The 115343-nt window shown below is 42.2% G+C and carries 97 protein-coding genes, 15 tRNA genes and 1 rRNA gene (2 of these 113 running past the window's edge); 17 read left to right on the top strand and 96 right to left on the bottom strand.

Features of this window, described 5'->3' with window-relative positions; translation table 11 throughout:
• Positions 1–364, bottom strand: partial view of a bifunctional diguanylate cyclase/phosphodiesterase gene (locus H8S51_RS04805; protein WP_186900282.1) — the beginning only. 1862 nt of this gene lie to the left of the window's left edge; only the first 364 of its 2226 coding nucleotides appear in the window; the start codon lies at positions 362–364; its stop codon lies off the left edge, out of view.
• Between the two features lie 259 nt (positions 365–623).
• Here H8S51_RS04805 and H8S51_RS04800 point away from each other — a divergent pair.
• Positions 624–696: transfer RNA gene (locus H8S51_RS04800), tRNA-Gly, on the top strand.
• 38 nt (positions 697–734) lie between these two features.
• Positions 735–807 (top strand) — tRNA-Gly (locus tag H8S51_RS04795).
• 154 nt (positions 808–961) lie between these two features.
• Here H8S51_RS04795 and H8S51_RS04790 read toward each other — a convergent pair.
• The 5 genes from H8S51_RS04790 to H8S51_RS04770 all read right to left on the bottom strand — a co-directional run bounded on the left by H8S51_RS04790 (position 962) and on the right by H8S51_RS04770 (position 4545).
• A complete protein-coding gene (locus tag H8S51_RS04790) occupies positions 962–1120 on the bottom strand; it encodes a hypothetical protein (protein ID WP_207724066.1) in 159 nt (52 codons plus the stop codon).
• Positions 1121–1279: 159 nt separating this feature from the next.
• Positions 1280–2071, bottom strand: coding sequence for a protein-ADP-ribose hydrolase (locus H8S51_RS04785; RefSeq protein WP_330646759.1), 792 nt, complete (start codon positions 2069–2071; stop codon positions 1280–1282).
• A 202-nt stretch (positions 2072–2273) separates the two neighbouring features.
• On the bottom strand, positions 2274–2669 hold the full coding sequence (locus tag H8S51_RS04780; RefSeq protein ID WP_117921584.1) for a pyridoxamine 5'-phosphate oxidase family protein: 396 nt from the start codon (positions 2667–2669) through the stop codon (positions 2274–2276).
• A gap of 197 nt (positions 2670–2866) precedes the next feature.
• A complete protein-coding gene (locus tag H8S51_RS04775; protein ID WP_186900283.1) occupies positions 2867–3622 on the bottom strand; it encodes a DUF6796 family protein in 756 nt (251 codons plus the stop codon).
• Positions 3623–4071: 449 nt separating this feature from the next.
• Entirely contained in the window at positions 4072–4545 is a 474-nt protein-coding gene (locus H8S51_RS04770) for a hypothetical protein (protein ID WP_241070898.1), read from the bottom strand.
• 261 nt (positions 4546–4806) lie between these two features.
• Between H8S51_RS04770 and proC the strand changes: the two genes are divergently transcribed.
• Together proC and H8S51_RS04760 are read left to right on the top strand one after the other, a co-directional pair.
• A complete protein-coding gene (gene proC, locus H8S51_RS04765; RefSeq protein ID WP_186900284.1) occupies positions 4807–5619 on the top strand; it encodes a pyrroline-5-carboxylate reductase in 813 nt (270 codons plus the stop codon).
• Positions 5620–5695: 76 nt separating this feature from the next.
• A complete protein-coding gene (locus H8S51_RS04760) occupies positions 5696–7006 on the top strand; it encodes an alpha-amylase family glycosyl hydrolase (protein ID WP_186900285.1) in 1311 nt (436 codons plus the stop codon).
• A gap of 575 nt (positions 7007–7581) precedes the next feature.
• Here the strand turns inward: H8S51_RS04760 and H8S51_RS04755 are convergent.
• Entirely contained in the window at positions 7582–8037 is a 456-nt protein-coding gene (locus tag H8S51_RS04755; protein ID WP_117921593.1) for a DUF1934 domain-containing protein, read from the bottom strand.
• A gap of 414 nt (positions 8038–8451) precedes the next feature.
• On the opposite strand from H8S51_RS04755, the gene H8S51_RS04750 reads away from it, so the two are divergent.
• A complete protein-coding gene (locus tag H8S51_RS04750; protein WP_186900286.1) occupies positions 8452–8823 on the top strand; it encodes a hypothetical protein in 372 nt (123 codons plus the stop codon).
• Positions 8824–8950: 127 nt separating this feature from the next.
• Here H8S51_RS04750 and spoIIR read toward each other — a convergent pair whose 3' ends face one another.
• From spoIIR to ispE, 5 genes are all read right to left on the bottom strand, one after another.
• Complete coding sequence (gene spoIIR / locus H8S51_RS04745; RefSeq protein ID WP_186900287.1) at positions 8951–9625, bottom strand: stage II sporulation protein R; 675 nt, start codon at positions 9623–9625, stop codon at positions 8951–8953.
• A 387-nt stretch (positions 9626–10012) separates the two neighbouring features.
• Positions 10013–12118, bottom strand: a complete 2106-nt coding sequence (locus tag H8S51_RS04740) for a GerAB/ArcD/ProY family transporter (RefSeq protein WP_186900288.1) — start codon at positions 12116–12118, stop codon at positions 10013–10015.
• Positions 12119–12219: 101 nt separating this feature from the next.
• The gene (locus H8S51_RS04735) at positions 12220–13698 is read right to left on the bottom strand and encodes a spore germination protein (protein ID WP_186900289.1); all 1479 of its coding nucleotides are present in this window, start codon (positions 13696–13698) and stop codon (positions 12220–12222) included.
• Positions 13699–14854: 1156 nt separating this feature from the next.
• Positions 14855–15529: a GntR family transcriptional regulator gene (locus tag H8S51_RS04730; protein ID WP_186900142.1), complete on the bottom strand. Its 675-nt coding sequence runs from the start codon at positions 15527–15529 to the stop codon at positions 14855–14857.
• A 26-nt stretch (positions 15530–15555) separates the two neighbouring features.
• Positions 15556–16434, bottom strand: coding sequence for a 4-(cytidine 5'-diphospho)-2-C-methyl-D-erythritol kinase (gene ispE / locus H8S51_RS04725; protein WP_186900141.1), 879 nt, complete (start codon positions 16432–16434; stop codon positions 15556–15558).
• Between the two features lie 154 nt (positions 16435–16588).
• Between ispE and H8S51_RS04720 the strand changes: the two genes are divergently transcribed.
• Complete coding sequence (locus tag H8S51_RS04720) at positions 16589–17227, top strand: hypothetical protein (RefSeq protein ID WP_117921040.1); 639 nt, start codon at positions 16589–16591, stop codon at positions 17225–17227.
• Between the two features lie 140 nt (positions 17228–17367).
• Here H8S51_RS04720 and H8S51_RS04715 read toward each other — a convergent pair whose 3' ends face one another.
• From H8S51_RS04715 to H8S51_RS04650, 14 genes are all read right to left on the bottom strand, one after another.
• Entirely contained in the window at positions 17368–18654 is a 1287-nt protein-coding gene (locus tag H8S51_RS04715; protein ID WP_118210135.1) for an aminotransferase class I/II-fold pyridoxal phosphate-dependent enzyme, read from the bottom strand.
• 31 nt (positions 18655–18685) lie between these two features.
• Complete coding sequence (locus tag H8S51_RS04710; protein ID WP_117920967.1) at positions 18686–20023, bottom strand: replication-associated recombination protein A; 1338 nt, start codon at positions 20021–20023, stop codon at positions 18686–18688.
• A 229-nt stretch (positions 20024–20252) separates the two neighbouring features.
• Complete coding sequence (locus H8S51_RS04705; protein ID WP_241070897.1) at positions 20253–21446, bottom strand: Mur ligase family protein; 1194 nt, start codon at positions 21444–21446, stop codon at positions 20253–20255.
• 92 nt (positions 21447–21538) lie between these two features.
• A complete protein-coding gene (locus H8S51_RS04700) occupies positions 21539–22864 on the bottom strand; it encodes a hypothetical protein (RefSeq protein ID WP_241070896.1) in 1326 nt (441 codons plus the stop codon).
• Positions 22865–23070: 206 nt separating this feature from the next.
• Positions 23071–24627, bottom strand: coding sequence for a S1C family serine protease (locus tag H8S51_RS04695; protein ID WP_186900139.1), 1557 nt, complete (start codon positions 24625–24627; stop codon positions 23071–23073).
• 110 nt (positions 24628–24737) lie between these two features.
• A complete protein-coding gene (locus H8S51_RS04690) occupies positions 24738–26120 on the bottom strand; it encodes a DUF6056 family protein (RefSeq protein WP_186900138.1) in 1383 nt (460 codons plus the stop codon).
• Between the two features lie 3 nt (positions 26121–26123).
• Positions 26124–27095, bottom strand: a complete 972-nt coding sequence (locus H8S51_RS04685; protein ID WP_186900137.1) for a glycosyltransferase family 2 protein — start codon at positions 27093–27095, stop codon at positions 26124–26126.
• On the bottom strand, positions 27095–28198 hold the full coding sequence (locus H8S51_RS04680; protein WP_055194053.1) for an LCP family protein: 1104 nt from the start codon (positions 28196–28198) through the stop codon (positions 27095–27097). The genes H8S51_RS04685 and H8S51_RS04680 overlap by 1 nt, the downstream gene beginning before the upstream one ends.
• Before the next feature lie 12 nt (positions 28199–28210).
• Positions 28211–29629 (bottom strand): undecaprenyl-phosphate glucose phosphotransferase, encoded by a 1419-nt coding sequence (locus H8S51_RS04675; protein WP_186900136.1) that lies wholly within the window; start codon positions 29627–29629, stop codon positions 28211–28213.
• 147 nt (positions 29630–29776) lie between these two features.
• Positions 29777–30733: a glycosyltransferase family 2 protein gene (locus H8S51_RS04670; RefSeq protein ID WP_186900135.1), complete on the bottom strand. Its 957-nt coding sequence runs from the start codon at positions 30731–30733 to the stop codon at positions 29777–29779.
• An 11-nt stretch (positions 30734–30744) separates the two neighbouring features.
• Positions 30745–32685: a glycosyltransferase family 2 protein gene (locus H8S51_RS04665; protein WP_186900134.1), complete on the bottom strand. Its 1941-nt coding sequence runs from the start codon at positions 32683–32685 to the stop codon at positions 30745–30747.
• A gap of 2 nt (positions 32686–32687) precedes the next feature.
• Positions 32688–32888: a hypothetical protein gene (locus H8S51_RS04660; RefSeq protein WP_006855882.1), complete on the bottom strand. Its 201-nt coding sequence runs from the start codon at positions 32886–32888 to the stop codon at positions 32688–32690.
• 31 nt (positions 32889–32919) lie between these two features.
• The gene (locus H8S51_RS04655) at positions 32920–35403 is read right to left on the bottom strand and encodes a glycosyltransferase family 2 protein (protein WP_186900133.1); all 2484 of its coding nucleotides are present in this window, start codon (positions 35401–35403) and stop codon (positions 32920–32922) included.
• 15 nt (positions 35404–35418) lie between these two features.
• Positions 35419–36603, bottom strand: coding sequence for a nucleotide sugar dehydrogenase (locus H8S51_RS04650; RefSeq protein ID WP_186900132.1), 1185 nt, complete (start codon positions 36601–36603; stop codon positions 35419–35421).
• Positions 36604–36773: 170 nt separating this feature from the next.
• On the opposite strand from H8S51_RS04650, the gene H8S51_RS04645 reads away from it, so the two are divergent.
• On the top strand, positions 36774–37697 hold the full coding sequence (locus H8S51_RS04645) for a ComEC/Rec2 family competence protein (RefSeq protein ID WP_117920978.1): 924 nt from the start codon (positions 36774–36776) through the stop codon (positions 37695–37697).
• Between the two features lie 140 nt (positions 37698–37837).
• Here the strand turns inward: H8S51_RS04645 and H8S51_RS04640 are convergent, their stop codons facing one another.
• The 5 genes from H8S51_RS04640 to gmd form a co-directional block, all read right to left on the bottom strand.
• Positions 37838–39250 carry a M56 family metallopeptidase gene (locus H8S51_RS04640; protein ID WP_186900131.1) on the bottom strand — a complete coding sequence of 471 codons (1413 nt, stop codon included), beginning with the start codon at positions 39248–39250 and terminating at the stop codon, positions 37838–37840.
• Positions 39237–39611, bottom strand: a complete 375-nt coding sequence (locus tag H8S51_RS04635) for a BlaI/MecI/CopY family transcriptional regulator (RefSeq protein WP_186900130.1) — start codon at positions 39609–39611, stop codon at positions 39237–39239. The genes H8S51_RS04640 and H8S51_RS04635 overlap by 14 nt, the downstream gene beginning before the upstream one ends.
• Before the next feature lie 372 nt (positions 39612–39983).
• Positions 39984–41321, bottom strand: a complete 1338-nt coding sequence (locus tag H8S51_RS04630) for a sugar phosphate nucleotidyltransferase (RefSeq protein WP_186900129.1) — start codon at positions 41319–41321, stop codon at positions 39984–39986.
• 116 nt (positions 41322–41437) lie between these two features.
• On the bottom strand, positions 41438–42379 hold the full coding sequence (gene fcl, locus H8S51_RS04625; RefSeq protein WP_118210149.1) for a GDP-L-fucose synthase: 942 nt from the start codon (positions 42377–42379) through the stop codon (positions 41438–41440).
• A 105-nt stretch (positions 42380–42484) separates the two neighbouring features.
• Entirely contained in the window at positions 42485–43519 is a 1035-nt protein-coding gene (gene gmd, locus H8S51_RS04620; protein ID WP_117920983.1) for a GDP-mannose 4,6-dehydratase, read from the bottom strand.
• 128 nt (positions 43520–43647) lie between these two features.
• Here gmd and H8S51_RS04615 point away from each other — a divergent pair, with 128 nt between their 5' ends.
• Entirely contained in the window at positions 43648–44526 is an 879-nt protein-coding gene (locus H8S51_RS04615) for a helix-turn-helix transcriptional regulator (RefSeq protein ID WP_117920984.1), read from the top strand.
• Between the two features lie 390 nt (positions 44527–44916).
• Here the strand turns inward: H8S51_RS04615 and H8S51_RS04610 are convergent, their stop codons facing one another.
• The 9 genes from H8S51_RS04610 to H8S51_RS04570 all read right to left on the bottom strand — a co-directional run bounded on the left by H8S51_RS04610 (position 44917) and on the right by H8S51_RS04570 (position 56526).
• Positions 44917–45945: an acyltransferase family protein gene (locus H8S51_RS04610; RefSeq protein WP_186900128.1), complete on the bottom strand. Its 1029-nt coding sequence runs from the start codon at positions 45943–45945 to the stop codon at positions 44917–44919.
• 3 nt (positions 45946–45948) lie between these two features.
• Entirely contained in the window at positions 45949–47823 is a 1875-nt protein-coding gene (gene asnB / locus H8S51_RS04605) for an asparagine synthase (glutamine-hydrolyzing) (RefSeq protein ID WP_117920986.1), read from the bottom strand.
• A 117-nt stretch (positions 47824–47940) separates the two neighbouring features.
• On the bottom strand, positions 47941–48669 hold the full coding sequence (locus tag H8S51_RS04600; protein WP_186900127.1) for a WecB/TagA/CpsF family glycosyltransferase: 729 nt from the start codon (positions 48667–48669) through the stop codon (positions 47941–47943).
• A gap of 64 nt (positions 48670–48733) precedes the next feature.
• Positions 48734–49567 carry an O-fucosyltransferase family protein gene (locus tag H8S51_RS04595; RefSeq protein WP_117920988.1) on the bottom strand — a complete coding sequence of 278 codons (834 nt, stop codon included), beginning with the start codon at positions 49565–49567 and terminating at the stop codon, positions 48734–48736.
• Positions 49564–51309 (bottom strand): ABC transporter ATP-binding protein, encoded by a 1746-nt coding sequence (locus H8S51_RS04590; RefSeq protein ID WP_186900126.1) that lies wholly within the window; start codon positions 51307–51309, stop codon positions 49564–49566. The genes H8S51_RS04595 and H8S51_RS04590 overlap by 4 nt, the downstream gene beginning before the upstream one ends.
• Positions 51310–51322: 13 nt before the next feature.
• Positions 51323–52225, bottom strand: coding sequence for an alpha-1,2-fucosyltransferase (locus tag H8S51_RS04585; protein ID WP_186900125.1), 903 nt, complete (start codon positions 52223–52225; stop codon positions 51323–51325).
• A 56-nt stretch (positions 52226–52281) separates the two neighbouring features.
• Entirely contained in the window at positions 52282–53982 is a 1701-nt protein-coding gene (locus H8S51_RS04580; RefSeq protein WP_186900124.1) for a hypothetical protein, read from the bottom strand.
• Between the two features lie 61 nt (positions 53983–54043).
• Positions 54044–54904: a UbiA prenyltransferase family protein gene (locus tag H8S51_RS04575; protein ID WP_118210155.1), complete on the bottom strand. Its 861-nt coding sequence runs from the start codon at positions 54902–54904 to the stop codon at positions 54044–54046.
• An 11-nt stretch (positions 54905–54915) separates the two neighbouring features.
• On the bottom strand, positions 54916–56526 hold the full coding sequence (locus tag H8S51_RS04570; RefSeq protein WP_186900123.1) for a glucosyltransferase domain-containing protein: 1611 nt from the start codon (positions 56524–56526) through the stop codon (positions 54916–54918).
• Between the two features lie 177 nt (positions 56527–56703).
• Between H8S51_RS04570 and H8S51_RS04565 the strand changes: the two genes are divergently transcribed.
• From H8S51_RS04565 to H8S51_RS04555, 3 genes are all read left to right on the top strand, one after another.
• The gene (locus H8S51_RS04565) at positions 56704–57657 is read left to right on the top strand and encodes a hypothetical protein (RefSeq protein WP_186900122.1); all 954 of its coding nucleotides are present in this window, start codon (positions 56704–56706) and stop codon (positions 57655–57657) included.
• A 17-nt stretch (positions 57658–57674) separates the two neighbouring features.
• Positions 57675–58694, top strand: a complete 1020-nt coding sequence (locus H8S51_RS04560) for a hypothetical protein (protein ID WP_117920995.1) — start codon at positions 57675–57677, stop codon at positions 58692–58694.
• 113 nt (positions 58695–58807) lie between these two features.
• Positions 58808–59854, top strand: coding sequence for an acyltransferase family protein (locus tag H8S51_RS04555; protein ID WP_186900121.1), 1047 nt, complete (start codon positions 58808–58810; stop codon positions 59852–59854).
• A gap of 84 nt (positions 59855–59938) precedes the next feature.
• Here the strand turns inward: H8S51_RS04555 and H8S51_RS04550 are convergent, their stop codons facing one another.
• The 9 genes from H8S51_RS04550 to H8S51_RS04510 all read right to left on the bottom strand — a co-directional run bounded on the left by H8S51_RS04550 (position 59939) and on the right by H8S51_RS04510 (position 69833).
• A complete protein-coding gene (locus tag H8S51_RS04550; RefSeq protein WP_186900120.1) occupies positions 59939–60973 on the bottom strand; it encodes an acyltransferase in 1035 nt (344 codons plus the stop codon).
• Between the two features lie 43 nt (positions 60974–61016).
• Positions 61017–62096 (bottom strand): hypothetical protein, encoded by a 1080-nt coding sequence (locus H8S51_RS04545; RefSeq protein ID WP_186900119.1) that lies wholly within the window; start codon positions 62094–62096, stop codon positions 61017–61019.
• Positions 62086–63219: a hypothetical protein gene (locus H8S51_RS04540; protein WP_186900118.1), complete on the bottom strand. Its 1134-nt coding sequence runs from the start codon at positions 63217–63219 to the stop codon at positions 62086–62088. The genes H8S51_RS04545 and H8S51_RS04540 overlap by 11 nt, the downstream gene beginning before the upstream one ends.
• Before the next feature lie 11 nt (positions 63220–63230).
• A complete protein-coding gene (locus H8S51_RS04535; protein WP_241070895.1) occupies positions 63231–63962 on the bottom strand; it encodes a toxin-antitoxin system, toxin component in 732 nt (243 codons plus the stop codon).
• A 121-nt stretch (positions 63963–64083) separates the two neighbouring features.
• Positions 64084–65178, bottom strand: a complete 1095-nt coding sequence (locus tag H8S51_RS04530) for a DUF3048 domain-containing protein (RefSeq protein WP_241070894.1) — start codon at positions 65176–65178, stop codon at positions 64084–64086.
• A gap of 135 nt (positions 65179–65313) precedes the next feature.
• Entirely contained in the window at positions 65314–67347 is a 2034-nt protein-coding gene (locus H8S51_RS04525; RefSeq protein ID WP_186900117.1) for an InlB B-repeat-containing protein, read from the bottom strand.
• A gap of 26 nt (positions 67348–67373) precedes the next feature.
• On the bottom strand, positions 67374–68318 hold the full coding sequence (locus H8S51_RS04520) for a glycosyltransferase family 2 protein (protein WP_118210161.1): 945 nt from the start codon (positions 68316–68318) through the stop codon (positions 67374–67376).
• An 8-nt stretch (positions 68319–68326) separates the two neighbouring features.
• Positions 68327–69304 carry a glycosyltransferase family 2 protein gene (locus H8S51_RS04515; RefSeq protein WP_118210162.1) on the bottom strand — a complete coding sequence of 326 codons (978 nt, stop codon included), beginning with the start codon at positions 69302–69304 and terminating at the stop codon, positions 68327–68329.
• Between the two features lie 67 nt (positions 69305–69371).
• Positions 69372–69833, bottom strand: coding sequence for a GtrA family protein (locus tag H8S51_RS04510; protein WP_117921003.1), 462 nt, complete (start codon positions 69831–69833; stop codon positions 69372–69374).
• 250 nt (positions 69834–70083) lie between these two features.
• On the opposite strand from H8S51_RS04510, the gene H8S51_RS04505 reads away from it, so the two are divergent.
• Positions 70084–70305, top strand: a complete 222-nt coding sequence (locus H8S51_RS04505; RefSeq protein WP_015559764.1) for an alpha/beta-type small acid-soluble spore protein — start codon at positions 70084–70086, stop codon at positions 70303–70305.
• Between the two features lie 107 nt (positions 70306–70412).
• Here the strand turns inward: H8S51_RS04505 and H8S51_RS04500 are convergent, their stop codons facing one another.
• A complete protein-coding gene (locus tag H8S51_RS04500) occupies positions 70413–70973 on the bottom strand; it encodes a DJ-1 family glyoxalase III (RefSeq protein ID WP_117921004.1) in 561 nt (186 codons plus the stop codon).
• Between the two features lie 654 nt (positions 70974–71627).
• On the opposite strand from H8S51_RS04500, the gene H8S51_RS04495 reads away from it, so the two are divergent.
• A complete protein-coding gene (locus H8S51_RS04495; protein ID WP_117921005.1) occupies positions 71628–72074 on the top strand; it encodes a CYTH domain-containing protein in 447 nt (148 codons plus the stop codon).
• Positions 72075–72133: 59 nt separating this feature from the next.
• Here the strand turns inward: H8S51_RS04495 and H8S51_RS04490 are convergent, their stop codons facing one another.
• The 3 genes from H8S51_RS04490 to H8S51_RS04480 form a co-directional block, all read right to left on the bottom strand.
• Complete coding sequence (locus tag H8S51_RS04490; protein ID WP_186900116.1) at positions 72134–73297, bottom strand: class I SAM-dependent methyltransferase; 1164 nt, start codon at positions 73295–73297, stop codon at positions 72134–72136.
• A 79-nt stretch (positions 73298–73376) separates the two neighbouring features.
• On the bottom strand, positions 73377–73913 hold the full coding sequence (locus H8S51_RS04485; RefSeq protein ID WP_186900115.1) for a DUF1653 domain-containing protein: 537 nt from the start codon (positions 73911–73913) through the stop codon (positions 73377–73379).
• Positions 73914–73937: 24 nt separating this feature from the next.
• Positions 73938–74546 (bottom strand): hypothetical protein, encoded by a 609-nt coding sequence (locus H8S51_RS04480; protein WP_186900114.1) that lies wholly within the window; start codon positions 74544–74546, stop codon positions 73938–73940.
• 120 nt (positions 74547–74666) lie between these two features.
• On the opposite strand from H8S51_RS04480, the gene H8S51_RS04475 reads away from it, so the two are divergent.
• A complete protein-coding gene (locus H8S51_RS04475) occupies positions 74667–76010 on the top strand; it encodes a TrkH family potassium uptake protein (RefSeq protein ID WP_186900113.1) in 1344 nt (447 codons plus the stop codon).
• Between the two features lie 15 nt (positions 76011–76025).
• Positions 76026–76676, top strand: coding sequence for a potassium channel family protein (locus tag H8S51_RS04470; protein ID WP_186900112.1), 651 nt, complete (start codon positions 76026–76028; stop codon positions 76674–76676).
• On the opposite strand, the gene H8S51_RS04465 is transcribed toward H8S51_RS04470, so the two are convergent.
• From H8S51_RS04465 to H8S51_RS04395, 15 genes are all read right to left on the bottom strand, one after another.
• On the bottom strand, positions 76671–77813 hold the full coding sequence (locus H8S51_RS04465; protein WP_186900111.1) for an aldo/keto reductase: 1143 nt from the start codon (positions 77811–77813) through the stop codon (positions 76671–76673). The two genes, H8S51_RS04470 and H8S51_RS04465, sit on opposite strands and share 6 nt — an antisense overlap.
• 495 nt (positions 77814–78308) lie before the next feature.
• Positions 78309–78932, bottom strand: a complete 624-nt coding sequence (locus H8S51_RS04460) for a cytidylate kinase-like family protein (protein ID WP_186900110.1) — start codon at positions 78930–78932, stop codon at positions 78309–78311.
• A gap of 12 nt (positions 78933–78944) precedes the next feature.
• Positions 78945–79655, bottom strand: a complete 711-nt coding sequence (locus H8S51_RS04455; RefSeq protein ID WP_118210172.1) for an ABC transporter ATP-binding protein — start codon at positions 79653–79655, stop codon at positions 78945–78947.
• 18 nt (positions 79656–79673) lie between these two features.
• Positions 79674–80432 carry an ABC transporter ATP-binding protein gene (locus H8S51_RS04450; protein WP_117921015.1) on the bottom strand — a complete coding sequence of 253 codons (759 nt, stop codon included), beginning with the start codon at positions 80430–80432 and terminating at the stop codon, positions 79674–79676.
• A gap of 1 nt (position 80433) precedes the next feature.
• Positions 80434–81510, bottom strand: a complete 1077-nt coding sequence (locus tag H8S51_RS04445; RefSeq protein ID WP_117921016.1) for a branched-chain amino acid ABC transporter permease — start codon at positions 81508–81510, stop codon at positions 80434–80436.
• 20 nt (positions 81511–81530) lie between these two features.
• The gene (locus H8S51_RS04440; protein WP_117921017.1) at positions 81531–82412 is read right to left on the bottom strand and encodes a branched-chain amino acid ABC transporter permease; all 882 of its coding nucleotides are present in this window, start codon (positions 82410–82412) and stop codon (positions 81531–81533) included.
• A gap of 215 nt (positions 82413–82627) precedes the next feature.
• Positions 82628–83824 (bottom strand): ABC transporter substrate-binding protein, encoded by a 1197-nt coding sequence (locus H8S51_RS04435; protein ID WP_186900109.1) that lies wholly within the window; start codon positions 83822–83824, stop codon positions 82628–82630.
• A gap of 182 nt (positions 83825–84006) precedes the next feature.
• Positions 84007–84684, bottom strand: coding sequence for a hypothetical protein (locus tag H8S51_RS04430; RefSeq protein ID WP_118210173.1), 678 nt, complete (start codon positions 84682–84684; stop codon positions 84007–84009).
• A gap of 93 nt (positions 84685–84777) precedes the next feature.
• Complete coding sequence (locus H8S51_RS04425; RefSeq protein WP_118210174.1) at positions 84778–85011, bottom strand: hypothetical protein; 234 nt, start codon at positions 85009–85011, stop codon at positions 84778–84780.
• Positions 85012–85205: 194 nt separating this feature from the next.
• Positions 85206–86714 carry an ABC transporter ATP-binding protein gene (locus tag H8S51_RS04420; RefSeq protein ID WP_186900108.1) on the bottom strand — a complete coding sequence of 503 codons (1509 nt, stop codon included), beginning with the start codon at positions 86712–86714 and terminating at the stop codon, positions 85206–85208.
• Entirely contained in the window at positions 86714–87697 is a 984-nt protein-coding gene (locus H8S51_RS04415) for an ABC transporter ATP-binding protein (RefSeq protein ID WP_006855937.1), read from the bottom strand. The genes H8S51_RS04420 and H8S51_RS04415 overlap by 1 nt, the downstream gene beginning before the upstream one ends.
• Before the next feature lie 15 nt (positions 87698–87712).
• Positions 87713–89497, bottom strand: a complete 1785-nt coding sequence (locus tag H8S51_RS04410; RefSeq protein WP_186900107.1) for an ABC transporter permease subunit — start codon at positions 89495–89497, stop codon at positions 87713–87715.
• A gap of 14 nt (positions 89498–89511) precedes the next feature.
• A complete protein-coding gene (locus tag H8S51_RS04405; protein WP_117921023.1) occupies positions 89512–90498 on the bottom strand; it encodes an ABC transporter permease in 987 nt (328 codons plus the stop codon).
• A 196-nt stretch (positions 90499–90694) separates the two neighbouring features.
• Positions 90695–91372: a periplasmic substrate-binding domain-containing protein gene (locus H8S51_RS04400; protein WP_241070893.1), complete on the bottom strand. Its 678-nt coding sequence runs from the start codon at positions 91370–91372 to the stop codon at positions 90695–90697.
• Between the two features lie 68 nt (positions 91373–91440).
• Positions 91441–92607 carry an ABC transporter substrate-binding protein gene (locus H8S51_RS04395; protein ID WP_241070892.1) on the bottom strand — a complete coding sequence of 389 codons (1167 nt, stop codon included), beginning with the start codon at positions 92605–92607 and terminating at the stop codon, positions 91441–91443.
• A gap of 488 nt (positions 92608–93095) precedes the next feature.
• Between H8S51_RS04395 and H8S51_RS04390 the strand changes: the two genes are divergently transcribed.
• Together H8S51_RS04390 and H8S51_RS04385 are read left to right on the top strand one after the other, a co-directional pair.
• Entirely contained in the window at positions 93096–93386 is a 291-nt protein-coding gene (locus tag H8S51_RS04390; RefSeq protein ID WP_117921026.1) for a GNAT family acetyltransferase, read from the top strand.
• A 134-nt stretch (positions 93387–93520) separates the two neighbouring features.
• Positions 93521–95632: a methyl-accepting chemotaxis protein gene (locus H8S51_RS04385; protein ID WP_186900106.1), complete on the top strand. Its 2112-nt coding sequence runs from the start codon at positions 93521–93523 to the stop codon at positions 95630–95632.
• 190 nt (positions 95633–95822) lie between these two features.
• Here the strand turns inward: H8S51_RS04385 and H8S51_RS04380 are convergent, their stop codons facing one another.
• From H8S51_RS04380 to H8S51_RS04245, 28 genes are all read right to left on the bottom strand, one after another.
• Entirely contained in the window at positions 95823–97601 is a 1779-nt protein-coding gene (locus H8S51_RS04380; protein ID WP_207724056.1) for a methyl-accepting chemotaxis protein, read from the bottom strand.
• Between the two features lie 260 nt (positions 97602–97861).
• Positions 97862–97942: transfer RNA gene (locus H8S51_RS04375), tRNA-Leu, on the bottom strand.
• A 124-nt stretch (positions 97943–98066) separates the two neighbouring features.
• A complete protein-coding gene (locus H8S51_RS04370) occupies positions 98067–98807 on the bottom strand; it encodes an energy-coupling factor ABC transporter ATP-binding protein (RefSeq protein ID WP_117921029.1) in 741 nt (246 codons plus the stop codon).
• A 47-nt stretch (positions 98808–98854) separates the two neighbouring features.
• Positions 98855–99652 carry a cobalt ECF transporter T component CbiQ gene (cbiQ, locus tag H8S51_RS04365; RefSeq protein ID WP_117921030.1) on the bottom strand — a complete coding sequence of 266 codons (798 nt, stop codon included), beginning with the start codon at positions 99650–99652 and terminating at the stop codon, positions 98855–98857.
• On the bottom strand, positions 99645–100649 hold the full coding sequence (locus H8S51_RS04360) for an energy-coupling factor ABC transporter permease (RefSeq protein ID WP_186900105.1): 1005 nt from the start codon (positions 100647–100649) through the stop codon (positions 99645–99647). Before H8S51_RS04360 ends, cbiQ begins: the two co-directional genes overlap by 8 nt.
• Before the next feature lie 485 nt (positions 100650–101134).
• Positions 101135–101320 (bottom strand): hypothetical protein, encoded by a 186-nt coding sequence (locus H8S51_RS04355; protein ID WP_241070891.1) that lies wholly within the window; start codon positions 101318–101320, stop codon positions 101135–101137.
• Positions 101321–101491: 171 nt separating this feature from the next.
• Positions 101492–101564: transfer RNA gene (locus H8S51_RS04350), tRNA-Lys, on the bottom strand.
• A 17-nt stretch (positions 101565–101581) separates the two neighbouring features.
• Positions 101582–101653, bottom strand: a tRNA-Gln gene (locus tag H8S51_RS04345).
• Positions 101654–101723: 70 nt separating this feature from the next.
• Positions 101724–101797 (bottom strand) — tRNA-His (locus H8S51_RS04340).
• Positions 101798–101838: 41 nt separating this feature from the next.
• A tRNA-Arg gene (locus H8S51_RS04335) sits at positions 101839–101912 on the bottom strand.
• 91 nt (positions 101913–102003) lie between these two features.
• A tRNA-Gly gene (locus H8S51_RS04330) sits at positions 102004–102074 on the bottom strand.
• A 6-nt stretch (positions 102075–102080) separates the two neighbouring features.
• Positions 102081–102155: transfer RNA gene (locus tag H8S51_RS04325), tRNA-Pro, on the bottom strand.
• Between the two features lie 141 nt (positions 102156–102296).
• The gene (locus H8S51_RS04320) at positions 102297–102776 is read right to left on the bottom strand and encodes a metallophosphoesterase family protein (RefSeq protein ID WP_022111716.1); all 480 of its coding nucleotides are present in this window, start codon (positions 102774–102776) and stop codon (positions 102297–102299) included.
• Positions 102777–102825: 49 nt separating this feature from the next.
• Positions 102826–103422 carry an XTP/dITP diphosphatase gene (locus H8S51_RS04315; protein ID WP_117921032.1) on the bottom strand — a complete coding sequence of 199 codons (597 nt, stop codon included), beginning with the start codon at positions 103420–103422 and terminating at the stop codon, positions 102826–102828.
• A 106-nt stretch (positions 103423–103528) separates the two neighbouring features.
• Complete coding sequence (locus tag H8S51_RS04310) at positions 103529–104590, bottom strand: N-acetylmuramoyl-L-alanine amidase family protein (protein WP_117921033.1); 1062 nt, start codon at positions 104588–104590, stop codon at positions 103529–103531.
• Positions 104591–104604: 14 nt separating this feature from the next.
• Complete coding sequence (locus H8S51_RS04305; protein WP_117921034.1) at positions 104605–106308, bottom strand: lectin like domain-containing protein; 1704 nt, start codon at positions 106306–106308, stop codon at positions 104605–104607.
• Between the two features lie 14 nt (positions 106309–106322).
• Complete coding sequence (locus H8S51_RS04300) at positions 106323–107477, bottom strand: THUMP domain-containing class I SAM-dependent RNA methyltransferase (RefSeq protein ID WP_117921035.1); 1155 nt, start codon at positions 107475–107477, stop codon at positions 106323–106325.
• Positions 107478–107542: 65 nt separating this feature from the next.
• Positions 107543–107848, bottom strand: coding sequence for a rhodanese-like domain-containing protein (locus H8S51_RS04295; RefSeq protein WP_117921036.1), 306 nt, complete (start codon positions 107846–107848; stop codon positions 107543–107545).
• A gap of 101 nt (positions 107849–107949) precedes the next feature.
• Positions 107950–108156 (bottom strand): hypothetical protein, encoded by a 207-nt coding sequence (locus tag H8S51_RS04290; protein WP_118210181.1) that lies wholly within the window; start codon positions 108154–108156, stop codon positions 107950–107952.
• A gap of 158 nt (positions 108157–108314) precedes the next feature.
• The gene (locus H8S51_RS04285; protein ID WP_117921038.1) at positions 108315–110606 is read right to left on the bottom strand and encodes a cyclic nucleotide-binding domain-containing protein; all 2292 of its coding nucleotides are present in this window, start codon (positions 110604–110606) and stop codon (positions 108315–108317) included.
• A 121-nt stretch (positions 110607–110727) separates the two neighbouring features.
• Positions 110728–111930, bottom strand: a complete 1203-nt coding sequence (gene coaBC / locus H8S51_RS04280; protein ID WP_117921039.1) for a bifunctional phosphopantothenoylcysteine decarboxylase/phosphopantothenate--cysteine ligase CoaBC — start codon at positions 111928–111930, stop codon at positions 110728–110730.
• 193 nt (positions 111931–112123) lie between these two features.
• Positions 112124–112197: transfer RNA gene (locus H8S51_RS04275), tRNA-Arg, on the bottom strand.
• 34 nt (positions 112198–112231) lie between these two features.
• Positions 112232–112315 (bottom strand) — tRNA-Leu (locus H8S51_RS04270).
• 22 nt (positions 112316–112337) lie between these two features.
• Positions 112338–112410: transfer RNA gene (locus H8S51_RS04265), tRNA-Val, on the bottom strand.
• Positions 112411–112565: 155 nt separating this feature from the next.
• Positions 112566–112639, bottom strand: a tRNA-Asp gene (locus H8S51_RS04260).
• An 8-nt stretch (positions 112640–112647) separates the two neighbouring features.
• Positions 112648–112719 (bottom strand) — tRNA-Glu (locus tag H8S51_RS04255).
• A 26-nt stretch (positions 112720–112745) separates the two neighbouring features.
• Positions 112746–112818 (bottom strand) — tRNA-Asn (locus H8S51_RS04250).
• Positions 112819–112930: 112 nt separating this feature from the next.
• Positions 112931–115343, bottom strand: a 23S ribosomal RNA gene (locus tag H8S51_RS04245); it runs 480 nt beyond the window's last position.

The following is a 115343-nucleotide window of genomic DNA, read 5'->3' as shown; positions in this document are numbered from 1 at the left end:
ATGTCTCTCTGTCGGACATATCCAGATGATACCCGTCTGTCGTCTGTGCTATCCCATCTGACGCGATATATCCCATACGTTTGAACTGGTATGTCTCCACAAATCCCTGTAATCTATCAACAAAAATGCTCTCGTCCCCATCTGAAAACTCTCTGGCAAGACTTGAAAGCAGACGAAAACGTGTACTTACTTCTTTCTCAATCAGTATCTCATTCTGCTCAGCCATCCCCTCTATGCTGCTCATCAACTGTTGCTGTAAACTATTTCTGATCTGCCCAAAACATCCAAATAGTGCTATTCCAAAAATCAGTAATATCGCACATAAAACCGCCACATTACGAATTCCCGCATTTTTTTTATACATTATGCCACCCCTTTGGCTTTCCCATGTCTGATTTAAAATCTTCCTATGACCATTTTCCTATACTTTCTATTATAACATTCTTCATTTATGAGTTCCAGCCTAAAAAATGACGTTTTCATTCTGTTTTTCGTTTTTTTCGCCAAAAAACAGTGCTTTCCTTTCAAAGGAAAAAATTTGCAAAAAATAATTGACAATTATCCTTTTCCATGGTAAGATACCAAATGTGTCTGGCAAACAGATACATAAACATTTCATATATGCGCGAGTGGCTCAGTTGGTGGAGCACGACCTTGCCAAGGTCGGGGCCGCGGGTTCGAGTCCCGTCTCGCGCTCTTGTATCTGATATACAGATATATAAATTTTCATATGTGCGCGAGTGGCTCAGTTGGTGGAGCACGACCTTGCCAAGGTCGGGGCCGCGGGTTCGAGTCCCGTCTCGCGCTCTCTTTCATCAAAAAAAGGACATCATTCAGATGTCTTTTTTTTGATAAATCGAGTCCTGCCGGACTCGAACTTTCGAGTTTCTTCGCTTCCGCTCCGGTCCGCGCATAGCGGACATCCACCGGATGTCCTGCGCCGTCTCGCGCTCTTATTCTGTTACTTATAATCCCCTGATACATCCATATACTCCCGTTTTCCGGATATATAATCTTCATGGGCAAGTTCCGGATCTTTCCCCTTGAATACAGTACACAGTCCACACATATCACAATCTGCGATACATTTAAAGGTATCCTTAATATATTGCTTGTCCACATGATATCTTCGACGAAGAAGAGAGGAAATTGCTTCTACTCCATTTCTAAATTTTGCATATTCAGAAAATTCTTCCGTTTGCATGTACTGTAATTGTTTTACTGATTGTCTGCGTAGGTAAAAGGAACCGGTTTTCCGATTCCCTTTACTGTCTAAAAATTATTTTTCATCTTTTGTATTGCACAGCATACTTTTACCTAATATATTACTATATATATCAAGATCTTCATCCTTGAACACATTGAAAATAACTTTCATCTGACTTCCTGTTTCCGCATAGTATTTACGCACTGTTTCCACTGCTATTTGGGCAGCGCGTTCATTTGGAAACATAAATACTCCCGTAGATATACAACAGAAAGCAATGCTTTTCACTTCGTATTTTTCTGCAAGTTCCAGACAGGAACGATAACATGAAGCCAAAAGCTCCTCGTCCTTTTTGGTAACTGCCCACTGAACGATCGGACCTACTGTGTGAAGGATATATTTTGCAGGAAGATTATAGCCGGCAGTAATCTTTGCCTTTCCGGTCTCCTCCTCATGCCCCTGCGCTGTCATGATCTCATACATTTTAAGACGAAGTTCAACTCCGGCATAAGTGTGGATAAAATTATCAATACAGGCATGCATTGGTGAAAAACAGCCTAGCATCTGCGAATTGCAAGCATTTACAATAGCATCACATTTTAACGTTGTGATATCACCCTGCCAGATATAAAGTCTTTTATCCGATGAAACCGGCTTTAAATCTTCGATATCTGTGATTCCGCGTTCCAGATTTCTTTCTTTCAGATAGTCATCCTGAATTTTTAAAAATTCTTCACTGACCGGTTTCGGCAATCTGACATTCATTAGGGAACGAAGCAGTTTCTCCTGTTCTTCCCTTTGATCCGGTATTCTCTGTCTGAAGATTTTTTTATCTTCTTTTAAAAGATTAAGGATTTTTCTCAAACATGATATCAAGATGCTTCTTACCGATATTTTTCACCGTTCCACGGAGTGACACTGCTATTTTTGCCTTTGTTGCTGATATCGCCACATATTGCTGCTGCATTAGCTGCGCATAAAATTCTTTGCCTTTTGCTGTGAGAAAATAAACACCTCAGTGTCCCTCCTTTTAGAACAGGTGTGAGTCTCTTATATATTACGGTAATTAAAATTCGTATGGCGGGTTACCGGAAAAATCTGCGATAACACCATGTGGATTTTCAAGATAAAATACCTCAAAGATTGGGTTATCTGCTGTCTGATACTGTCCTTTCACGATCGGATTGTTCATACATCCTTCCTTAACACTCATGTTGTTTTCAAATACTGCCTTGCCATGGAGACGGATCCATGCATACTCCGGTGAAGAAACGGATACCTCGATTTCCGGATTCTCTAACATATCCTTGTAAACATCCTTTGTGTTGTTTGTGCAGAACCAGAGTTTTCCATCCTGCTCAAAACAGAACATAAATGGACGGCATTTTGCCTTTCCGTCACGTCCTACTGTTGCTAAATACTGAACTGGGTTTGCCTGTAAAAATTCTACTACTTTCTGCATAAAATAGTACCTCCTAAGTTTTTTATTGTTGTTTTGTTTTTTGATGTAATGTTATTTGTTACATCTAATGGTTGTACTATATCATGTCTTTGATGTAATGTAAATAGTTACATCAAATTTATTTTTTATCCCGTATTCCCCTGATATGGGTAATCAAAGTTTTTGAGGGGCTACGATCTACTAAAAAACAGGACTAATCAGTTACAGTTACTGGTTAATCCTGTTTTCTTTTTGCCCTTCTTTGCTATGATTGTTTTGATTTTGTCAAACTGCTGTAGCAGTACATATCCTGCCACAAACATCAGCAAATGTCCCATGCTCTCGAATGCAACGGACACATCATTGCACCAGACAACCGGTATTGCCGCGAAAATTTCACATAACACAAGACCGCCCACCGGATGAAAACATGCCATCCATTTTGGCAGTGCAAACCGTCTGGTCAGGATCAGATAGACCATCACCACAGACATTCCGATATCCATAACCAGATAATAAATCATAAATGGAAGCAATATGTACATGCCGACCTGATTTGTCACATCTGCTGCCTGTTCAAATGTACTTCCCATTCCATAAGATGTTTTAAAGATAATCGGCAACAGGCAGCACATAATATGGATAAACAACACAGATATTAATCCTGCTGCAGAACTGAAATCAAACAAACGCTTCATTGCCAGGGCATGCCCCTTTGGATTCCTGCTGCAGGCATCTGTCACTATATGCCTAAGTTCCTTAAGCGCAATCCAGTATAACGGCATTGCCGCTGCTGCTAAAAGAATAGATACCTCAAAACGCCACATAGACATTGCTGGCCAGTTGGAATTGACAAATAACCCAACCTCTTTATTGCCGCTTCCTTTGACATCCAAAAGCCAGTCACCGATCATAAAAAGCGCCATTGCCGCAATTCCTGCAAGCATTGCTCTTTTTTGCTTCTCTTTTTCCATTTTGGTTTCCTTTCTGTACGTCTTTATTTTTCTGTTGACGTTTATATGTTAGTCTTTTCTAACTCCCGTGTCAACGAAAATAATATTCTTATGTGTCCGCAACTGGTGTCACTTCCTATCTCCGTATAAACTTGAGTTTCCACAAACTGTAATAAAAAGTGAGTATATCTTCCTAAAGTACCAATCTGCTAAATTTTTGAATGATTTTGAATAGCAGTGTTCTGATTAGAGATACTTTAATAACCCCAACCGGAGCTGGGCTTTGGGAGAAATATTCTTTTTCTTTTATAGTATCCGCTGTTTGTATAATTGCAACTTTTAGCGCATGGATTTCTGATTTCATGGAAATGTGAGCCAGAAATGCCATGCATAAGGTAATGTAAAAATTAAGTGCATTGATAGCTTTCAGTTTGCGAACACGAAAGTTTTCAAACTGGAACATTTGCTTCTTACAGCAAAAATATTCCTCTATTTTCCAGCGTGAGAAATAGGTTCTTGACACTTTGATTACTGCTTGTAAGTACACAAGCCTCTGTAACATGATAGCCCTTTTTGTAAACATTTTTTGTAGATGTACTTTCTGAACCATCCCGGACTATGCCAAGCGACTCAAACTGATATCCATCAGGTTTTACAACATCACTATCATCGATATGGATGACCGGATCTGATGGAATCCACTTTTTTATTAACTGAAGATAAGAAGCAGCTGCAACGGTAGGAGTACCTTTTTCAAGGTGTCTGGATAAACGGTCAACAATGTTGATCTTTTGGGAAGGTTCATGGAGCTGATCTGCAACCTCTGTTAACAGACAACTGCCAGAAGCCAGCATGCCATAAGTGATATCAGCAGTAAACTTCTTTTCTGGCTTAGAAAGATGTTCAGAAATCTTATTTGTAAAAGTTAAAATTTCCCGTTTCATTTGATGTAAAATTAACCACAGGGAATCCTCCTTTTTTTTTGTTTAGTATGATTTTTTTGTAGTGATTAAATTTTACATCAAAAAGGAATAGGATTCCTTATATTTTGGACATTTTTGAAAGTTGTTTATAGCAATGCCTATAAAAACGGGGCTTTGTGGATAAAAGTACGGAAACTCAAGAAGCGTATAAAATATTGACGTTTCCACCCAAATAGACTAGGATAGAATTTGAATGATAAAAAACAAAACAAGGAGGATTTTATGTTAGATAAAATGATTGGTTTTATCGGTGCCGGCAATATGGGAAGCGCCATGATCGGCGGTATTTTAGATGCGTCTTTGGTGACGACCAGCCAGATCATCGCAAGTGCGCATTCTCCTGAGACACTTGATAAAATCCGTACAAAATTTTCGATAGAGACAACACAATCGAATGAAGTTGTTGCAGAACGAAGCGATATTTTATTTCTCGCTGTAAAACCAAATAAATTTGCGGAAGTGCTTCCACAGATCAAAGATCATTTAAAACCGGACTGTATCTTAGTTTCCATCGCAGCCGGACAGCCGATCTCAAATATTGAAGCAATACTTGGCAAAATCAAACTGATACGCGCCATGCCAAATACCCCGGCGCTTGTCGGAGCCGCAATGAGTGCACTCTGTCCAAACGACAAGGTAACAGCTGAGGAAGTAAAACTTATCGAATCATTATTCAACAGCTTTGGTCGTGCGGAAGTCGTACCGGAGAGCATGATGGATGCCGTTGTCGGTGTTTCCGGTTCTTCTCCTGCCTACGTCTATATGTTTATTGAAGCAATGGCAGATGCCGCTGTCGCAGATGGAATGCCGCGCACCCAGGCATATAAGTTTGCCGCACAGAGCGTTTTTGGTGCTGCAAAAATGGTTTTAGAGACCGGAAAACATCCGGGAGAATTAAAAGATGCAGTCTGCTCTCCTGGCGGTACGACCATTGAAGCGGTTGCAGCTTTAGAACATGGCGGTTTCCGTGATACCGTGATCTCTGCACAACGCGCATGTTCCAAAAAATCATACGATATGAGTCATAACTCCTGATAAGGATATACATTCTTCTGTATCATAGGATATATGATCAGTTCTGATTTCAATAATATAATTTGGAGGTTTTCTTATGTGGGCTTACGAAAGTGTTTTTTATCAGATATATCCGCTTGGATTCTGCGGTGCTCCGTTCGAGAATGATGGTGTTTTAGAGCATCGTATTTTAAAGGTCAATGACTGGATTCCTCACATCAAAAAACTTGGTGCCAATGCGATTTATTTTTCTCCGGTCTTTGAGTCTGACACACACGGATATAATACCAGGGATTATACAAAGATCGATACCAGACTTGGCACAAATGAGGACTTTGCCACAGTCTGTGACAATCTTCACAAAGAAGGGATCAAAGTCGTATTAGATGGTGTATTCAACCATGTCGGTCGTGGTTTCTGGGCTTTTCGGGATGTTTTGGAGAAAAAGTGGGATTCCCCGTACAAAGACTGGTTCCATATCAGTTTTGACGGTAATTCCAACTATAACGACGGTCTGTGGTATGAAGGCTGGGAAGGCAATTATGACCTGGTTAAATTAAATCTGAGAAATGAAGATGTCATCCAGCATATTTTTGCTGCGATCAAAGGCTGGGTAGAAGAATTTGATATTGACGGTCTGCGACTTGATGTCGCTTACTGTCTCGACCATGATTTTCTGCGCCGTCTGCGCAGTTTCTGTGACAGTTTAAAACCGGACTTCTTCTTAGTCGGTGAAACATTACACGGCGATTACAACCAGTGGATGAATGACTCCATGCTTCACTCTGTGACCAACTATGAGTGTTACAAAGGACTTTATTCCAGTTTTAACAGCATGAATATGTTTGAGATCAACCATTCCCTGCTTCGCCAGTTCGGTCCTGACAACTGGACACTCTACAAAGGCAGACATCTGCTCTGCTTCGTGGACAATCATGATGTCACAAGAATTGCAAGTATCCTGACCAACGAAAAACATCTGCCGCTGATCTACGGCCTGCTCTTCGGTATGCCTGGTATCCCATGTGTCTACTATGGCAGTGAATGGGGCGCAAAGGCGAGAAAAGAAGAAGGCGATCCGGCTTTACGCGCCTGCTTCTTGGAACCGGAATGGAATGATCTTTCTGATATAATCAGCCGTCTCGCCGAGATCAAAAAGAACTCTGAGGCATTAAATTACGGCTCTTTCCGCTCTGTACTCTTAACAAACCGTCAGTGCATTTTCGAGCGTAAGAGTGAACATGAACGCATTTATGTAGCAATCAATGCGGATGAAAACAGCTTCCACGCAGATTTTGATGCCGGATGCGGCACGGCACAGGAACTGATTACCGATACACCGCATGATTTTGGCGGTGGAACGGATCTTCCGGGTTACTCTGTGGCTGTATGGAAGATGGAACATTAGAAATACATATACAGAAATGGGCAGAAACCGGTAATCCGGCTCTGCCCAATATCTGATGATCTGTACGATCTGTCCCTGTCTGACTGTGATCACTGTATTGTTACAATTAAATGCCATATCACTATTTTCAATGGCTGCCGGCAGATCATTTAGCTCTACGACCGGCAGGTCTGACTCCTGATTCTGATCTGCCTGATCTTCAAAGGTTACATCCTCAGATAAAGGAAGTGTTACTTTGCCTACTGAATAATAAACCGGATAATCATCCAAAGTCACCGTACGATACAATCCGTCATCTTCCATCAGATCAATTCCATCATTTTCAATGCCTCCATTGATCTGGACAGATCCTGTTTCGGAATCTGCATTATCTTCTGCTACAGTTTCTGTGTCTGCCTTAGTTTCTGTATTTGCACTTGTCTGTGCATCTTGTGCAGACTTTCCGCATCCGATTACAGAGGCTGCAGTCAGCATCGTTCCCACTAAAATAAAGGTCAACAATTTTTTCTTCATACTCTTGACTTCATGTCCTTTCTTTTTTAATGGTACGATTATAACACAATAATGTTTTCATTTTATTCAGACTCTGTGATCCGGAAATCACCAGCATCTTTTGACTTGATATTCATCGTGATACAGCAGTCTGCCATGTGCTCATAATTGACCTCCAGCTCATAATTGACCTTGACATCAATATCATTTTCCGTCTCCCTCACATCCACACTTTTTGCATCGATCCCAATCAGAAGGCTTCCATATGGCGTATAATAATACGTCACATTCTTCCGGTTCTTCTCGAACATCATATGTACATTCGAAACACCTCTCTTGGTGATATCCATAAAATCATCATTCAGTTTGATGATGTTTCGTGTTGTCTGGGAAAATCCCTCGTTGACTTCATCATAGATGATATAATGTTTTCCATTTTTTTTATAATAACTGCCGGATGTGATCAGTTCCACGGATTCATTATCAGTTTCCGGTGAAAACTGAAGCCCGCTGATAGTTACCAGTACTTCTTTTGTCATCCTGATCCTCATTTCTAATTTAACCCTGCCTGATTTTTGCAGGATTATTTATCTTAAATTGCCTTATTATATTATATGTTTTTTTTTTATTATTCAATACTATTTTTCTTGATATTTTGAAATCTCTTTCTATAATGGTATATAGAAAATATGTAAGTGCTTTCATTTTTGGGATAAGGTATTTACAGAGAGTATTTTACTGCCTAAATTTATACAATAGACTGTACGCTTTGCCTATGGAACAGGCAACCTACTCGGCAGTGGTGCCCTGGATGTTATCATGAATCCACTGATGGGTTTTATCTCCGACAGCTTTTATAAAACAAAGCCCGGTCAACGGTTTGGACGAAGACGTTTCTTTATCCTGATTGGAATCCCCCTTATGTGTCTGTACCCGCTGTTATGGGTGGAAATATGAATTTCTGGTATTATCTGTCCACCTATATCATGTTTGAGATCGTATATACCAGCGTCATGATCCCATACAACACACTTCCGGGATTTTTCATCAGCATTTATGGACAGGACTCTCCGACTCCGTTCTTCTGTACCGGTGTTGCATACGGAGCAACCCTTATCGTTTCCATGATTCTGCTCTACACGAACTCCTGGGAGCGTCCGAGTGACGAGGTTGAGGATGAGTGCGTGGCAAACGCTTTTGAAGGCTTCAAAAAGCTCTTTACGGATATCTTATCTACTTTAAAGATCCGTACTTTCCGCCGCCATCTTGGAATGTACCTGTTCGTTTTCGGCGCAGAATGGCTTTTTACCGCAGCATTTACCTAAAACCGCTTATCGCCGCCCTCACCGGTGTTCCTTACGAGCACTGCTTTGGCAATAACAACATCGGATATAAAGTACATCATACTTCCCATTAGACAAAAAATCTGATGACACATATCCGATACCGGGATTATTTTCCCTTTTCAATGTAAGCGTTTTTATTATCCTCACATAACTGGTTTAAAAATGTGAGGTAACGAAATCTTACTTTATAATCGCCACTCTCAAGTACTTTCTGATATTCATCATCAGAAAGTACTTTTTTTAATGAACTTTTCGCATCCTCATCGATCACCTCGTACATCGTATCCGAAAAGCACATGTTCGGATACATCACACACCACCAGTTATGTCCCTTCCCCGCTCCGATGATAATCTCCAATGCTTCATAATTTCCTGCCGGAAATGTGTACGCACCATATGTTTTTACTGGGAAATCCGTTTCTTTCAGGCAGATATCCACATCATAATCAAATCCTTTGTCTGCAATGACTTTCTTCGCCGTCTGCTTCATATTTTCCATGTTCTTCCAGATCACGATTTCTGAACTGCTGCGGTCAGACACATCCTTTAACAGTTCTGACATATGGATACCGACGGCATCCCGCACAGCAAGTTTTAAGTCCTGATCCTCTTTGGCATCACTGTTTGCGATCACATGAAAGCGTATGATCTTTTCTGCGATACCTTTTTGCATTTCAAGCCTCTGTTCATACCGCAATCCAATGATACAGGCAAAAGAAAATAAGAAAAACAGGGTTATGTACAGGAAATCTTTTTTATATTTTATGATCGGTAATTTCATTGGAATACTCCTTTTCTGTTTGATAGCAGGAGTATTCCACTTGTTTTTGTTTTTATACAAAACCTGTTAACAAAATCTATTGTTATCATTTTAAAACAATGATATTATTTTCCATATAATCAAATTTGTACGCATTAAAAGAAAGGAATCGGAGTTATAAAAAGGATCTGATTTTGGCAGGGATCTTTCTCTTTGGACTGGTGATCGGGGCTATTTTATAAGATTCGGGTGGCAAAAGGGGACTTTTAATTTCTTGATTGGCAAATTGCACAAAACAGTGCCTATTTTGTTCCGATGTCCGAAAATTAGTCCCTGCTTCGTGCAATTTACCGGCCACTAAGTTATGAAACACCTTTTGCCACCCGAATCTTTCTAACCACCACCTTTTCACTCACCCAGATTTACCCAGTCAACCTTTACCTTGTAAATTATTTCCATATCTTTTTCATACTGCTTAGGCTGCTTCTGATAAAACAGATACCAGTCCCTGCGCTGTCCGCCCAGTTTTTTATAGCTGTTCATGCAGTCGATCTCCGCTTTTTGTGCGATTATCTGAAAATATTCTGTAATCTGTTTCTCCAGTTCTTCCTTTATATCACCGGATTTTAAGCCTTGACCATATTCTGCCTGTATCTTCTTCCTCCATCCCGGTTTTTCATACAGAATCTCTCCACTACAATTAATTTCTGCGATGACTCTTTTATCTTCTGTCTGCGAAAAAACAATCTGATTGTGCGGATCAAACAGGCGTACATCCACTCCGTCTGCAAGCGTCAGCGTATATTCTTTCATTTGATTCTGGATAAAAAAAGAAAGCATCGCCGTCTGATTGTTAATAAGTCCTGCTGCCTCACCGCGTTTCCAGACATAATACCCCCTCACGGCAGGTTTTTTTTCTGCTTCCCCAACATAGGGGATGAACAGTGTTTCCATTTTATTTTCCTGCTCCTGATAAAGCATACCAATCGTCGGATACGCAGTCTTTTTGATTTCAGATACATCTTCAAAATAATCTTCCAGATAAGTTCCCACGGACTCTTCCATATTTTCCTGCAGATTTAAAATTGCCTGTGCATCCTCTGCCACCACAAGATAAGTATTTCTTGGCACGTCGCTCTTTTTTTCCAGAATCTCCAGAAAAGCATCCATATTTTCTGCATCCTCTAAAAAGGTCTGATCCAGCAGAATAACCTTCATATGGCTGTAATCCACCACGCGGTTCCCGGACTCATCGGCATTTAGCCATTCCCTGTCAAACTGTTCCATATCACATACTGCCATTTCGATCGGGAAGTTGCGCTCCTCAAGTTCTGCCGTGGCACAGCCGGAAAGACCAGTCAGTACAAACAGGACACCTATCATCAGATAAACGCGCAGAATAGGATAATTTTTATGTTTCCATTGTTTCTTATACCGGATGACTGCAAACACGACAGGAATAAGCACCAGAAACGGTGTTCCGATATACCACACAAATTTCTCATACAGTACCGTATTTTCTTTTGAACTGTAAAAGAATACTGCAATGCCAAAAACAACAGCAAACACTGCCGCACGTTCCCACTTTTTCCACAATGTCTGTCTTTTTTTTGCATGATATAAACCATTTAATAACATTTCTGCATAAAATACTGCACTATTTAACAATGCATACAATGTAAAGAACCAGATTCCAAACATAAATGCATCTGCCCTTTTTAAAAATCCACCGGTAATTTTAATCGTACTCATCAGTGTGATCGCCGGAGTCTGCATGTCTGAGAGTGCCGCACCTCCAAACACTCCAAGCAGGATCAGATAAAGTCCTGCCTCCAGGCAGCCGGTGAAAATCAATGCGAGGCGTCCTGCTTTCATCAGGCTTTCCCGTTTTCGCAGATACCCTCCCAGAAACAAAACAAGAAAAATAAGAGATGAACAGATAAACACATAATAACTGCCGGCAAAAAAATCACTTTTTTCCGTAAAAAACACCGGATTCCAATAATCCGTTTTCACCTCATCAAGTGCGGACGCTAACATGATAAAAAGCGGTATCAGGATGATCCAGAATAGCAGTTCATAGACACGCGCCCTGCCCTCGATCCCGCTTAACAGACCATACCAGACTAAACCTAAGATCAGCACAAGCACCAGATAAAATGATTCTCCCCGCAGCAGGTTGTTTAACACCGTCACAGAAAAAAGATATGCCGTATATCCCGCTAACAGCACCAGATATAAAAAATACCCCGCTTGTATGATCTTTCCAAAAAATGTACCACACATGTTTACGGTATATTCTGCAAAACTGCCCTGCATATCCCCCACCGCATAAACCATCAGCTTCAAAAACAAAATTCCTGCAACCGTTCCCGCAATGATACAAAATATTCCATCTCTTCCGCAAAAACCTGCAACCGCAGTCGGGATCAAAAGTGTTCCAAGTCCCAGAAGATCAAAAACCAGAAGCCGGAAAGCCTGACGACCTGAAATCTTTTCGTTCGATGAAAACATAATTTTTTCTCCTTTTTGTTTCAAACATCCTTCATGCTCGTTTTACTGTTTCAAACATCTTTCGTACTCATTTCAAATTTTATTCGAAACATCTTTCATACTTATTTCAATTTCAGTTTCACCCGCTCATCCCGCTTTGCGTAGATCGGGCGCTTGGTCAGTTTCCGTATCGGCAGACGCCACAGAAAGTCCCGCTCGTCTTCATAGTCGGTCAGATCTGCCCCGACAAATGGCATCAGGTACGGGATTCCAAAACTTTTTAAATGTGCCAGATGAATCAGTACAAATAGCAATCCAAGCAGCATACCAAAGTAGCCTAACCATGCACACATTCCGATAAAAAAGAATTTCAAAAGACGGAATGCTGTTGCAAATTCCTCATTCGGTATCGCAAATGAGCATAGCGCTGTAAATGAGATCACGATCACAACGATCGGGCTGACCAGATTCGCCTCGACTGCCGCCTGTCCAATGATCAGTCCTCCGACGATACCGATCGTATTTCCCATGGCACCGGGTAACCGCACACCTGCCTCCCTCAAAAGTTCAAACGAAAGTTCCATCAAGATCACCTCGACCACTGCAGGAAACGGCACCCCGCTTCTTGCATCTGCAAAAGATAAAAGCAGCATAGTTGGCAGTATCTGTGTATGAAAATTTGTCACGGCAAGATAAAATCCCGGCAGTGTCATCGCAAAAAAGGATGCAACATAACGCAATAATCTTCCAAAACTCGCAATTTCCCACCGGTTGTAATAATCATCACTCGTCTTAATAAACGAATTATAATCTGTCGGCAGGATCAGCCCAACCGGAGAATTGTCCGAAAGTACGACCACCCGTCCCTCTAAAACAGCCATTGCTGCACGGTCCGGGCGCTCCGTTGTCTGAAACTGCGGAAACGGCGAATACCACTTTTCTTCGGTAAGCTGTTCGATCACACCACTGTCCAGCACTCCGTCAATCTCAAATCCTTCCAGCCTGTGCTCGATCTCCCTCACCAGTCCCGGATACACCAGATCCTCCATGAAAACAAGATAGACATTCGTGTTCGAACGCACACCACATTTCTTCTGCTTCACCTTGACTTTCGGCGAACGGATACGCTTCCGGATCAATGCTGCATTCTGCTTGACGGAATCACAAAATCCTTCATTAGAACCCCTTATCACCTTCTCCGAATCTGCCTCTGTGATTCCCATATTCGGATAACCGTCATCCGGTATCTTTACTGCCTGGTCAAATCCTTCCACAAACAGGATCACTTCTCCGGTCAGAAGTCCGTCCACCGCATCTTCTATCGTGTCAAAATACGTTGCATCCGAAATTCCCAGCGCATTCTTCTCAAGCACCTGATAGATTTCGTCTTTTTCAAGCCCATTTAAATGCTTTAATACCTCGCCAAGCGCCGATGTTCCCATATCTACCGACACCTCAATAAACGTCAGATAACATGGCACATCCATCTGCCTGCCAAGCATCATTTCCTTCTTCTTGATATCATCACACTCATGAAAAAACTGCTCCATCTGTGCGATATTCTCGCTCAGCCTCTTTGAAACCGGTATTTTCTCTGTCATAATAATCTCCATTTCTGCACTGTTTAATGAACTATCCAACAAATGCTGGTTTGTGGTTGACATGCGTCGCCCGTCCAAATGGTGTGTCGTAGGTCTGTGAATGGCATTTTGCGCAAAGCCGGAGTTAATTTTGGTTCCGTTGTACGAAAATAAGAAAAGTCTAAGTGTGTCTGAGTTAGATTTTCTCGGAGTGACGTGACCGGCAACAACGAGTCATCCATGACTCGATGCTGCCTTGTTCTGCCATCCGTGGCAGAACATCACTGTATACCTACAGACACACTAAGATTTTCTAATTTTCTCCCAAAGTCACAAAATCAGCTCAGGCTTTGCGCAAGATGCCAGTCTTCAGGTTGTGAACACCATTTGGGTGGGCGGTTCATCTCAGAATTGGGGGCGCGGGTGTGGATTTTTGATATTCGCACGAATAAAAATATGCTTAAAATTCTAATGTGCTGTATCATTAATATTTAGCCTGATGACTTCCCAGAATTTCCATCTACTACATTGTATTACATGAATTATTTCGTAAATTGTCAGACCAAATAACACAGAATATTTTTTCAAATGTGTATGGCAATAAACATAGGCATAATGGGATATATTGAGGTTTTCCAGTATTATCAAACCAATAATAATCTATTAAATATAGTTATTTGGAAATATTTTTTAATCTGATTCAGACACAAACATTAAAAATTTACGCACTTCCAAGGTTGCAAAATGAGTTCCCCGGCTAAGGGTGGTTCACAACTTAGTGGCTGGCAAATCGCATCAAGCCGGGATTCGTTTTGTGACTTTGGGAGAAAATTAGGCAATCTTAGTCTGCCTGTTCGTAACACAGTGTTGTGCTGCCATGGACGGCAGCACAAGTCTTAATGCCCCCGGACGGGGCGTTTAAGACGCACACGTCACTCCGAGAAACATTAAATCAGGCTGACTTAGACTTGCCTTATTTTCGTACAACGGAACAAAACAGTCCCGGCTTGATGCAATTTGCCACTCACAAAACTCCACCCCCCTTCGCCGGGGAACTCATAGCCCAACAAACCATCATTTAGTGGCAGCAAAAAAGGATAAGCAAACGCTTATCCTCATTTCTGTTTCTTATTCTATGCGATTTTCCACGGATTATACAACTTTTGCGAAGCAGCAGCTACTCCTGCTCACGTATCATTTCCTTGACTGCCACGACCTGATTTTTGACATGTTTGTGCATCGCTTCTGTCACACGCACTTTATCCTTTGTCATAAGTCCTTCCACGATCTCATTATGCTCCCGCATCAATGTCGGATAATTTCTTTCATCCTTTAAATACTCGACGCGATAGCGGTACATCTGCTCTCTTAAATTATTGAGCATATTAACAAGTTTTGGATTGCCGGTTGCCTGATAAATAATATCATGAAACTTTACATCTGCTGCCGCGATCTTTTTTAAATCTTTTGATTTGGTAGATTCCTCAAACTCATGCATTGTTTCTGTCAGGGTATCTAACTGTTCTTTCGTCATCTGTTCACATGCGATCGATGCAGCAAGTTCATCTAAGGCGTCACGGATCTGAAGCACATCCTCCATATCCTTTTCCGTCATTTTGGCTACTTCCGCACCTTTTCTCGGAATTGTGACCGCAAGTCCTTCCTGCTCTAACATACGGATTGCCTCACGGATTGGTGTACGGCTGACGCCTAACTTTGCAGCAAGCTGCAATTCCATCAGACGCTCTCCGGGTTTTAACTCTCCTTTTAAGATTGCCTCGCGCAGTGTATTAAACACCACGTCCCGAAGAGGCAGATACGCATCCATATTCAGCGTCAAATCGTCTGTCATAAACCTGTCTTCCTCCATTTCTTCGCTTATCTCATGTTGTTGTAAATACTGGTCAGGTAAACCTGTTTTGCCAGTCCGGATGCCTGCATCGCCTCATATGCTGCAACCGCTTTCTCTTTATCATCAAACAATCCGAATACGGTCGGACCGCTCCCGCTCATCATTGCCCCTGCAGCCCCATGCACCATCATATGTTCTTTGATTTCTGCAATTACCGGATAATTCGGGATTGTTACTGTTTCTAAAACATTTCCCATATCTGCGGTAACAGCTGCAAGATTTTTCTGTCTGATATCCTCAACCAGCCGGTCAATATCCGGATGAACAGTGTTTTCATCCAGTCTGAGATTCTCATATACAAACTTCGTCGATACAGAAATCTGTGGTTTTGCGATCAGCACCGGACATTTTACCATCGGAGGCAGTGCTGTAAGTTTCTCACCGATTCCCTCTGCAAGCGCGGTTCCACGCATAATACAGTAAGGAACATCCGCTCCGATCTTAACTCCGCGCTGCATCAGCTCCTCCTTAGACAGTCCAAGTTCAAACATCCGGTTCATACCATAAAGCACTGCTGCTGCATCTGTACTTCCTCCTGCCATCCCGGCTGCAACCGGAATATGCTTGTGCAGTTTTACATCGATGCCGTCCTTGATCTGAAATTCATCGATCAGAAGTTTTGCTGCCGTATAAACCAGATTATTTTCATTGGTCGGCAAAAAAGACAGGTTCGTTGTCATTGTGATCCCGCCTGCGGTCTTTTTCATTTCAAGACGATCAAACAGATGTATCGTCTGCATAACCATTTTCACTTCATGATATCCATCTTCACGTCTGCGTACAACATCAAGTCCAAGGTTAATTTTTGCAAGTGCTTTTACTGATATTTCCTTCATAATCCCCATACCATCATTATGTATTTTCGTTGTTTTTTGTATACAACATAAATCTTAACATTTTAAGACCAAAAGGTCAATTCCATCTAAATTATTTTTCCCGAAAAGCCGATATACCTTACAGAAAAAAATGCATGAACAAATCAGTCATTCATTTACTGGAATGGAGGAATTATTTATGGATATGAATGCAATTAACAGCGTAACTTCAACATTTAACAGCTATCAGACAAGTCAGGCTTCCAAGAAAGTTTCTGAGACAGCAGACAAAACAACTACCACGGATAAGACGGAAACCGGTGTTGTATATGAGAAATCTTCTCAAACTGACAAAAACACCGTTACCAAGAAAACAGACTATAAAATGGTAGAAAAATTAAAAGCAGATGCTAAACAGCGTACTTCCCAGTTACGCAGCCTGGTCGAAAAGATGATGACCAAACAGGGCACAGCCATTGCAAATGCTGATTCCATGTGGAGCTTCTTAGCAGAAGGCAACTTTACCGTTGACGAAGAGACCCAGAAACAGGCACAGGCAGATATCGCAGAAGATGGATACTGGGGTGTAGAACAGACTTCTGACCGTATCCTTGATTTTGCAAAAGCACTTTCCGGCAATGATCCTGAAAAAGCGGATCTTCTGATCGACGCATTCAAAAAAGGCTTTGATGATGCAACCAAATCCTGGGGAAAAGATCTCCCGGATATCTCTAAACGCACCTATGATGCAGTTTTAGAGAAATTTGACAAATGGAAAAATGGTTCTACCACAGAAACTGCCGGAACTGAGACAGAAAACTAATTTCTACAAAACAGACATCACATCTGATGTATCTCATAAAAAACTGCAGGGATCATATTTTCATGATTCCTGCAGTTTTTTATTATAACATTCTGCATATTGCTGCTTTTATGTTTTATGTTTTCTATTTCTCTGCTTTTTTATTTCTCTTCTAAGATTTTTTCAATGCTTGCTAATTTCACGCAGACAACAAAGATCTCTGCTGCTGTTGTCAGATCCTCTAAACTTGGATAAGACGGTGCGATACGGATCACGGAATCTTTCGGATCTTTTCCATATGGGAACGGCGCACCTGCCGGAGTCATTACAACACCTGCTTTTTTCGCTTTTGCAACAACATTCTTTGCACAGCCGTCTAAAGTCTCATATGTGATGAAATAACCTCCCTTTGGTTTATACCAGGTACCTACGCCTAAACCGCCAAGTTCTTTATCAAACATGTCTGTGATCATTTCAAACTTCGGACGTAAGGATGCTGCGTGTTTACGCATATGCTCTGTGATACCATGAATGTTCTTAAAGAAACGTACATGACGGAGCTGGTTTACCTTGTCATGACCGATGGTCTGAACCTTCAACTGTTTCTTGATATCCTCTAAGTTATTTGCGGAAGTTGCGATCGCAGCAACACCGGAACCAGGGAATGTGATCTTGCTGGTGGAACAGAATTTGTATACCATATCCGGGTTTCCTGCACGCTTACATTCTGCAAGGATCTCGATCAGATGATCCTGGTCGATATCATATAAATGATGTACGCAGTAAGCATTGTCCCAGTAGATACGGAAATCTTTTGCAGCCGGTTTCAATCTTGCAAAACGGCGTACTGTCTCATCGGAATATGTGATACCCTGCGGATTAGAATATTTTGGAACACACCAGATACCTTTGATCGACTCATCTTTGCTGACTAAATCCTCTACCATATCCATATCCGGACCTGTTGGCAGCATCGGCACATTGATCATCTCAATGCCGAAATATTCTGTGATGGCAAAATGTCTGTCATATCCCGGAACCGGACATAAGAATTTTACTTTATCTAACTTGCACCATGGAGTATTTCCCATAACACCGTGTGTCATGGAACGTGCAATCGTATCATACATGATATTTAAACTGGAGTTACCATAGATAATGATATTGTCCGGATTACACTCGATCATATCGCCGATGAGCACTTTCGCCTCATGGATACCGTCAAGCACACCATAGTTACGGCAGTCTGTTCCATCTTCGCAGGTTAAGTCCACATAAGATGCTAAAACATCCATCATTCCCATAGACAGATCAAGCTGCTCCTGGGATGGCTTTCCTCTGGACATATCAAGTTTTAATCCGCGCTGCTGGAATTTCTTGTACTCTGCCTCGAGTGATTTTTTTTCGGCTAACAGTTCTTCCTTTGTCATTTCCTGGTAAGCTTGCATTGTTTGCTTCCTCCTCTTGGTTTTCTATACATTATTTATCATTCATGGAATATTCCCCTTTTATCTTATGGAAATATTCCCTGATCTGCTGTTCATAACCGTTCTCTGACGGTCTGTAGAACTTCCGGTCAGTCAGTCCGTCCGGCAGATACTGCTGTTCTACATAATGATTCGGATAATCATGCGCATATTTATATCCTATGCCGTGACCGAGTTTGGATGATGATTTGTAATGGGCATCCTGCAAGTGGGACGGAACCGGTGCTGTCATAGTATTTTTTACTGTTTCCATCGCCTCACTGATCGCATTGACTGCGGAATTGCTCTTTGGCGCGCTCGCCACATAAGTGACTGCCTGGGCTAATATGATCTGTGCTTCCGGCATCCCGATACGCTCTACTGCCTGTGCTGCCGACGTTGCAACAACAAGTGCCATCGGATCTGCATTGCTCACATCCTCCGATGCACAGATCATGATCCTTCTTGCGATAAATTTGATATCCTCCCCCGCATACAGCATTCTTGCTAAATAATAAACTGCCGCGTCCGGATCAGAGCCGCGCATGCTTTTGATAAACGCGGATACCGTATCATAATGGTTATCACCGGACTTATCGTACTTGACCACACGCTTCTGTATACATTCGGAAGCAACGGAAAGCGTGATATGTATGAACCCGTCCTCACTGCGTTCCGTTGTCAGTATTCCAAGTTCCACCGCAGTCAATGCTGCACGTGCATCACCATTTGAAATATCTGCAAGAAAATCCAATGCGTCCTCATCAATGACGGCATGGTATGCTCCCATACCCTTTTTCTCATCGTTTACTGCCCGTAAAATAAGAGTTTTAATATCCTCTTTTTCCAGACTTTTCAGTTCAAAAATGATCGAACGTGAAAGAAGAGCACCGTTTACTTCAAAATAAGGATTCTCGGTCGTTGCACCGATCAGAATGATGGTTCCGTCCTCCACAAACGGCAGAAGATAATCCTGCTGTCCCTTATTAAAACGGTGGATCTCATCAATAAACAGGATCGTCTTTTTTCCAAACATCCCCATGTTATTCTTCGCCTTGGAAATAACATCTTCCATGTCTTTTTTGCCTGCGGAAGTTGCATTCATCTGCAGAAATTCAGCACTTGTAGAGTTCGCAATGACCTTTGCAAGTGTTGTCTTGCCCGTTCCCGGAGGTCCGTAGAGGATAATGGAACTTAGCTTATCCGCCTTGATCGCGCGGTACAGTAACTTGTCCTTCCCGATAATATGCTGCTGTCCTACCATCTCATCTAAAGTTGCCGGACGCAGACGCGATGCAAGCGGCGATTCCGTTTCTTTTTTCTGTTCTCTCATATATTCGAATAAATCCATGTTTCAACCTGTCTTTCTGACACATACATTTGCTCTTTTTGCATTTTTCTTTCTGCAATCCTGCATTTTTACGTCTAAATATTTATTTTTTTGCATTACTTCCTGCAAATATGACAGATCAATTTTTCAAAAATTCATTCATCTATTACCATACAGGAAAATATACGCTTTTGCAAGACGTAAAATTATTTTCTCCGTTCTGTATGATTTTCTCTGAAAATCTGTCACTTTACTGTGCAAAAGCATATACGTACTTCTGAAATGCCTCTCCACGTTCCTCAAAGTTTTTAAAATAACCATAAGATGCTGCTGCCGGTGAGAGAATACAGGCACCTCCCGGCTCTGTCATCTGCACTGCTGCCTCAACTGCCTGCTCTAAATCTTCCACATAAACACAGTTCTCACAGTCACCAACTTCCCCGAAAATACGTTTACCGGATGCATATGCACAGATAAACTGAAATTCCCTGTGTTCCCTGATAAATGTGATCAGAAGATCATAATTGATCCCACGGTCCATGCCTCCGATCAAAATAGTCTTTGCATCTGGAATACTCATTGCTGCATTTATGGCAGCCTCCGGAATTGTTGAGATGGAATCGTCAAAGTATCTGACTCCTCTGTAGGTGCCAATATACTGCAGCCGGTGCGGCAATCCCTCAAACTCTGCCATGCTCTTTAACACCGCCTCTTTTTCACATCCAAGCAATTCCGCCACATGTTCTACAAACTGCGCATCATACTGGTTATGCTCCCCGGCAAGTCTCAGTTTATAATGCACATCTTTCGGCTGATGAAGCACTGTCTTTTCCGCTTTTGTCTCAATCTTCGGTACATTTTCCCCGACAAAGAAAAAGTCTCCACTTTTCTGATACGCTGCAATATGGCTTTTTGCCTCAAAATATTTTTCTACCGTCCCATAATAGTCAAGGTGTTCCTCATAGAGATTTAAAAAAATTGCAATGTGCGGTGACACATTCGTATGCGCAAGCTGGTGGCAGGACATCTCATAGACAATGATCGTATCTTCTGTCACTTCCTCGAAATAATCAAGACAAGGCTGTCCGATATTCCCGAGAAGCAGCACCGGTCTGCCGCTGCATGCTTTTAAAACGGTATAAAGCATGGCAGATGTCGTGCTTTTTCCTTTTGTGCCTGTGATTCCGATCACCTGGTCACGAAACTGCTGCAAAAACAATTCTGTTTCTGAAGTATATTTCGGATTTTCTTCCTTCATCACAATGCCAGGACTCTTTATGATAAAATCATACGCATCCTCATTGATCTCTTCTCTTTTTCCTTCAAATATATCCACAGATGCCGGTTTTGCACATCTTTCCAGGAAGTGCTCTGTCGCTTTTCCTTCTCTGCCGTATCCCCAGATCAAAATCCGTTTTCCATCCAACTCGCTGATGATGTCCATTTTTATCTCCATTTCTCCATGCACGCATATTCTATTTGGGTGCATCCTGCAATTTCTTTTTTACTTTAAAATTCATTTCCGGCTTTTATGCCCTATGCCCGGCTCATAAATTCTTTTAAGACTTCTAAAAAATGCTCCGGCACCTGATTTTCAGATACCCATTCAGAAAGCATCCCGTCTAACTCTCCCGGTGCAGCCTCGATCGTCTCTTTATAACGCTCTGTTAAAAGACTTTTTTCACCGCGGTTTACAAATGTTTTTAATGCAACCAGGACTTCACGTCTTGTTCCCACACATTCAAATGGTTTATTCTCCTCAATTCCTGTCAGCTCCCTGAAATCAAGATCCAGTGAGTCTTTTTCTAACAGATTCTCTCCAAAAATGTGTACCAGTTCTTCCTGTGATAAAAACGGCGTTAAAATAATATAGACAAATAAACATTTCGGGCAGTTGCAGCACCAGATTCCCTGCCTACTTCCCGCATTACAGCTCCGAAATACCTCATGATAATTCTTACACTTTGAAAACAGCCATGCGATCTGCATCTCGGTGAGCGGACGAAGAAGACTGAAATAGTGGATATCTGAATCCGTCACTTCTTTGATATATGATACAAAATCCTGCTCAAATTCAAAACTCTTTGAATACTGATGGTTGACAAAAGAATCCTTTACCGTTGTCTCATTTGCACTCGTCTCATTCGAAAGCACGATATAGCGGTTGCCACTCAAAAATGCTGAAATAAAGGATGAAAATGCCACAACCGCAGAAAACGGGATATGTCCGTTTAAATACCCTTCTGCATTGAGCTCTAATATTTTTTTATCAAGGATACGCTTTGCGGCATAATCTCCCTGTTTATGATCACAGACTGCAATGACGTTTTTCGTAGTCGCATTACCGTTGATACTGTATGTGGTGATCTTCTCTCCCTTTAATACTTCCAGCGAAACAACGGAATCCTTTCCACCTCCGACTGATACCAGACATCCGTCATAGGAATGTGTATCATGGATCGGTGCATCTTTTTTCTCTTCACACTCGATCGTTACAAGATCTTCCTCTGAAACCACTATCCCATTACGGTACATAAACTCACCAAGTCCGTTATAGTATAATTTTTTCCACCATTTTTTCTGTTCAGCGGAAAGTGTTCCACAAAGTATCTTTAACTGTTTCGGACAGGCACATTTCCAGTAACTGATCGTCTCTGCCATTCCAAGGTGAAACGCAAGTGCATTTAAGATTGTCTCATCCACGCGCTCCACAGCCGGAAACTCCCATTTTGACTGAAATTCACACAGTCCCGGTATCTCAAAGTGATACACGATACGATATGCATTTTCGATATACTCCACCGAATAATCTTTATATAAAAAAGAATTGTACTGATTTCTGAAATCCTCAAACTTTGACAACGTAAATCCTCCATTCCAGACGCGATACGTCCCAGACCTATTTTTATTATATGAAATAACCGTCCGCTATAAACATCCACACTGCAAAGCAGACTCTAAAATATCATAGCACACATCCTTGCAAAAGTCGATAGCAGAGGGACGCACAAACAGCGTCCACCAAAAAAGGAGTGGGCTTTTCGCCCACTCCCTATACGGTCATGCCATTAATTTTTCTTGCCAAGTGTAACAGAAATCGTCTGCTCCTGATATTCACCATTCGTAGAACGCTGAATCTTCACATCAACGGTTGTACCTGCTTTATAATACTCCATTGTAGATGACAGTTCTTCCATGGAACCGATCTGTTTTCCATCGAATTCTGTGATGATATCGCCTTTCTGGATGCCCGCCTGCTCTGCTGCGGAACCACTTGTTACCTGTGCAACATAAACACCGGATGGCATATTATATGTCTTTGCAACATCATCTGTCACATCGACGCCTGCAATACCAAGGTATGCACTGTCAGATTCATCTACTTTTTCTTTCGTGATCAGATCATTGATAATAGGTGCTGCCGTATTGATCGGGATCGCATATCCGATACCCTCTACCGAAGTATCAGAATATTTTACAGAGTTGATACCGATGACCTCACCGTTTGCACTGAGTAATGCACCACCACTGTTACCAGGGTTGATAGCTGCATCTGTCTGGATCAGTTCTGCGGTATAACTCGTATCACTCTCTGAATCACCGACGGATACCTGACGGTTCAATGCACTGATATAACCAACAGTTACAGACTGTCCATAACCAAGTGCATTACCGATCGCGATACAGGAATTACCAACTTTTAAGCTGTCGGAATCACCAAGTGTAGCTACTTTGATGTTATTCATGGTGTCACTCTCAATGCTGCTTAAAGCGACACGGATGACTGCAAGGTCAGTGGATGGATCTGTACCCTTTACCTCTGCGCTGACGGTTGACTCATCGTTAAAGGTAACTGTCAGGCTGTTTGCACCGTTTACCACATGGTTATTGGTTGCAATGTAAAGGTACTCATCATCCTGGCTTACGATGATACCGGATCCACAGCTTGTGCTCTCATACGTCTGTGGCATACCGCCCCAGAAACTCTGGTATTCGGTCTCGCTCACATTTGTGATTGCCACGATGGACGGCATTACGGATGATACAATATCAGATACATCCGTTGCAACGTAATTCGATGATGTGGAAGTTGCCTCCACCTTGCTGTCTGCCTTTGTCAGTGAATTCTGACTGCCACTGCTCTCTGCCACGCTCTCATCATTTCCAAATGCCTTGGAAGATACAAGATGTACGCCCTCAAATGCAGTACCGGATACCAATCCAAATACTAAAGCAATAGCTGCGCATTTTGCAAGTTTTGTTCCAAATCCACCCGGTTTTTTTTCTCTCTTCTTTTTCTGCTTTTTGCCGGTCGGCTGTGCATTCTGATAAAATGCATTGCCAGTATTCTGATATCCTCCATTTTGATATCCGGTATTCTGGTAAGTACCATTCTGCTGATAGCCGGTATTCTGATATGTGCTATTCTGATATGCACCACCCTGCTGATATCCTGTGTTCTGTGAATATGAACTGCTGTTCTGATAGGAATTCTGGTAATGGTTTACGTTTCCTTCATTCGTGTGTTCTGTCTGCTGGCTGCTCTGGCTTCCGTTATTGTATGAATAGAAGGAATCCGAAGACCCATTCTGATTGTTGTTATTGTTATAATTGTTACCATCCATAACGATTTCTCCTTTCGTATTCGGAATTTCTTTTCCTTTTCTGATTATGAGTGTACAGAGAAATTGTGTTCTATTTGTGACAAAACAATCAAAAAAATATGTTTTTATTTTCAAATGTAATTTATGATCTGATGCAAAACATTCCAGACACCAAGACCTGCCATAATGGAATAAAACAGATCCCGCCATTTTTTTTCAGGGATTTTAAATGCCAGAGCCAGCATGATAAACATACACATCCAGTCTGTCAGATAATAAACCCTTGCACCGGACGCATAGATCGTCGGCGAAAAATGCATGATTGCTTCACTTGCAATTCCACCAAGCCATGCCAGCACAAGTACTACACTGTGTTTTGAAACTTTCCATATCAATATGCAGGTAAATAAAAGTGCCACAATCCACCAGCACATTGCAAACCAGTTTGCCGCCTGCATATCTTCGATCCGCGGTACCTGATCAAGCCGCACTGTAATATCCTTAATATGAAGCCCACAGTCTGAAAATATTTCGATACCAAAAAATGGAAGTATTGCAGTGAGTAAAAACAGACCTGCCCCAGTCACACATACCAGATCTGATGTTTTTCTTTCATTTTTACATAAAATATGCAGGATTCCCGTCAACCAGATTCCTGCCAGCAACAGGCGGTTCTCATTTGCAAAAGAAGACACCAGCCATTGCACAGTAATAAAAAAATGCTGCCCAAATGAGAGTTCATTATACTGCGGCATCCAGTTCTGCACTTCCGATACAACCCGGATATCATTTCCCGGTGCCAGAAACAGAATGATAAATGCCACGACAGTCACCGCAGTCTGTGCAATAAGAAGGATATTTCTGATCCGTTCATTTTTCCCCGGATGTTTTTTACATCCATATTGCCTGACTGCAGCCACCAGTACTGCCAGCACCTCAAACGTCAGCAGTACCGCTGCCATCTGTTCGATTGACATGCTTGCAAGAATCGCACAGGGGATGGAATAGAAAAAATGTTTTGTGTTTCCCACTCCCGTATCAAACACAATATCTGCAACCGGGATCAGAGCCCAGATCCCACAGGTAAATGACCAGGTGTAAAAAATAGATCCGTTGATCCATATTGCCGCATATCCAACGGTCATAATCGCCATCAGAAGATAACCGCACACCACTGTAAGTGTCGGTCCCGCCAGAAATCTTTCTGTACGAATCCCCGCTGCTTTTTCTGCCAGTTTCAGAACACCGCATGGAAGAAGTACGATCATCATGGCATTTACAACACGCCAGAACCAGATTCCCAGTGTAAACGCAGCATATACCATCGCTTCTCCAGACATTCTTCCCACCCATGTCGTATAACGCCAGCTCAGATATTCCAAAAATCCCATTTCATGTGTATACTGATAAAAAAAGGCATCGTCGCCATCGGAATACCCCACCTGCGTCAGCAGGAGGAATACTCCCATAAACATCAATGCCCAAAATAAAACTTTTTTAGAAGTCTCTTTCATAATTTACCTATTCCCGTCTGATACTTCCTGTTTCCACATACGTCTCCAGTAATCCGGACTCATCGTGCACTTTAAAATCTGTTTTCTGCTCAGCTTTTTATATCTTTTTCCGAGCCAGTACCCCGCATATTTTCCAACACACATGATTCCAAGTTCAAAAATAAGATGTGGCTTTCCAATCGAGCACAAATACTTCATGGTACTCTTTACCAGCTTCATTCCCTCCGCTTCCGAACTGATCTGTTCAAATATCTCAGGATGCATGGTCTGTGAGACAGCCAGATCAAAATTCCGGTGGAACTGCTGTTTTACTGTATAATTGTGGGAATGAATCACTTTCGCGTCCGCTTCATATTTTACATAATATCCTGCAAAAACTGCTTTTGCCGCAAAAAACATATCTTCATTAAAAATAACCGGTGACTCGAATCCTCCAAGCTCACGAAATAGATCCACCCTGTAAGCTGCACATACATCAGAGCAGAAAAATGTTTTAATGCCAAGTTCTTTTATATCATCTTTTCCTTTTTTTCTGCTTTTATCCGGATAATTAAAAGATCTTGTATAGCGCTCTACAATGCGGCAGTTCTCATTTGGAAGCTGTCTTGCATAACAGACTGCTGTATCCGGTTCCTCTAAGCCTGCTGCCAGCCGTTCAATCAGATCTGCATCTGCAGGGACTGCATCCTGTGTCATAAAAATAACAACATCTGCATCAGAATGATCTGCGCCATACATTCTCGTTCCACCATGGTCAAATGTTTCTTTGCTGACATGATACAGTGTATATTCACATGGAAGTGCCTGCAGGCACTGTTCAATTGGATACTTTGCTACAGCCTCTCTCCATAATGCTTCTTCTGTATTTAAAATAAGAACCCTATGAACGACAAAGGTCTGCTCCTGCAGTTTTTGCAGGAGCAGACAAAATGTGTCATCCGGTCTGTAAGTCGGTATGATCAGATCTGCTTTCATTAATATCCTTCTCCCTGATGGAATCCGGTATCATTGACAATCTGAGCACTGTTATTCTTGACTGTATCGGTCGGTGCATATTCATTATCATCGTATAAAAATACATGAAGCTGTTTTACATTGGATTCAAGATCACATGGTACAACAACGCTTCCCTTATTTCCAAGTGTTGTCGTATTCTTCTCAAACGGGAAACCTATTGTCTCGCCAAGGCTGTAATTGAATACTTTTGCGGCAAGAGAAATCAGTTCTGTATTTGAAAAACTTGTCTTGATATCACCAAATAATTCGTCGATCAGGCTGTTGATCGTAGTAAGATTTGCCTTCTGCGCTTTCTGTACCATTGCAGTAAGAACGGTACGCTGACGTTCTGTACGCTTATAATCATCTCCTGCAGTATAACGGATACGCGCATACGCACATGCCTGAACACCATCCATCTCTACATTTGTTCCGCCACCGGATAAGTACTTGGAATTATTTTTGGTCAGTTTATTGATCTCATCCATATAACCATGCATCAGCACAGCCTCTTCATCAGACACCTCCGGGATCGTAACTCCGCCCAGAAGATCTACACATTCAACAACTGCATTAAAGTCCACTGTTACATAATCGGTAATGTCCATATCCAGGTTTTTATTTAACATGGTAATTGCCTGCTCCGGACCACCTTTTGCATATGCGGAATTACATTTCTTAAAAGTACCGCCTCCGATATCCAGATAACTGTCTCGATATACAGATACCAGCTTTACCGCATGTGTATCATTATTGATACTTGCGATCATGATAACATCACTGTTACCTTTGGAGAGATTACCGTTTGAACGGTTATCAAGACCAAACAGTGCGATTGTTGTATAACCTGCCATGATTTCCTGTGACTCCGAAGATAATCCCTCATTTACCTCGATATCTTCTTTATTGAAGCTTGTGTCTTTCTGGATCTTTGAAAGTTTTACCGTAACAAACAACACTGCTGCTAAAATCAGCAATACAAGAATCTCAATTACAACGATAATAAGTCTGTTTTTCTGCTTCTTTCTTCTTTTTGACGCTTTGCTGTGTGCCCCGTTTCTTCCCTGTACTGTTTTACTCATAAATGTTTTCTCCTAATATGCATTTTTATTTATAAAACCCTTGAAGACGGTAAGAAACAGGATTTTAATATCCAGCCCTATCGTCCAGTTTTCAATATAGTAAAGATCATGTTCGATCCGCTTGCGGATGGATGTATCTCCCCGATATCCATTGACCTGTGCCCATCCGGTCATACCGGGACGCACCTGATGTTTGATCATATAACGCGGTATCTCTTCCCGGAATTTTTCCACATACTGTGGCCGTTCCGGTCTTGGTCCCACAAGACTCATATCGCCTTTTAACACATTAAATAACTGTGGAAATTCATCCAGGCTTGTCTTGCGCAGGAATCTGCCGATCTTTGTGATCCGCGGATCATCTTTATGTGTCCAGCCCTTGCGTTCTTCTTCCTCTGTCTGCACATACATGGTGCGGAACTTATACATGCGGAATGGCTCATTGTGCAGTCCGACACGCTCCTGTTTAAAGATCAGCGGTCCTTTTGAAGTCACCTTGACTGCTATTGCGGTAAGCAGCATAATTGGCGAAAAAAACACGATACAGAGCAGTGAGCCAATAATGTCCATACACCGTTTTACAAGTGCATTAAACGTATTTGACAACGGCACATAACGGATATTGATAACAGGAAGTCCTAAAAGATCCTCCGTATACGGCTTTGTCGGAATGATATTTCCATAATCCGGAATAAATTTGGTATGAACTCCGGATTTTTCACATTCCGCAACGATCTTCTCCAACTTATAATATTCTTCAAGTCCAAGTGTGATCGCAATCTCATCTAATTTATTCTCCGGCAGAATATAAAGCAGATTGCCAATACTTCCAATAACCTTTATCCCCTTATAAGTTGTCCCTCTCGCTATATTGTCGTCTAAAATCCCCCTGACATTGTACCCCCACTGCGGATTCTGCTGTATCCGGTCTATATACTGCTCAGCGGCACGCGAATATCCCACAAGTAGAACATGCTTAAGGTTATAGCCGTTTTTGCGTATCGTGCGCAGAAACTGACGTATCAGCAGACGTAATACCTCTTCTAATACCGTGTTGATCGCAAAGAAATAAAAGAACATCTCACGTGAGAAATTTCGAAACTGCTCCACATAAGACTGCAGGTTGTACAATACTGTAAAAATCAACAAAAAACCTACAATATTCGCCATCACGATATTGGAAAACTCCAACCGCCGTCCCTGTACCCTCTTTGGCGCATAAAGATTAAACGCATAATATAAGATCAGATACAATGGAATGATTACGACCAGTGCCCTCATGTAAAATCCCAAAGACAATGCACCGCCCGGTGAGTCCAAAATACCGCTCGAAAACTTCAGCCACCATGCTATGATATATGATACCGCAATGACAAACGCATCTATGATCACATGCAGTCTGTTAAAATGCTGTTGATTATCTTTTATCATAATGTCATCCTTTTTTCATTTTCAAGCTACCATAAAAATAATAATACAATAATTTTCCATAAAGCACAACTTCTTTTTCTTAAAACTCTTGTCACAATTTCTTAATTATTTCTTTATTATTCTTTGACGCTCAAACGATTTTTCCTGTTATCTGTGCGATAACACACGAAATATATTTGTAATGAGTTCCCACTCAATTTTTACATAATTGCGAAGATTCCCCGCCTTAAAATGAACTTTTCTGCATTTTTTACACTGCGTAATTCCTTCTGTGATCCCTTTCAGATAACAATGACCAAATCCTTTTCTGCAAAAAAACAGCCACTTGATCAGAACACCTGCAAGTAAAAACGGCAGATTGATCAAAAGCTGCAACACCGGCATATTTTTATAGATCACATACATGGAGTTGCGTGCAGCAAGAAATACTTTTTTTTCATTATAGCGTGAGCCTGTCGTAGCACTTCCGACATGATACACCTTCGCCCCCGGAATATAACAATTGCGATATCCTGCGATTTTTGCACGGTATCCAAGATCAAGATCCTCCAGATAGGCAAAATGATTTTCATCCAGCACACCGATCTTCTTTAACACAGACATCCGGTAAATGGCTGCACCGCCACAGCAGGAAAATACTTCCTCTGGTTTTCCATAATCTGCAGCCGGTCTGCCTTTCCCCCGTGCCACTGCCCAGCCTGGCAGCGTATAAAGGTCTCCTGCATTATCAATCAGATCCCGCTGTCTGAAATCAAGCATCTGCGCTCCACAGGAAAAAATATGTTCCGACTGCCTGATTCCTTTTAGCAGTTCCTCCACAAAATGTGGTTCTACCTCTGTATCGTTATTCAAAAGGATTGCATAGGGTGTTTCTGTCATTTTAAAACCAAGGTTTACCGCTCCACAGAACCCGGTATTTTCCGGCAGTGCGACCATTTCCATATCCAGGCTTTCCGATGTAACTAAAGTGCTTCCATCTGTAGAGCCATTATCGATCACAAGCAGTTTAAATTCCTGACAAGTCTGCCGTTCCAGTGTTTTTATGCAGTTTTCCAAAAGTTTTTTTCCGTTATAATTCGGAATGATAATCGTAACTTCCGTCATCCATCCTCCCTTCAACTGTTATCCTTCAGTGAATAATTATTATAAACCGAAGAAAAGTTTGGATTATAATACGGATCTCCATTTTTTAAGATACCGATCCAGTGATTTCTCATATATTCGATCTCGCGCTGGAAACGCGCTGTTTTTTCTGCCGAATCCTCCGCACCACGGGATTTCGACTCGTAATGATATGCCTGGACATGCGGATCATAGACAACTAATTTTCCAAGTCTGCGCACTTTTAAGCAGAAATCCACATCATTAAACGCAACCGCAAGCTGCTCCTCAAAGCCGCCTGCCTGCTCGTAAATCTCTCTCTTCACCATCAGACATGCTGCCGTAACTGCACTGTAATCCAGCTGGATCGATGCCTTATGCATATAACCGCTGCGCTCTCCGGCGAGTCCGACAAACATATTGTCTCCGATTCCACGTGCATTTCCTCCGATCCCGACCACGATTCCGGCATGCTGGATCGTATGATCCGGGTAAAACAGTTTTGCACCGACAACTCCTGTTTCTTTTCGCAGGCAGTTTTCTAACATCCGCTTCATCCAGTCATTTCCGATCATTTCAATATCATTGTTCATCAGGAGATAATAACTGCCCTCTGCAAATTTTACGCCAAAGTTATTTAATCTGGAATAATTAAAGCCTTCCGTGTAAACCGCAACACAGATGCGCTGTCCACCGGCAAGTTTTCCTTCCATGCAGCGTATTCCATCAACCATATTTTCTTCCGGTGCAATATTTTTATAGTAATCGAATGTCTCCTCACAACTGTTATTCTCCACCACGATAACTTCATAATTACCATAAGAAGACTTTTCAATCGCAGCAATACATTTCTGTAAGGTTTCCACCTCATCCTTACTTGGTATGATGACCGACACAAGTGGTTTCTCTGTCAGAGCATATTCTACCTCATAAAATCCCATATCCTTCGTCGGTGTCACAACCGCATCCACACCAAGCCGCTTTAAATGCTCCCCGATCGCACGCTTTCCCGCATCAACCGCATATTGTTTTGAGAAAGGATTCTCAGCAGTCGACTCTTTATGACATCTCCAGTGATACAGTATCCTTGGGATATGACCAATTGCTCTCGCCTGTTCTGCACAGCGGAGAATAAAATCATAATCCTGCGCCCCGTCAAAATCAGGGCGGATGCCACCCACTCTTTCAAGAAGGGATCGTTTTACCGCAAGGAAATGCGTAATGTAGTTATTTGACCGGAGCAGATCAATATTAAAATCCGGCTTTAAATGCGGCTGAAAATGTGTTTTACCATCCATATCAACCTTATCTTCATCCGTGTAGATCATTTCATAGTCACTGCCGGCTTCCTGATAGATTGTTGCTGCCAGTCCGTCTTCATTATGAAATCCCTGTCTTATCATCTTTACCAGCTCAAACAGAGCATCCGGTGCAAGCAGGTCATCATGATCCATAAATGCGATCCAGTCTCCATCTGCTAATGCGATCGCTGCATTTGTATTTCCTGCGATCCCCAGATTTTTGTTAAGACACTGATACCTGATCCGTACATCTGCCGATGCATATTCGGCTGCAACACGCTGTACAACTGATGATCTAAGATCTGTTTCTTCCTCCGCAGATCCACTGCCATCCGCAAGACACAACTGCCAGTTTCCATAAGTCTGCGCCTGCACCGACTCGATCATCCCTCGAAGAAAAGTTTCCGGTGTCCGGTAAAGCGGCACCACAATACTGATCTTTGGCGCATCTTTCCATTTTTCTGCCTGCTTTTTTTGTTTTTCAAGCTGATCCGCTGCTGCCTTATGTTTTTCATACCATGGCTCATACGGAACATTTTCCGCCTCCATTTTTTCCTGAAGACGTATCACAAATTCTTTCCATCCATAATGCTTCAGATAGCGTAATCCTTTCACAACTTTCTGAATGGTTATTTTCTGAAAAATTGATTTCATGTTTATTTTTTCGCTTTCTGATGGATATAAAGCCATCCGTTTGCGTAATCCTTTCGTTCCTCCTCCGACATTGAGGTAAATGCATCAAAATCCACCTTTGCCAGCGTCATCTGCTCGTTTCCACATTTAAAGCACTCCACGTCTTTGCGTCTTGATACAACACGCATCCATCCGCATTCCGGGCAAATAAATACTTTCATCATAGGAACTTCTGCCTCTCTCCTTTTTTACTTCCTATCTGCGCAGGGAAAAATCTGAATTATCCAGTGTCAGATTCGGATTATAATACGGATCCCCCTGCTCAATGATCTCTCTCCATGAACGAAGCAGTATATCCACCTCGTCATTAAACCGTTCCACTTTCTCTGGTGAATCCTCATATCCTCTGGATTTCGATTCATAATGGAACCACTCTGCATACGGATCGTAGACCACAAGTTTTCCTGCTTTCCTGACTTTCAGACAAAAATCCACATCATTAAATGCAACTGCAAGTTCTTCTGTCAGTCCGCCGACTTCATCAAACACGCTGCGTTTTATCATCATACAGGCAGCCGTTACAGCCGAATAATCCTGTGCACATAAAATTCTGCCAAAATAACCGGTATCATACCGCGGTTTGCCGATAAATGCGTGTCCGGCTGTTCCTCCAAATCCCAAAACGACTCCGGCATGCTGTATGGTCTCATCCTCATATAACAACTTTGCGCCGACAATCCCGACATCCTCTCGCATGCAATAGCCTAACATTTCATTGACCGCGCCACCATCGATCATCTCCGTATCATTATTGAGGAGCAACAGATACGATCCCTTTGCAGCATCTGCGCCGAAATTATTGATCTTTGAATAATTAAAATCTCCCTCATAGAAAACGACATGCACATTTTCATGCATCACTTCAAGGTCTTTGTAATAATCAAAAGTTTCCTGTTCCGTACTGTTATTTTCCACAATGATAAACTCAATGTTCGGATAAGTGTTTTTTCCGAGGATAGAATTCATACATTTTTCAAGGTCTTTCTTATGATCTTTATTCGGAATAATGACCGATACCAGAGGTTTTTCCTTCCAGTCATATTTTGTCCGGTACATCCCGTAAAATGCTGCATTCTCCACAGTTGCAGGAATTTCCATCCTGTCATAATATGCCTCTATCGCGCGTCTTCCTGCCTCAAAAGCGTACAGCTTGCTCTCCGGATTTGCAGCCGTAGACTGCATATGACATCTCCAGTGATACAAAATCTTTGGAATATGTCTGATATTTTTCGCATTCTCACAACATTTTAATATAAAGTCAAGATCCTGCGCCCCGTCATATTCACTGCAAAATCCACCTGTCATATCCACAAGTTCCTTCTTTGCTGCAAACAGATGGCAGATATAATTGACACTGCACAGAAGATCCAGATCAAAATCCGGTTTAAAATGAGGTTCAAACCGCTTTTTTCCATCCATGCTGATCTTATCTTCATCCGAATATAAAACATCAATACTCTGATCCTGATTCAGGGCATCTGCCAGCTCATAAAGTGCATTTGCAGGAACAATATCATCATGATCTGCCAGAACAATATAATCACCTGCTGCCATTGCAAGTGCTGCGTTCGTATTGCCGGAAATACCGAGGTTCTTTTGAAGCGTCGTAAAAGTGATCCTTGCATCCGCCTTTGCATATTTCTCTAAAACCGGTGTCAGCTCCGTCACAAAGGAATCCTTCTGTCTGTCCTCATCATCCCCGGAGAGACTGCCGTCTGCTAAGCATAACTGCCAGTTGCCATAAGTCTGTGCCTGCACCGATTCGATCATTTCCTGTAAATATTCCGGTTTTGTCCGGTATAACGGTACAACGATGGAAAATAGCGGCTGATAAGAAAATACATGTTTTCTCTGTTCGTCAAGTTCTTCTTTACCTGCATCGTATTTTTTGCACCACGCATCATAGGATGTCTCCGATCTGCCCGCTAATTTCGTCTCGATCTTATGAATCGTTGCAGCCAGTCCGTTACGTTCTAAATAGCGGAATGCATCCTGTGATTTTTCCAGAACATACTGCCATCTGCCGCCATCATCCCACTTTCTTAACCGGGTGCGGGAATAATGTTCTGCATTTCGCATTTCAAGGAAAAACTTTTTATCATCCACCTGTCTTTTCACCGACGCCTGGATCATAAACCCTGGTTTTGCCTGCGTGTCACATTCCGGGAATACCGAAAGAAGATCTTTTCTGAAATAATGATCCGTTTTTACCTGAAGTTTCTGTCTGCGCTGATCCAGCAGATAAAGATTCACTTCCCCTGCTCCCATACACCAGCCGGTCACAGTTACAGTATCCTCATCACGGTGACAGTTTTCAATATAATATTCCAGTCTGCTCTCCCGCACGCGCAGTTTTTTTGTTGAAACGGCATACGCTCTTTTTTTCTTTTCCCCATCATCCGTAAAAATCTCAAATTTCTTTCTTTCACGCCAGTCTTTTGGCAGTGTCACGATTCCTACGACTTCCTCATTGATCTCATTGATCGTTCCAAGGTATTTCTGGCGAACCTCAGCACCTTTGTTTACTGTAAGGGTAACCGGCAGTTTTTCACCATCCAGATAAGCCATAACCTCTCTGCCGGCGGCTTTTCCGTCATAAAACCAGCCGACTAACACAAGCATATCCGGCTCATTCAGATGAAATCTGAGTTTCTCCACAAAAAATTTATGTGTATCCATATGCAGTCCTTCCAATCAGTCTCTGAAATAAATGTCTCTCGTATACACTTTTTCTTTTACATCTGATAACATTGCATCCATACGGTTTGCCACGATCACATCACTCATGCTGCAAAATTCATTAAAATCACGGATCACTTTGGAATTTTCAAACGTATCTGTTTTTAATGACGGATCAAAAATGACAATATTTACACCCTTTGCACGAATACGCTCCATTACACCTAAAATAGAGCTCTGTCTGTAATTATCCGAATTTGCTTTCATTGCAAGGCGGTAAATACCAACTGTATCCGGATTTTTCTCAAGGATCTGCTCTGCGATAAAATCTTTTCTCGTACGATTGGCATCTACGATCGCACCGACGATGTTATTCGGTACATTGTCATAGTTTGCTAACAGCTGCTTGGTATCTTTCGGCAGACAATAACCACCATATCCAAAAGAAGGATTGTTATACTGCATTCCGATTCTCGGATCGAGTCCGATTCCCTCAATGATCTGTTTCGCATCAAGTCCTTTCATTGCCGCAAACGTATCAAGTTCATTGAAAAAAGAAACGCGGAGCGCAAGATATGTGTTTGCAAAAAGTTTTACTGCCTCTGCTTCTGTGAGATTTGTCATAAGTGTCGGGATATCCTCTTTGATCGCCCCTTCCTGCAGCAGATGTGCAAACGTATCCGCTGCCTTTTTCATCTCGCTGCTTCCTTCTTTTGAACCGACGATAATCCTTGACGGATACAGATTATCTTTTAATGCCTGTCCTTCCCGCAGAAACTCCGGTGAAAAAAGGATACGGTCTGTGTGGTATTTCTCACATACAGACTGTGTATAGCCGACCGGGATCGTGGATTTGATAACGATCACAGCATGCGGATTCACCTTTAAAACCAGCTCTAATACTTCTTCTACGGATGATGTATCAAAATAATTTTTCTTTTCATCATAATTCGTCGGTGTTGAGATAATAACATAATCTGCATTTTCATATGCATGCACACCATCGCACGTCGCAGTCAGATCAAGTTTTGCATTTGCAAGATAATCCTCAATCTCACGATCCACAAGCGGTGATCTGCGCTGATTGATCATCTCCACCTTTTCTTTTATAATATCTACTGCAGTCACCTCATGATGCTGCGCCAATAAAATCGCATTTGATAAACCAACATATCCTGTTCCCGCGATTGCAATTTTCATCGTATTTCTCCTGCCTTTCCATTTAAAAGTCAAAAATACTCCATATTGTTTTATAGTACCATTTTCTGTAATATCATGCAAGTTTGAGATTTTAACCAATCTGTACAATTTACAACAGCACATTTTTTTGCTAATGTAGAAAGAAAAAACAATCTTGGAATGGAGCATTTATGAAAAAAAGAATATACTTAAGTACACTGCTTTTAATCTTATTTACCCTGCTGATCGGTCTTGCTGCATGGTTTTCCTACCAGAAAGGCCGTATGGACTCCACCGGACACATACCTGATCCCGATACCGAATATCTTATCACACAATATGCAGATGCAACCGGCGTTCAGGGTACCTTTTATACGATCACAAATGATAACACCTTAATCATCATCGATGGAGGCTGGGCAGGCAATGCCGACGCTGTCCGGAAAGTGATCGCAGAACATAACAACACAGTGGATGCATGGATCATTTCCCATCCACACCAGGATCATGCCGGTGCATTTAATGTCATTTATTCCAATCCGGGGGATATTACCATAAAAGCTATTTACGACAATGGTTTTGATTATGATTTTATCGAAGCTGCCGGTGAACCCTATGATGATATCACAGTCATGGAGACGTTCCATGCCCTGACAAAAGATGCCGGCAATGTCACTCATTTAAAACGCGGCGATAATATCGCACTTGCCGGTGATCTGACTCTCTCTGTTTTTAATGCATGGGATGACTCCGTAATTTCCAATATAGGAGATGAAAAAGACTACCAGAACAATGCTTCTTTGCTTTTTAAGATCAGCGGTACGACAAACAGCATGTTATTCTGTTCTGATATCAAATACGATATGAATGACTATCTTCTAAGTACTTACCGGGATGACATTTCCTGTGATTATATCCAGACCGGTCATCATGGAAACTGGTCATTCTCGGATGAATTTTATGAGGCAGCAGGTGCAGCCTGCGCTTTTATCGATGCACCGTCCTCCATCACGGAAAATCCTGATTTTCCTGCCAGTTCCCTAAAGGCTTTTCTGCAGAAAAAAGGAACGGTATTTGATTTTTCTACCGCTCCTAATTCTGTTACTTTGAGATAGCCTGATAAGATCTCCCGGATTTCGTCCGATCATATTTTTTCGATGTAAATTGTTATCAAACGTCGATTTCAGTTGTAGTGATATTGTTGTAAAAGATAAGAGGTGTTTTACCTCTTTCTTTTATTGGCTAAATGAATTACCTATTCAAAGTAATAGCTTCCACCTGCTGATACATTTTTTGTTCCACGGTTCTGCACAAACACACGATATTTTCCTGTCTCTGAAACAGAAAATGTATGTGCCAATACCCCTTTTCCCTCTACATAACGCACATTATTGTGGGGATCCATGATACCGATCCAGCAGGTCTGTGTACCCGGTGCTATTGAAGCGGAAAGTGCTATCTTCTGCCCGCTTGACACTTTAAATTTACCGGAACAGTAACGTGTTCCAGGCTCTACCGTCCAGTTAAAAGACGCCATTTCACCGGAACTGAGTATAGGTGCTACCGGACTGAGATCCGGTTTTGCATATTTGATACGGGAATAGTCGTTATTCTCAGATGCCGGAACAAATACCTCTTTTAATTCCGGTGTCTCAGATAACTCACCCTGTGTTCCTTCTGCCTCCTGATACAATTCGTCATGCACACCCGCTGCTCCGTAACTTGCTGCATAAGTCGTAGTTATTGATGTTACCACAAACAAAAATGATAATGCAAATGCTGATATTTTTGCCCCTCTTCTGGCTTTCACATATTTTTTCATATACTCTATTCTCCTTTCCAAACTCTGTTGGCTCTCATATAGGGTAGAAAAAATATAATCCGGCTTTGAATCCTCCGGCATACGTTCCATCAGATCTACGATCACTTCAAAATAACGTTTGGGCGTTGTCACATCACGCAATGCACAGACTGCCGATGCATCACAGGCACACTCACTCCACTCATTGATCCATGACAGAATATGTTTTGCTCCGGAGGTCATATGCTGCATCGCACCGATATAAATGCTGCAAATTTTAAAGAAAGGGTCATTATGCTTACAATGTACCAATTCATGACAAAAGATCACCGTCAGTTCTTCTTTACTGTAGTGATCCTTCGGTAATAAGATATTGTATTGGAATACTCCTGTCACCATTGGACTCTGAATGGAATTACTATAGTAAAGTCCTATCTTCCGATGGATATGGAGCATATTTTTTACTTTCGAAAACTCTGCTAAAACCTGCTCATTTGCCACAGGTATCCTATATCTGCAGAGTCTTTTCCAGCGGATAAATTCAATCACGCCATCTGCGACATTTTTGATCAGGAATATCAGCCAGATGATCCCGGCTATTCCAAACACGAGATCCATGTCTCCTGCCATCTCAAAATTAGGTTTCCATATGCTATCTGCCCGCAGATATCCCCGCCATGTCAGTCTGACGATCAGATATCCAACCGGAACTATATACATCATGCATACAAACCGTAATGTCACATATATCAATCTGGGGTCCAGCTTCAGTAATAATGGCTGAAATAACTTCCAGAACCCCAGACTGACCGTACCTGTAAAACAGGCGATCAGGATAATCAAAAATATCTGACTAATTAAGTTCATCTAATTTTTTCTTGAGTACCTGAATCTCTTCCTTAGTAAGTGCATCTTCGCAAAGGTGGCATGCAAATGCAGCCATATCTCCCTTATCAAAGTATCTTGCGTTCTCCTGTACGGTTGCTTTCCAGAAATCTTCTTTGCTTACTGCAGGCTGATAGAATGAATATCTTCCCTTGCGGTAAACTGTTAAAAATGATTTTCTGACCAGTCTTGCCAGAAAAGTAGAAACTGTCTGTGGTTTCCAGCTTTTTCCGTTCTCCTGATTTACTCTGTTCATGATATCCTGTAATGCCAGATCCTCAGTGGAATCCCAGATAACTTTCATGACAAGTCTTTCGCATGCTGAAATATCGTTCGTATCCATGAACCAATCTCCTTTCTTCTCGCGCAGTGATTACTACGTCCGTAAACAACATATCATCTTTTTATGCCGTTTTCAATATTTTTTTATTTTTTTATGTTTTTCCTGATACCAGAGATTCTGTTTATAAATCCCCTGTTTTTCAAAGAAAGACGTATATACATTTTTAATTATAAAACATTTTTAGCCAAAATGCTACATTTATCTTTTTTATTCAGATAATCTTCATACTTTTAGTTACTGTTCACTCGTACCTCGTTCCAGTAACGGATTTTGCCGATGCTTCGCATTCCAAATCGGCAAAATCTGCTGCCCCCACTGTATCATACGGCATTTTCAGTTCAGAAAATGCCTGCCTGTGAACAGTAACTACTTTTAGCCTAGAACCTGCTCATCATCACAGGTAACACCGAGACTTACTTCGATCAGACGCAGATCCGAACCGAGAGCCTTGATGGAATGTTTCTTTCCGGATGCAATGCTTACCGTAGAACCTGCAAGCAGATCTACCTCTGTTCCCTCGAGAATAAGTTTTCCCATACCGGAAATAACGGTGATCGTCTCTGTATGTCTCGCATGTGTATGATATGGCATCGTCTTTCCTGCCAGGATCTTAATACGTTTTGTTACACTGTGTATTCCATCCTCGTCGTTGTTATCGATCGTCTTGATCGTACCCCAGCGGCGTTCCTCAAATCTGGATTCATCCGGGATATTTTCAAGGCAGTCTTTGATATAGGAGCTCTGATGTTTATCTGCCACTAAAATACCATCATGTGAGGCAACGATCACCATATTTTTCGCACCCATGACTACCATCGGAACACCGAGCACATTGATGGCATGGCTGTTTTCACAGGTCTTGTCCCAGGTCACATCTCCAATACTCTGCTCGTTCATCTCCTCAGTCAGGGTATTCCATGTTCCAAGATCTTTCCAGATCCCATCGTATTGAACCGCAACAATGTTTTTCCAGTGCTCTAACACTTCATAGTCAAAACTCTGTTTCGGCAGTTTTTCGTAATTGGTAACCATCTCATCATAGTTTGTCGTAACACCGTATTTTTCCAGCCACTGTGCAGCCATATTTAATTTGAAACAGAACACACCACAATTCCAGAGTGCACCCATGTCCACAAGTTCCTGTGCAGTTGCTTCATCCGGTTTTTCGCGGAATCCTTTTACCGCAAACGGCTCAGACTCATTTTTTTCAGGAACGATATATCCATATTTGGTAGATGGATATGTCGGTACTCCGCCAAGCAGTCCGATCACACCATCCTGTTTTTCGATATACTCACCTAAAGATTTGATCTTATAAAAAAACTCTACCGTGGTGTACGGATCTACCGGAAGAAATGCGACCACATCATCCGGTTTTGCACCCTTGTTTGATAGCAGATATGCACAGGACAACATGACAGCCGGGAATGTGTTCCGGCGCATCGGCTCAACAGCAACTTCTGCCTGTCCGTCTAACTGGCTTTCAATGAGTTCCACCTGGGAATCACTGGCACACACGATCGTATTCTCAGAAAGTGATGCCGCCTTAAGCTGCCCGAACACCCGCTGTAACATGGAACATTTTTCCGTACTAGCCGAATGTTCTGCTTCATCCGGATTCATTAACTTAATATACTGCTTGGAACACAGATCGTTTGATAACGGCCAGAGACGTTTTCCGGAACCGCCTGATAATAAAACAATATACATGTTATTCTCCATTCTTGCGCTGTCTTTCAATAAAAACAACGTTTTTATTTGCATCTCAAGTTTGTGCGTAAGCGCAAATCTTGCATGTGAAAAATCTTATTTTTCACATTGCTCTCTTAGCGTTCTGCACGCATTGGATTGTGCAGGAAATCGTCATAAGTCAGACGGATTCCTTCCTCTAACTCTGTTTTATACTTCCATCCGAGTCCTTCTAATTTGCTTACATCAAGAAGTTTTCTCGGTGTTCCGTCCGGTTTTGTAGTATCCCATTTGATCTCACCCTCAAATCCGACTACTTTCGCTACCAGTTCTGTCAGTTCTTTGATGGTCAGCTCTTTGCCGGTACCAAGGTTTACAGTCTCATTTCCACTGTAATGGTTCATCAGATATACACAGGCATCTGCAAGATCATCTACATAAAGGAACTCACGAAGCGGTGTACCGGTTCCCCAGCAGGTTACTTCTTTTAATCCTGCCTCTTTTGCCTCATGGAAACGGCGGATCAATGCCGGCAGCACATGGCTGTGCTGTGGATGATAGTTATCGTTTGGTCCGTAAAGGTTTGTCGGCATTACGGAAATATAATCGGTTCCGTACTGACGGTTTAAAAATTCGCAGTATTTCAGACCACTGATCTTAGCAAGTGCATATGCCTCATTTGTTTTCTCCAGTTCACTTGTCAGAAGGCAGCTCTCTTTCATCGGCTGTGGTGCCATACGCGGATAAATGCAGGAAGAACCTAAAAACATCAGTTTTTTGCATCCATTTTTCCATGCCTCATGGATCACATTCATCTCAAGAACCATATTGTCATACATAAAATCAGCAAGTGCTTCGCTGTTTGCCATAATACCGCCTACTTTTGCGGCTGCAAGGAATACATAATCCGGTTTTTCCTCTGCAAAGAATGTCTCAACAGCATCCTGACGGCAGAGGTCTAACTCTTTATGTGTTCTTGTGATAATATTTGTATATCCTTCTTTTTCAAGCTGACGGACAATTGCGGAACCTACCATTCCTCTGTGTCCGGCAACATATATTTTTGCATCTTTTTCCATGATCTTTTCTCCATTCCTGCCTGTTTCTCAAGGCATAACAAGTTTGAGCGCAAGCACAAACTTGTGTGTGAAAAATTTTATTTTTCACACTTTTCTCCAAATATATTATTTCTCGTTTTTTACAAGCTCCATGTCATGAGCTACCATGATCTTTACAAGTTCCTCAAAAGTAGTCTTTGTCGGATTCCAGCCAAGCTCTGTTTTTGCTTTTGTCGGATCTCCCCAGAGATTTACAACATCGGTCGGACGATAGAACTCCGGTGATACTTTGATAACTGTTTTTCCGGTTGCTTTGTCGATTCCGACTTCATCCATTCCTTCACCCTTAAACTCTAATTCAATACCTGCTTCACGGAATGCATGCTCACAGAATTCACGTACAGAGTGCTGCTCGCCGGTTGCAATAACAAAATCTTCCGGTTTCTCATTCTGTAAGATCAGCCACATACACTCAACATAATCTTTTGCATAACCCCAGTCACGCAGGGATGATAAGTTTCCAAGGTAAAGAACATCCTGTTTGCCCTGAGCGATTCTTGCTGCTGCAAGGGAAATCTTTCTTGTTACGAAAGTCTCACCGCGGCGCTCTGACTCATGGTTAAATAAGATACCGTTGCAGCAGAACATATTGTATGCCTCACGGTACTCTTTTACGATCCAGAAACCATACTGTTTTGCAACTGCATATGGGCTGTATGGGTGGAATGGTGTTGTCTCGCGCTGTGGAACCTCTTCTACTTTCCCGTATAACTCAGATGTGGAAGCCTGATAGATACGGCAGGTCTTCTCTAATCCACAGATTCGTACTGCCTCAAGTACGCGGAGTACTCCGGTTGCGACAACATCTGCTGTATATTCCGGCACATCAAAGCTGACACCAACATGGCTCTGTGCAGCAAGGTTGTAGATCTCATCCGGTTTAATGCTTCCGATCAGACGTACCAGACTTAAAGAATCGGAAAGATCTCCATAATGAACGGTAAAGTTCGGATTGCCCTCTAAATGGTCAATACGCTCTCTCTTTTCTACGGAAGAACGGCGTACCATACCATGTACTTCATATCCTTTTTCCAAAAGAAGCTCTGCAAGGTAGCTTCCATCCTGTCCTGTTACACCTGTGATCAATGCTTTTTTACTCATTTCATCTCTCCTTTTATGAATTCTATAATTATTTTGCTAATATCAAATTTTTAAGCCGTTGTATAGATTAATCTAATTTTTTGCATTTTACAATTGAATATATTGGTCTAAAATAGTATTATATTGCTATGAAAAAATTATTTTTTGAAAAATACAAAACCTCCGAAGTTACAAATACGCGAAGCGTCATCAATACTCCCTCTGCATTTACCCGCCAGAACTTCTTTTATATACAGGAAGCCGGCTATTTAAAAAGTCTGAAATCACACTTAAGCCGACGCAGTGAGCTTAATTCCTACCTGTTTTTTGTCGTGCTCTCCGGCAGTGGCGAAGTCACCTATCGGGAACCATTATCCGAGGGTGGTATGATCTCTAGGACTGCCCACACAGGGGACTGTTTTTTTCTCGACTGTTCTGGAGAATACACCCACATAAGTACGGATGAAGACCCCTGGGAACTGCTCTGGATTCATTTCAACGGTCCTCAGGTCAAAGCATATTATACCTATTTCAGGGAGCACCATAACTGGCATTTCCGCTCTGCTCATTTCACAGAACTGATTACCTCGATAGAGAATATCATCCGTTACAACGAAGAACCAACCGATGACACCGATCTTTTGACTGCCCAGCAGATCATTAATATTTTAACGCTCATCTGTACCGAGTCCAATGAAAAAAATGAGCTGCTCTCAGATAAACTCAAAACAATTCTGCACTATCTGGACGATCATTATACGGAAAATATCTCCTTAGACCAGCTCGCAGAACAGTTTTTTATCAGCAAATATTATCTTTCACGGGAATTTAAAAAAGAATTTGGAACGACGATCATCCAGTATGTCCTGGCAAAAAAGATCAATAATGCCAAGGAACTGCTCCGGTACAGCAATTCTTCCATTGAAGAGATTGCGCACCTTTGCGGCATTGATGATGCGAGTTATTTTAATAAGGTGTTCCGGAAGATGGAGGGGTGTACGGCATCAGAGTACCGGAAGAGGTGGTGATGGCTCGGTCGCGTTGTAACGCCTGGGCAGGTTTTCAAAAGCCAGATGGGTGGGAGGGTTTTATAAGAAGGCACGCTTGCGCTGCGTGTCGCTCGCAGCGGTACTAAGCGACCAGAATACGGTCGCTAAGGACCGGCGGCTCCCCAGCACCTTCTTTTAAAACTCTCCCACCCACCTGGCTATATTATCATATTTCAACAGGCGTTTCAACGCAACCTATCTCTACCTGGTCTTTCGGCGCAGGCTGTTTAATGTGAACGGACTCTATACATTCTTCTGCTGCAGACAGTTTAATACAAACTGGCTCTATACATTCTTCCGCCGCAGGCGGTTTAATGCGAACTGGCTCTATACATTCTTCTGCTGCAGACGGTTTAATGCGAACAAACTCTATACATTCTTCTGCTGCAGGCTTTTTTTTATGCGGTTCAATAATTCCGAAGCTGCAAGACATCCTAAGACTGCAACTGTGATGCGCAGTGCGTGATACAGTACGAATGGTACTGCTGCGCCGCCCGGTGCAGGGATTGTGATGAATTTTGATGCGATACGCTCGACAACTTCTAAGGCAAATATGTGGAAGGCGAGCAGGAAGATCGTATTTTTTCCGACATAGGCGATGAATCTGCCTGGGGCAGTATTTTCGATCAGTTTTCCAAACCAGATGCAGAGCAGTGAGCCCGTAAGTCCTACAATGATAAAGAATGGTACACTGAGCGCTCCGTAGATGCCGTATTCGCGGATGGACATGTTAATACCAGGATCAAGGTAGCTTGTCAGGATGTAGATAGCAAGCACTGCCACGATCAGTGGAATGTTCCATTTCTTTTCGAAAAACTGCGTTCTGCCAAGCAGAGTTCCTGCGATCATGAAGATGGTTCCAACACAGGCAAGATCAATGCTCCACGGAAGGAGTACCGGAATGTCAGCAAGTGCCATGGTGATCGCAGTTAAAACGATCAGCGTACCGATCAGGAACTTCTTATCCGCAAGGCAGCGGTCGATCACCAGATGATACACAAGACTTGCTGCAAAAAATGCTGTCAGATACCACATCGCACCATTTGCCACCGTAAACAGGTAAACGTTATCTGTTACAACGGTTGTATCATATAGGCAGTATCTGGAATAAAGTATCCCAAATACAGACTCTTTTGTCTCTGCAAATGTCCTTCCCATTAACGCATAGATTGCTAAAAGTACTGCACTGTAACCAAAATATGGTATCAAAAGGCGCTTTGCCTTGTGAGAAATATTTTCTTTATAACTTCTGCCTTCTTTATAAATATATCCCGACACCACAAAAAACAGCGGAATATAATAATTGATCAGAAAGCGGCTCAGTCCGCAGCTATGTGAAATGATGACAAGTAAAAGTCCAAATCCCCTTGCCACATCCAGATATTGATATCGTTTCATTGTTTACTCCTGTATCCAATCCTGTTTGATCAGTGCACGCTCCCACAGATACGGCTGAATCCTGTTCCAGATATCTGCCGCCTGATGAAACGTGGCATTTTTACCTGCAAGAAAATCGGAAAGGTCACTGCGCACTTTTGCGGGATCATCGATCAGGCTGCAGTTTGCAAAATCTGCCGATGCCACAGTATCTTCAAAAAACTCCCGGTATGGTCCACGCATCCAGTCAAGGATCGGCGCATTAAATCCCAGCTTGGTACGGCGGTAAGCAATCTCTTTTGGCATAAAAGACGCACCTGCATCACGGACGATCGATTTTGAAAAACCGCCATGAAGTTTTGAACGCCAGCCAATGGAAAATGCAAATTCCACGATCCGGTAATCCAGAAACGGCATACGGATCTCAACTCCGGCTGCCATACTGTCCCTGTCATAGTTACGTAAAAGTGTCGGCAGGATCGTCTCATGTGTGGAAACAAATAATGTTTTATTGAGATTATCCAGTTGGTTCCAGTTGGGATGATCCGAATATGCACTCTTTACAGTCTCCCTGCCGAGCAGTTTTTTGGCATGATATTTCAGCATATACTCGCGATAGAGTTTATTTCTCTGCTTTTTAAATGCAGCAGACTGCTGACTCACTCCATCTTCCGCATCCTGATTTAGATATGCAGTCGTGATCATGTCGATCTCTTCTTTTGTCTTTGCATCCGGGTACGCTTTTAATACGTCAAACCCATATCCCGCAAACAGTTCGTCCGCTGCATGCCCATCAAGGGAAACTGTGGTTCCAAGTTCTCTCTCTTTCTTGTAAAGTTCCATCATCGGCACCTGCGGATTGCCCCAGAGTTCCTCGAAACAGTATAGCTGTCGCAAAAACTCACGCTCAGACACTGCGGAATCGATATTCATAAAGGTGTGGCTGATTCCAAGAAAATCCGTAACCTGTTTTGCATATTTTGTCTCATCCTGTGCTGTTCCCGGAAAACATGCCACGTAGGCGTGCTGCCAGTCATTGTTGGTGCGCTCATCTGTCATATTCTTTGAAATATAAGACATCGCACAGATGACAGCAGAGGAGTCAAGACCACCGGAAAGTCCGGTACCAAGTGTCACGTCACTTCTCATACGGATCTTGCAGGCATCTAAAAACAGCTCACGAAACTGCTCTACCTGCTCCTCATAGGAATCCGGTACACAGATCAGATGGTCTAAGGTATTCCAGTAACGCTTCAGGATGATTTTCCCATCTTTTACCCATGCATTGTGCCCCGCCGGGAAACGTTTGATTCCACGGATCAGACACTCCGGCTGTGATTCATAATGGTTGTCCGCAAAATAACGGTCAAACATCGGCTTATTTGCCTCCACTTTCGGAAGTAACGGCAGAATAACTTTCATCTCCGATGCAAATGCAAAACCGCCATCCGGCAGTTCAGCATAAAATAACGGTTTTACCCCGAAACGGTCTCTGGAAATGAAAAGCTGTTTTGTCTGTTTATCCCAGATAGCAAATGTCCACATGCCATTGAAACGGTCCACGCATGCTTCACCCCACTCGCAGAATGAAGCCATGATCACCTCGGAATCACTGGCACTGCGGAATGTATATCCTTTTTTCTGTAATTCGTCCCTGATCTCGATAAAGTTATAGATCTCACCGTTAAATGTCATCCAGTAACGTTCATTGGCATAGGACATCGGCTGACTCCCGGCATTTGAAAGATCTAGGATCGACAGTCTGCGGTGTCCTAATGTCACACCGTCCTCCTGCCACAATCCATAGCCATCTGGTCCACGATGGATCATCGTATTTAAACATTTCATTGCCAGTTCCCGGTCTATCTTTTTATTGACTACACCGTAAATTCCACACATACTACTCTCCATTCCCGTGTGCGAAAAATTCCATTTTTCACACTGATCTCCATTCTTGTATAGTTACAAAAATTGTAACAATTCCATACTTTTATATCTCAAATTTATATTTCACAATTATTTCCGGTGAATCAGCCACAGATAACGTGTATTGGTTACCAGATAGCGTTTAAACAGTCTCTTCGGATCCTGCATGAGACGATACAGCCATTCTAAACTTAATTTCTGCATCCAGCCCGGTGCACGCTTAATATTTCCTGCATGGTAATCAAATCCGGCTCCAACACCGATCATCACGCCATTGACACGGTCTTTGTGTGCATACATCCACTTTTCCTGTTTCGGAGCACCTAATCCCACCCAGATAATATCTGCTCCGGACGCATTGATCTTATCCACCATTTCTTTATCCTCCTCTTCGGATAACTCACGAAATGGCGGCGATACCATTCCCGCAATCTGCAGATGCGGATATTTTTCCGTCAGTTTTTCTTTTAACAGTGAAAGCGTCTCTTCACTGCTTCCGTAAAAATAATGTTTCAGTCCGTTATCGCGTGCAAATAATGCAAGCATCAGATCCGGTCCTGTCACACGCTCTGCATCCGGGAATCCGTGTTTCCTGCTGTAACCGGAAAGTGGTCCGCCATCCGGCAGGACAAATGCCGCACCTGCCTGTACAGTATGATACTGCGGATCATCGTGCGCCATCACTGTCGTATGCACGTTTCCCACACAGATATACTGCCCTCTCAACTGCTCTATATTCTGCTCGATCAGATTTATGGTCTTTTTCATATCCGTCACAAGGATATCAAGACCTAAAATATTGCATGTCGTAAGTTCCATATTTTCTCCGTCCCTGCACTGTCTTTTCTAAATGACAGCATCTTTGTCAAAAACATTCCCGCATTTACTTGTGCACCGTCTCAAGCGGTATATTACCAATATACGATGGCAGTAAACTGAATGTACTATTATAACTTCCTAAAATCTTTCTGCACTTTGACAACGCAAGCATTTCAATAAATGCCTCCTCAATTCCCTCTTTCGAATCACGGTCGATCACATCCGACTGTGGGAAAATCAGTTTTGCGTCCGGCAGTAATTCTTTTAACTCCCTGCGCACTTCTTTATCATCGGTTGCTACAAAAAAGCTGGTGTCTGCTGCTGTTTCCAGTTCTTTTTTCATTCGTTCGGCAAAGAGTGCCAGCGGACTGTTTGCGATCGCCTCCGTATGATCGGTTCTTCTGACATGTACCCCCACACATTGCCCGGTCAGTTCCCGGAACAGATATGCACCCTTTTCTTCAATATTTTTACTTGGTTTTACAAAGGAATAACTCTCTGCTGTAACTTCGCAGATCGGTCCAAATGCCTTTAAATAAATAACCGGAGTCTGTTCGATCAGGCGGAATAATCCCTCATATCCTTCCCGCTCTTTGATTTTTTCCACCTCATCACACTCCAGAAAACGGTCTGCCGAATTTCTCCATTTCTTTTTGGCACGGTCTCCAAGTATCTGTGCTACCGGCTCTTTTTTGAGACCATTCTCACTGATCTCAACGACTTCAAACGGCAGATCAAATAATTCCTGAAAACGGATATTGCATCCGACTTCACGTTTCCACATCACGACCAGTTTACGGTCTAATTTCTTTGCCACTGCATAGGCAGATCCTAAACCAAGCAGCCTGTTTCCAAGCCCTGCACACGGTTCTATAATTATCATCGGTTCACTACTCATACGCTTTCCTTTTCTTTCCTTGTCACACTTCCGCCCTCTACCTGATATACCATATCACAGTTTTTAATGGTAGACAGACGGTGTGCTATGATAAGCATTGTCATTTTTCCCTGCAGGCTGTCGATTGCTTCCATGACAGCAGCCTCTGTTTCCGTATCCAGTGCGGAAGTTGCCTCGTCAAGAACAAGCACTTCCGGTCTGCGGTAAAGTGCCCGCGCAATACCGATACGCTGACGCTGTCCACCGGATAAGCGGACACCTGCTTCTCCGATCATTGTATCAAGCCCTTCATCCAGTGACTTCACAAATTCATCCAGCTGCGCCTGTTTTAAGGCTTCCCAGATATCTGCATCATCAATGCCTTCTGTCCTTCCAAATGCAATATTGTTGCGGATCGTATCGTCTAACATATAGATTGTCTGCGGAATATAACCGATCTTGTCATGCCATCCACGATAAGATTCTTTGATATCCATGCCATCTACCGTGATCTTTCCTGCCTGTGGTTTTAAAACTCCAAGGATCAGATCGACCATCGTGGTCTTTCCTGCACCGGATGGTCCAATAAATGCAACGGACTTGTTCTTTGGGATTGTCACATTTACATGGGATAATACAGCATCCTCTGTGTCCGGGTAATGGAAGGTCATGTCTTCGACTTTGATTTCTTTGTCCAAGGTTACTTTTTTGTAGTTTTCTTCTTTTTCTGTCTGGATCTCCATATCGCGGATCGCAGCGTACTCTTCGCCGATCTTGTGGATCACGACACCGTTATGGATGATCGATCCTAAATATTCTGACATTTTATTTGCCGAAGGAAGCAGGGCAAATGCTGCCGCTGCAAACACCGCAAGTGTTCCGACAAACTGCTCCGGGCTTGTGGAAGTTGCATTGATACGGACAACGATCGCTGCCATCATTCCTGTGATGCAGAGTGCTTCCATGATCGGCTTTGGAATGGAACTTAAGAAAGAGTTCTGTTTGATCACATACGTATAAAGACCGTTCTGCTTTACAAATTCCCCTTCAAAATATGCCTCACGGTTTGCAATCTTGATCTCTTTGATGCCACCAAACGCCTGCTGCATGCACTGTAAGATATTGGCATTGTATTTTCTTCTGTCATCACCGAAACGCGCTAAGGTACGGCGCAGTTTTTTCATAAAGATAAACACCATAATAACCATTGCAAATGCAACACCTAAAGTAAGCAGGGCATCTTTTACCAGTAGATATCCGACTAAGATCAGGCTGACACAGAGCTCTGACATAAGCTGAAGCATATTTAATACCGCCGCATAAAACATTTCCGGATCTGTATTGATATCACGCATCAGCTCTGCACTGTTATGATTCAGAAAAAATGTATAATCCCTGCTGATATAATATTTCATCATACGATCCTGCATCTCGCGCTTTCCATAATAGGAAAAACAATACAGCATATTATTGATGAAAATAATAAATGCATTTTTGGCAATATACACAATAATGATCAGCACACATAAAAATGTGATCAGCTGATTTGTATTCTGCATATGAAATCCATCATAAACAGAACGTATGATATCATTTTTTAATAACTGTTCCGGATTCATTACCGCTGTGATAAACGGGGATAACACAGAAACACCAAGCAGGCTGACGCCGGAATTGATCAGTATCAGAAACATCATTCCGACAAGTTTCCGCTTCTGTTTTCCGTCAAAAACTTTTAATACACTTTTTACCAAATCTTTCATTCTTTTGCCTTTCTTATTTTAAAATTATCCAGTTTTTCTGACACATCCGCTCACTTAAAAGATCATCCGGCATAATGACCGTCTTATCCGGATTCTGATTCAGATAAGCTGCCCATGTCGAAAATGTACTGTTTGACAATATCTGGTTCTGGCATGCTGCCATCAGGAAAAATTCGTCCACGTCAGAAAATTTTCCAAGCTGCGTGACAAACTCCAGCCTGTTTTCCATCTGACACACTTCATTTTTCAGCTGATCCCCGCCTGCTTCCTGTTTCTGACTTTCTAATATGGAGGCAAGTGCTTCCCTTGCACGCTCCATATCATTGGTAAACACGATATACCGCACACCCGGTTTTTCCTGTTCCATCCGCTCTATGGCATGTTTAAAATAAATACCGGCAGGTCCCATGATATCCCCGCCTCTGACGTGCACGGCGCAGGTTGGCGTCTTTTTGAACTCTTCCTGTAACTTTTTCACTGTCTCACTCTGCTCATAAGCCGGCGTCATCATCGCAGTGATCTCGTCTAAATATTCTTCAAAATAAGCAAGATGCTGCCAATAACCATACAGATATTTATCACGTATAAATTTTTTCTTATATACTCCCGGATCAATATCATTCACATCATAACGGTGGCCACGGTTATGATACACCTCGCGTTCTTTGATCACATGATATTTTAACGCACGTCTTATGTGCTTGTAAATCTTCTGACCTAAATTATGATTTGGAAATGATTCCTTTTTATCATATTTCAGATGAAACTTGTCAAGCTCAAAATCCCGCAGAGTGGAATTATCACATTCCGAAATATCAAGAAGCAGTGAATCGTTCTCCCGCCTTGCCTGGGCATAGCCGCAGGCATAATTAAACAGCTGGTTACCCATGCCGTCTCCAATTTTTACTGCTATCATTTCTCTGTTACCTCATACTTTTCTGTAATATCCGGTGGTTCAACTGCCCATATACTTCAATTTTTCTTTGCATACACTTTATATTCTTCATTTTCAAATACCTGCTGGTAAGAATATTTCTTTACAAATGACAAAACCACGTCCGTCTTTTCCGACGGTTTGTCAAGCGCTGTTTTATTAAAAACCACAAGCGGCATTGTTTTTCCGCCGCTGTCTGACTCTGCCGATGCATCAAGCTGCTGTTTTATCTCTTCTGCCGTGACATAATCTGTCTCGATCCAGCCGCCGCAGCCTGTAATATATGGTGCCCTTCCTGTCAGATAATGTAATATCGGAATTGCACCACAGGCAACCATTTTATCGCTTTCCCCGCCATATGATTTTATAAAGTTCACCACTTCTTCCATTGGCAGGACAATAGCTGTATCATACCTGATGCCACGCAGTTCATCAAGTGTAAACTGCTGCTTTTGTTCTTTATCTCTTACGTATGCCTTTGTCATATATAGACTCTGTGACGCAGTTAATATCACGCACCATATTGTGAATATAATCACAACAATTTTTCTATTGTTCTCTGACTTTCTGATTTTCTCTCCAGCACAGATCAAAATATATGGCAGAATATAAAACGCTTCATTACACAGATGTGTGATTCCCACATTTGAACCGATCGGCATCAGGACTGCAAGCGCACAGGATGCTAGTGTAAGTATTTTAAATTCTTCCGAAGTTTCTTTGTCTCTTAAGATCAGAACTGCACATACATACATCATGGCTTTTATCACTGCAACTGCATTCAGATAATCTCCAAGTACACGGTACAGGATCGATAATCCTGCAATCTGATCTGCGCCTAAAACTGCTCCTGCCAGCAAAAGCACTGCCACAGCGATCATACCATATCCAATAACCGGCGCAAGCCTTTTTATTTTTGCTGCTGCCAGATAAATAACATAGATCACGGCAAGTAACAACATTCCACGCACAGTTCCCTTGAAATTGATCACCACCATGTTGCCGATCGTATGTCCGTCATTTGAGTTTCCCGCATAGAGAAACATGTCTGCAACCATCTGAAAATAAGTGCTGATCCCACATGTTTTGTACATGAGCACAAGTCCTGCTGCAAGACTGCACAAAACACCTGCCACGCACCATAACACCTGACGTACAAAATATGCCACATCCTTTTTCCGGTAAAGATCATAAAAAAGAACTGCAAATACAGCAAATTGCAATAGGGAAGATATCTTGCAGAAAGAAGCCAGCATTAAAAATGCTGCTGCAAAAAAGAGCATCCATGACTTTTTATCATTGACCGCCCGGATGAGAAAATACAATCCCGTCAGTGCCATAAATGCAACTGCCGTATTATAAATAAAGAAATGAAAATTACATTTTGCAAACACCATAGCAAACGCAAGTGCCGGAAGTATCAATGTATCCCTGCGATATCTTACATAGAGCCGGTAAGACAAGAAGCAAAGATAAAAACAGACTGCTGCCCACGCAGCCTCCATACCGATATATGCCGGTATATGCAGCACTTCAAATAATCTTAACAGACAGCCGCCTAAAATATTCGTCAGAAACAAAGGAAGATAAGTACTGTCCATATCTGTAAAACAAAAACGATACTGATTCAGATTAAAACCGACATCGCTGACATCAATGCTGTAATTCCAGCCCGATAATGGCAACAGCGGAATCAGTGCGATCAAAATGATCCAGCCAAATTTATATGTTCGTTTCATAAAAACCTCATTTCCAAGCTCTTTTCTACTAACTAACCATACTTTTTCAACAGCCTGCAGACTATACTCCGGAATAAAGCATAGCTACCATTACAATACCGTAAACAACACAGAGCGCCATCAGCACCTTATCATGTAAAAGCACCTCAACCGGATCTCCCTCAGAATTGCCCTCAACCGTCAGACTATATTTCATGCAGATTAAGATCACGATCGGTACAGTCCACATTGCATATTTCATTCCTGCATTGGTAATATCCTTACACCATAGAGCATAAAATGTATTGAGCAGGGCAAGACACATATACATGTTCTTGTCGAGAAAATCTCTCGTATAATATTTAAGTACCTTCCTCGTATCCCCGTCTTTTTTCTTCTGCAGTTCGTTTCGTCTCTTTCCAAGGCTGAAATAAAATGCGCCGGAAAGTACAGTCAGATACTGCCATTCAGATACTTCCGTTCCAGTCAGCACTGCACCAAAGAGTACACGGAGCAAAAATCCGGAAGCAAGGATGGTCACATCCAAAAGCGGTACATCCTTAAGTCCCATACTGTATGCCACATTAATAAACAGATATAACAGCACAAGTGTATAACTGCCTGCTGTTGCATCTGATACTGCCAGTAAAACCATTGCCACGATCAGAATGACTGCCATCAGTATCACAGCATGCACCGGTGTGACTGCGCCGGAAGCGATCGGACGTTTTTTCTTCGTCGGATGCATCCGGTCTTTTTCCGCATCCCTGATATCATTAATAATATAGACAGCGGATGTGACCAGCGAAAATGCGATCATTCCAAGTAATGTTGCCATAAATTTCCGGCGGTCTGTGAGATTGCCGCTGAAGATCAGCGGCATAAAAATCAGTATGTTTTTGATATAATGATGTACTCTCATAAGATATAAATATTTTTTCATCCAATCGTTCCTTAATTCATTTCATAATCAGACAATTTTACAATGATCGTATCGTCGATAACCTGAATGGAGCCATCTGCAGGATAAGCCGGCATTTCTTTCACCGCTTCTCTCTGCATCCAGCTCTGAATCTCCTCATAAGTGCCATAATATGGTGAAAATCCAAGGTAGTCAGACATCAGATACAGCAGTGAATTATACCCTAAATTAGTATCTGCTTTTCCACCAACGATAAACGTATCACCGATCAGGCTTCCCATACTGCCTGTGCTGTCTGAGATCTGTGTTCCAACCACGATCACAGCTTTATCCTGGGAATAATCCTCCACACTGCGTATTTTTGTGATCAAAGTCTGTACATAGGAAAAATCATGATATTTCGTATATTCAAGTGCCATATAATTTCCATTTGCATACCAGACAAACACAATTACCAATGCTGCTGTAAGCAGTGCCGATACCCAGCCTGCTATACTCTTAACCGGTGCCTGCAGTTTCAGGTTCCACAAACATGCATCCATCCAGAGCAGGAAAAATATAAAGAAAAATACAACCGGATATGCCATCAGTGTATAACAATAAGAATTCGGTGCCATCACATAGATCAAAAACATTGCTGCCGGAAATACCAATATGCCGCACAGAGCAATTACCTTATTTAAATATTCCTTTTTCTTTAAAACCAGATATGCTCCGATACCAGCTGCAAATAACAGCCACATCACTTTGATCAGACGTTTTATGGTCCGGTTATAGTTAATCCCCATAACATCCGAATATCCCAGATCAAAAAACGAAGTATAACACTGCTTCACTGCATCAATGAGCTGCGTAAACGTGATCTTTCCCATCGTATCGCCACCCTGATAACTCGTAAGCTGTATATGCGTTACTGCAAGTACTGCCTTATTAATAAGAAAATAAACTACAATACCTGCTGCCATCACAACTAAAAATCGGACGACCATAAGAAAAAATTCTTTCCATTGTGTTTTCTCTTTTATGCCGCCAAATCCTGCCTTTAAGACCACTACCATAAGCAGGATACATACAGTATCCGGAAAATATGCCTGATATACACCCAGTGAACAGGCAGCCATTAAAACTGCTGCTATGTCTGCAATGATATTTTTCGGATATTTCACAGTCAGCCACGCAGCAAGCACGCTGAAAAATATACCGATCGCATAATAAAGTGACAGAAACATAAAAAAATACATGGACACAACTGCCGGAAATACCGTCATAAGTCCTCCGATAAGTCCTGCGGTCAGCCTGTTTTTCACCTGAAAGATGGAAACGATCATTCCTGCTGATAATGCAAGGAACAAAAGTGCAAAGATCCCGTTAAAAAGAGGCAGTGAATAAGAACCTCCAAATACCGAATGCATAAACCGTCCCATCCAGTTTAACAGCCATCTTCCCTGTTCTGTGCTAAGTCCGATACCTCCGGGTGTATTTGCAAGTTCATCATAGTTATATAATTTATTGGTGAACTGATACAAATGTGCTGCAAGCCCTGCCACAAACGCAGCATAAAAAGCTGTCTTTACCGCTCCCGAAAGATTCCGGTACCACTCGGTCAGATACTGATCCGGCATTTTCCATTTAATCGTATTCATAACGTTTTCCTCTATCTGTTACTTTCTCAACTTCATTTACTCTTTATTGTATCAAATATATATAGTGAGTGTCAAACAGTAGATTCCTCTGCCTGTTCCATTTTTCTTGACACCGCAGGAAGCATTGTTTATGATGTTTATATCTATGTACTGCAATCAGAAAGGAGTGTTCTTAAGATGGGTACGATCCTCGGAGCCTCTTATTATCAGTTAAAATACTGTCTGCGCAACAAACTGCGGCAGGCAACAGATGACTCAGATTTTCTTTACCGGCATTATGTCGGCAAACCGTTCTATGATACGGATACATTAAATAAATATACGGCAGACCTGATCCGTTTCGGCAAACCGTTTATGATGGGACGTTTTGGTGCTGTCGAACTTTTCAACATGCGTGTGGATGAATTTCACATGGAATCCAAAAAAGAAAAAGCCTGCGAACAGCTTTTTACCTGCGCCGGCTTTTTCCCAAATGATCCTGCACTTCTTCCCCGTTTTAACGATATCATGAAAGATGCCTGCAGGCAGACGGATATTTTAGGATTATGGCAGAATGCATGCGAGGACTATTATATCCGCAAATACTGTAAAGATTTAAGCGCAACATGCCGCCTGATCTCTTTAGAGCCATGGCGCAGCAATAATCCATGGTCTGCTGCCCTTGCCGGGAAAAAGGTACTTGTCATTCATCCATTTGAAGAGTCGATTCAAAGTCAGTACAGACACTTTGATAAAATTTTTCCGGCTACAGACATTCTGCCTGAATTTGAATTAAAAACTTTAAAAGCAGTGCAGACCGCAGGCAGTGCTACAGATGCGCGTTTTGCCACATGGTTTGACGCGCTCGATTATATGTGCAGGGAATGCGAAAAAATCGATTTTGACATCGCCCTGCTCGGCTGTGGAGCTTACGGTTATCCATTAGCTGCCCATATCAAAAAAATGGGAAAACAGGCAATTCATCTCGGTGGATGCCTGCAGATATTGTTTGGTTTAAAAGGAAGACGCTGGGACGAGGAAGAACCGGATATCGTTGCCATGTATAACGATTACTGGCATTATCCGATGGCAAGCGAAGTACCGACCGGAAGCAGCGACGTAGAAGGCGGCACTTACTGGAAAAAAGAATAATAAGGGGGACAATTATTATGAGTAAGATTATTCCTGTTATGGTTCACCATGAAACCGGAGAAAAAGCACAGGCTGCCGGAAAAAAGAACCAGGAATATTTAAAATACTGTATTGCACAGGCAAAAAAATATAATGAAAAAGTTGTTTTGTTAGGCGATGAATACAACAAAGCCTGGTGTGACGACTGGCATAATGCGAATGATTTCATCACTGAAAAATGGACAAAGTTCCACTCTGTTTTTGAAAATCTTTCTACCTATCCGACTGCGTGGGCAGAAGGAATCTTCAAACGTTTCTTCCTTATATTAGAGTATTTAGAGCGCAACTCCTTTGAAGAATGTGTCATCATCGACAGTGATGTTCTGCTTTATTTAAATGTCAGTGAATATGAACCGTTCCGTCACTGCAAGGTAGCTGCCGAGACTCCGCTTTTACAGGATTTTGCAATGCTTGAAGAAGGTAACGGTCTAAAATGGAAAACCTGCGCAGGATTTTCCTATTTTACCACGGAAGGTCTTCGTGAATTTACGGATTTCTGTATCGATATGTATGCAAATCATAAAGATATCCTGATGAAAAAATGGGATGTCCACCGCAAATTCGGCATGTACGGTGGTGTCGGCGAGATGGCATTGCTACACCTTTGGGTTTCATCTCTTCCGGAAGGCGAATATTTAAACCTGTTACAAGACGATGCGAACCACAGCGTATTTGATAATTCTGTCGGCGAATCTTCCGGCTACTTAGAACACCAGTATGAATATATCAAACGCTTAAGTGTGAAAAATCTTCACTGGGAAAACGGCAGACCTTATTGTTATACGATCGACGGACACGAAAAAACCTGGTTTTTGAATCTTCACTTTGTTGATATCACAAAAATCTTCATGGAAGGAATCTATGAAAACCAGTCTTATTCCGCGCATGCCAAGTTTGTGACCTATATGTTAAAATGCCGCGGCAGGCTTGCGGATATCAAACACGGCAATACAAAGTGGCAGCAGAAACTAAAGATCAGACGCAGCCAGAAAGCATGATCTTTGTATAGATCTGTAATACTCTGCTGCAAAAAATGCACAGAACACCATACAAAACATAATCTGTGCAAAAATTTCTAATGCCCCGCAGCACGGGCAGAAATGGAGACATCATGTCCAAAGAACGTTCTTCGAATTTTGAATTATTACGTTTATTATGCATCTTTGGTATCCTGATGATGCACACTTTCGGAGGTATTGATACATCTGTATCACTGCTTAACACAGAGATCCATGTACTGGTCAATTCCATTTTTAACATGGGAGTTACCTGTTTTATATTAATTTCCGGTTATTTTGGTATCCGTTTTGATTTCAAAAAACTGATCCGGCTTGATCTCATGATCATCTTTTTTACGGTATTTGGTACGATCGCCGTCGGCAATTTTGGCATAAAATCACTGATTAAATCCTGTATTCCTGTAATTTCAAGATATTACTGGTTTATCAGCTGCTACTTTTTCCTCTGCTTTTTAACACCGTTTTTAAACCAGATCCCGGAAAAACTATCAAAGGAAAACTTTAGGAAGCTGCTTGCCATATTGCTGCTTCTTTTCTCTGTGATCCCTACTTTCGGATTTTTTGAGATCATGCAGGACGGTGGAAAAGGGTTAGTTCACATGGTTATGATCTATCTGCTCGGACGTTACCTTTCACTCTATCATAACCGCAGCCACAATGTTCATCGCCTTCTTTCAGGGCTGCTTCTTAGCATTGGCTTTATTTTCCTTGCGGACAGTTCGCTGACGTTTCTTCGTGGAAAACTCTATACGACCTTCTGCCGTGACTGCTCGATCTTCATTATATTCGGTTCTGTCATGGTATTGCTGCTGTTTCGGGAGATTCATTTTCACAGCCGTTTTATCAACCGTGCTGCAGGAAATGTACTTGCCATTTATGTGTTAGACGGAACGGTACAGACATTTCTGCTGAAATGGATCGATCTTAAACCTTATGCAGGATCATGGTTTTTAGTATTCCCTGCGATCGGTTATGTGCTTGCTATCATGGTAATTGCATGTCTGCTCAATGAAGTACGTAAAGCGACGATCGGACGTTTAGAGCCATGGATCGTGGATGTGGTCAACCGCGTGGTAATGTGGGGTGCAAATGTGGTAAGAACTGTAGCAGAAAAGTTAATGGCGTATTTTCTTGCCTGATGATGTTCACTTAAAAGACAAAAAGAGGTGTTCCGGAATTTCCCGGCACACCTCTTTTTTCCAAAATCCTGCTAATTACATTTCCTACAATAATTTCCGGAATACCGGCAATTTCTTCAAAACCAGCGTAACTGCCACTTCGATCAGAAAAGCAATCAGGATCTCAATGATGTACGCCGGCAGCATTCCGATCACAGGGGTTAATGTATTTGCAATGATATCCAGTCTTCCCCCTGTTCCGATAAATCCACCTAAAAGATAACATCCGAATACACAGCTTCCGACACATCCCAGAACTTTTTTCGTGTGCTCAGACAGACGTTCTTCCTGAAAGAGAAGTTTTGCATTTAAGAAGATCACAATGACCGGGACAGACAGCCATGTGCCAAGATATACTTCCTGGTAATTTCCAACGGAAAGGTAATCTTTATATACCATCATCTGCGTGAGAACTGCCGCAGCGATCACAGTCAGGTTTCTTCCTATATTCTGCGGCGTCACAAATTTTTTCTCACTGAAATATTGATCTAACCCATATCCGATCAGCGGATAAAAAATAACATACTGGAACAGTCCGCCGAAATTATAGTATCCGCAGAGTCCATATCCCCACAATACCCACGCTGTAGGTTTCAGGCAATCAAGCAATAACTGCAGAATGATCAGATACCAGAAGGTATTTTTTGTCATATTCTGTGCCAGCGGACGTAATATCGGTAAAATAGTGAGCACGCCAAGATAACTGTATAAAAACCAGTATGGCAGATAAACAAGATCTGATGGCAGGGATAAAAGGAAAGAAAACGGTGTAAACGGACGCTCTCCTTTTAATACCAGTTTCAGATAATATAAAAATGAAAACAGCACGATTACGAAAATCATGCGAAGAATCCTTTTTTGGAATAAGTCTTTTCCACTCTCATTTTTTCCGAGCAGAAGTGCACCGGATACCATGAAAAACAGTGGTACCGCACCTTTGCATATCATGGAAAGGAAAAACGATATTGCATATTCGACGCCACTTTGAACAGAAAATGACATAAATGCTGCAGAATGATTGTACATGACCATCAGGATCGCAGCAATGCGGATGGCTTCAAGGTAATATTTCTTTTTCATAACTAACTTTTCTCCTTTGTGTATAATGGAATAAACAAAACACTTACATATCCTTATCCGCCTTCCCGGTTGCTTCAATCCTGTGCTTTGATGAAGCTGTATCTATCGCTTTGCTTAAGTAATAGCCCTCCCACAGTTTCGGGGCAACGGCAAGTGCTGCCTCTTTCACTTTTTCATAATCTGCTTCACGGAGTACCTGATCCAGATCGCTGAGACGGTCAATAACGATACCGCAGGCATGCTCTTTTACAAAATATGCCATTCCTGACTGGCTCCATACGATAACAGGAAGACCTGACGCAAGGTAAAGTGCACATTTGTGTGAATTGTTGTATCGAAGGTATTCACCCAGGCCGCCTTCGATCTCATCTTTTCCGCTGCCATCCCAGACTAATCCATAATCCATCTCTGCAACTGCGAACGGTATCTCATCGGAAGACAATATTCCGTGATAATAACACCCATCTGCCAGCGTTTTTTCACGCTCCGGATCAAGTTTTCCCCATAATTCCATTCTGACATCAGAAGGTATCTCCATGACAGATAAAAATTCTGATTTGTTTAAATTGCCGGCAAATGCAATTTTTACTTCATTTTCTTTTTTGTGTGCATGCGATATTTCACGGATTTTAGCGATCTGTGTCTCATTCATCCGGTAATCCCAGATTCCGACCGGTATCATGTCCGAAGAAATACCGTTTTTCTTTAACATGGAAACAGTATTGACATTCGGTGCAAGAATTTTATCTGCTGCTGCAAGCGCTCTTACCTCACCGGGATCTCCATCGGTCTGTCCGTCATAGCGGAATGCATTCAGATCGTTGACAAAACAGATGATCCGGTATTTTTTTACACGCTGCAGGCTTTTTAACAGACGGATTTTTAAATGATTCTCCGGAATCGAATAAAATACATTGTCGTTTTTGTTCACGTGAAACAGTAAAAACAAAACCAGATATGGCAGATCTAACAGCTTTAAATATTTACTGCAGTGTTTTGGTACGCTCCAGATGATCTTTGCATTTTTATCTGCAAGCACAGAAAACACGTCCCGCATTGCTTTGCCTGCTGCATCAAATGTCTCATCCTGTCTTTGATTTAACACATAAATATTATTTTTCATGTTTTTCCTCCACTATGCCCGGATATAATAACATTCCGCACAAAAGTAAAAATATATTCATAAATCCATTTAACACAAACTGCTCTAACACGCCATACAATGCTAAAATTCCTATCATTACAAGTTCTTTATAACACTCCATCCGGTACAGTCTTATCATAGTTTTAAAGATGATCACAAAGAACAGTACCGCCACAAGAATACCTGCGTAAAATGTCACATTCATATAGCTGTTGTCGATCAGTCCATGATAACTCGTATAAAAAACTGCCTGCGTACGTGGAAACAGAGACAATCCCTGATCTTTATAATAAGTATTCATGATATAAACTCTTCCCGAAACGAGATGATTGATCTTATAAAGCAATGCATTATTTCCATCATAAAAAAGTGTTGTAAGCAGGGAAAATACTGCACCGACCGGCACCGAGCACACCAGTACAGACTTTATTTTTTTATTTTTTACAATCTTTTCAAATAAGATCAGCCCCCAGCAGAAAAAGAATACAAGCACACCCGTCCTGCAAAATGTCATCTTGTAAAAAACAAGTGCGATCAGCGAAGTCACAGCAAACCACAGTATATTTAATCTTTCATAATTATAATACAATACCAGAAGTAACGCCAAAAATATCGTCAGAAACGCTGTATTCGGTTCCCCCATTGCAAATCCGTAAACATGCTGTTCCACATAGCCCGAATCAAGTTTAGTCTGTTCTCCGATATTAAAAATTCCAATCAAAGAACCTCCCACCAGTATCACTGCTGCCACACAACGGATCCACACTGCGATCTGTGCAATCACAGAAAAACGACAGTTCTTCATCGCTGCCACCGTCATGATCGACAACAGCCACATGTTCTGTCTTGTGATCACGGAAAGCATCACTCCGATTCCCATCATACCTGCGATCCAGAATACTTCCCGCATGGTATATGTCGTAAATATCATTTTGATGCCCCAGAACAAGATCGCTGTATAAAAAAAATATTTATAGATATTGTCACCATGATCGTAGGAAAATGCTTTCATCAGTACGTTGATTGCAAAATAGGCATAAAAAGAGACAACTCCGATTTTTTTTACGTCAGCATTTTTTAAAAATGTTCTTACCGTATTCATTTGCTATCCCTCTATATTCCTCTCTTTTTGCCAGACACGCATATTCCTGCATAAATTGCCACTTCTATTAGGATTCCGAAAAATATCCCCGCCACTGCTGCTTTTGCAATTTCCTGTTTAAATTCCTGTATAGTAGGCGCATAAGCAAGATATCTCTGCTGAACATCTGCCACATATGGCGCATCTAATACATGTACTCCGTTTTTACCAATACTCTCCTGTACCGTATCTTCTATTGCCTCTAACAGATATCCGGCAAATTCCAGGGCATCACTTTCATTTTCCAATGAAAATGTTCCATAGGTTCTTGGGTATTTCACATGCACTGTAATCACAGCCGAAGAAGTATTCTGCTCTAAATCAAACATATCCTGATATGCCAGATATTCCATATCATATCCGCTTAACTGTTTCATCTTCTCATAGGTACTGCGGCTGCCTGCCACTGTGATCACGGTTCCAACACGCTCTGCAGCACTCTCTGTACTGTATTCCTCCACAAATAAAGATGCCATAACACGGTAATCATCCTCATAATTTTTTTCAGAAATATAAGAACGGTTTGAATAATATTTATACCCACCCAAAAGCATTGCTCCTGCCAGTGCTCCAACAAGCATCAGCCACCATACTTTAAGGTTTCCCTTCAGTATCTCCCATACCGTATATTCTCTGTCCGTCTCAAATGTACTTTTATCCACTACAGCTTCTCCGTTTTCTTTCCATTCATTTGCTTCTGCCAAAATTCTGCTTTCTGACTACATATATTTTTCATTTTACCGCAAAACACATGATTTTAAAAGCCTAAAAACAATATAAAAAAATCCGTACTTCATTTCTGAAATACGGATTTTTTCAATCTGCTTATTCAATTACAAGATCAAGCCAGTCATCTACCGGAACAAATCCGACATAAGTCTTACCTGTATTGATCTTAATCTCATTACCTGCCGCATCATAATAACGTGTCGGGGAAGTCATTTTCTCTTTTTTCCATGTAACCGGAATTGCTTTTCCGTTGGTCACATAATATCCTCCACCCTGACTGACACAGTCAAAGATCAGATAACCGTGTTCATCATACTGTGTATATCCGCAGCTCTGGATCAGAAGATTCTTAAAGCAAAGCTGTTTGTTGTCATTGCCCGGATCTACATGTGCTTTACCATACTCTGAATAATAATAGAGCTGGTCATCTGCATTGTACTCTAAATAAGAACCGTTATGAGGAAATGGAAGATCTACCAGTTTTGCATCAATTGCATCAGACGCTGATGAAAGATCCACCGGATTACTCTCACTTGCGAACTGATAATGTGGACCCTCATAATAGGAGGTATATTCTTTGGACACACCGCTGTTCTCAAAGTTCTTGTCCAGATCGCCCGGTAAGATATATTCGGTATACTCTCTTGATTTACCGTTATCCACACGGGAGAAAGTACCACTAAAATTATCCACACTCGGATCTGCCATATATTCATCAATATAGAAAGGACCGCCATCATGACAGATGACTGCATTCCACTCAGATGCGATCAGTATATTCGTCGGGCGCACACTCCGGATGCTTCCTAACTGTTTGATATTCTCCCAGTCTTTGACAAGTACCATAAATCTGGTGATCCTGCCGTTTAATGTACTGTTCATCATCTCATAAACAACATCTGCCTGGGATAATCCATAATGTGGCAATGCAATAGACTCATTGTCCACCATGACTGCGATCGGTCTCTGATTTTTAAGACTCTCATCGATCAGTTCGTTCGTCAGCTCGCTGCGATACATCCCCTCTGGAAGCACTTCCTCACTTTCAGTCTCAGTCTCCTCTGTTCCTGCTTCTGTCATGGCAACCTCTGTCGAATCAGCCGCCGTCTCGTCTGTGTTTTTGCTGCCGCATGCTGTAATGGATACTGTCATTGCAAGTGCAGTCAGCATTAAAATCGCTCTTCTCTTCAAACTAAATACCTCTCAAAGTAATTATTTGTGCATTTTGCGCACCGTTTCTGTTATTATACCACCCTTTAAGACTTTTTTACCATCTTATTTTCACGTTTTAAGAAAACCTTAAGGTAAAAAGCTGTAATTCATAAATTACTTCTTTTTCCACTTTGCATACAGTGTCTTATTTCCGCTGCTTCCTTTATTGATGACAGTAACTTTCTTTTTAAATTTCTTATCTAAATACCATCCCTTAAATACATACCCTTTTCTTGTCGGATTTTTCAGTTTGATCGTCGAGGTCTTGTATGTATATGCAGTCGGATTCTTCTTCGCATTTTTTCCACCGTTTAGCTTATAGGTGATCTTATATTTTGTGAGTTTCCACTGTGCGTACAGGGTAATGTTCTTTGTGAGCTTGATCTTCTGTTTATTTTTATAAGACTTTCCTTTTCCGTTCGCCTTGGTCTTCCAGCCCGCAAACGTGTAATATTTCTTCGAAAACTTATTTTTTGAGATCGCGGTGGAAACACCTTTTGCCATGCTCTGCTTGCTCATGCTTCCCTTGCCGCCATTGCTCTTGAATGTGATCTTATAAGTTGTCAGCTTTGCGAGTTTCTTCGATGAAACACTGCTGTCCGCATATTTATTGCAGACTGCAACTGCCTTCACCGTCTTACCAGGGGAAACTGTAAATGCTCCCGTATAACGTGTGCCCTTTGAATATGCCGCATTTGGCTCACTTCCGTCTGTGGTATAATAAATAACTGCCCCAGATGTTTTCGATGTTATTTTTACTTTATAGGAGGTACCGCTTACCGACGCTGAAATAACTGGCTTTGCTACTGTCTGAGTGATTGTGGCAATCGTTCCCGGTGCTGTGGATGTCGCCCCGGAGTCGATCGTACATGCCGGCAGGTACCCCTCCCAGATATCTTCTTCCGCATGGAAAACATAGGAACTATAATTTACTGTATCATAATAATTATCGCTTCTTTCAAAATAACCATAGTAAATGGTTCCGTCCGCATCATCCCATGTACAGTCTACATTGTACCAGGAATCGTTAAGGCGCACTTTATTCCACTCGTGATAGTAACTTGTTACTGCTACGGCATCGATTCCTGAGCCATTGCACATCATCTCAAATGCCTGTGAATATCCCGCACATACCGTCAGATCTGTGCAAAATACACTGTAGGCAGACTGGGAATATGCCGTATCCTCATCTTTAAAATTATTATCATATAAGGTCTGGTTATATTCCACTTTATCAATGATCAGATCATGGATCATTTTTACCTTTTTCTCATCTGTTGAACATGCATCGATCTTCTTCTGCCAGGATGAAACCTGACTCTGCACTTTTTTTGTTGCAGCTGCACGTGCGGAACCATTTGCAAATGCAGGATAAACACAGCCTGCAATACCATAAGTTCCATTTTTTAAGTATGCACTCTTTAAGAAATAGTACTGTGGATTTGAATAACGGAAGATCTGATATACCTCCTCCATCTGCGATAATGACAGCGAACTGCTGCCTACTATATCAATATAATAGTAAGTTGTCCCACTGATATTGTATTTTGCTGCATCTGCCTGTGTTGTCATATACTTTAAACAAACTTTATTCAAAGCATCCCAGTATGCCTTTTCCTTACTGCTTAACTGATTATAAAAATAATAACTTCCATATTTTTCCCAGGTACTGTTATAATATGCAGATGATTTTAAAATATTTTCTGCTTCTTCCTCTTCCGCAGTTTCGCGATCCAGTGTGATTTCACCAACTGCTTCAAACGGCAGAAGACCCGTCGGCATCTCCGAAAGTGTGGCTGATCTTGCTTCATTCTCTCCTGTTGTCTGCACATCCACCGTTTCTTCGGTTTCAGCAATTACTTCGACTGTCTGTGTCTCTGCTGCTTCTTCGGTTTCGGATGTTTCTTCAACCATCTGTGTTTCCGGTATTTCTTTCCCCTCTGTCGTCTGTATTTCTTCCGTTTCAGAGGTTTCTGTTTCGACTGTTACTCCCGGTGTTTCATTCTCAAGCAAAGCCTCGGCAGCACTTTTCTCCGTTTCTTCCTGCGTTACCTCTGCTGCGTAAGCACTCCCCATGTCTGCCGGTGCAAGCACAGTCCCCACAGAGACTAAGGCAGCCATAAACATTGCCAATACTCTTTTTTTCATACCTGACCTCCTGTTTCGTTTATACCTTATTTAACCTTTTCCATATCCTCACGGTTCGTATCCGAAACGATATAGTGCGGTCTTTTTTTGACTTCCAGATATGTCTTTGCGATATACTGTCCCATAATCCCCATACAGAATAACTGTATGCCGCCGATCAACGTGATAATACATACCGTTGACGCCCAGCCATCCACCGGATCTCCAAAGACCAGTTTTCGGATAACGATAAACACAACTGCTACAAACGATACAAATGTCATAAACATTCCGAACCAGGATGCTATGGAAAGCGGAGCCTGTGAAAAATTAATCACACCATCGATCGCATATTTAAATAACTTCCAGAAACTCCATTTTGTTTCTCCGGCAACGCGATTGACATTTTCATATGGAAGCCAGTATGTCTTAAACCCTATCCACCCGAAAATACCTTTCGAAAAACGGTTATACTCTCCCATCTCAACGATCGCATCAACCATGCTGCGTTTCATCAGCCGGAAATCTCTCGCACCATCTACAATGTCTGCATCTGAGATCTTATTGATCAGACTGTAAAATCTTCTTGCAAACCAGCTTCTGATCACCGGCTCTCCTTTTCTTGTTGCACGGCGTGTTGCCACACTGTCATATTCCTGATTCTCCAAAATATCGAGCATCTGCGGCAATAATGCCGGTGGATCCTGCATATCTGCATCCATTACTGCTGCATAATCACCGGTCACATTACAAAATCCGGCATACATTGCAGCTTCCTTGCCAAAATTTCTGGAAAATCCGATATAAGTCACATGATCATCTTCTTTTGCGAACTCTTTCAAAAGCCCCAGTGTACCATCCTTTGATCCATCATTGACAAAAATCATCTCATAATCACAGTCCATGGACTGCATCACTTTTTTTGTTTCCCGATAAAAAATCGGTAACGCTTCCTGCTCATTATAGCACGGAATAATCAATGAAATTTTCATATGTTTCTCTATTCTCCCTTTTCCTCATTCTTATCTTGTTTGATCCATGTTCGTTCGCTGATGATATAACGTGGTCTCGCCTTGACTTCCATATAGATTTTTCCAATATATTCACCCAGCACGCCAAGACAGACGAGCTGTACACCTCCCATAAAACAGATCACACAGATCGTACTTGCCCATCCGGTCACAGTTCTGCCGCAGATCTGTGTAATGACCGCCCACAAAACGCCAATAAAACTTAATACAGATACTCCGATACCAATACCAGAAATAAGACGCAGCGGTTTTACACTTAAACTTGTGATTCCATCAATCGCGAGATTGACCATCTTTGCAAGTGGGTAATGTGATCTGCCCGCAATCCGCGCGTGCCTCTCATAAAAAACACTTGTGCTCTTAAATCCAACCAGAGGGATCATTCCCCGTAAAAACAGATTTACCTCCTTAAATCCGGCAAATTCTTTTAAAACCCTCGCCGAAACCAGGCGGTAATCCGCATGATTGTAAATGGTCTCCACCCCCATCCATATTAAAATTTTATAAAATGCCTGTGCCGTAAGCCTCTTGAAGAAAGTATCCGTATCGCGCTTACTTCTGACTCCATAAACCACTTCTGCACCATCATAATAAGCATCTACCATTGCTTCCATTGTCGCAATATCATCCTGTCCATCACAGTCAATTGAGATTGTGATGTCAGCGACATCTTTTGCCTCCATCAGTCCCGCAAGAACCGCATTCTGATGTCCCCTGTTGCGGCTCTGGCTTATTCCGATAAAATAAGGATTTTCTCTGGCAAGTTTCTCTATGATCTCCCATGTGCGATCCCTGCTCCCGTCATTCACAAAAAGTATACGGCTCTTTTGACTTATCTTTTCCTTCTTAATCAACAACAATAATTCCTCTAAAAAAAGACCGGAAGTTACCGGTAAAACTTCTTCTTCATTATAGCACGGAATTACAATATATAAGATTGCCTTCATTGACATTCTCCCTTTTTCTCTGCACAGACATATCCTTCGATTCTGCTCCTTACCCGGATATACCTTTTTATTTCCGGAAAACCCACAATTTACTGATCACATAATTCAATATGATTACAATAATCTGTGCCGCTATCTTAACTGCCATACTTCCAAATCCAAGCTCTGTGATAAACACAAAAAGTATCACTTCTTCCACAAGCAGCGTTGCAACACGTCCGCCAAAAAAGTTCATCATCTGTACAAAAAATTCTTTTGCTCCATTCGTCTTTCCATCAAATACCCAGATACGGTTCGTAAAAAAAGCAAATAAAACTGCTAAGATCCAGGAAAAAATGTTGGCAACAAGCTCATTCATTCCAAGTGAAACATTAAAAAAGGCATATGTGATAACACTTATCACAAATGTCAATCCGCCAAAAAATAAATATAATAGCATTTCCTTATGTTTTTTATAAAATGGTTCAAAAATATTTAAAACAGGCAGATGCATCAGCCGGTCAAATATATCCTGTTTCTTTGTATCCATATATTCCTCCGTTCTTTCGTGCAGCTCTATCATAACTTTCTAATTATAGAGTATTCATGGTCTGCTGTCAACGAACCTGAATCATTTGCAGGTTCCCGATTTTCTCAGATTTTTCCATCATATTTTTCCTCTCTTTGTAAATAATAGAATTAGGACATACAGTAATTCTTACTTGTAAATCCTAATACCAAACAGTAACTATTCTAAATAGTTACAACAAATAACAGACTAATTTACGGAGGTGAAATCCATGAGTGGATCTAACAATTCTGGTTCTAACACCAGCAAAATGGCTGTACCACAGGCAAAAGAAGCTATGAACCGTTTTAAACAGGAAGTAGCAAGCGAGATCGGTGTGCCGTTAAAAGAAGGTTACAACGGTGACCTTACTTCTGCACAGGCAGGAAGCATCGGCGGCGAGATGGTCAAAAAAATGATCATGAAACAGGAAGAGCAGATGTCAGGCAAGTAAAAAAACAACTTGCCGGAAGTAAAAAAGCCTCCACATCCATGGCGTGATGTGGAGACTTTTTCTATTTATTCACGATGATCTGTTCTGTGCCTGATGCCTGCGATCCGTTATTTTTCATTTGCACGGTACACAAGCCCCTGACGGACATGCTCTACCGTTTCATCATCGGTAAAGTAACGCACGATCTCAAATGCAAATGGAATCGCTGTTCCCATGCCGCGGCTTGTGATGAAGCTGCCGTCTACTACGACCTCGTCCTCGCTGGTCGTAGCACCGGTTAATTTTTCTTCAAATCCAGGATGACAGGTTGCATGCTTTCCTTCTAACAGCCCTGCTGCACCTAATACACTCGGAGCTGCACAGATTGCGGCAACTAACTTTCCTTCATCTGCGAACTTGCGGATCACGGCATTGACAGTTTCATTTTCCAGCAGATGTATAGTTCCCGGCATTCCACCCGGAAGCACGATTCCATCCAAATCCTCATATCCTGTTTCTTCTGCAAGTACATCTGCTAAAAAAGTAACTCCGTGGGAGCTTGTTACTTCTTTTTTCCCGGTGACAGAGATCATAACGATCTCCATTTTTGCACGACGCACAATATCAACTACGGTAAGTCCTTCAATTTCCTCACAGCCGTCTGCCATGAAAATTCCAATTTTACTCATAAATATTGCCTGCCTTTCTTTTATGTACGGTATCACATTCAGCTTAATAATTTAAATAAAGTATAACAAACTGTTTTTTTGCGGTCAATGGCTACCTGTTTTCTGCATGTATGCTCTTATTTATCTATAGTAATTAATTCCTTCAAATTATCTGGAAACTCCTTATGCATATCTTTTAAAAGTCCCTCCTTTTATCTCTGCTGTAACCATTCCGTACTTTTCCTGTGACTTACTTTTTTGTAATACTAATACTATCTTATATTTTCGTTTCATAAACTCATCTATATTTTTAGGAATTACCAATTAATTTAGAGTACTCATATGCAGCTCTATAAATTGCATCCAATAGTTCACTATCAGAAAGTCTTGAATTAACTGTCATTTTTCTCCTACGTAAAAAGGTCCTGCTTACGCAAGACCTTTATCTTTGTTAATACTGCTACTGGTTTATTTAGGTGTGTGCCACCCGAAAGCCTTCCACTTTCATGCGAAATCAACTATTATATTTGTAAATATTTTTCTTTGTCTCTTTGTAACCTCTATCGAAATCTTCTTTTTTCTTACCTGTACAACTGGTATAATAATATACAGCGATGTTGTTTTCCTACATCCCTTTAAAATCATTTCACAAATAACAAAAAGGAGTTCTCTACCATGGAAATCGAACGCAAATATTTAATAAAAACATTACCGGAGCATTTAGAACAGTACCCCTGCAAAGTGATCGAACAGGGTTACTTAAATACCAACCCGGTCGTGCGTATCCGCCGTTCCAATGACGATTATATTCTAACCTACAAAGGCAAAGGAATGATGGTGCGCGAAGAATATAATCTGCCTTTGAATGAGGAAGCATTTCTTCATCTGAAAGAAAAAATTGATGGCAGGCTGATCAAAAAGCGCCGCTATCTGATCCCGCTTGCACCAAAATACACGATCGAACTGGATGTATTTGAAGGAGATTTAGCCCCACTGCTGCTCGCAGAAGTAGAGTTTGAGACTGAAGAAGAAGCAAACAGCTTTACTCCCCCGGAATGGTTTGGGGAAGATGTAACATTCTCCGGCAAATATCATAACAGCCAGTTAAGCAGACTTTCCTGACACTTCGTTATCTGCATTTAAAATGGGTGTGGCAAAACAGCCACACCCATTTTTACTTTTTATATTTTTTTGCTGTCTTTGAGCAGTCTGTACAACGTCGGTGTAAAATGAAACTCCTCCATCATATTTTCCACTTCTGTGAGATAATTTTGTTTTACCGCACGCGGCACAACTTTCTTCTGTACTGCACGGATCAGGATATTCTTTGGCGTATGCGCAAAATCGACAAACTCTAAAAGCTGTGTTTTGTATCCGCATACCTCTAACAAGTTTGCACGGATCGCATCGGTTGCAAGCGCTGAGAAACGCTCTTTAATGATGCCGTAACGTGTCAGCAGTGAGAACTGGTCTGTCTTTATCTGTCCGTTTAACTCATGCTGGCAGCATGGCACGGAAAAAATCATCTTTGCATTCCACTGCACGGCATTGTAAAGCGCATAATCTGTCGCTGTATCACAGGCATGCAATGTTACGACCATGTCTACCGGAAATGGTGTCTGATAGCCGTTAATATCACCTAATTCAAAATGCAGATTCTGATAGCCGTATTTTTCTGCTGCAAGGTTACAGTTTTTAATAACCTCATCTTTCAGATCAAGTCCAATGATCTGTACATTCATTTTTTTTACTTCTGAAAAATAATAATATAAAATAAATGTCAGATAAGACTTACCACACCCAAAATCAATGATATTTAAGTGGTCATACGGATAATCACGCACCCCGTCTTCAATAATTTCAAGAAAACGGTTGATCTGGCGAAACTTATCGTACATGGTACGGACTACTTTTCCCTCTGCCGTAAAAACTCCCATATCAATCAGCGGCGGAATCACGGTTCCCTCTTCCAACAGATATTTCTTTTTACGGTTATGGGATTCCTGCGCTTTTGCGGCGCCCTCTGCCTGCTTCTTACAGCGGTAAGTCACTTTTCCTTTTTTCGAGATCAAAAGCATATATTCACTGTTGCCATCCCAGGCATTTAACTGTAAAAATTCACTGCCAACACGCTCTGACAAATAGCTCAAAAGTCTATCCGGCTCTATTTTTTCATGAAAAACCTGTTTCTGCGTATAGGCTGCTGCCTGGTAACCGGACGATTTTTTTTCGATCTCGATCTTGCGGTATTTTGCAGCTTTGTCAGAGGGTTTGCTGACGATCATCTTGTAAACCTCCTGCTGCGTGATCTGTTGTAATTTTGATTTTAATTCTTCTGAAACCATGTAATCTCCATTTTTGTACACTAATCCTCAACAAATAGCCGTGTGAAAAACAAACCCGCAGTCTTATTTTCCACACAGATTATCTGAGACGTGTGCTCTCAAAACGCTGTCTGGTACGGATGCACTGTTTGAGCTGCTCATAACGGTCATCGAGATCTCCTTCCGGGATCACAACGTCTAAAACAACTGCCATATTGTTGATCATTTTATCTGTAATGATATCGCGCATGGATGTCAGGATATTATACTTTTCCTCAAAGGAATCCGCATCTAAAAACTCCATAAGTTTCGGTTCTACCTGCTCTTCTGTATCAGACGGAACACTTTTATTTTCCTGCGTGCCGGTATCTCCACTCTGATCCTGCACATCCTCTTTCTTCTCCCGCTCCACCAGCTCAAACCGGTATTTCTGCGTAACCTCCGGATATTTTTCGTGATCCACTTCACTGGTAAACATGGAGAGCGGTCTTGCGTACACGCCAAAATCTCCATATAACGCCTGGTAAATGACCAGTTTTTCTCCTGTTTCAGAATGTGTCGCAATCGTTACGATCTGATATAATTTATTTTTAAAATGGCGGTAAATCTCGCCACTTACCGGTATTCTTTCTGCCATACTGTTGCTGTCCTTTCTTTCACCTTATGCCGTATGTACTTCTGTCAATCCCGCAATTTCGTCCGGCAGCTCAAAACGGTTTAACATCTCCACTCCTTCTGCCACAAAATCGCGCTCAAAACTCAGATTCGCCTGATATCCCATGATCATCAGATCATTGACCTGATCCATCAGGGAACATTCTTCCTCACACTCCCCATGTACCTTTTGGGGCGGCTCTCCTGTTTTTTCATAAAACTGTTTCCGCAGTTCGTCCGTCTGATTTTCATTGACGTTTAAATCTGCACGGCTTAAAATAGTATCTTTCCCGGGATTTGAAACAGGGCGCGCTGCCTGCGTAGACTTTGCCGCATTCGATGCAACCGTGCCATACTTCTGCTGCAGTCTCTGTTTTAATTCCTGCTGTCTTGCAGATAATTCTCTCTGCATCGCATTTGCCGCATCCGCAATAATATCCGGTCTTCCTGCATGACCACCATAAGAAACCTGTGTCTGTGGTACATTTTTTCTTCCTCCGCCGGGCTGATTCGGCACAGCCGCTTTCTTTTGCACTCCTTCTTTTTTCTTTTTATCACTGTAAATCCCTGCTGCAATGCCAATAATTATCACAATCAGACCAAACAAATCATCCATAACTTTTCATGCTCCTCTCCTCTTTAACTTCGTAAAAATGTTATATATACAAAGTTCACTATTCGTATTATAATATTTTAATATACGTTTCTCAACAAAATTTTACTCTTTGGAGGATATATGTTACCAAAAAAAATAAAGCGTCTCTCTGGCATGCAGTTGATCGCACTTGGTTTTCTTCTGCTTATCTTAGGCGGAACATGTCTTTTGATGCTTCCCTGCTCTTCCCGCACCGGTGAATTTACCCCTTTTATCACAGCACTTTTTACGGCAACAAGCGCCACCTGCGTCACCGGTCTTATTCTGGTCGATACCTATACGCACTGGTCCTTCTTTGGACAGCTTGTATTATTACTTTTAATCCAGATCGGCGGTCTTGGCTTTATTACCATCGGCACTGCCGTCTCTTTAGTTTTGCGCCGGAAGATCGGTTTGAAAGAACGTGGCTGGATCAAGGAAAGTTTTAATGTTCTGGATATCGGCGGCGCAGTGCGCCTGATCAAACGCGTACTAAAAGGTACTGTATTATTCGAAGGCATCGGTGCATTGCTGTTATTTACCCGCTTCTATCCTAAAATGGGATTTTCGAATGGACTTTATTACAGTATTTTCCATTCCATATCAGCCTTTTGTAATGCCGGATTTGATATCATGGGAAAATATAAGCCGTATTCTTCTTTTACTGCCTATTATGACGATCCTGTGGTCAGCTTTACGCTGTGCGCCTTAATCCTGATTGGCGGGATTGGATTTATTGTATGGAGTGACATCATTGATCATAAATGGCATTTTAAGAAATATGCCCTGCAGACCAAAATGGTCTTGAGTTTTTCGGCAGTTCTGGTATTTGGCGGAGCTTTACTGTTTTATTTGCTGGAACGAAATAATCTTTACGCCGATATGAGCACGACAGGCATCATCTGCAGTTCTTTTTTCAGTGTGATTACACCAAGAACAGCCGGTTTTAATACACTTGACATTGGTGCTTTCACGGAGGGCGGCAAACTGCTTACCATTATCCTGATGTTCATCGGAGGCGGTTCCGGTTCCACGGCGGGCGGCGTCAAAATGGCAACCATTTTTGTTCTGCTCCTGCATCTGCGCTCCACACTCTTAAGAACGACCGGGACAAATATTTTTGGCCGCAGGATCGAAGATGATACGATCACAAAAGCATCCGCCCTGCTTTGTACCTATCTGTTTGCCGGACTTGCCGCAACGCTCGCAATCTGCGGCATGCAGGGTTTCTCTGTCGGTGACACGCTTTTTGAAGTCATATCCGCAATCTGTACTGCGGGAATGACAGCCGGACTGACCAGTCAGCTTAATTTTATTTCACGACTTATTATCATTTTTCTGATGTATATCGGTCGCCTTGGAAGTCTTTCCTTTGCACTTTCTTTTACCGACCATAAAAAACTAACACATATCATGCAGCCGGTAGAACGCATCAACATCGGCTGAGAAAGGAATTTACTTATGAAATCAATTTTAATTATCGGACTCGGACGTTTCGGCACCCATTTATGTCAGGATCTCGCCAGACTAGACAATGAGATCATGATCGTTGACAAAGACGAAGCAAGCTTAGAAGACCTTCTTCCCCTTGTGGTCAGCGCTAAGATTGGCGACTGTACCAACGAAAAAGTCTTAAAAAGTCTTGGTGTCGGAAACTTTGATTACTGTTTTGTCTGTATTGGTGAAAATTTTCAGAGCAGTCTTGAGATTACAAGCCAGTTAAAAGATCTTGGGGCAAAATATGTTGTCAGCAAGGCCAACCGTGATATCCACGCAAAGTTCCTGCTGCGCAACGGTGCGGATGAAGTGATTTATCCAGACCGTGATATTGCAGAAAAAGTCGCGGTTCGTTTTTCTGCAAATCAGGTCTTTGACTATGTGGAACTCGGAAATAATTTTTCCATTTATGAAATTGCTCCTCTGCCGGAGTGGATCGGTCATTCGATCAAGGACGTCAATGTCCGCGTCAAATATAATGCAAATATCATCGGCATCAAAGCTGAACACGGCATGAAACTGATGCCGAATGCAGAGTATGTGTTCCGTAAAGAAGAACATCTGATGATCATCGGGCATCAGCGGGATATGGAAAAGATTTTGAAGAAATTATAAGTGCATTTCTTTTTCATAAATGTCTGCTGCCTCTTCTAACAGTTTCCGGATTTCAAGATGCTGCGGGCACTGTGCCTCGCATTTTCCACATTTGATGCAGTCTCCGGCTTTACCGCTTCCGTCGATCTGCCAGCGGTAAGACCCCCGCGCCGCATCCGTCACTCCAAACTGTACGCCCATGTTGTAGACTCCAAAAATATCCGGGATACGGATCTGTTTCGGACATCCCTCCACACAGTAACGGCAGTTGGTACAAGGAATCGTTGGAAGTTTTTCGAGTTCTTCCACCACCTTTCCGATTGCCTGCTGCTCTTTATCCGTGAGCGGCTGAAAATCTTTCATATAAGCCGTATTGTCCTGTAACTGCTTTAGATCCGACATTCCGCTTAACACCAAAATTACATTTGGCAGTGATGCCGCATACCGGATCGCATAAGATGCATAGGAAGCATTTTCATCCAGCGCACTTAAGATCCTCGCCGGCTCTCCGACCATATTTGCTAACGTACCGCCTTTGACAGGTTCCATCACGATCACAGGTACCCCATGTTTTTCCGCCACCTCATAGCATTTGCGTGACTGCACGTTCTCAGATTCCCAGTCATAATAATTGATCTGAAGCTGTACAAACTCCATCTCCGGATGATTCGTCAGAATTTCATCTAATACATCCGCCTTATCATGAAAAGAAAATCCGATGTGTCTGATCTTTCCCTTCTCTTTCATATTCTGTACAAACTGAAATCCGCCTAAGTTCTCTGCCTCTTTTACCCTGTCTTTATTCATGGCATGTAAAAGATAAAAGTCAAAATACTCTACCTGGCATTTTTTTAGCTGTTCCTCGAAATACTTTCCGTAGTCAGTGTACTCTTTTACAAGCCATACCGGCATCTTGCTCGCAAGGAAAAAACGATCCCTCGCATACCGTTGTACCAGACAGCGTCCGACTGCTTCCTCGGATCTGCCATTGTGATATGGATATGCGGTGTCAAAGTACTTAAATCCCTGTTCGAGGTAGGAATCGATCATCTCGCAGAACGCTGCGTCGTTGATATTTTCTGTGCTGCCGTCGGTTACCGGGAGACGCATGCAGCCGAATCCCAGTTTCTTTGGCATTTCTTTGGTTAACTCGCTCATTTGTGTGTGCCCCTTTCTTTTGGGTTGTTATAATAAAACATAAAGTCTTGGGCGAAACTCTTCTGCAGGTTGTGGTGGTCGTTGTGTGGCGGGCACCTGTTTAACGAAGGCACGCTCTCGCTGCGTGTCGCTCGTAGCGGATACTAAGCGACCAAAATACGGTCGCTAAGTACCGACGGCTCCCCAGCACCTTCTTATAAACAGGTGCCCGCCGCACAACTACGCTACGTTCTTGAGAGTTTCGCGTTGGCAAACCTTTCTTTTTATTATAACAACCTAAAGGAAAGCTGTATAGTATTCTTTTTCATGCAGGCGATCGGCACACCACTCCACTCTATACTTCCCCTCATGCAGGCGGTCGGCACGACTCGCCCTACAACTCCCCGTGGGCGGGCGGCACGGCAACACCCACACCGCACCAGCCGGCAAACCCAGCCACCCCACTCCCACAAAAAAAGCAGAGCCACCCATGCCCTGCTTTTTCATTTCCGCACCCTAACTCTGGTACACCTCAATAAAGTTCTTCACAACCTCCACCAGCTTTTCATATCCCATGGAAGTCGTATCCAGACAGAAATCATAGTTTCTGGCATCATACCAGTCCTTCCCGGTATAATATTTATAATAATCCGCACGGTGCTTATCGATCTTTTCGATCTTCTTCTCCGCATCCCGCTCGGTGATTCCGTCATGCTCCATTACACGGACGATACAATCTTTCTTCGGTGCAAAGAAAAACAGGCGGAGCACATTCGGATCATCCTTTAACACATAATCCGCACATCTTCCGATAATGATACAGGACTCTTCCTCTGCAAGCTCACGGATCACTTTTGCCTGATAATTAAACAGGTTGTCATCCGATACGAAATCTGCGCTCTCCGGTGGGATTACACCGCCCTTGTACGGATTTTTGCGTGCAATACGAAACAAAGGTGATTTCTTTAATTTTTCATCGGTCTGTCCGAAAAGCGCCTCATTGATGCCGCTGTCATCGGATGCCATTCTTAAAATCTCTCTGTCGTAGCAATTAATTCCAAGTTCTTCTGCGAGCAGCTTACCCAGCGTACGTCCGCCGCTGCCGTAACTTCTTGCGATTGTAATCACTGTTTTTTTCATTGCTGCATCCCCCTATTCTCCAAGATATGCTTTCTTGATCGATTCGTTATTCATCATTTCCTTTGCATCACCGGAGAGAACGATATTGCCGGTCTCCAGTACATATGCACGGTCAGCAATGGATAACGCTTTCTTTGCATTCTGCTCTACTAAAAGAACCGTTGTTCCACCTGCAGAGATCTCACGGATAATGTGGAAAATCTCCTCCACGAGGATCGGAGAAAGTCCCATGGACGGCTCATCCATCAGGATGATTTTCGGCTTTGACATCAGCGCACGACCCATGGCAAGCATCTGCTGCTCACCACCGCTTAAGGTTCCTGCAAGCTGGTTTTTACGCTCTTCCAGTCGCGGGAAACTCTCATATACTTTCGCTAAAGTCTCTGCGATCTCCTGTTTATCTTTTCTGGTGTATGCACCCAGTTTTAAGTTCTCATATACGGATAACTCTGCAAATACACGACGTCCCTCCGGCACATGCGCCATTCCCATGGATACGATCTTGTGTCCCGGAATCTTTGAGATATCACATCCCTCAAAAATGATCTCACCTGCTGCCGGGCTTAACATACCTGTAATCGTCTGTAATGTTGTTGTCTTTCCGGCACCGTTTGCACCGATCAGCGCAATGACTTCACCCTCATTGACCTCAAAGGAGATTCCCTTGATTGCCTGGATCACGCCATAGTATACTTCCAGATTTTTTACTTCAAGCATTGCCATAACTTAAAATCTCCTTTCCTATTCTCCAAGATATGCCTTGATGACCTGCGGATCATTCAATACTTCCGTCGTTTTACCCTCTGCTAAAACCTGTCCGAAGTTTAATACAGTAAGTTTCTCACAGATACCGGATACCAGTTTCATATCATGCTCGATCAAAAGCACTGTCATATCAAATTCATCCCTTACAAAATGAATTGTCTCCATCAGCTCTTTTGTCTCGTTCGGGTTCATACCGGCAGCCGGCTCATCTAAAAGCAGAAGTTTTGGATTCGTTGCAAGTGCTCTTGCGATCTCAAGTTTTCTCTGTTTACCATAAGGGAGATTGGACGCAAGAAAATCTGCTTCCTTCTCAAGGTCAAAGACTTTTAAAAGTTCCATTGCTTTCTCATTCATCTCTTTTTCTGCCTGATGGTATTTTGGCAGACGTAAGATTCCTGTCAGCGTAGAATATGTGATCTGATTATGCAGACCGATCTTTACATTATCAAGCACTGACTGGTCTTTAAACAGACGGATATTCTGGAATGTACGGGCGATTCCTGCTTTGTTGATATCGATGGTCTTTTTCCCTGTGATATCAACTCCGTCTAATGTGATAGATCCGTCATTTGGTGTATACACACCGGTTAACATATTAAATACAGTTGTCTTTCCGGCACCGTTCGGCCCGATCAGTCCGTATAACTGTCCTTTTTCGATTGAAATATGAAATCCGTCTACTGCACGCAGACCGCCAAAGGAGATACCAAGATTTTTTACTTCCAATAGACTCATGTTACTGTACTCCTTTCTTTGTGTTCTTTTTCAGTTTCGCTGCCATACGCTGTCTGAATTCGATACATTTTGGTGCCCAGTTAAAGAGCATCATTGCGATCAGCACGATGGAATAGATCAGCATACGGTAATCAGAAAGTCCACGCAGTACCTCCGGCAATAACGTAAGGATCACAGCCGCAATGATAGAACCGCGGAAACTTCCCATACCACCTAATACAACAAATACAAGGATCATGATCGACATGTTGTAACCAAAGTTTGCAGGTGTTGCTGTAACGGTTGACAGGTTGTGTGCATATAAAACACCGCCGGCTCCTGCGATCGCTGCGGAGATCGTAAATGCCATCAGTTTAAATTTTGTAATGTTGATACCAACTGACTCAGCCGCGATACGGTTATCACGGATTGCCATGATCGCACGTCCGCTTCTGGAATTTACCAGATGATATACGATAAACAGACAGATCAGGATCATGATCACACCCGCTGTAAAACTGGATAAATGAGGAATCTTTGCAATACCTTTTGCACCGTTTATAAGCCATTCTCCCTCATCCGAAAGTTTGATCGCATTTCCGTTTGAAATTGCAAAATGAAAACCGTCCGTATCTTTCGCTATGTAAAGTACGTTGATCACGTTTTTAATGATCTCACCAAATGCAAGTGTTACGATAGCAAGGTAATCACCTCTTAAACGCAATACCGGGATACCGATGAGGAATCCGAAAAATGCAGCCACTGCTGTTCCTATGATCAAAACGACAATAAACAGAAGGATCTGATTTGGGATTACATTCTGTAAAAGTTTTGTTGCAAATGCACTTGAAAATGCACCGACACACATAAAACCTGCATGTCCGATACTAAGTTCTCCCAGATAACCAACACAGAGATTTAATCCGATCGCAACAATGGAATATGTGCACATCGGCACTAAAAGTCCCTGCATCAGGGAAGATAATACTCCGGCTGCGATCAGTATCTGGACTACAAGATAGGCCACAATTACCATGGCAAAGGTAATCAGATGGTCTAATGTACTTTTTTTCATTGTTTTAACATTTAATTTCGACATATCATTACTCCAATCTGACCTTATACTTTTTCATGAATCTGTTTTCCAAGAATACCGGTCGGCTTTACAAGCAGCACAATGATAAGCACTGCAAACACGATTGCATCTGACAACTGGGATGAAATATAAGCACGTCCTAAAATCTCAATGATACCAAGTAAAATACCACCGATCAACGCACCAGGGATAGAGCCGATTCCACCGAATACTGCTGCTGTAAACGCTTTGATACCAGGCATGGAACCTGTATAAGGAGTCAGTGTAGGGTATGCAGAGCAGAACAGCACACCTGCGATCGCTGCAAGTCCAGAACCGATCGCAAATGTCAGGGAAATGGTTGCGTTAACATTTACTCCCATCAGCTGTGCCGCATCTTTATCTTCCGAAACAGCAAGCATAGCCTGTCCGGCTTTTGTTTTTTTGATAAATAACATCAGACCTGCCATAATGATGACACATGCAAGAACCGTCACGATCGTGGTTCCTGAAATTGTAAGGCTGCCGCCTGCAAGTTTTAAAGATGGCAGTGTTACAACATTGGTAAAAGACTTTGTGTCCGCACCAAACAATAACAGTGCTGCATTCTGTAAAAAGTAGCTGACACCGATCGCTGTGATAAGTACGGCAAGAGGAGTAGCCCGGCGCAATGGCTTGTAAGCAATTTTTTCAATGACGATACCAAGAACCGTACAAACAATAACGGATAAAACAACCGCTACAAGCGGCGGCCATCCCTGACCGTTCATGGCTAAAAACACCACGTAACAGCCGATCATGATAACATCTCCATGTGCAAAGTTCAACATCTTTGCGATACCGTATACCATGGTATATCCCAGTGCAATGATCGCATAGACGCTTCCAAGACTGATACCATTGATCAGGTAAGATAAGAAATTCATAACAATCCTCCATTCTTACTTTATAACGTTAATACATTGATTTTTTTATTATACCATTTGAAATACTTGTATACAATCTTTTTGTTTCAAAAAACGCCACAATGTGACGTTTAAAAATATTCTGTCATAAGTACAAAAGGGGCTGACTGCGACAACTTTGTCTGCAAACAACCCCTTTCTTTCCTTATAAAATAGCTATTTATTTTTTATTTCATTTACATTGCTGCGTAAGCACCATCTTTGATCACTACTGCCTTCGGAGCCTTGCTGACCTCTCCGGTTGCCTGCCATGTCATTCCATCTCCTGTCAATCCATCTACAGAGATAGATGTCATTGCTCCGGTTAATGCAGTGCCCAGATCAGAAACACTCATATCCGGTGTTGCACCTGCCTGCTCGATAGCTGCTTTGATAACATAGATTGCATCGTAAGCATCTGCTGCGAACTGGTTTGGAACATCGCCATATTTCTCTTTGTATGTGGAAACAAATGCTTTTGTTTTCTCATCATCTGCATCTGCAGCGAATGGAGTTAATAACATAACACCTTCCGCTAAAGATGTATCAAAGTTCTCAACACCAAGGATTCCGTCCATACCATCAACACCGAAGAAAGCCGGCTCATAACCCATACCGTTTGCCTGAGTTAAAATGATAGATGCCTCTGTATAGTAAATCGGTAAGAATACTAAGTCAGCGCCTGCAGACTGTGCTTTCTGAAGCTGTGTGGAAAAATCTGTCTTGGAATCTGCTGTAAACGCTTCCTCAGCTACAACCTCAAGTCCTTTGTTCTGTGCTTCTTCCACGAAAGTAGCTTCGATACCGGAAGAATATACACTCGAGCTGTCATAGATGACTGCAACTTTTGTTCCTAAATTGTTGTCTGCAATGTACTGTGCAGAAGCTGTACCCTGGTTCGGGTCTGTAAAGCATGCCTGGAATACATTATCGTTTGTGATAACATCTGTGGATGATGCGGATGGTGTAATCTCAAACATACCATCTTCTGCTGTCTTGTCTGCAACTGCTACACAAGGTGTTGTTGTAACAGTTCCCATCAGGATCTGCATACCCCAGTCTTTTAATGAGTTATATGCATTGACGGATTTCTCTGCATCATTCTGATCATCCTCTGCTTTGAATGCAAGCTGATATCCGTTTGCACCGCCAGCTGCATTGATCTCATCCACTGCCATCTGTGCTGCGTTCATAACTGCGTTTCCGTAAATTGCTGCATCACCGGTTGTCGGTCCGATGCTTCCGATCTTAAATACAGAACCGTCTGCTGCACTGCTGTCCGTACCTGCAGATGCATTGCCTGTTGATGTGTTTCCTGCTGCATTACCACCACAGCCTGCCAGACAACTTACTGCCAGCGCTGCTGTTAAAAACATACATACCGCTTTTTTCATAATATTTCCTCCTTCGATACTTCCGCATCTTATATTGTCCTGAAATTTCATACATTTGCGAAAGCTCTCAAACTTGTTGTTGCAATAATAGCAAAAATATACACTTTGCACAATATTCAGATTCACCTAAATTCTTGATGGATTTTAATCATAATTATACAAAGTGACGTTTTCCATAACTATTAGTTATGTATATTATGAACTGTACGAATAAAATCTGAAATTTCATCTTTTAACCCTGCGGATTCAATATGTTGCGCATAGCAGTCTGTAAAATTTTCTTTCAGATAATCTGCCAAAAACTGATTGCGCTGCCCATTCTCCATATCAGCAAGTGCTTCTTTATCTCCATGCTTCAGATAATACGCAAGTGCAAAAAAATCGGGGGCATCCCAGCCTGCTGCGTCCTTTAATACTGCCTGTATATTCTCCAGTTCACTGCGCAGCATAAGTGTGCTGATCTTTGCATCCGGTGTACCAAATTCTGCCGATGCAGTTTTTAAACACTGTACCGTCGATCCATAATCCGGGTCATCCTCCCTGATAGAACACATATGATATACGTGATCCAGATCCACGATCAGGGAATCCAGGCTCTTTTTTGCATCACGTTCCGGTTCCTCTGTCATCTCATCCAGTAAAAGTTCAATCTTGCGCTGCGCACGCTCCAGATGTTCTCTTGATGTTTTATAGTCTGTCTGAAGTCTCTCCCCAAGTTCCTGTGCCTCTGTAATTATTTTTACCAGCTCACCTGCGGCTCCTTTTTCCATGCCGGTTCCAAGTAATTTACTCTTCCAGTCTTTTTCCCTGCTGCGCTGTTCCTTTTGTTTCCTTTTTTGCTCACTGTCCCCAAATAACATTTCACGCTCCTCCTTACCCCAGTACAATTTCCGACACATTGCCCTATATAGAATACTCTGCCGAAATTTTTCTAATGCTGACGTTTATCCATATCAATGCAGCAGAAAATAACCTGCCACCAGGATAATGCCAAGCACCAAAATAGCAACCGGTATAAACGTGATAAATGCCGCAATGATCATCGCAAGCATATCCCCCTTTTCTAATTCGGGGCGTTCCAGCTCCTCATACGGTTCTCCTGCATCTTTCCTGCGTTCTTCCTCCGCCGCATCACTGCTCTCATGCAGCTTCTTCATTGCTCCATCTATTTTTCTCTGAAATAACATATAATCTCCATTTCTACTAAAAGTACTTATTTGTAAAGATACTGCTGCAAAACAAATCACAGCCAGCCGCTTATAAAATAAGAGCCGGCTCTTACCAAAAAACACTATGTTTCCAGTTTAAGCCAGCTCTTATCATCTGTCAAATTGTATCTATTTTATTTTTCACTGCATCTCACACAATAGCTGAACAGTCACTATTTTTCTTCCGGCACGCCTAATTTATGATGACATGCTACAAAATGTCCCGGTTCTACCTCTTCGAACTGCGGAGTCACATTCTTACAGATCTCTGTGCAATACCGGCATCTTGTATGGAACTTACATCCCTTTGGCGGATTGATCGGACTTGGGATATCTCCCTCAAGAATGATCGTCTCTTTCTTACCATCCACATCTGTGGTTGGAATCGCAGAAAGTAATGCCTCTGTATATGGGTGGTACGGATGTGCAAACAGATGCTCCGTATCCGAAAGCTCCATCATATTTCCCAGGTACATTACACCGATCCTGTCACTGATGTATTTGATAACAGAAAGGTCGTGGGAAATAAACAGGTATGTTAAATTATTCTGCTCTTTTAAGTCTAACAGCAGGTTAATGATCTGTGACTGAATGGAAACATCCAGTGCAGATACTGCCTCATCACAGACAACAAACTTCGGATTTACTGCAAGTGAACGCGCAATACCGATTCGCTGTCTCTGTCCACCGGAAAACTGGTGCGGATAACGATGGATAAAATAAGAAGCAAGTCCACACTTCTCCATGATCTCCATGATGTAATCCTGCATCTTAGGATCACCTTTTTTGAAGATATTGTGAGCCATCAATCCCTCTCCGATGATCTGACCTACCGTCATACGCGGATTTAAGGATGAATACGGATCCTGGAAGATCAACTGAAGATCACGGCGCAGATAACGCATCTCTGCATCCGTTAAGTTTGCAAGATTGATACCGTCATCCTTCTGTGCCTCATATTTATCAAATGCTTCATCTTTTTTGCAGTTGTCACGGATCTTATCGATCTCTGCAAGCTCAGCCTGTACTTTTTTCTGAAGCTCTGGAATTTTTTTCTTTATTTCCTCTGCTTTTGCGGATTTTCCGTTTTTCTCAAAATCCTCTGCCTGTGCATTGATCTTACGGATCTCTTTCATGGCAAGATATTCTGCAAGATAATGACGGCCTGCCTCTGCAAGTGCAGACTCATCTAACGTATAGAGTCCGCCGATCAAAGCAGTGATATCCAAAAGATCGTTGTTTGCCTCACTCTCCATCTCAGCAAGATGCTGTCCGGCTGCCTTCTTGGCGATCTTTTCTTCCTCGCTGCCCTCTGGCATTTTAGCGTAGTCTGCCTCTAACTTTTTTACCTTGTCTAAAAGCTCCTCGCATTTTTTCTTCTTATCTGGAAGATTCTTAAAAATCTCCTCAACATATTTCAAGTCAAAATCTTCTACGGTACGTCCGTAATATACGGTACGTCCGCCAGTCTGACGGTAAAGCTGTAACAGTGTACGTCCGAATGTAGATTTTCCACATCCACTCTCACCAACCAGACCGAAAGTCTCGCCCTCATAAATATTTAAACTGATTCCATCATTTGCCTTTACAAATGACTGCGGTTTTCCCATCTTCTTTTTTCCGATCGGGAAATACTGTTTTAAATTCGAAACACGCAGTAATACCTTGTTCTCGTCACTCATTAGTTTCTTTCCCCTTTCTTCGGATAAAAGCAGCGTACCATATGTCCCGGTTCTACCTCGTTCAGTTCCGGTTCCATTTCACGGCACTTGTCTGTTGCATATTTGCAGCGCGGTGCAAATTTACATCCCTTCGGAAGATCAAGCGGATGCGGTACGGCACCCGGAATTGCCTCTAAACGGATTCCGGTCGGTGTATCAAGACGTGGGATAGAGTAAAGCAGTCCTTCCGTATACGGATGCAGATAGGAGTTATCCCCAAAAATGCTGCGCACCGGAGCTTTTTCCACAACCTGACCACAGTACATAACAGCGACATCGTCTGCCATCTCGTTGATAACACCAAGATCATGTGTGATAAAGAGAATGGATGTTCCTTTCTCTTTCTTTAAATCATTCATCAGCTTTAAGATCTGCGCCTGGATCGTTACATCAAGAGCCGTCGTCGGCTCATCAGCGATCAGTAGTTTTGGGCGGCAGGCAAGTGCCATGGCAATCATGACACGCTGGCGCATACCACCGGAAAGCTGATGCGGATACTGTTTGGCAACCGCTTCCGGATTCGGGATTCGTACATCCTTTAACATCTCAACCACTTTCTCGGCTGCCTCTTTTTTATTCATTCCCTGATGAATGATAAACGGCTCGGAAAGCTGACGCTCTACGGTAAAAATCGGGTTTAAGCTGGTCATCGGCTCCTGAAAAATAACAGAGATCTCATTTCCACGGATCTTACACATATCTTTTACAGATACGTCTGCAAGATTTTTACCGTCAAAAATGATCTCGCCGCTGTCGATATAGCCGTTGCCGTCTAATAATTTTAAAATACTCATGGCGGAAACGCTCTTACCGCTTCCGCTCTCACCTACAACACCAAGTGTCTTTCCCGGTTCTACCGAGTAAGAAACACCGTTTACTGCCTTTACAATACCCTTTTTCGTTTTAAAGAAGGTATGCAGGTCATGAATCTCTAATAAAGCCATTTTGTGTTTCCTCCTTTAACGCTCATTTGATTTCGGGTCGATGGCATCACGCAGACCGTCTCCGACCATATTGATACAGATTACGCAGATACCTAACATGATGGCAGGGAATACCCATCTCCACCAGTAGTTCTGGATAACAACGGAACTTACGCAGCCGTTTAACATATTTCCCCATGTAGGACGCGGCAGTTTTACACCAAATCCTAAGAAGGACAACGTAGACTCTGTCAGCATACAATAAGCAAAATCAAGCGTTGCAGATACAATGATAACCGAAATTACATTCGGGATAATATGCTTAAATACGATCACGGAACGTTTTACACCCATCGCATTTGCGGCGGTTACAAACTCCTGCTCACGTTCTGCAAGCACCTGTGCACGGACAAGTCTTGCAAGGCTCGGCCAGCTTAATATACCGAGTATCACCATAATCAGGGCAATCCTTGCGCCCTCTGTCATGCTGTTTCCGATGATAGATGTCAAAATCATCGCCATCGGAAGGAACGGCAGACATGCAACGATCTCTGTGATACGCTGTAACACGATATCAACCCAGCCTCCGAAGAAACCGGACACACCACCAATGATGATACCGATGATCGTGGAAATGATAACGGAGATTGCACCGATCGTCATAGTCATACGTCCACCATTTAAGATACGGGTAAATACGTCACGTCCAAGTTCATCACTTCCAAACAGATAACCTTTTAATCCCCAGGTTACTACATCGCCGGATTTTGTCACTGCATAGTTCTGATAAGTACCGCCGTAGATGGCAATCACATCTTTTGCTTTCTTTGGAACATCTGTCTGGTGTTTTGCATTGCTTCCCCAGGAGTAAACAGTTCCTTTATCTGTCAGTGTTGTAATATGATATCTTCCGGCAAACATGGAAACGATCTCTCCATCCATTTCCGGAATCTCTTTCTCACTCTTGTTGGCTTTTCCCCAGATTCTAAGAGAGCCATCCTCTAACAATGCCACACAGGCATCGGAGGTTGTCACGATATCTTTCGCTTTTCCAAGGTCTTCCGGAATATTGGAGATATCGGATTTCTGGCTTCCTAAATGCCGGATCTCGCCATCATCTGTAAGCGCCATTAAAGTTGTATTTGCTACGGAAATCTTTGCAATGTGGCTGTTACCGTTTCTTCTGGTCAGACGCACATCATTTAAGTTTTCATTTCCCCATGCGATGACTTCGCCGCCTTCGGTTAAAACATAAGAAATCTGATAACCGGCTGCGATCTGTTTGATCTTCTCATGCTTTACTTCCATCGGAACCTGACACTGTCCCATACGGTCACTACCCCAGATGAAAAGCTCCCCATCTTCATTGAGTGCCATGACATGGTCAAATCCTGCAGATACAGATACCACTTTTCCCATTTCTTTCTGTTTTGGCATCTTCTTTGCAATATCGATCTTGTTACTGATCTTTGTGTAGCCCCAGACATAGACTTTACCATCATTGTCAACGCCTACACTGAATGTCGCACCTGTGGAAATCTCTTTTACATTTCCTTTCAAACCGTCCGGTACTTTCATCATATTAAGTCCCGGAGCCACGTTGATCTGTGTCTCTTCTTTTTCACTTAAGTCGATCGGATTAAAAATTGGTCCGATTAAAACGATCAAAAAGATAACTAAAAATACGATCAAGCCGCCAAACGCAAGTCTGTTTGAGGTGAAATTCCTCACAACCGTACGGAGCGGACTCTGAAGCGCTTCTTCCTGTAATACATCGAGTTCTTTATCCCTTTTTCCAAAAAGGTGTTTGAGCATCTTCATGTTTTTCGTTCCTCCTACTTATCAATACGTACACGCGGATCTACCAGACCATAGCTTAAGTCTGTGATCAGGTTGCTGAGCAGTGTGATGATACAGTAGAGCATATTTACTGCAAGTGCCATATCGTAATCCTGATTCATAAGTCCGACATAATACATTTTACCGATACCGTTCAACTGGAAAATCTGTTCAATAACGATAGATCCCATGAAAATACTCATGAACCAGCTGATGATCAGTGTGATAACCGGAAGAAGTGCATTTCTCCATGCATGGGAATAAATAACGACTTTTTCCTTTAAACCTTTTGCTCTTGCAGTACGGATATAATCCATACGGAGTGCATCGATCATTGCTGCACGGACATAACGTGTCATGCTTCCCAAAGCTGCAACCGTCATAACGATGACCGGAAGTGCCAGATAATGGAGACGGTCAAGCACGAATGCCATTCCGGTTCCCTGGAAGTTCGGCGTATTCATACCACTGATCGGGAACCAGCCGAGCTTTACGGCAAATATGAAAATAAATACCAGAGCAATTATATATTGAGGCATACTGTAGCCGACAATTGTCAGCACCTGTACCGTATTGTCAAATTTAGAAAATTTCTTGACCGCACAGTGAATACCGAGCGGTATTGTGATCGCTAACGCGAGTATCGTTGATACGATATTGATCTGTATTGTATTTAACAGTGGTGTCGAGAGACAGTCTTTCACATCTTTTTTGTAGAAGGAAGAATATCCAAGGTCACCTTTTAATAAATTTCCCATCCATTTTACATAACGGACCGGAATCGGATCATCTAATCCTAATTTTTCTCTTGCTTCCTGATAGCGGAGCTGAAATGTCTCGTCGGAGACTTTACCTCTTAAGTTCTGCACCTGATTAAGAGCACGGTCACCAGGTACGTTATTAAACAGTACAAAAAGGATAATGGATACTACAAAGAATACCCCTATCATATATAAAATTCTTTTCCCAACGTACTTTAACATAATTTAACCAACCTTCATTTGATTTTTCTTCTTCGTTTCCTTAGGAACAAAATCCTGACATGCCCCTTTGATCTCATTCCTAAAGAAACGATCAAAGAATTTGCCGGAATATATACCGCACGGGCGCGGGACTTATGCCCCACGCCACATACCGGTAAAATTTCACATGGAATAGAATATGATTCTATAAAACAGATTACTCCATGTTTGCATACAGAATTGCGTTTGTTACATCCCAGTTGTATCCATCTTCTTCAAAGTCATGAAGCTTTGATGTGAAGAAATCATGGTAATCATTGGAGTACAGCGGAATCTCAGGAAGCTCATCATTCCAGTCAGCGATGAAATCGAACCATGCTTTTGCATATGCCTCATCATCACCTTCTTCTGTATGGTTCATAGTGATTGCAAGATCATACAGTTTCTGACCTTCTTCACCCTCTAATGCATTGGTGTTGTTAGATGAACCTGGCTCATACTGATATGCAACATCGTAAGGGTTACCGAAACCACTTGCTAAGTTGAACATCTGATATGGGTTCTCTTTGGAGCTGTCATAGTAATATGTCAGTAAGTCTGTGAAAGTACCAACAGTCTGGTTGATCTTCATACCTGCTGCTTCTACATCCGGGTTCTGCTGTAAGGAAGTTACAAGCAGGTCAGATACAGAGTTATTCTCAGAAGAGAACCACTCGATTACTAATGGCATGTAAGTACCATCGTCTAATTTCTTGTAACGGATTCCGGAACCTGAGTAATCAGAACCATCTTCGTTGTATACCCAGCCGCCGTCCTCTAACTCTTTGATTGCAGAGTCAAGGCTGTATGTGTAAGAGTTTAATCCGTCTAATTCTTCTGCATATTCCTCAGCCATCCACTGCTGTGTACCATAAGGTCCGCTTACAACAGTACCATGTCCGCCTGTGAATGTCTGTGCAAATGTTACACGGTCAAGTAAGCCATTGCATGACGTACTTCTTTGAACTGGGTCGGTCCCTGGTTACATTTGAGAGAAATCATTCCATAACCTGCGCGGCCATAGCTTAAGTAATTGAAGTTACCCTCTTCTACCATGTCAAGACCCTGCTCGATCTGATCACCGTCCGCTACCTGGTATAAGATATCAACAGCACCGGTCTTTAACTGATCCATCATAGTATCCTGTGGTGTATATTTTACGATAACAGTTTCGATATTTGCTGTCTGTCCCTCGAAGTTACCTGGGAAATTCGGGTTCTTTGTCAGTGTGTATGCATAAGAGTTCTCATCATAAGATGTGAACATGTAAGGACCGGAGCAGATATTGTAGTCATATCTTGCAGCCTGTACTTTATCTCCGATGTACTCAGAAGTAAAGTTGTCAGAGAATTTCACACCATTCTCTGTATCCTCTAAAGTAACATCTTCCGGTAACCATAAGTCCATAGACTCCGGCTGGTTAGAGATCAAAGCCTGTCCATAGTAGTATGGCATATACTGTGCGTCGATGGTTACAGAGAAAGTCTTGTCATCGATCAGATGAAGTCCTTCGAATGTATCTGTCTCGCCGTTTGAATATGCGTCATAACCTTTTACATACTGAACAGTACTGTCTGTTAAGTTGCTGGCTTCGAGATCAGTGATCATCTCGTCACATCTTAACATGTATGTTAATAAGTAGTCGTCTGCATTTACATCAGAACCATCGCTGAACTTTAAGCCGTCTTTGATCTTAACTGTGTAAGTTCTGCTTCCGTCCTCGTTATCTGTTACTTCCAGATTATCAAGAACAGCCGGGTTCTCGATCCATTTACCTGTCTGGTCTCTGTCGATTGGAGCCATACCTGTAACTAATTTGAATGCGTCGTAATCAGAAGCACCGTTTGCCCAGAATGGAGTGATATCTCCACTTGTCTCAGAACTCTCGCCTAAGATTACCTGTTTGTTGCTGTAAGTACCGTTAAAAGTACTCTCTGTGCCGTCTGCAGCTGCCTCTGTACCCTCTACAGCAGCGTTGTCAGAAGAAGCGTTGTTTCCCGCATCAGCATTGCTGTTTCCTGAACCGCATCCTGCTACCATTCCGGTAGTCATGGCACCGATCAGAAAAAGAGAAATCAGTTTCTTTTTCATAATAGTTCCTCCTTATAGAAAATTGTTCTATATAAAAACGCCATGGCGTCTTTATAACATTATTGTTGTAGCACGTTATTGTGCTAAAATATTTTTGTATAAGCAAAAAAAAGTGCCAACAGACTCCTTTGCCCATTGCACTTTAAAAACATACAACTGTATGTTCCCGACGAACAATACTTTTTTTATTATACATGCAAGCCGTTTTTTGTCAATACTTTTTCTCATTTTCAGGCATGTATAAATATAACGCTTTTCCCAGTATTTTCCCTTCTTTTGCATTATCATTCAAGAGCCTTCCTAAATGTATGAATTTTCTTTCATTATTTTAATTATTGGGAATATTTACATTTCGCTAAAGATTTCATTTTTCTCTATTTCGTCTATATTATAATGTAATTTTGCTTCTTTCCATCTCATTTTACACCTGTTATAATTGAAACAGATTTTACAACATCACGAACTTCTATATATAAGGAGACACCACCATGATCACACCGGAAGATATCCTGAATCTCAACTTCTACAAAAAAGAAAAATTTACCGGCAGCTACAAAGGCATGCGTTATCTGATCCAAAAAGAACACGATGAAGAATCCGATACCGATGTTTTCCGTGCTATTTACTGGCCGGGACCTTATAATTTTGCCACCACAGACGATTCCTTAAAAACTTCTGCCACATTTCCTTTTACAGAAGATGGAAAAATAAAAGTTGTCGAGTGGCTTAATACCAGTTGGGAAAAAAGTAAAGACCATTTTCAGACTTTATTGCTTTAAAGGATTGACAGCACCCACATATAAACTTAAAATCTGATTAACGATATTACTTTAGTCCTAATTTACATATGAAAAATGAGTGCGATATATTTATATTCCGCATGTAAATTTTTATCGCAGGAATGGAGAATTTTATGGAGTATAACGAATCATATTTCAAAGCAAAATCAAACTCAAAGGCTCGCACGATCTGGCTGATCTTAATCGCCATCATGACTCTTTCGTATGGTTCAGAAACTTCCCAGGGACTTCACTCAGCCAGATATTATATTACCTTTCTTCTTATGGCATGGTTTCCATTTTTTATTGGTATTCTCGTATTAAAGATCAACGGAAAGGCTTCCTCTATATATAAGGAAGTTGTTGCTGTCGGTTACGGTGCATTTTACACTTATGTAATTCTCACCACCGATTCTGCAATCGCGTTTGGCTATATTCTGCCGCTTACAAGTATGCTGATTCTCTTTAAAGATCGTAAATATATGATCCGGTGCGGTATCGCCAACGAGATCATTGTAATTGTTCATCTTATTTTACATAATATATATGGCATAAACCCAAATATTTCCACAAATGATTATTACCTTCAGATCTCCACGATATTGCTCTGCTATATCTGCTACGTCGTTTCCATCGATCATCTAAACCAGTCCGACGGAGCACTTGTCAACTCTATTAAAGACAACCTAAACCGCGTGGTGACCACAGTAGGGCAGGTCAAAGGCGCTAGCAGTTCCATTGTAGACGGTGTTACCGTAGTCCGTGAACTTGCTGATGAAAACAAACAGGGGGCTGATTCCGTTGTAAAAAGCATGGAAGAACTGACCCAGAATAACGATATTCTCTATAACAAAACAATGTCCTCCATGGATAAGACTTCCGATATCAACACACAGGTCGAGAATGTAGCATCCCTGATCGCAGAAATGGTAAATCTGATCCAGGAATCCATCGAGCACGCAAATTTAAGTGCCGAAGAACTTGCCGACGTTGTGTCTACCACCAACACAATGGCAGATCTGTCCTCACAGGTCGAACAGGTTTTAGAGAATTTCAAACAGGATTTTGATATGGTAAAAGAAGAGACCGGAACGATCGAAGGCATTACTTTCCAGACAAATCTCCTCGCCTTAAACGCCTCCATAGAAGCCGCCCGGGCCGGTGCTGCCGGAAAAGGATTTGCCGTTGTAGCTGACCAGATTCAGGGACTCAGCGTAGAGACGAAAAATTCTTCCGGCCGCATCCGTGATGCGTTGACTCATTTAGATGAGACCTCTGGAAAGATGACACAGTCCATCACGCAGACGCTTGACCTGATCCAGACAACACGTGAAAAACTCACACTCGTAAAAGACAGTGTTGCCAGTATTACCAAAGATTCGACGACTCTCGGTGAAAATATCAAAGTAATCGACGGTGCCATGAAAGATGTGGAGTCTTCCAATCAGGATATGGTTGACAACATGAAACAGGTCTGCGACACCATGGATGTCATGACCAAGTGCATCAACCAGTCAGATGACGTTTCACGCACCATGTTGAGTAAATACGAGGAATCCGCCGTCAACGTAAATAAAATCGAAACGATTGTCGGAAAACTGATGGGTGAACTCGGTACCGGCGGTTTCATGGGAATCGGTGATGCCAAACCTGGCATGAAAGTCGTCCTGATCGCCAAAAATGGCAGTTCATCATTTACTGCTCACGGTGAGGTAACAGCATCCCTAGACGGTGGAATTACAGCACGTCTGCATGTTCCTTCCGGTCATTCGATTGAAATTAAAAATAAAAACTTTACTTACGAGCTGCAGATTTCCGTCACAAATGCACTGTATATCTGGGAAAATGCCGATATTTCCACAATGCACGGTCAGGCATCTGATATTTATAAGATTACTGTTGCAACCAACCCGAAGGTTATCAACCGTCGTAAATATCCGCGTATGCCGCTCTCCAACAAATGTACGATCACGGTAACACAGACCGGCAGACAATATAACGGTCAGATGATCAATATCAGTGCAGGCGGCTTTGCTTTCAGCGTCCGCGATAATTTCTTTGCCAGTGCGATCGGTTCCGACATTACCTTATCGATCCCGGATCTTCCTGTAGCAAGTGCCCGCGAGTTAGAAGGACATATCATCCGCAGCACGGATAATGAAAGCGTCTTTATCGTTGGCTGCCGTATGCCGGAGGATAATACAGCGATCGAGCAGTATGTACGCAGTAATTATCAGGGAGAATAATTATATAACCTGCATTCTCTTTGCTATCAGCATAACCACGCAAACACGCTGCAAAATACATTATAAAACAGCGGATAACAACTTCTTTTCTTGTTGTTATCCGCTGTTTTTCATATGATCTGACCGCTATTTGTTAATCATCGTGCAGACATGTTTACTCATTTATTTGATTTGCCTGCATTCACTTATTCTATACAATAAAATGCTCTACATTCTTCTGCAGTCTGTCCGCTGCTGCATGCGCTGCCTCTGCTTTTTCTTTGATCTCAGCTGCCTTCTCAACCACAACACCTGTTTTTTCAGCGATATCATTGGTACCGGTTGCACCCTCCGTTGCTGCCTTACTTACTTCACCGATCGCATCCATAACTCCGTTGATCGATGCTAAAAGCTGCTCTGAAGATGCCGAAAAATCAGTTACCAGTCCATCAATACTACCTGCATCATTACTGTAAGAATCTGCCATGTCAGAGAATCCTGCAAAACTGTCCACCACATCTGTTCCGACAAACTCAAGTAACTTTTTCGCTCCATCTGCCAGATTCGTTACAGATTCAACCACATTCTTTGTTACATCCTGGATATGTACGACTGCTGCCTTTGACTGCTCTGCAAGTACCCGGATCTCATCTGCAACAACTGCAAAGCCTTTTCCTGCCTCTCCCGCACGTGCGGCCTCAATGGATGCATTGAGTGCTAACAGGTTTGTCTGTCCGGTAATCTCCATAATTGATTCCGCAAGAACGCCAATCTGATCGACAACTTTGATATCTTCAAGTGCTTTTGTCAGTCCCTCATTGATTTCCGCATGGATTGCCTTGGTACGTTTATCATTTTCGGTTGTGGTCTTTTTAATACTGACAGCACGGTCTCGGATATCATCTGCCTCCATAGCCCCGTCCTGTGAACGTGTTGCAATGCTCTTTGCAGCGCTCTCGATTTCATGGGACATCGCATTGATCTCTTCGGAGGAAGCAGCTGTCTCCTGCATACCTGCTGCAAGTTCTTCCGTAGTAGCGGAAACATTCTCAATCTCCTCATCCAATGCCTGGATGTTGGTATCAATCTCCTGTACCATTCCGGTGATCTCTGTCGCCTGGCTCTTAACCTCGCCGATCAGTCCGTTCATCTCTGTCCTCATAGACTCAATGGAACCTGCCAGCTTTCCAAAATCATCACGGCGTTTTAACAGTGCAGTTCCAAGTGCCTGTGAAAAATCACCCTGTTCCATGACTCCGATGGAACTGATACACTTCTTCAGTGGTTTAATAATGCTTAAAATGATCAATATAAGAAGAAATACTACTACCGCTCCTTCTATTATTGTTGAAATGATAAACGTGGTACGTTTGTTTGTTACATATGAAGTAAAATCTTTTTCAATGGATGCAACCTTATCATCGATATAGTCTGTGTAATTACCGGTTCCAATCACCCATTCAAACGGTTCAAATGCTTTACTGTAGGAACGTTTCGGAGAAGGTTCAGTCTCGCCTTCTTTCGGGAATACATAATCTGTATATCCTCCATCTGCCTCCTGTCCGACACGGATGATCTCTTTAACCATCTGATATCCATTGGCATCTTTCGTCTCCATACGGTTGGTGCCTTCTGTATCATTTCCTAAAAGCACCACATTAGTTCCGTCATACTGGTCAACCCAGAAATATCCGCCATCTCCATAACGAAGCTGTCTGATCTCATCTGCCGCTAACTTCTTAGCTTCTTCCTCGGTATACACACCAGCCTGATACTGATCATAAATCGTCTGACAAAGTGAGACCACATTATCTACCTGCTGTTTAATCTGTTCATCATAAGACTCCCGCTCATCTGCTTCCATCGTCTCTAATGCTTTGCTCTGGAGCTGCTTCATGCTCTCCGATGAAATAACGGCACACAATACCAGTGCCACTATCGTCGCTAACATTACGATTGCCAGCTTTGTCTGTACTTTTACATTGTTCATAAATCTTTCCTCCCGCTTCCCTGCTGTAATATCGGAGTTCACAAATATGATGTATATAGATTTTTCTATACAGATTTTTGAAAATTCCTTTCTATTATTTTACCATATTGCACAATTTATCTCAATATTTTTTAAATTTATTATAAATTTTGTAATTTCTTTTACATTTTCCATATTATTGACTTGTTTCAGAACAAAACAATAGCCGGAAAGCCTTGATTTTACTGCAAAATCTTAGCTTTCCGGCTATTTTTTATTCATGCGGGTGACAGGACTTGAACCTGCACGTCGGGGACACTAGAACCTAAATCTAGCGCGTCTGCCAATTCCGCCACACCCGCAAACCACTTTGCCATTATATATTAGCACTCGCAAAATTGCAAGCATTTTTTCCTCACATTTCTCCCTCTAAATCAGAAACGGCTACTGTTCACACATACTGTGCGAGTAGCGATTACAGCCATTTTAAATACATCTTCGATACAAAGACAATGGCAGCTCCAGTCCATGTGCCTCTAACAACTCCCTGTCGCTTAAAATCTCCTTTGTTGCCCCATCACACACAATTCTGCCCTCCGACAGTAAAATCGTTCTGTCACAGGTATCCCATACAAAATCCAGATCATGTGAGGCCACGATTTTCAGATAGGAAAACTCATTCAATACCCGGATCAGATTTCTGCGGTTTTTCGGATCAAGTGCCGCCGACGGTTCATCCATCAGTATAATATCCGGTTTCATGGAAAGGATGGTTGCGATTGCCGCTAACTTTTTCTCTCCTCCTGACAGTTTATGGATCGGTTTATTCGCAAGATGTTCAATGTGTACCTCGGCAAGTGCCATTTTTGTCCTGTATGCAACCTCATCTTCTGACAGACCATAATTCTGTGGTGCAAATGCCACATCCTCATATACATTCGGCATAAAAAGCTGATTTTCAGAATCCTGAAACACATATCCAGCCATTTTTCTAATCTGAGCTAATGTCTCTTTTTGTAACGGTACATTCCCGATACTGATGCTGCCTGAATCCGGAGAATACAAACCGACAAGTAATTTTAAAAGTGTTGACTTTCCTGCCCCGTTTGCACCGACAACGCCAATCGACGCCTGCCCATCCGCTGCAAATGATATATCTTTCAAAATAGGATTTTCTTTTTCATAGGAAAAATTCAGATGCGTTACCTCTATATTAATCTGTCCCATATTTTCCTCTCTCTTTCATCTGTCACAAAACAGTTTCTCTTTACCATCTAAAACAAAGTTCCCACCAGTTGTCCAACCGCAAAACATCGCAATATAGTAAACACCGCGATCCATAAAACAAGATACACTGCGTCTTTCATACAAAACCGTATCTCTTTTTTCAGTCCAAATATTCCCTGAAACCCGCGCAGACACATACTTTCATAAATCAACTCTGCCCTGTCCATGCTTCGGATCAGCATCTGTCCCATCAGAGATCCCCACACCTTAAAATGAATGCCTTTCTGTCCCGGTGCCCTAAGTTCATATGCCTGCACCACCCGCTGTGTTTCTGCCAGCAATACAGAAATATACCGGTAAATCAGCCATACCTGCATCACAATGACTTTTGGCAGACGACATATCTCAAGTGCGAAGCAGATTTTTTCGATCGTTGTTGTCGCAATCAGAAGATACGATGCCAGAACCGCAAAAACTCCTTTTATCATCAAGGTCAGCATTGAAATCACTCCACCACTAATTTCAATCTGTCCCACATTCATTACGATCTGCCTGTCAAAAAAAGGATTAAATATACCTGCCACACAGACAAGCGGCAGCACAACACGCATCCGCCATAACGCATCCTTTACAGAAATTTCATTCATAATAAAAAGAATAACCGGATAAACTGCCATCACAAGCAGTCCACTCAGGTTATACTTAGAAAAAGAAACAACTGTCCCTATATACAAAATTGTCACACATAATTTTACAAGAGGGTGAACCTGGTTCACCCACCTGTCTTCATTTGCCAGTTCCTCGATACTTTTAATCTCAGAAACTGCCCTTTGAATTTTACTCATGCTTTTGATTCTTTCCAAAAAATTTAAATAGATAACAGCCTCCGATACATACAACTACAACCACTGCTGCACCAGCTACACCGGAAAACGATGTTCCTGCCATGCCCTCATTGTTTTTAAATGCATAATCCGGAAGCAGCGCTGTATGCTCCTGAATCTCTGCTGCCGTCTTATATGCTGTTCCTTTTGCATCTAACTCTGTGGTTCCTGCAACCTTTTCCATAGACCATTCCAGTCCGTCCGGATATGCTGAAGCAAACAGAGAAAGTCCGCCACCGATCAAAACAGTTAAAACTGCGAGAATCGTCACTGTCTTTTTCAAAGAAAAACGTGATGTCTGTTTCTGTGTACTTTCATCTGTACCCCAGAGCAGCTCCGGTCTTGCCTCATATACAAAGCAAAGCACTGCTGCCGTGATCAATCCCTCGACCAGACCGATTGCAAGATGGATCGGCTGCATCACTGCCACAAATGTCCCAAACGGAAGCTCCGTAATACCGGAAACAAGTGTCTCTAATGTAACAGAAAATGCTCCCATCTGCAATGTCAGTACACACCCCAGCACAGATGCTGCAATAATCTTCTTTTTGGATGCTCCCCGACGCATCATTGGCTTCCAGATCAGCAATGCTCCTATAAAACATCCATAGAATGCCATATTCCATATATTACAGCCAAGCGCTAAAAGTCCGCCATCCGCAAACAACAGACACTGTATCAAAAGAACCCCTATCATGGTAAGAAATCCTGCGTAAGGTCCAAGTAATGCAGAAAGCAGCATTCCTCCGCACAAATGTCCGGAAGATCCTGTTCCCGGAATTGTAAAATTGATCATCTGGGTTGCAAAAACAAAAGCTCCCATAACTCCCATAACTGGAACTTTCTTAGGCTCATCTAACGCCCTTACCTGTCTTACTGAATATCCGCCCGCTGCTGCTGAGCAAAGATACATTGTTGTCGCAACCGCCGGCGCAACAAGCGCATCTGCCATATGCATATTAAAATACCGCCTTTCATTTATCTTTGAACATATTAGCAAAAATCTGGTCATACCACAAGCCTTTTGTCACAGATCTTTCTACTTTTTCCGCTTTTGACACATACACTAATCCTTTCCATTACTTCCATAATACTCCTATTGCGAAAATGTTACATAATTGTTACAATTCTTTATGTAATCGGCCGATACAAAAAGATTGCAAGATGACCGCAATCAATAAAATAAGAATAAGGAGGACGAAACTATGTGTTTTAATTTCAATAGCTGTTCCGAGTTATTTAATGCTATCTGCAAATATTTTAACCTCGGTTGTTAATTAATTTACCCCGGTCTCTGACCGGGGTATTTTTCTTTTATCTATCTGAATATCAATTCCTATACAGTAGAAATCTACTTGTTTGCTACATACACCTGTCTTAAAGCAGTTCTTTCAGCCACATAGCATTTTCATCTTTTTTCGAAATGATATATTTACCCTCTGGTCATTCGCTGCCCTTCCATATAAGATTCGGATCATCGTACCGCACAGCACATGCTGCCTCCCCGCAAAAATCCTGATCCACGCACCACTGCATCAGTGTATTATCTTCCAAGGTCAGATACCCGCGAAAATCTTCAAATGCGGGTGGAGTAAATATTTGTGGTTTATCTGATGAAAACTGATTCATTTATTACTACCTTTCTGAAATGACTTTAGAATAATGTTTTGGCGCTCTGATCTTGCGGACACGATGCGGACATAAAACTATCAACTTTTGATTACTTTTTGTCACTTCAAAAATTGTAAAAAAATGGCGGAAAGCCTTGATTTTACTGGTTTTCCGCTATTTCCAATCTAATGAGACATCGGGGATTCGAACCCCGGACAACTTGATTAAAAGTCAAGTGCTCTACCAACTGAGCTAATATCCCATATATTTTATTATAAGCTGGGCTAGCAGGATTCGAACCTGCGAATGCTGGAATCAAAATCCAGTGCCTTACCGCTTGGCGATAGCCCAACAAGAAATATAAGACCAACATCTTAAAGACATTGTCATATTTCAGACCTGTTGCACTAGTCGCAACAAAGGTGGATACAGGGATTCGAACCCTGGGCCTCCAGAGCCACAATCTGGCGCGCTAACCAACTGCGCTATACCCACCATACGGCTATAAAGCCTGACACCTTATTAAAATAAGGAAATGTGCTCGAAGGGATTCGAACCCCCGACCCACGGCTTAGAAGGCCGTTGCTCTATCCAGCTGAGCTACGAACACATTTATCACATCTGCCCTGCAACTGATTGCCCGCTTCACAAGCAAACATGTTGCCATATATTATGCTTTCCATAATAATTTGCAAATGGAAAGCGGGTGATGGGAATCGAACCCACGTATCCAGCTTGGAAGGCTGGTGTTCTACCATTGAACTACACCCGCACACAATCGGGGTGACAGGATTCGAACCTGCGACCTCCTGGTCCCAAACCAGGCGCTCTAGCCAAGCTGAGCCACACCCCGATATGAACTTTTAATATTGAAAAGCAAGTTTCTTAAGTGCTTGTCTTTTCCGTCTCATCCGTGACGCAAGAGTTATTATATAGGACTCAAACATAAATGTCAACACTTTTTTTTATATTTTTTCAAAAAAATTTATTTTTCTTATAAATACTCTATTTCATAGTGCGCCACACCTTTTTTATCTATGTCCATCAGAATATACGAAGGGCGCTTTCCCTCCTGTCGCGGATAGGAAATACTACCGGGATTCATGACAACAATCCCGTCACCATATTCGATCAGCGGAATATGGGTATGTCCGAACATTGCAACATCCGCTCCACGCGCTAAAGCCTCGCGCTTTAAATCCTCAATCCCGGAACCGACATAGTAATAATGCCCATGTGTCATAAACACACGGTAATTTCCTACCATGATCTCCTTTTCACGCGGCAAAGAAGAGAAAAAATCATTATTCCCCGCAACGATTTCAAGCGGACAGCCGCAGAGTTCCCCTATATAATCCTCATATCCTTCTGCATCTCCAAGATGGATCACAAGATCCACCGGGGAAACTCTCTCTAAAACAACTTTTAAATTTTCATGTTTTTTATGTGTATCGCTAATAACCAGTACTCTCATAAGGCTACCTGCCCCATCCTATGTATTTCCAATCCCCATTCTTTATACATCAGATTCCATACTGATTCAGTTTTTCCTTCATGGCACGCAATGCCTTACCCCTGTGACTGATCTGATTTTTCTGTTCTTCCGTAAGTTCTGCCGTAGAACACCCGAACTCGTCCACGTAAAAAATCGGATCATATCCAAACCCATTACTTCCTGCCGGCTTTTCTCCGATATATCCTTCAATCGTTTCTCTCGTAACAAGCACATCTCCATTTGGCATTGCAGCCGCAATAGCGCAGACAAACCGTGCTGTACGTTTTTCCTTCGGCACACCCTTTAATCTGTCTAAAATAGCCTGATTTTTGATCGTATAAGACGTATTTTCCCCCATATAGCGGGCAGAATACACTCCCGGTTCCTTGTTCAGATAATCCACTTCAAGTCCGGAATCATCTGCAAGAACGATATCTTTGGTAAACTGTGCAACTGTCTGTGCCTTGATTTTGGCATTTTCCTCAAACGTTGTTCCGTCCTCTACAATATCTGCCTTAATTCCGGCTTCTTTCATTGAAAGGATCTCTGCATCCATATCCCCTAAAATTTCTCTGATTTCTTTCATTTTACCGGCATTTCCGGTTGCAAAAATAATTCTGTTCATATCACTTCTCCATTTCACACTAATCTCTATTCCTGCGCTGCCCTCAAGCGCATCTCAAGTTTGTGCGTAATCACAAATCTTGCATGTGAAAAATGCATTTTTCACACTAATAGCCTTCTTCAAATGCACGCAGTATTGCATGATAAATGCCAAGTGCTGCTTCCTTCTGATAATCCTCCGAACGCAGCAGATCAAGCTCCTCCTGATTCGTCATAAAACCAACTTCAATCAGCGCAACCGGAACTTCACTTGTCCTTATGATATAGATACTGTCTCCCTCAACAAGCCCCCGGTTTCTGCTATTAAGCTGTCCTGTCACTTCCTCTAAACAGATCTGCGCAAAACGTTTGCTTCCAAGTTCACTCGCATCAGATTCATTATACATGACTGCCGTACCATGTGCAGAGGACATTCTTCCACTGTTTGTGGAGTTGTTATGTACACTGATAAAAAGATCGGCATCCGACTTATTTGCAAGCTGCACCCTCTGATCAAAAGTAGGGTTGCTGTCATCTGTTCTGGTGTAATAAACACCAATATTGTGATCATCTTCATCAAGTATCTTTTTTAACTGGAGCACGATATCAAGGTCAATTTCTTTTTCATTGACTCCCTGCTTGTTTGCTCCCGGTGCACGTCCTCCGTGTCCCGCATCGATTACGACTACTTTATCATACACTTCCTGTGGTGTCAAAAAGTCAAAATAATAATATGCATTGTCATATTCTGTTTTTAATTCGTACACACGATCCATTACGATCTCTATCACACCATCCTCTCCCTTACTGGAATAGGAGAGTGTCGCAATGTGATTACTGCTTCCTGTGATCGGTCCATTTTCAAAATAAGAGCGGTCTGTCCCCGGAATACTGATCCTTATCGTCTGTGTCACATAATCATTTGTAAATTGGATATCAGATCCTGTTACATCTTCCGGCAATTTCAACTGCAACTGTCCGCCATGAACCTGTTCTGATGTATCTGCAGCAACAATTTCAAGATCTTTCATCTCTGTCTGGTTTTCCGCATATTCCTGCTCTGCTAAGCGTTCTTCCCTCGTTTCCACAGCCCATGTATGGATCTGGGGAAAAAAAGGAAGTCCAATGCAGACTGCTGCCGTAAGTACCACAACAACTGCTGCCGCAAATTTTAATACTTTATCTTCCATGTAATAACTGCTTTCTATCGATTATCGCTGAATGCCTTGATACAAAGATTCGATTTTTCTACGGTATCAACACTCACCCATTTCGAACCATTTACACTGATATAACTCTCTCCATCATCTAAGTCTACATTTTCAGTCGCCTCATCCGCAGCATACTCAATTGCCATCGGATGTACAGATCCAGGGGTAATAATATGCAAAACAACTGCATAACGCTCCCCCGCATCCACTTCAATCCCCTGATTAAAGTCAACGGTATAATAACCTGCATTTCCCAGCTTACCGGATGCAACCGGGATCATCTTCTCCAAAGACGATTCATCCGCAAACTGACGCACAACATATAATTCATACTGCGAATCTTTTCCAGTTGCATAAAAAGATGCTGCCTTTAAGGTTTCATTTCCCTCTGCAGTAAAAACATTTGCCCCATAGATACTGTCTTTATTGTAACCAAGCTGACCAACCCAGCCGCACAGATCACTCTGATAAATATGATCATAATTATCTGTATTTTCTATATCCGTATAAACAACATTATGTGTTCCAATGTTTGTATCATAATAAGAGATATAAAAAAACCCGTTTTCTCCAAAATTATCGCCCCAGCTGTTCTGACAGATAAAAGCTCCATCACCTTCAAGATCTGTATTAAAATTATCCTTTGAGTAAGAATCATCCCATCCGACGATCACAACATCATGGTTTGGCTTTTCCGTACCAATATAGCAGTAGGCATTCGTACTTTTATTATAATATGGAGAGGAAGACTGTGAGCTTCGCAGTGCATTATAAATGGATGTCTGCACTCCACCATACTTAAATACAGCTTCTTTTATTTTTTCGTAATCCTTGCTCTCGATGATCTGCATTTCCTGCACATGCTTTACTGCCGTAAGATTCTCATCCGTCTGGTCATCTCCATAAGGATCATCCTTTTCATAAACAGGTCCCTTCCATGCTGCAAGATATGCCATTCCCATGGTATATTCGCCACCATCATTCTGAGTCATATTAAATCCATTACACAGTGTCATATGATCCACTGAATACTGTGCGCTCTCCTCCGGCAGCAGCGATGATTCAAGTGCTCCTAATGCTGCAAATGACCAACAGGTTCCATAACTTCCCTGATTACGCACTTCCGCTGTCCGTTTTCTGTCCCTTAGATCATAACTGGTCGGCACGATCGATGCATCCGAATTATCTACAGCCTGTGCCTCATTTTCCTGCATATCCCAGCTATATGTATAATCCATATATTGTGACAGATCATTGAGACTGACATAATACTCGTTCTCTATCATGGTAAACGGAGATGTGATCTTTTCAATATCACCATTCACAGTAGCAGTTCCCTGATCCAGTGAAAAGGAAATATCACTGGAATGTTTTTCCACAACCAGCCTGTCCCCATCATAAATGTGTGCACTGCAGTTTAACGCATCCCGCAGAATGGAAACAGGCATCATAATGTCTAAATTATCATCCATATAAAATTTATATTTTTCATTGGTATACTGTTTATTGTCAATGATCACAGACAGCAGATTATCATTCACACTTGACGCGATCAGCGGATTCCAGGTTTCTGCTTCTAAACTTGCTCCCCGGAAACTGCCGATCTGCTCATATTCTCCACCGGGTATATTATATTTTATCAAAAAAGCAATCGCCACGATTCCACCAAAGGCAATAAATCTTTTCGAATAATGCATGAATCAGAATCTCCTTAATGAAAATTATCACGTTTTGGCGGTTTTGGTCCCATAAACTGATAAAAGTACGTCTTTAACATTCCGTTATAAATCTTACGGTTTTTATCCGCCTTCCGCCCTATGTAACGCTCTGTGTCCTCATAACTGGTGATCAGATACATCGACCATGCATCCAATCTCCGGTATGCCTCCCCGATCTGACTGTATAATTCCGGCAGATCCGCTTTATCTTCTAGGCGCTCTCCATATGGCGGATTTGTCACGATAAAACCATATTTCTTCGGATGGTGCAATTCTGCCACAGGTCTCTGCTGGAAATGGATCAGATGGTCAACTCCTGCACGGACAGCATTCTGTCTCGCCGCTTTTACCACATCACCGTCAATGTCATATCCCTGGATATCCACGGTAATATCATCATTGACCATATCCTGTGCTTCTTTCACACACTCATACCAGACTTTACGGTCTATGATATTTGTCCATTGCTCTGCTGTAAATTCACGATTCATTCCAGGTGCGATATTTGCAGCGATCATTGCCGCCTCTATCGGGAATGTTCCACTTCCGCAAAACGGATCTACAAGGATACGATCCGGTTTCCATGGCGTCAGCATCAGTAAGGACGCCGCAAGTGTCTCCGTCAGCGGTGCTTTGCTGGTCAAAGTACGATATCCCCTTTTATGCAGGGAATCCCCCGATGTATCAAGTGTTACCATGACTTCATCCTTTAACAGAAAAATACGCACCGGATACGGTGCTCCATCCTCAGCAAACCACTCTTTATGATATTGCTGCTTTAACCGCTCTACCATTGCTTTTTTCGCGATCGACTGAATATCAGACGGACTGAACAGTTTACTTTTGATAGAAGATGCCTTTTTTACCCAGAACTTACCATTTTCAGGAATATATTTTTCCCACCGAAGTGACTTGATTCCCTGAAATAATTCTTCAAATGTTTCCGCATGAAAACGCCCTACCTGAATTAAAACACGTTCTGCCGTGCGCAGGAAAATATTCGCCCGGCAGATTGCCTCCTCATCTCCGGTAAATGTGATTCTTCCGTCTTCTACTCTGTCTATCTCATAACCAAGATCATAAATCTCTCTTTTCAATACCGCCTCTAACCCGAAATGGCACGGTACCACAAGTTCATATGTTTTCATGAATTCTCCTTACTGTTTCTTTTACCTTAGTATTATATTATCCGTTCTAAAATACCCTGTCAATGTTAATCATAACCATTATATTGTCTGATCGCCCGCATTCCTCCAACAACTGTATACACCTCGTAACCGCATTTTGCAAGCTGCCTTGCTGCCAAAAGGCTCGTACTACCATATTCGCAATAAACGACTAATGTTCTGGTTCTGTTAAAACGTCTCATCCATCCATTCATTTCCTCATATGGACAGCAATATGCACCCTTATAATGTTCTTCCCGGTAAACTTCTCTCTCCCTCACATCAAGCACCAGAGCATGCTTACCTAAAATGATCTGTTCCATCTCGCGTGGATGTATCGTAAAAAATGCCATAATACCTCCGAAATAAAAACAGATTACAAAGCGCTGCCCTGTAATCTGTTCTTCTGCAAATGTTTTCCTTACATTATATGCAGTTTTCGGTATCTGTGTTCTTATTTAGATACGTTAGAACCTGTGCTATTCTGACCGGATTTATTCTGTCCGTTACTGTTTGTTGATCTGTTCTGTTCGTTGCTGTTTGTTGCCTTGTTGGAAGACTTATTTTTTGAGCTGTTCTGCCCATAGCTATTTTCATAGCTGTCCTCGTAACTGTTTCTGCAATTAGATCCACTGTTTGTTTTGTCTGCGTTCTTTGCCATTTCTTCCTCCATTCCGGTGCCCTTTTGCACCTGCTTCCTGCAATTTGGATGGCATGTACTTTTAACTGCATACAATTTCTGTCATACACAATTTCAGTTACATGCACTTTGGTTTGCATAAATATTATTAGAAGAAATGCTTTCAATTATACATACAGTTACATCATATAATATTCTAAATTATCTTTCAGTTCATCTGTGATCTTACCGCCCGCCTTCTGATATTTATCATAGACGCCATTGATGCGCTGAATTTTTTTCGTCATTAAAATATCATATCTCTGCCATGCATTCTGATACATTGGATTAGACTTTAACTCTTCTCTGATCTCCTTCGCAAATGGACAATATGTCACAAGGATCTCTCTTGAAACTTTATTTAAACGAAAACTTCCTTTTGACTCATATTTGATCCAGTTCTGATAATCTTTTACAAACACCTCACGGTAATTATTTTTTCCACGAAGCAGTGCACTTTTTATCTTTTCTTTTGCCTCAATCGAAAGATCATGATTCTTCTTGTAAAACTGAATATAATCACAATACTCTGCTGTCAGGGATTTATCACGGATATCATTCCAGTGAACACCCTGAATTTTGCGGCAGATCTCCCAGCGGTAACGTCCTGTCGTTTCAACCATCATATCATCAAGATCAACAGCTGTAAAAATAGGGAACATATATCTTGCCGGTGTATCACGTCTTACACCCGCAGTCTCCTGCCACATCATCGCTCTTGTTCCTGCATTCGGCATCAGAATAATATTCGGAAGTACTTCTTTCATGATCTCTTCACGATTGATTCCCTTATCCGGATCTGAAAATACAACACCTCTGTAAAATACAGAAAAATCGACCTTTCGCACTTTATTCATGGCATCCTCGATCTTCTGTGCTGTAACAAGCATCTTATCAACAGAATTGATCAGGTCATTCTCTCCTAAAATCGGACAAAATGTCGATACCCTGCCATAAGTAACGCGGTTTCCGGAAGTAAACATATTCTGTATCTCAAATTTTACCTTCATCTCACGGTTATTTGCATACTCCCGCATCTGTTTTTCGTTTACTTTTCCGGTTTTTTTCAGTTCAGCCAGATAGCCCGTATAATCCAGATCAAATTCATTCTTTGACGGCTCATTCTGACCATTATAAATCGTTTTTAACCACTCAAATATCGTAAAAATATGATCCGAGTTACAAACTTCTAAATGCTCTGTCAGATCATAAAGGATATTGGCATTGTCCTCACCCACCATCTGTACATCCATAAAGCCGAAATTTAAAAACATCTCTATGATCGGTGTCGGTTCATCATCATCTTTCATCACATTCATAAATACTTTATAATACGCATCATAAAATACCTGTGAAAGCTGTTTTCTAAGCTGGAATACTTCCGCATCTGTGGAAAGCATATCCGGAAGATCCCTGTACTTCTGGATCAGTTTTCGCATATCTTCGATGCGCTCCGGTGTATATCCGGCATAAGTTAAGATATGTTCTAAGCAGTCTTCTGACTCTTCTTCCTCATCCCATTCCTCATCAGAAATATTATCATCTTCTCCCGGTGTGGCAAACTCATCAATTGCATACTGCGTAAAATCATGATTTTTATACTCATTCAGACGATAGGATACCAGTTTATCATCATAAATATTTAATTTACGGATAACTTCCGCAATTTTATCCATACGTTCTTTTAATGGGGTCACATCATAATGATTCATTTCTGCCTGTATTACAAGCTCAAAATAAAGATGGAATAAATCGTTTTCGGATTCTGATAATAAAATATCCTGATTGTATTTCAGATAATCAACCATCTCGATAATGCCCTGCATAACACGCCTTGTCTGATAAGAGGCTTCCATAATAGCCCCGATACAAAGGCTGTCATCTTTTTGCATGAGCTTTATGTATTCATCAAGATATCCTTTTTTTGTAAGACTGGTACTGTTATTAACTTCCCAGTTCTCTGCCATATGTACCATATCAAGCGGTTTAAAGTTGTCCATCCTCGGAAAACCCTGTCCGTCAATACGCATCTGACTGCAAAGCATGGTATAATCATTATATTCAGTTTCCACAAATGTATGAAACTGTCTTACCAGATTCTTAAATCCGGCATACATCTCAAGCAGCATCTGCCGCTGTTTTAAAGCAGCACGAAGGAGTGTTCCACGCATGCTCTCCTGACCGTTTAATGCATTGATCAGATCATCTGCTGTATTATATGGAAAAACTGCAAGTACAGAATCTTCTCTTGCGATATAGTCACACAAATATCTGTCTTTCTCCGAAACACCGATCACACTTTCTTTGTTCAGAACAATCCTCGCGTAGGAATTTCTCTGTACGACCGATCCTTCTAAAATTAAATACCATGCTTTTACTTTTTCCTTTTGTTTCGCAATTACCTGATTTTTCTGTACCTTAATTGTCTCCATATACCCTGTCTCCTGTCTGCATTTCATGCTGCAACACTTTTTAATCTTTATTCCTGTCTGCTTCTTATACTGTATTTTTCTTATACTGTATTTTTCTTATACTGTATTTTTCTTTAAAAATTTATTTACTATTTACTATTTTTAATTTTAACAATTCATCCAACAGACATTTCGCTGCTTCATCTTTACTCATAAGCGCAAGCTCTTTTTCCCACTTTTCTGTGATCAGCGTCAGCACATTTGTGTCACCGGCAAATCCGGCCCCCTGCTGTTTTAAATTATTTGCAGCAATCATATCAAGATTCTTCTTTTCGCGTTTTGCCCTGGAGTTTTCCAACATATGCTCTGTCTCCATAGAAAATCCACATAAAACCGTTTTACCTTTATTCTTCCCAAGCTCTGCAAGAATATCTGTTGTTTTTTCCAGTGCGAGTGATAACTCACCTTCTGATTTTTTGATCTTCTCATCTGCAGTATGCGCTGGCGTATAATCAGCCACTGCCGCTGCCTTTACAATAATATCCTGTTCTTTCGCGCGTTCCATGACTGCCTGATACATATCCTTTGCAGATATCACAGGAACTGTTTGCACAAACATTGGCGGCTCTAATGCAGTCTTGCCGGTCACAAGTGTCACTTCTGCACCACGAAGCATAGCATTCTTTGCTATGGCATATCCCATCTTTCCAGTAGAATGGTTTGATATAAAGCGAACCGGATCGATTGCTTCCTGTGTCGGGCCTGCAGTTACCAGTACTTTCAATCCCTGCATATCTTTCTCAAATGCAAGTTCTCTTAAAACATACTCAACCAATGTTTCTTCTGATGGAAGTTTTCCATCACCAGTATCGCCATTTGCAAGCATACCGCATACCGGATCTATAATCTCGTATCCATGCCGCTTCAGTTTTTCCAGATTTTCCTGCACAATTGAATTATGATACATATTATGATTCATTGCCGGTGCAACCAACACTTTGCAGGTACATGCCATCACTGTCGTAGTCAGCATATCATCCGCAATCCCATTTGCGATCTTTCCTATCACATTTGCAGTAGCAGGTGCAATAAGCACCAGATCTGCCTGCTTTGCCAACGCAACATGTTCCACTGAAAATTCAAAATTACGGTCAAAGGTATCGATCAGACATTTATTGCCGGTCAGTGTCTCAAATGTCGTTGCAGTAATAAAGTTAGTCGCGTTCTGTGTCATCAGGACATGCACATTACAGTGCATTTTCTTTAACATCCGTGCTACATTTGGCATCTTATATGCCGCGATCCCGCCGGTTACGCCAAGAAGTACTGTCTTTCCCTGAAGCATTCTATTTTCCTCCTGCTCTCGTTCTTTTACGATACGATGCTTTTTTTAAATATTTTATACTGTTTTTATGTATTTCGCAACACCTGATTCGTTCTCTTTTTCTTAATTGATTGCCCTTCGCTCCATCGTTAGAGCGCATCCATGGTACTTAAACCTAAAAATGGAGACATGATAAATCATGTCTCCATACATACGTGCGCGAGAAGATTCGAACTCCCGACACCTTGGTCCGTAGCCAAGTGCTCTATCCAGCTGAGCTACGCACACATATTTAATTCATTGTATCTGAAACCAGATACAATGCCGGCGACCGGAATCGAACCGGTACTGTATTTCTACAACAGGATTTTAAGTCCTGCGCGTCTGCCAGTTCCGCCACGCCGGCATAATGAGATAAACTCATTGAATGGGACCTATAGGGCTCGAACCTATGACCCTCTGCTTGTAAGGCAGATGCTCTCCCAGCTGAGCTAAGATCCCACGCGATTACTTGTAGTGAGTGTTAAAATAAAAGATTCTGAGTTGTGACATGCTTGCATGGCTAAGACTCAGAATCTTTTATTTTATCCGAGCGTTAGCGCGGGATGGCAGTTCGTAGAACTGGCATACACACTCACATTTTCCTCACTGCAAAACGACCCAAGCGGGACTCGAACCCGCGACCTCCGCCGTGACAGGGCGGCGCTCTAACCAACTGAGCCATTAGGCCTTATCAAATGACTCCGACGGGAATCGAACCCGTGTTACCGCCGTGAAAGGGCGATGTCTTAACCGCTTGACCACGGAGCCTTATCTTTATTCTTTCATTAAAAAAACTCCCCGAGTAGGACTCGAACCTACGACAGCGCGGTTAACAGCCGCGTGCTCTACCAACTGAGCTATCGAGGAATAATCTAAAGGTATTTTCTTAGTACCTTCAAAACTTCATACAGAACACCATCAATAACATAATCTGTGAAGTTGCGAAGCAACTTCCAATGCGAACATCGTTCGCTATTATTTGGTCAAGCCCTCGATCGATTAGTAACAGTCAGCTCCACACGTTACCGTGCTTCCACCTCTGCCCTATCTACCTTGTACTCTTCAAGGGATCTTACTTCCTTATGGAAGGGATATCTCATCTTGAGGGGGGCTTCACGCTTAGATGCCTTCAGCGTTTATCCCTTCCGGACTTGGCTACTCTGCCATGCCGTTGGTCGACAGCAGATACACCAGTGGTCCGTCCATCCCGGTCCTCTCGTACTAAGGACAGCTCCTCTCAAATATCCTCCGCCCGCGCCGGATAGGGACCGAACTGTCTCACGACGTTCTGAACCCAGCTCGCGTACCGCTTTAATGGGCGAACAGCCCAACCCTTGGGACCTGCTACAGCCCCAGGATGCGATGAGCCGACATCGAGGTGCCAAACCACTCCGTCGATGTGAACTCTTGGGAGTGATAAGCCTGTTATCCCCAGGGTAGCTTTTATCCGTTGAGCGATGGCAATCCCACTTTATGCCACCGGATCACTAAGTCCTACTTTCGTACCTGCTCCACCCGTCGGTGTCGCAGTCAAGCTCCCTTCTGCCTTTGCACTCTTCAAATGGTTTCCGACCATTCTGAGGGAACCTTTGAGCGCCTCCGATACCCTTTCGGAGGCGACCGCCCCAGTCAAACTCCCCGCCTGGCATTGTCCCACCGCTGGATCACAGCGGCTGGTTAGAAACCCAATACTGCAGGGGTGGTATCCCAACAGCGACTCCCTTGAAACTGGCGTCCCAAGTTCTCAGTCTCCCACCTATCCTGTACGTGCAGTACCGAATCCCAGTACCAAACTGGAGTAAAGCTCCATGGGGTCTTTCCGTCCTGGCGCGGGTAACCAGCATCTTCACTGGTACTTCAATTTCACCGGATGCATTGTCGAGACAGTGCTCAAATCATTACGCCTTTCGTGCGGGTCGGAACTTACCCGACAAGGAATTTCGCTACCTTAGGACCGTTATAGTTACGGCCGCCGTTTACTGGGGCTTAAATTCAAAGCTTCATCTTGCGACTAACCTCTCCTCTTAACCTTCCAGCACCGGGCAGGCGTCAGCCCATATACTTCACCTTACGGTTTCGCATAGACCTGTGTTTTTGCTAAACAGTTGCTTGAGCCTATTCTCTGCGGCCCACCCTGAAGTGGGCACCCCTTCTCCCGAAGTTACGGGGTCATTTTGCCGAGTTCCTTAACAATGCTTCTTCCGTCGGCCTTAGGATTCTCTCCTCATCCACCTGTGTCGGTTTACGGTACGGGCACATATAAAACAATAGCGGCTTTTCTCGGCACATGGCTCACACACTTCGCTACTTTTATTTCGCTACACATCACGTCTTTGGCTTATCAGGCGGATTTGCCAGCCTGACACCTCTTCCGCTTGTACCGGTATTTCCATTCCCGGCTTATGCTTTCCACATGCGTCCCCACAGTTCTGTTTATATGTGGTACAGGAATCTAAACCTGTTGTCCATCGGATACGTCTTTCGACCTCTCCTTAGGCCCCGACTTACCCAGAGCAGATCAGCTTTACTCTGGAAACCTTAGATATTCGGCCGGAAGGATTCCCACCTTCCTCTCGCTACTCATTCCGGCATTCTCTCTTCTTATCCCTCCACTGCTCCTTCCGGTACAGCTTCGTCGGTCTTAAGAATGCTCCTCTACCAATCACTATGTGATTCCTAAGCTTCGGTGTCGTGTTTCAGCCCCGGACATTTTCGGCGCAGGACCTCTCGACCAGTGAGCTGTTACGCACTCTTTGAATGTATGGCTGCTTCTGAGCCAACATCCTGGTTGTCTTTGAAATCCCACATCCTTTTCCACTTAACACGCACTTTGGGACCTTAGCTGTAGGTCTGGGCTCTTTCCCTTTTGACCACCCAACTTATCTCGTGCAGTCTGACTCCCATTCATCATCTACATGGCATTCGGAGTTTGATATTCTTTGGTAAGCTTTGACGCCCCCGCGGAAATTCAGTGCTCTACCTCCATAAGACTAAAATGAGGCTAACCCTAAAGCTATTTCGAGGAGAACCAGCTATCTCCGGGTTCGATTGGAATTTCTCCCCTACCCACACCTCATCGCCACCCTTTTCAACGGATGTGCGTTCGGTCCTCCATTGCCTTTTACGGCAACTTCAACCTGGACATGGGTAGATCACCCGGTTTCGGGTCTACGCGTGCTGACTGAACGCCCTGTTCAGACTCGATTTCTCTTCGGCTCCACACCTTAAGTGCTTAACCTTGCCGGCACGCGTAACTCGCCGGACCGTTCTACAAAAAGTACGCGGTTCATCATATAAAGATGTTCCACAGCTTGTAAACACAGGGTTTCAGGTTCTCTTTCACTCCCCTCCCGGGGTCCTTTTCACCTTTCCTTCACAGTACTATGCGCTAT

It is taken from the genome of Roseburia rectibacter (assembly GCF_014287515.2).
In the GTDB taxonomy this organism is placed as follows: Bacteria; Bacillota; Clostridia; order Lachnospirales; family Lachnospiraceae; genus Roseburia; species Roseburia rectibacter.
Note: the sequence above shows the minus strand (reverse complement) of the source record. Positions and strands in the feature narration are given on the sequence as shown.

What these genes read in the sequence shown, in the direction of transcription:
- H8S51_RS04780 (WP_117921584.1), bottom strand. Translation starts at nt 2,669, where the DNA reads ATGCAGAAAGTAGTAGAATTTTTACAGGCAAACCCAGTTCAGTATTTA.
- H8S51_RS04775 (WP_186900283.1), bottom strand. Translation starts at nt 3,622, where the DNA reads ATGGAAAAAGAGAAGCAAAAAAGAGCAATGCTTGCAGGAATTGCGGCA.
- H8S51_RS04770 (WP_241070898.1), bottom strand. Translation starts at nt 4,545, where the DNA reads ATGAAACGGGAAATTTTAACTTTTACAAATAAGATTTCTGAACATCTT.
- proC (WP_186900284.1), top strand. Translation starts at nt 4,807, where the DNA reads ATGTTAGATAAAATGATTGGTTTTATCGGTGCCGGCAATATGGGAAGC.
- H8S51_RS04760 (WP_186900285.1), top strand. Translation starts at nt 5,696, where the DNA reads ATGTGGGCTTACGAAAGTGTTTTTTATCAGATATATCCGCTTGGATTC.
- H8S51_RS04755 (WP_117921593.1), bottom strand. Translation starts at nt 8,037, where the DNA reads ATGACAAAAGAAGTACTGGTAACTATCAGCGGGCTTCAGTTTTCACCG.
- H8S51_RS04750 (WP_186900286.1), top strand. Translation starts at nt 8,452, where the DNA reads ATGAATTTCTGGTATTATCTGTCCACCTATATCATGTTTGAGATCGTA.
- spoIIR (WP_186900287.1), bottom strand. Translation starts at nt 9,625, where the DNA reads ATGAAATTACCGATCATAAAATATAAAAAAGATTTCCTGTACATAACC.
- H8S51_RS04740 (WP_186900288.1), bottom strand. Translation starts at nt 12,118, where the DNA reads ATGTTTTCATCGAACGAAAAGATTTCAGGTCGTCAGGCTTTCCGGCTT.
- H8S51_RS04735 (WP_186900289.1), bottom strand. Translation starts at nt 13,698, where the DNA reads ATGACAGAGAAAATACCGGTTTCAAAGAGGCTGAGCGAGAATATCGCA.
- H8S51_RS04730 (WP_186900142.1), bottom strand. Translation starts at nt 15,529, where the DNA reads ATGACAGACGATTTGACGCTGAATATGGATGCGTATCTGCCTCTTCGG.
- ispE (WP_186900141.1), bottom strand. Translation starts at nt 16,434, where the DNA reads ATGGGGATTATGAAGGAAATATCAGTAAAAGCACTTGCAAAAATTAAC.
- H8S51_RS04720 (WP_117921040.1), top strand. Translation starts at nt 16,589, where the DNA reads ATGGAGGAATTATTTATGGATATGAATGCAATTAACAGCGTAACTTCA.
- H8S51_RS04715 (WP_118210135.1), bottom strand. Translation starts at nt 18,654, where the DNA reads ATGCAAGCTTACCAGGAAATGACAAAGGAAGAACTGTTAGCCGAAAAA.
- H8S51_RS04710 (WP_117920967.1), bottom strand. Translation starts at nt 20,023, where the DNA reads ATGGATTTATTCGAATATATGAGAGAACAGAAAAAAGAAACGGAATCG.
- H8S51_RS04705 (WP_241070897.1), bottom strand. Translation starts at nt 21,446, where the DNA reads ATGGACATCATCAGCGAGTTGGATGGAAAACGGATTTTGATCTGGGGA.
- H8S51_RS04695 (WP_186900139.1), bottom strand. Translation starts at nt 24,627, where the DNA reads ATGGATGGTAACAATTATAACAATAACAACAATCAGAATGGGTCTTCG.
- H8S51_RS04690 (WP_186900138.1), bottom strand. Translation starts at nt 26,120, where the DNA reads ATGAAAGAGACTTCTAAAAAAGTTTTATTTTGGGCATTGATGTTTATG.
- H8S51_RS04685 (WP_186900137.1), bottom strand. Translation starts at nt 27,095, where the DNA reads ATGAAAGCAGATCTGATCATACCGACTTACAGACCGGATGACACATTT.
- H8S51_RS04680 (WP_055194053.1), bottom strand. Translation starts at nt 28,198, where the DNA reads ATGAGTAAAACAGTACAGGGAAGAAACGGGGCACACAGCAAAGCGTCA.
- H8S51_RS04675 (WP_186900136.1), bottom strand. Translation starts at nt 29,629, where the DNA reads ATGATAAAAGATAATCAACAGCATTTTAACAGACTGCATGTGATCATA.
- H8S51_RS04670 (WP_186900135.1), bottom strand. Translation starts at nt 30,733, where the DNA reads ATGACGGAAGTTACGATTATCATTCCGAATTATAACGGAAAAAAACTT.
- H8S51_RS04665 (WP_186900134.1), bottom strand. Translation starts at nt 32,685, where the DNA reads ATGAAATCAATTTTTCAGAAAATAACCATTCAGAAAGTTGTGAAAGGA.
- H8S51_RS04660 (WP_006855882.1), bottom strand. Translation starts at nt 32,888, where the DNA reads ATGATGAAAGTATTTATTTGCCCGGAATGCGGATGGATGCGTGTTGTA.
- H8S51_RS04655 (WP_186900133.1), bottom strand. Translation starts at nt 35,403, where the DNA reads ATGGATACACATAAATTTTTTGTGGAGAAACTCAGATTTCATCTGAAT.
- H8S51_RS04650 (WP_186900132.1), bottom strand. Translation starts at nt 36,603, where the DNA reads ATGAAAATTGCAATCGCGGGAACAGGATATGTTGGTTTATCAAATGCG.
- H8S51_RS04645 (WP_117920978.1), top strand. Translation starts at nt 36,774, where the DNA reads ATGAAAAAAAGAATATACTTAAGTACACTGCTTTTAATCTTATTTACC.
- H8S51_RS04640 (WP_186900131.1), bottom strand. Translation starts at nt 39,250, where the DNA reads ATGAACTTAATTAGTCAGATATTTTTGATTATCCTGATCGCCTGTTTT.
- H8S51_RS04635 (WP_186900130.1), bottom strand. Translation starts at nt 39,611, where the DNA reads ATGGATACGAACGATATTTCAGCATGCGAAAGACTTGTCATGAAAGTT.
- H8S51_RS04630 (WP_186900129.1), bottom strand. Translation starts at nt 41,321, where the DNA reads ATGTATATTGTTTTATTATCAGGCGGTTCCGGAAAACGTCTCTGGCCG.
- fcl (WP_118210149.1), bottom strand. Translation starts at nt 42,379, where the DNA reads ATGGAAAAAGATGCAAAAATATATGTTGCCGGACACAGAGGAATGGTA.
- gmd (WP_117920983.1), bottom strand. Translation starts at nt 43,519, where the DNA reads ATGAGTAAAAAAGCATTGATCACAGGTGTAACAGGACAGGATGGAAGC.
- H8S51_RS04615 (WP_117920984.1), top strand. Translation starts at nt 43,648, where the DNA reads ATGAAAAAATTATTTTTTGAAAAATACAAAACCTCCGAAGTTACAAAT.
- H8S51_RS04610 (WP_186900128.1), bottom strand. Translation starts at nt 45,945, where the DNA reads ATGAAACGATATCAATATCTGGATGTGGCAAGGGGATTTGGACTTTTA.
- asnB (WP_117920986.1), bottom strand. Translation starts at nt 47,823, where the DNA reads ATGTGTGGAATTTACGGTGTAGTCAATAAAAAGATAGACCGGGAACTG.
- H8S51_RS04600 (WP_186900127.1), bottom strand. Translation starts at nt 48,669, where the DNA reads ATGGAACTTACGACATGCAATATTTTAGGTCTTGATATCCTTGTGACG.
- H8S51_RS04595 (WP_117920988.1), bottom strand. Translation starts at nt 49,567, where the DNA reads ATGAGTAGTGAACCGATGATAATTATAGAACCGTGTGCAGGGCTTGGA.
- H8S51_RS04590 (WP_186900126.1), bottom strand. Translation starts at nt 51,309, where the DNA reads ATGAAAGATTTGGTAAAAAGTGTATTAAAAGTTTTTGACGGAAAACAG.
- H8S51_RS04585 (WP_186900125.1), bottom strand. Translation starts at nt 52,225, where the DNA reads ATGATAGCAGTAAAAATTGGAGACGGCATGGGTAACCAGCTGTTTAAT.
- H8S51_RS04580 (WP_186900124.1), bottom strand. Translation starts at nt 53,982, where the DNA reads ATGAAACGAACATATAAATTTGGCTGGATCATTTTGATCGCACTGATT.
- H8S51_RS04575 (WP_118210155.1), bottom strand. Translation starts at nt 54,904, where the DNA reads ATGAAAAAATATTTATATCTTATGAGAGTACATCATTATATCAAAAAC.
- H8S51_RS04570 (WP_186900123.1), bottom strand. Translation starts at nt 56,526, where the DNA reads ATGAATACGATTAAATGGAAAATGCCGGATCAGTATCTGACCGAGTGG.
- H8S51_RS04565 (WP_186900122.1), top strand. Translation starts at nt 56,704, where the DNA reads ATGGGTACGATCCTCGGAGCCTCTTATTATCAGTTAAAATACTGTCTG.
- H8S51_RS04560 (WP_117920995.1), top strand. Translation starts at nt 57,675, where the DNA reads ATGAGTAAGATTATTCCTGTTATGGTTCACCATGAAACCGGAGAAAAA.
- H8S51_RS04555 (WP_186900121.1), top strand. Translation starts at nt 58,808, where the DNA reads ATGTCCAAAGAACGTTCTTCGAATTTTGAATTATTACGTTTATTATGC.
- H8S51_RS04550 (WP_186900120.1), bottom strand. Translation starts at nt 60,973, where the DNA reads ATGAAAAAGAAATATTACCTTGAAGCCATCCGCATTGCTGCGATCCTG.
- H8S51_RS04545 (WP_186900119.1), bottom strand. Translation starts at nt 62,096, where the DNA reads ATGAAAAATAATATTTATGTGTTAAATCAAAGACAGGATGAGACATTT.
- H8S51_RS04540 (WP_186900118.1), bottom strand. Translation starts at nt 63,219, where the DNA reads ATGAATACGGTAAGAACATTTTTAAAAAATGCTGACGTAAAAAAAATC.
- H8S51_RS04525 (WP_186900117.1), bottom strand. Translation starts at nt 67,347, where the DNA reads ATGAAAAAAAGAGTATTGGCAATGTTTATGGCTGCCTTAGTCTCTGTG.
- H8S51_RS04520 (WP_118210161.1), bottom strand. Translation starts at nt 68,318, where the DNA reads ATGAAAATTTCATTGATTATTCCGTGCTATAATGAGCAGGAAGCGTTA.
- H8S51_RS04515 (WP_118210162.1), bottom strand. Translation starts at nt 69,304, where the DNA reads ATGAAGGCAATCTTATATATTGTAATTCCGTGCTATAATGAAGAAGAA.
- H8S51_RS04510 (WP_117921003.1), bottom strand. Translation starts at nt 69,833, where the DNA reads ATGGATACAAAGAAACAGGATATATTTGACCGGCTGATGCATCTGCCT.
- H8S51_RS04505 (WP_015559764.1), top strand. Translation starts at nt 70,084, where the DNA reads ATGAGTGGATCTAACAATTCTGGTTCTAACACCAGCAAAATGGCTGTA.
- H8S51_RS04500 (WP_117921004.1), bottom strand. Translation starts at nt 70,973, where the DNA reads ATGAGTAAAATTGGAATTTTCATGGCAGACGGCTGTGAGGAAATTGAA.
- H8S51_RS04495 (WP_117921005.1), top strand. Translation starts at nt 71,628, where the DNA reads ATGGAAATCGAACGCAAATATTTAATAAAAACATTACCGGAGCATTTA.
- H8S51_RS04490 (WP_186900116.1), bottom strand. Translation starts at nt 73,297, where the DNA reads ATGGTTTCAGAAGAATTAAAATCAAAATTACAACAGATCACGCAGCAG.
- H8S51_RS04485 (WP_186900115.1), bottom strand. Translation starts at nt 73,913, where the DNA reads ATGGCAGAAAGAATACCGGTAAGTGGCGAGATTTACCGCCATTTTAAA.
- H8S51_RS04480 (WP_186900114.1), bottom strand. Translation starts at nt 74,546, where the DNA reads ATGGATGATTTGTTTGGTCTGATTGTGATAATTATTGGCATTGCAGCA.
- H8S51_RS04475 (WP_186900113.1), top strand. Translation starts at nt 74,667, where the DNA reads ATGTTACCAAAAAAAATAAAGCGTCTCTCTGGCATGCAGTTGATCGCA.
- H8S51_RS04470 (WP_186900112.1), top strand. Translation starts at nt 76,026, where the DNA reads ATGAAATCAATTTTAATTATCGGACTCGGACGTTTCGGCACCCATTTA.
- H8S51_RS04465 (WP_186900111.1), bottom strand. Translation starts at nt 77,813, where the DNA reads ATGAGCGAGTTAACCAAAGAAATGCCAAAGAAACTGGGATTCGGCTGC.
- H8S51_RS04460 (WP_186900110.1), bottom strand. Translation starts at nt 78,932, where the DNA reads ATGAAAAAAACAGTGATTACAATCGCAAGAAGTTACGGCAGCGGCGGA.
- H8S51_RS04455 (WP_118210172.1), bottom strand. Translation starts at nt 79,655, where the DNA reads ATGGCAATGCTTGAAGTAAAAAATCTGGAAGTATACTATGGCGTGATC.
- H8S51_RS04450 (WP_117921015.1), bottom strand. Translation starts at nt 80,432, where the DNA reads ATGAGTCTATTGGAAGTAAAAAATCTTGGTATCTCCTTTGGCGGTCTG.
- H8S51_RS04445 (WP_117921016.1), bottom strand. Translation starts at nt 81,510, where the DNA reads ATGTCGAAATTAAATGTTAAAACAATGAAAAAAAGTACATTAGACCAT.
- H8S51_RS04440 (WP_117921017.1), bottom strand. Translation starts at nt 82,412, where the DNA reads ATGAATTTCTTATCTTACCTGATCAATGGTATCAGTCTTGGAAGCGTC.
- H8S51_RS04435 (WP_186900109.1), bottom strand. Translation starts at nt 83,824, where the DNA reads ATGAAAAAAGCGGTATGTATGTTTTTAACAGCAGCGCTGGCAGTAAGT.
- H8S51_RS04430 (WP_118210173.1), bottom strand. Translation starts at nt 84,684, where the DNA reads ATGTTATTTGGGGACAGTGAGCAAAAAAGGAAACAAAAGGAACAGCGC.
- H8S51_RS04425 (WP_118210174.1), bottom strand. Translation starts at nt 85,011, where the DNA reads ATGTTATTTCAGAGAAAAATAGATGGAGCAATGAAGAAGCTGCATGAG.
- H8S51_RS04420 (WP_186900108.1), bottom strand. Translation starts at nt 86,714, where the DNA reads ATGAGTGACGAGAACAAGGTATTACTGCGTGTTTCGAATTTAAAACAG.
- H8S51_RS04415 (WP_006855937.1), bottom strand. Translation starts at nt 87,697, where the DNA reads ATGGCTTTATTAGAGATTCATGACCTGCATACCTTCTTTAAAACGAAA.
- H8S51_RS04410 (WP_186900107.1), bottom strand. Translation starts at nt 89,497, where the DNA reads ATGAAGATGCTCAAACACCTTTTTGGAAAAAGGGATAAAGAACTCGAT.
- H8S51_RS04405 (WP_117921023.1), bottom strand. Translation starts at nt 90,498, where the DNA reads ATGTTAAAGTACGTTGGGAAAAGAATTTTATATATGATAGGGGTATTC.
- H8S51_RS04400 (WP_241070893.1), bottom strand. Translation starts at nt 91,372, where the DNA reads ATGGCTGAGGAATATGCAGAAGAATTAGACGGATTAAACTCTTACACA.
- H8S51_RS04395 (WP_241070892.1), bottom strand. Translation starts at nt 92,607, where the DNA reads ATGAAAAAGAAACTGATTTCTCTTTTTCTGATCGGTGCCATGACTACC.
- H8S51_RS04390 (WP_117921026.1), top strand. Translation starts at nt 93,096, where the DNA reads ATGATCACACCGGAAGATATCCTGAATCTCAACTTCTACAAAAAAGAA.
- H8S51_RS04385 (WP_186900106.1), top strand. Translation starts at nt 93,521, where the DNA reads ATGGAGTATAACGAATCATATTTCAAAGCAAAATCAAACTCAAAGGCT.
- H8S51_RS04380 (WP_207724056.1), bottom strand. Translation starts at nt 97,601, where the DNA reads ATGAACAATGTAAAAGTACAGACAAAGCTGGCAATCGTAATGTTAGCG.
- H8S51_RS04370 (WP_117921029.1), bottom strand. Translation starts at nt 98,807, where the DNA reads ATGGGACAGATTAATATAGAGGTAACGCATCTGAATTTTTCCTATGAA.
- cbiQ (WP_117921030.1), bottom strand. Translation starts at nt 99,652, where the DNA reads ATGAGTAAAATTCAAAGGGCAGTTTCTGAGATTAAAAGTATCGAGGAA.
- H8S51_RS04360 (WP_186900105.1), bottom strand. Translation starts at nt 100,649, where the DNA reads ATGCATATGGCAGATGCGCTTGTTGCGCCGGCGGTTGCGACAACAATG.
- H8S51_RS04355 (WP_241070891.1), bottom strand. Translation starts at nt 101,320, where the DNA reads ATGAATCAGTTTTCATCAGATAAACCACAAATATTTACTCCACCCGCA.
- H8S51_RS04320 (WP_022111716.1), bottom strand. Translation starts at nt 102,776, where the DNA reads ATGAGAGTACTGGTTATTAGCGATACACATAAAAAACATGAAAATTTA.
- H8S51_RS04315 (WP_117921032.1), bottom strand. Translation starts at nt 103,422, where the DNA reads ATGAACAGAATTATTTTTGCAACCGGAAATGCCGGTAAAATGAAAGAA.
- H8S51_RS04310 (WP_117921033.1), bottom strand. Translation starts at nt 104,590, where the DNA reads ATGGAAGATAAAGTATTAAAATTTGCGGCAGCAGTTGTTGTGGTACTT.
- H8S51_RS04305 (WP_117921034.1), bottom strand. Translation starts at nt 106,308, where the DNA reads ATGCATTATTCGAAAAGATTTATTGCCTTTGGTGGAATCGTGGCGATT.
- H8S51_RS04300 (WP_117921035.1), bottom strand. Translation starts at nt 107,477, where the DNA reads ATGAAAACATATGAACTTGTGGTACCGTGCCATTTCGGGTTAGAGGCG.
- H8S51_RS04295 (WP_117921036.1), bottom strand. Translation starts at nt 107,848, where the DNA reads ATGGCATTTTTTACGATACATCCACGCGAGATGGAACAGATCATTTTA.
- H8S51_RS04290 (WP_118210181.1), bottom strand. Translation starts at nt 108,156, where the DNA reads ATGGCAAAGAACGCAGACAAAACAAACAGTGGATCTAATTGCAGAAAC.
- H8S51_RS04285 (WP_117921038.1), bottom strand. Translation starts at nt 110,606, where the DNA reads ATGGAGACAATTAAGGTACAGAAAAATCAGGTAATTGCGAAACAAAAG.
- coaBC (WP_117921039.1), bottom strand. Translation starts at nt 111,930, where the DNA reads ATGCTTCAGGGAAAGACAGTACTTCTTGGCGTAACCGGCGGGATCGCG.